Origin of the sequence: Chryseobacterium defluvii, assembly GCF_014204415.1 — a bacterium.
Lineage (GTDB): Bacteria > Bacteroidota > Bacteroidia > Flavobacteriales > Weeksellaceae > Chryseobacterium > Chryseobacterium defluvii_A.
In genome coordinates, this window is record NZ_JACHLE010000002.1 from 1 (window position 1) to 115,343 (window position 115,343).

The following is a 115,343-nucleotide window of genomic DNA, read 5'->3' on the forward strand; positions in this document are numbered from 1 at the left end:
CCTGCTAAAAGAAAACCGCCTTCCTGAGTAGCTATTGTTGTCGCGAGAAAATCATGATTTTGTCCTGAAAGGTATTTTCCCCAAACCTCTTCGCCCTGCTGATTGAGTTTTACCAAGTGGAAATCATAACCGTTGTTTTGGGTAGAGTTGAGGGTTGAGGGTTGAGAGCCTAATGTGGAACTTCCTGCCCCCATCTTCTGACTTCCAGTCTGAATGGAACTTCCCGTAACAAGATACTGATGATCAATCGTAGTAGTAACCTGGCTTAAAAAATCCTGAGTACCGGAGCTGATGTCTTTCTGCCAGAAAATTTCCTGAGCTGATACATTCAGAAATGTGCACATGAAAAATACACTGAAGTAATTTTTTTTCATCATTTTATTTTTAGAATTTTAATCAAAAAGAGGCTGTTTTAATTACTCTCATAAATCAGGTTCAAATCTATGCTAAACTTAAAACCTGATGAAATGAAATACATTACAAATTTATAAATTTGTAATGTATGTTATAAATTCAACAGATATATGTATTTAAAAAACAACACATTAACCCAAACACAAATCCTTATGACAATGACTTTAACTTTAAGCAATATTCTCCATAAAAATGATAATTTTTTATAAAAACCAAAAAGACGACTTCCTTTTTTACTTGATTATTCTTATTGCTGACTAAAAAATGTTTTTAATAATACTACAATTTGGTTTGTATTTTAAATTTTGATCTTCAAGTTTCAGAATGGGTGTGAGTTATAAGATTTAACCAAACCTGCATAATTTATAACCTCTTGATACCAGAAAGCAAAAAACAAAAATATAAGGGAACTAAAAAACCTTTCAGGAATATTACGGAAAGATTGGTAATGTTTCAAACCTAGGAATAAGAACTTTTTTATGGCCAACATTTATATCCCCCAAAATACATTTTTAAAGTAAATTTTTATCGAAAGGTTGGAAACGTTTACATAAATTGTAATTATACCTTTTATATTTTTATATTTGTTTACACACTTATGACGGAAAAACTGCTTCAATATCTTTGGAACTTTAAAGTTTTCAAAAATTTTGACTTCAAGGATATTGAAGGAAATCCCGTTGAGATCTTAAATTTCGGGAAATGGAATACAGATGCCGGGCCGGATTTCTTATTGGCAAAAATAAAGATCAATGATGTAATTATAGCAGGAAATATAGAGCTTCATATAAAATCCTCCGACTGGATCTTCCACAATCATTCCAAAGACCCTAATTATGAAAACATTATCCTGCATGTTGTTTTCCAGCATGATATGGAAATCAATGAATTCAAAGACCAGCATATTCCGACCCTGGAGCTAAAACACTTTATTGATCAAAGTATTCTGTCGAGATATGAAAAAATGGCTAATGAAACCCAATTTATTCCCTGTGAGAGTATTTTCGATAAGAATAAGATTCCTGCCAACCTTCATGAAGAAAATGTTCTGAAAAAGCTGGATGAAAAATCTTCTGAACTCGAGAAAGACCTCAAACAGCATAAAAATAATTTTGAAGCGGTTTTATTCCATAGCCTCGCCTACTCTTTCGGGCTGAAAGTAAATGCTTTGATTTTCAGGCAGCTTGCAGAAAGTATTGATTTTAGTATCATCAACAAGATCCGGCAAAATAAAACCCAGTTAGAGGCTTTATTATTCGGAACCTCAGGCTGGCTTGAAAATCCGGCTGATCATCAAATGCAGATATGGAAAAGAGAATTTGAGTTTATAAAAGCTAAGTTTAACATCTCTGACGTTAAATTCCATCCTAAATTTTTGAGATTAAGGCCTCCTAATTTCCCAACCATCCGTTTGTCACAATTAGCAGATCTTTACCGGCACCAAAACCTGTTTTCAAAAATAATTCATGCGAAGAACTCTGCTGAATTGTTTAATGTTTTTGAAAACGTAAAAGCCTCGGAATATTGGAACAACCATTTCAACTTCGGAAAGATTTCAAAAACAGATCAGCCTAAAATCCTTAGCAAAGATTTTATTGAGCTTGTCATTCTAAATACCGTTCTCCCATTAAAATATACTTATCACAGGTATCATAACGAAGAAATTGCCGGTGAGATCCTGGAATTTTATAAAAGTATTCCTTCAGAAAAAAATTCAGTGATTGATCAATGGAAAAAACTGGGATTAAAGGTTAACAATGCTCTGGAAAGTCAGAGTTTGATTTATCAATATACCCATAGCTGTAAAGAAAAAAATTGCTTAAATTGCAGTATCGGATTTAAACTTTTAAAAGGATCTTCAAATGCTTGACAACATTCGTCACAAAATGGAAAGGGAATGGTTTGGTGTTCTTACCAGAATGGGAGCCAAATTAGGGATTCCTGTGTCTAAACTAAGGATCTTTTTTATTTATTCCACTTTTGCAACAGCAGGATTTTTCTTCCTGATCTATCTTGGCCTGGCATTTATTTTATGGATCAAGGATATCTTTATTACCAGAAGGCCAAGCGTTTTTGATTTATAGTTATGGAATTTTTACAGATCACTTCTCCGGATGACTACAGAATACAGGAAATATACAACTCCTATAGTACCACTTTTCCTGAGGACGAAAGAAGAGACTGGTATCAGTTTATAGAAATTTTATCAAACCCCAGTGCCCGGATCATCTCTGTCCTGCATGAATCCAAAAATATCGGATATCTCATCATCTGGGAACTCAGCAATCATATTTTTGTGGAACATTTTGAAGTGTTTGCCGAATTCAGGAGCCAGAAACTTGGGTCTCATATTACCGGCTATTTATTTAAAAATTTTCCACGGATCATTTTAGAAATTGAGCCTGAACATTCAGGAGATGATGCTAAAAGGCGCTATTCATTTTATCAGAAAAACGGCTTCAGTCTTATCGATGAAACGTATGTACAGCCAAGCTACGGTGAAGGAAAAAAGCCTTTGGATCTTTGGCTGCTGGCCAATTATCATCCTACGAATTTAAAGGAAGTAAAAGAGGAGATTTACGATATTGTTTATCATTAATATATAAGTCAGGAGCTCCGATTTATTTCTAAATTTTCTCTCGCAGATTACGTAGATGTTTACGTTGTATAGCCTGCTCAATCTGTCAGAGTATTTTAATTTACTTCATATTCTAATTTGATCGTAATACTTGCTTCCTTTTCTTTAGAAGATGTATTAAAGGTCCCGCCATAAGAATAATCTTCGTTAGAATTGGGAGCTGTTATCTGAATAACCCCCATGGTCGCTTTTTTAAGTTTTCCCAGGCTGCTTCCGGAATTTTCTGCGATCTTTTCTGCACGCTCTTTAGCATCTTTTGTTGCTGCAGCAATCATTTCCTGCTTTACACCCGCCAACTTCGTGTAAAAATAGCTGGGAGAGGAAGAAGTAAACTCTATTCCACGGTTGATGATCTCCGTAATATTTCTGGAAAGATTTTCAATTTTACCTACCTCTTTACTTTCAATAGAGACCTTCTGGGTCAGATTATAACCCGAAAATTCACCCTGCACATAATTCCCGTTGGAATCCGTATAACTTCTGAACTGCTTCTGAATATCTACGGAAGAAAATACGATTTCGTTTTGTCTGATGCCTTTGGATATAAGATAATCGTTGATGATCTTTCTGTCAACAGCCAATTCATCATAAGCTGATTTTAAATCGAAATTATTCTTGGAAAAACTTCCGGACCAGGTGATCAGGTCAGAAGTAAACTGTTTAGTCCCCAGACCCGTTACAGAAATGGTATTTTCAGATCTATTCCTGTTCTTGATGGCGTTCCCGAGAAGTCCGAGACCAATAACAAAACCCAAGGCGGCAATTGCTATGGCAATGATACTTTTATTCATAAAATTTGCGAATTTGATTGATTAAAAATTAATATTTTATTTTTTCAATGAAACTAATATATCAATTTTTATTCCAAGATTTTAAGATTTCATTAACGCTTGTTAAGGATTTTTAACTTTTAATCTTTCCACATATTTAGGAATGGTTTTTTCCATTTCAAACAAGGCACCGTCAATATTCTTTTTTTTAACGAAAGGTAAAATATGAGGATTTTCAGTAAAAGCATATTGTATAAATTCTTTGATTTTTCCCTCAGGAATCCCCTGATCAAGAAAATACTGAGCATCCGTCCTATCAATGATCCATTTCATATTTCGCTGTGAGTCTTCATATTTATAGAGGTTTTTCATTCTTCTGGCATCACCGCTTATTAATTTATATATGGCATCAATATCAAAAGTTAAAACTGTTCCTATTGAAAGAAGGACATCTTTTAGTTCCGGGGCTTTTTCCCGCATTACTTCCGGTGGTCTGGGCAATCCTATATCCTTTTGAAGTTTGGCTACCTTATCTTCTTTCGTAAGTCTTTTGGAGTCTTTCTTCAGGTCGCCCGTAAGTTTCAGAATTTCCACCTCTTCTATTTCTTCCGGAATCCGCTGTAAGATAACATTAACCGGAATGTCAGTACCATAAACTTTTCTTACTACTCTTTCGTAGCCTTTTTTTATAAAACGTAATTCATCATTCCCGGATCCTTCTATCATAAATTCCCCGGAAGAATCATTATAGACACTTTTACCGTTAGAGACATTCACCACCAGAACAGAAGTTATGACCATATCATTCTCACTCATCACTTTTCCTTTAATTCTCTGCTGTGAAAATAACCCGGTAAATGAAAAGCACAAGCTCACTAAAAGGCTTTTAATAATCCAACTTTTCATACTATTATTTTGAAGCCTGTGGAGCCTTGTAAGTAGAGATTCTGGTCAGGACTGCCCTTTGAAATCTCATCAGGTCAGCATCACTGCAATATCCGTATTTCAAAATGGTCTTCCGTTCAAAACCGCCTGCAAAAATATAGTAAATAAAATGCTGGATCTGGGATTTTTCAATTTTTAGATCTTCGAAATATTGTGGTCCCAAAGCACTGATAAGATGGCTCATAAGATCCACATCATCCCATTTATTTTTAACTTTCCCTAAACTAAAGGTTCCTTTTGTAACAGGCTGTACAAATTCTCCGGGCCTTGCAGCCAAAACCCTCGGGTCAGATTTCTGGGCGATATAGCGGTCCAGGTCTTTGATCAGTTTTTCAACTTTTTTAGGCCTGTTCATATTTTTTGAATCAATTTTCAGGTCACCGGTCAGTCCCTGCTTGATTTCTACTTCTTGAATCAGGGTTGCAGCTCTGGTAAGAGTAACATTTAATGGTGCATCAGTACTTGCTTTTTTAGCAGATCTTTCATAGCCTGATTTTACAAAACGAAGTTCATCCCCCTGTCTTCCGGAGATCATAAAATGTCCGTCCTTGTTGGTCGCCACCCTTTCATCGGTTCTGATATTAATTACTGTAACATCCGGCATTTCAAGATGGCCTTCGGAGACTACTTTACCAAAAATATAGTCCTGGGCATTGATGCTGATGAAGAAGAAAAAGGAAAAAAGAAAAAATAATTTAAGCTTCACAGATAGTTTTTTATAAAAGCAAAACTAAAGTTATTTTTAAATTGTGACATAAGTTTAACCAGAGTTAACTTGTTTTAGGATTTTTTTTAGAATTTCTATTTCTAAATTTGTTAAATAGCCTCTCGAAATTGTTAAAATCTCATTTAAAATTTAACTAACTTGCAGTGTTAATTCGTTCTGAAAATGCAAAATTCCTATACAGTGATCAATGCTTCTGCGGGTTCGGGGAAAACCTATGCCCTGGTTCAGAGGCTTTTGATGATCTGTCTTCGTTATCCTAATCAGCAACATACGATCAGGAATATACTGGCCCTTACTTTTACCAACAAAGCCGCCAATGAAATGAAGGAAAGGATATTATCCTGGCTGGGAGATTTTTCAAAGGAAACTTTTGCAGACAATAACGATTTAAAGAATATCCAAAAAGCATTTGAAGCAGAAGGTTTAAGGATCACCATAGATGAGCTGCATATCCGTTCCAAAAAGCTATTGGATTATATTCTCCATAATTATTCCACCTTAAATATCGGTACGATAGACCGGTTCAATTCCCGTCTGGTAAGAAGCTTTTCTTATGAGTTGGGACTGGCCAAGAATTTCAACCTTGAGATCGAAGCGGAACCTTTTCTGATTGAAGCCGTGGATAAAATGCTGGATCAGATCGGGGAAAATGATGTGATCTCCAATTCTTTTATGGATTACGTAGATTACAGCCTTGAAAACAATGAACGGATCAATTTAAACAAAAACCTTTACGGCTCTGCCAAAGAGTTTGTAAAGGATATTCATTACGAATACCTGAAAAGTAATAAAGGTTTTGATGATGCCAGCTATGAAAATATAAAGAACGAGATCCGGAAAGAGATCATATTGAACAAAAAACAATCTGCAGAACTTGCCATACAATCCATTGAACTTTTCAAATCAAGAAATCTGGATATTGAAGATTTTGCACAGGGCAAAAACGGAATTGGTGGTTTTTTCATGAAGGTCACTGATTTTTATGACCAGAAAAGAACCGGATTTCCTTTTCCGACTACGCAGGAAGAGACAGTTGTAAACAATTATAGGAAAGGGGCTTCTGCAAAGTCTAAAAATAAAGAATCAGAAATCTTTGAAATCCTGGATCAATTGCTTGAAAACAGGATGCAACTGATCTTTTTATATATTGAAACCCAGAAAAAGGAAAAGATTTTATCAGCACTTCTTCCGTTAAAAGTAAATAAGGACATTCAGGATGAGTTACGAAAAATTGAGGAAGAAAATGACCTGGTTCTGCTTTCAAAATTCAATATCCTGATCAATGAAAATCTCAGGAATGAGCCTTCAGCTTTTATTTACGAAAAAGTGGGTTCCCAGTTCCGGCATTATTTTTTTGATGAGTTTCAGGATACTTCGGAACTACAGTGGCAAAATTTCATTCCGTTAAGGGATCACAGCGTTTCGACGGAAAATACATCCTTCACATTGGTAGGAGATCCGAAACAGAGTATTTACCGGTTCCGGGGTGGCGAAAGCAAACTGATGCTGGATATCATCAATAAAAAGGAAATTTCTCCTAAAGAAGCTGAGCTTCTTGTTTTAAAGGATAACTGGCGAAGCGCTAAAAATATTGTAAGATTCAATAATGAACTTTACAAATTTCATTCTGATATTTTAGAAGAAGAGCACAAAAATATCTTCGGAACAGATGCTGAACAAAACCCTAAATCGAAGATTGAAGGAAGAGTAAGGGTAAATCTTATTGAAAACCTCACCAATGAAGATTTCTACAGCGATACTTCTGAAAAAATGCGGAAAGATATCCAGGAATGCCTTGATAATGGTTTCCGGTTTTCTGATATTACAATCCTCTGCCGCGGAAATTTCGATATTTTCAGCTACTCTCAAAAGCTGGGAACCCTTAAGGTGAATTACAGAGGAGAAGAAACCAATATTAAAACTATTTCCGAAAAAGGCCTGACCCTGGAGCTCTCCAATACCATACAAGCCGTAATTGAATTCCTGAAATGGGAAGCTAATCCTAAAAACAAACCTCATCTCATTATGATGATGTATCATCTTAACAGATCCGGCAGGATTACAATGAATGACTTTACACTGGAAATGAGTAAAATTCTGGAAATCGGGCATCATGAAGAGATCCTTAAATTCATCCGGTCTGAGTATTCTTTACAGCTTAAACAAGACAATTTCCCAAGGTTCAATTTGTATAATTTTGTGGAATATTATATTAATGAATTTGCTTTTGAAAATAAAGAGACCGATTTTCTTCTGAATTTCCTGGAAATGCTTTTCAATTTCACTCAAAATGCAGGTGCCAGTACGAAGGAGTTCTTAAAATACTGGGATGAGGAAGCTTCTGCCTATACAATTCAAGCTTCGGAAAATGTGGATGCGATTCAGATCATGACTATCCATAAGGCCAAGGGACTGGAATTTCCTGTCGTCTTTATTCCAATGATGAATAAAAACCGCGACAGTGAGTTTACCAACTGGTTTGAAACCAATGAATCCGATGCATTGAAATCAGTGAACATTAACCAATTCAGCAAGAATCTGGAGGCTTATGATGAAGAGATCGGAAAGTTTAACCGGCAAAACTCTTATAAAAATCTTGTCGACAGGTTATGCCTGCAATATGTAGCGACTACCAGACCTGTTGAGCAGTTATTTTTCTATCTTCAAAAAGCTAATAAAACTTCAAACAATCTTGAACTGCTGGAGTTTCTTCAGGCTAAAAATACGGAAAACGCCGATGAATTTGATCTCTATGATGTAAGTCCTGAGATCCTGAAAAAGCAGTCGGAAGATGCTGCTTCCTCTTTTAAAACAAAAGATATCCGCAATCTGAAAAATATTGATGAGAAAAATACTTCCATAAAGATCGCCACACCCTCCAAAAACTATCAGGTACGGAATGAAAAAGTGAGAATCGGTCTTTTTGTGCATGAACTACTATCAAAGATCAATACAGAAAAGGATATCGCAAAGGTATTGGAAAGCTACGTTCTGGAGGGACAGATCACCACAGAAGAACAAAATGAGATACGGGAAACCTTATTGCAAATCGTTTCAACTTACGCCGAATATTTCGACGAAAAGTGGGAAGTAATCAATGAAAAAGATATCATGATCTCCGAAAACGGCGAAAGCAGAATTTACAGGCCGGATAGGATTCTGAAAAGCAATGAAGGATATATTATTGTAGATTTCAAAACCGGTGAAATTTCTGAGAAGAATGACAGGCAAATAGAAAACTATAAAAAAGTGCTTGAAAGCCTGGGAAGAAAAGTGATCAGGACACAGCTTATTTATTTGTAAACAGTTTCGGCGGAGCCTTTGGCTCCGCCGAAACTGTTTACACTATATAATTTAATATTTAAGCTCCCACAACCGGATTGAAAACCCTCTGTGCCAATTCCTGGTCAAAAAGATATAATGCAGAAGGATTATCACAAACCATTTTAATCTTGGTAACGTATTGGGATGCACTTGCCTCTTCTTCTACCTGCTCGTTGATGAACCACTGCAAAAAGGAGGTTGTCGCGAAATCCCCTTCATCATTAGCATTTTTAACAATATTGAAAATACTTTTGGTTACTTTTCTCTCATGTTCCAATGCTTTTTCAAAAATATCTATCGCATTCTCGAATTCATGTGGAGGTTTAGAAATTTCTCCGAGAATAATTTCGCCGCCTACATCGTTTAAATAGTCGAACATTTTATCTGCATGCATCAATTCCTCTTTGCTTTGCACTCTGAAATAATTAGCAATTCCGTCAAGGTCTTTTCCGGAAAACCATGCAGACATGGAAAGATAATATTGTGCAGCGTACTGTTCGTGGGCTATTTGTTCATTAATTAATTTTGCAATTTTTTCACTTATCATAATAAAAAATTATATCCAAAATTACGGAAATAAACCCCGAATTCAAAAGATTTAAGGAAATTTAATATAAAAAGGGCGGAATTACTTCCGCCCTTCTCACATTAAAAAAAATCAAAATTACAAACTGTTATTTAGCTTCCGGAGGCAGTGTGTGCATTGATCTCTTCATCTTTCTGTCTTTCATCATTCCCTTTCTCTGCTCCATTTTAGCTTTTCTGTCAGCATGCCACTTATCGTATTGTTCCGGAGTCAGGATCTGCTTCATTTCAGCATCCATTTGTGCTCTTTTTGCTTTCATCTGTTCCATCTTGGCTTGTCTTTGTTCCTTATTCTTTTCAAAATCAGCCTGCCTTTCTGCTTTTTTTTGCTCATGAAGAGCTTTTATCTGCTCCACCTGTCTTTGGTTCAGATTTAGATCTTTCTGCATCTGCGCTAAATGTTCCTGCTGCTTTTGCTGCATTTTTTGCTGCATCTCAGCTCTTTTTGCCTGTTTGTCCTGTGGTGTGGTCTGTTGTGCCATTGCAAAGCTTCCGAATCCGATAATTGCTATTGCTAAAACTAATTTTTTCATGTTTAAAAATATTTAATTAATTGTTTTACATCTTTTTGATTATTAAACAAAACAGAAGTTAAATGAAAATATTCATAAAAAATGTTAATTTTTTATACAAAAAACACAATTACAAAACAAAAAAAGGACAGATCTCTAGAATCTGTCCTTCACACCACTTAAATATAATATATGAAAATATTAATTATTCACTAATCTTTGTCTGAATCCGCTTCCTCTGCCTTCACTTCCATTATTCTGTTTCGGGGCATTCTGAATTCTCGGAGTGCTTTCTCTTCTTTGTCTGGAGCCCTCACTGCTTCTGAATCCGTTGTTAACTTCTCTCCTTGGCGCATCTCTTCTGATTTCTTCACTTCTTCTAATCCCATTATTTCCCCTGAAACCTCCATTATTGTCTGCATTTCCTCTATTCCCTCTGAACCCATCGCTATTTCTTACTCCATTGTTATCAGAATTACGGAAACCACCTGAATTATTATTTCTCACTCCATTATCCTGCTGTCCGCGGAAACCGGAATTGTTATCATTATTTCCCCTGAAACCTCCGGTATCGCGTCTTACAATATTCAGAGTCGGATTATCCGCACGACGGAATTTATTTCTGTCTACCCTGTACACATTGATGTTCACATTTCTGTAACGCGGCATAGGCCTGCAAATGGAAGCATAATGAGTCCTTCTGTAATTCTGGAAATAAATTACCGGGCTGTATCCGTGGTAATAATTGTTTTGGAAAACAACAAACACCCTTGGGCCTAAAATTCTTTCCAACGCATAGAATCTGTCGTAATACCATCTGTCCGGATTAAACCTGTAGAAGTTATTCCAGGAAGAAAAGCTGATATATAAATTATTTAATCGTAATATCTGATCTATCTGCCAACGGTTTAGCCTGTTTTGAGCGAAGAATACATTCCAGTTGATACTCACGATACTGTTCCTGTAATCGTTATAATTATTTTGATAATAATCGCCCGGATAGTAATCCTGAGGATAGTTATAATAATAATCATCCGGGAAATAGCTTCTGTCATCATCATCACTATAATACCCATCATTATAACCGTCATCACCCCAACCGTTGTTTGGATATTGCTGAGCAAACGATAAAGTCGCCATACATAATGCAAATCCCAAAAATATTTTTTTCATTTCTATAGTCGTTAATTGGTTAATATATAGTCGAATATCTCTATTCTGTCTTTTTGATATGAATAAAAAAAAGAAGTTAAATCTTTTTGATTAACTTCTTTTAAAAAACAATTAACTAATTGATAATCAAGTGTTAAATTTACAATCTTCCACTATCTTTAACCCAGTCTGCGATCTTTTCGTTAAAGGATTTTTCATTTTTCAGATCCTCCAGCTTCAGGTGCATCCTGTATCGCCAGTAATGCGGAAACACCGCAGGATTATTAATCCTTTCAAGATCCATATTCTTATTGGTAAGTTTTTTATCCGTAGCCAGGAATTCCTGAATAGGGAAAATAGCCAGCATTGCATCATTATAAAGGTGCTGCTTCATGATGATCTCAGCCAGATGAGAATCCAGCTCTTCCGGTGATCTTCCATATTGCACCAACTGCTGGTTAAAATATTTCTGCGTTAATGCAGCGTCTTCTTTCCACCACTGTCTCAGGGTTGAGCTGTCATGAGATGAAGCAGTAACCACATTCAGGTAGTCTGCGTTCTTAGGGTTATAAAACGGAATATCTTCTGAAGGCATACGCTGAACTTTCAGTGCAACAATAGCCAGTTCGTCCATTACGACAGGTACACAGGTAGGAACCAGCCCTAAATCTTCGCCACAGATCAGCATTTGTGTAGCATTTAAGATCATCGGAAGTTTCTCCATGGCTTTTTCATACCAGAGATGGTCCTGTCTTCTGAAGAAATAATCGTGATACAGATCGTAGATAGTTTTCTTCTCCCAGTCCGACAAATATTTATAGGAATCTGTATTATATACATTAAACCTTGGATGATATACTGTTTCGCCGTTTCTTTCTTCCGTTAAAAACAGGACATTGGCACAGAGAGAAATCAACTGCTCTTCAATAGGGCCGCGTGGATTTTTCTTAAAGAAATCCGTTAATTTCCTCTGGGTATCGAATTCCTCTTTAAAGGAATAGGTTCCGTTATGATTATTAGTGATAAATTCAAGGGCACTTCTGCTGTTTTCCCCAAAATAGTTCCACAGGATCTGATCATTGATAAACGGCTTACAGTACCTGTCATAGCCAAACGGAATGTGCCATGCTTTAAATTCATCAGAAACCACCGGAACCGCCGGATAAAAATATCCTAAAATCCCTTGTGTTGCAGAAATTGGCATTCTCCAGATCCTGAAAAAGCCTAAAATATGGTCTATTCTCATAGCATCAAAGTACTGCTCTAATGCTTTGAACCTGTTTTTCCACCATCGGTAATCGTCTTCTTTCATGGCTTCCCAGTTATAGGTAGGGAATTCCCAGTTCTGCCCCAATTCCGTAAACTGATCGGGTGGTGCCCCGGCCTGGAAATCCATTCCGAAGAGTTCCGGCTCTGTCCAAGCTTCTACAGAATACCTGTAAATGCCAATCGGGAGGTCTCCTTTTACGGAAACACCCAGACTATGGGTATAATCTATAGCTTCTTTCAGTTGCTTATGAAGCTGGAACTGCACCCAGGCATGCAGCATGGAAGCATCATAATCCTTGCTTTTTGCAGAAAAGAATGGTGAAATTTTCCCCGCAATATATTTTTTGTGGGTCTTCCAGTCATTAAAATTTGGAGTTTTATATTTATCCCTCAACACGCAAAATGCCGAATAAGGGATCAGCCATTCTTCGCTGTCTTTAATAAATTTTTTGAAGCCTCTGTCTTTATAAATTTTATCTTTTTCAGCATTAAAAACGGCTTTCAGGTATTTCCATTTTCCGAAAATCATTTTTTCATAATCAATCTGATCAAGGGCATTTAATTCTTCTTTTTCAGACTGATATTCTTCAACTAAATCTATAGGTAATGAAAAATCAAGGTTTTCGAGAGAAATATACTGCGGGTGAAGTGCATAGACGGAAACTGCTGCATAAGGATATGAATCCGTCCATGAATAATTGGCCGTTGTGTCGTTGATCGGAAGGATCTGGACAATTCCCAGATTGGTTTCTTTTGCCCACTCAGCAAGCTTTTTCATATCTGAAAATTCACCTACCCCGAAACCCTCACTACTTCTCAAAGAAAATACGGGGACAGCCACTCCTGCATCATGGTAAAGCTGATATGCCTTGAATCTGAAATAATGATTGGAAACAATCTGTAAAACATCCTTCATCGGATTAGGCAGGGTAAACCTGTTTTCTCCTGTTTCCACATCGATGATTTTGCCTTCATTTTTATCGTAGAGACAATACTTGTATTGAATAAACTCATTCTCGGGAATTTCAACAGATGCTTCCCAGATCCCGAAATCTGTCCGGGACATATGGATCGCTTTTTCATACTCCCAATTTCCTAAAGATGGTGTACTTCCAAATAATACAACCTGCCAGTCAGGATGGTAAACAGGAGCTTCTATCCTGAATAAATGAGTATGCTTTTTTAAAACTGAAATTTTTTCGGGAGTAAACTGATTGAGCCTGTTGTGAAGGATCTTATTATTCAGATAGTTTTCAGGGAAATTTTTATTATTCCATTCATCAAAAATTATAAATTCCTTATAGTTATGGGGAAAATTAAGATGATGTGATACAAATTCTTTCTTTACTATATTTCTTTTTTCATCAATCAGCTGATAGTGATAGGAAACCGATTTTGAAAAATAGTCTACTTCACATTTCCACAAACCGCTTTCCGTGTAAAACATGGGATGGGTTTTAGATACAGTACCTTCTTCATTAATTACCAATTGCAATGATTCTCCTACTTTTGTACTGTAGCCTATATTAAAGTATAATTTCATTTACATTTTTTTATAAAAATACATTTTAATCTCGAAAAACAAAACTTATTGAATATCAAATATTCATTAAAAAAACCTTCTCAAAGACTTGAAAAGGTTTTATTTTTTAGCAAATTTAAAGATTATTCCGTTACAAGAATTTTCTTGTTCAATAATATTTTTCCTGCCTCGCTAGTAATGCTCACAATATAGGCTCCGCTTACCAGGTTCTTAAGATATACCTGCTGGTCTAGAGAACCGTCTTTCACTGATAAATTCTGCTTCATCACATCTTTACCGGAAATATCATAAACACTAAGTTTAAGGTTTCCTTTTACTGTTTTATCATTAACCCTTACATTGATAAAATGTTCATCTACCCTAGTCGGATAAATATCAAGATTGGCAACAGGATTTACTGCTGCTGCCCTATCATTGGCAAAATACTTACTGGCCAGGTCATAAACATGTAAATTCAGGCTTCCCGGAAGCTGCTTTGCCTGTAGGTTTTCCAGATCCACTTCATATAAAGCGGCTCCTTTGGCACTTGCGACCACTACTTTTCCTTTGGAATTAACTGCAGCACCATTTACTGAATAGTTTTCAGGAAGGCCTGCTATTTTTCCGACAAATTTCGCCTTTAATTCTTGAGTTAAAACCTTAAACACGTTCCCGGAAGCTGAGAAAACATAGAAATTATTATCTGCATCAGCAACAAGATCTCCTCCAAAACCTGTTTGAATAGCGGTAAATGAATTTTTACCATTGGAAGGGTCATCTTTTATGATTCCCAAGTCATTAACAACATACTGATTATTCTTTCTGCTGATCTGCAGAAACTGGGTACCTGCATTATTGATTGCATAAATGTTCCCGTCATATCCTGTCGCCATTCTCGTCATATGAGAATTGATATCACAAGAGGTTGCTCTGGAAACATTATTTTCAACCAGGGTAATCTCCTTGGTTTTAGGATTCATAACATAAATATTGGAAGAATACATAGGCATGTACACCAGACTGTTATTGAACGAATCATAAGCCAGCGCAGCCATTGAAGCGGCCTGGGAATGATTGAAAGTTTTTTTATCTTCGGTAACCGAAGAATTCCTGGCCTGTGAAAATACTTTGGGGGAAGATTCGGCAGTGAAAATGCTTTCTCCTGAAATACCGTTTGCTACATCAATAGCACGAAAATCATTAAAAACGATACTTTGGGTATCTTTTCCTGTAAGGGCAAAAAAATCCTGCTGCGCATGAGCATTCGTACCAAGTATCAATAAAAATAAAGGGAATAAATGTTTTTTCATAATAAGTAGATTTTTAGATTCGCAATCATTTTAATATGACTAAGTTACACATTTTTTATATTGGATAACAAAAATTAACGTCTATTTAAAGAAGATTTATAGTAATTTAATTTAAATATTGTTGTTCTGATAAAGAAAATGTGATGAGATTCTTCGCTTTGCCCAGAATGACAAAAGCAGGAGTAGTGTATAAAAAACTCCCGCAGATTTTGCAGATTACGCAGATGATTGTGTTTAAAATATCTGGGGTAACCTACAAAATCTGCGGGAGATCTATAATTATTAAATCTTACCTGTTAATTTAAAACGTAAGATGTACCGTCTCTTCCGTCTTTCAGTTCAATGCCTTCTGCAAGCAGCTTATCTCTGATCTGGTCTGAAAGTTCAAAGTTCTTAGCTTTTCTTGCCTGGTTTCTCAGCTCGATCAAAACTTTTAAGGTCTGGTCTAATTTCTCGTTATTGTTTTCTTCTACGGTCTGTAATCCCAAAACATCAAAGATCAGTGCATTCAGAGTAGATCTCAACTCTTCCCAATCTTTCGTTGAAATGGTTTCTTTACCATCGTTCAGGGCAAAAATAAATTTTACGGCCTCAAATAAATGAGCGATCAGGACAGGTGAATTGAAATCATCCGTTAAAGCCTCATAACATTTGTTTTTCCACTCTTCCAGATTGAAACCTGATGATTTCCCATCATCCGGAGTGATGGAATTCAATACTTTAACGGCCTCCATCAACCTGACAAAGCCTTTTTCGCTGGCGATCATGGCATCATTGGAAATATCAAGGACACTTCTGTAATGAGCCTGCAGGAAGCAAAAACGCACAATTGACGGATGGAAAGGTTTTTCAAAGAAATCGTTCTCTCCCGTAACCAATTGCATTGGCAGTATATAATTTCCCGTAGATTTACTCATACGCTGGGCATTCATGGTCAGCATATTGGCATGCATCCAGTAATTTACCGGAGCAGCATCATTGCAGGCTTTTCCCTGTGCGATCTCACATTCATGGTGCGGGAACTTCAGGTCCATTCCTCCCCCGTGGATGTCAAAATTCTCACCCAGATATTTAGTACTCATGGCTGTACATTCAAGGTGCCATCCCGGAAATCCTTCTCCCCAAGGCGAATTCCATCTCATGATGTGGGCCGGAGATGCTTTTTTCCAAAGGGCAAAATCCTGCGGGTTTTTCTTTTCACCCTGGCCATCAAGGTCACGGGTATTGGCGAAAAGCTCTTCGATATTCCGTTTTGAAAGCTCACCGTAATTTAAGCCTCTTTTGTTGTATTCAAGAACATCAAAGTACACGGAACCATTGCTTTCATAGGCAAACCCTTTTTCAATTAATTTCTGTGTCAGCTCGATCTGCTCCACAATATGGCCTGTTGCCGTAGGTTCGATATTCGGGGGCAGAAGATTGAACATATCCAGAACTTTATGAAAATCTACTGTATATTTCTGTACGATCTCCATGGGTTCCAGCTTTTCAAGACGGGTCTGCTTTACAAACCTGTCATTATCTACATTTCCGTCATCTGTAAGATGTCCTGCATCCGTAATATTCCTTACATATCTTACTTTGTACCCCAAATGCATCAGGGAGCGATAAATAAAATCGAATGAAAGAAAGGTTCTTACATTCCCCAAATGCACATTGCTGTAAACGGTGGGCCCACAAACATACATTCCGACATTTCCTTCTAAAACAGGTTTGAATATTTCTTTTTCTGCTGTAAGCGAGTTATATATTTTTAATTGCATTGTTTTAAATTAAAAGATTTAATGATTAAAAGATTAAAAAATCAGCTAAGGTAAATCCTGTCACAACAAATAATCGTGGTGAGAAAAATCCTGCTTGAAATTTTTTTAAATTTTATCATTACTTATAATTAATATGAAAAGTTTTGGGTATAGTATTTATTTTTAATTCTCAACAGATAACCATCATTGTCATAAGTCAGTTCAAAAGGGATATCTTCAAGAAACTGCCCATAGGCATAGGATTTCATATGGGTAATATTATTATCACTTACAAAATCATCATTCATAATCAGCCTGAATCCTATTGGATAATGGTAATATACATTTTTTTTATTATCATATGTATATTCATATTTTAAATAGGAGTTTTCTTTACGGATCAGGTTACCATTCTGATAGGTAAAATCCATTTCTTCAATACCTCCGTTCACATGCCTTAATTGTTTAGCAGGTTTACCCTCACTGTTAATGATATAGTCATTAATTTCTGAAAGAAAAACTCCTGAATAATTAATTTTTTGCTCAATGGTAATCATATTCTGATTATATACCAGGGTGTAAACAATAAATTTATTTGCCGGATCTGTCTCCGCATAGGTCTCTGCTTTGATCAGTCTTCCCTGGCTGTCATAGGTATAACTGGTTTTATTTCCGGAAGCGGTCATCTCTATCAGCCTGTTCTGGCTGTCATAAGCCCAATGCCCGTAGGTAGATCCTTCAACAGAATAGTATTTGATATATTTAGCCTGATTTACCGGATTGCTATTATTATTTATATTTTCAGAGATCATCTCTACATCTCCACTATTACTACAACCTGAGAGTAAAGCAATAAAAATAAGGGCTAAAAAGCATTTAAACAGATTCATCATGTGTGTTTTTTATATTAAATTAATTATCAATCCAATTTGGCATGGCTTCCCACATAATGCAGGAATTCCTGTCTGGTGATAGGGTTTGTCCTGAAAATACCGCTTAATTCCGCGGTGATCGTAGAGCTTGCCGTATCTTTAATTCCTCTGCAATTTACGCAAAGATGTTTTGCATCAATAATGCAGGCCACATCTTTTGTTCCCAATGCTTCTTTAAGGGCATCCACCACCTGCATCGTCAATCTTTCCTGAACCTGCGGCCTTTTTGCATAATAGTCCACAATTCTGTTGATCTTCGAAAGGCCGATCACCTCTCCATTGGAAATGTATGCTACATGTGCTTTCCCGATGATCGGTAAAAAATGATGCTCACAAAAGGAATATACCGTGATATCTTTCTCCACCAGCATCTGACGGTATTTATATTTATTGGAAAAGGTTGAAATTCCCGGCTTGTTTTCAGGCAGTAGGCCTCCAAAAATTTCGTTTACATACATTTTGGCAACACGTCTTGGCGAGTCTTTCAGGGAGTCATCTGTCATATCCATTCCCAATGTATACATAATTTCCCCGAAAAGTTCCGTAATTTTTTCTATCTTCTCTTCTGGCGATTTATCAAAAGCATTTTCCCTTATAGGTGTATGTTCCTTTCCTGTGAAAATATCATCATCGTTATCCGTAAAATCAACCATTTTTATTTATTTTGCAACAAAAATACGGATAATATCCGTTTTGATTATTTTAATTTGACCTAAAAAACGTTATCTTTCAACTGCTATTCGTGTAAAACTATGATTATTGCTGAAGAAGTACTAAACGAAAAACAGAAAAAGGAATTTTTGGAATTCCCATCCCGGCTCTATCAACATGACAAGAATTATATCAGACCTCTAGACAAAGATATTGAAGATATCTTCAATCCTGAAAAAAATAAATTCTTTAAAAACGGGGAATGCAAAAGGTTCCTGTTTAAAAATAAAAAAAATGAAACAACAGGAAAAGTAGCTGTTTTTGTAAACAAGCTTTATAAGCAGAACCTTCCAACCGGAGGCATTGGTTTTTTTGACTGCATCAATGACCAGGAAACCGCTAATTTTATTTTTGATCATTGCAAGCAATGGCTTCAGGAGAGGGGAATGGAAGCTATGGACGGGCCTGTCAATTTCGGTGAACGGGATAAATTCTGGGGATTACTTACTGAGGGTTTTATAGAACCATTATATGGAATGAACTATAATTTTCCCTATTATGTAAACCTGTTTGAAAACTATGGCTTTAAAATTTATTTTGAGCAGCTTTGTTTCTCAAGACCTGTTTTTGGGGAAGTATCAAGGGTTTTTACGGTCATGCATGAAAAGCACAGAAGAAATCCTGCTATTTCAGCCCTGCCCATGAAAAAGGATCATCTTGAAAAATTTGCTAAAGATTTCACGGAAATATACAACAAAGCGTGGGCATCACATGGCGGAGGAAAACAGATGGAAGAAGGCAAGGTCCTGAAAATGTTCAAAACCATGAAACCGATCATCAATGAACATATTTCCTGGTTTGTATATGAGCATGAAAAACCTATTGCCATGTGGATGAATATTCCGGACCTGAACCAGTGGTTTAAATATCTGAACGGAAAATTCGGACTTGTAGAAAAGCTGAAGTTCTTATGGTATAAAAGGTTTAAGAAGAATCAAAAGATGGTGGGCCTTGTTTTCGGGGTCATCCCGGAATGGCAGAAAAAGGGAATTGACGGCTATATGATCTGGGAAGGAACCCAGCATTTGAGAAAAAATACAGATTTTACAGTTACTGAACTACAATGGATCGGGGATTTTAATCCGAAAATGATAAAAATAGCGGAAAGTCTTGACTCCACTATTACAAGAAAATTAGCAACTTACCGTTATGTATTTGACAGGGCAAAAACTTTTGAAAGGCACTTAATAATATAAGAATGCGGCGCGGCCTTTGGCCGCGCCGCATTCTTTTACATCCCAAAATAGAAAGCCTTGTTTTACAACAAGGCTCCAAAATCAAATATCATTTTTACTTTTAAAATAATTCCCCAGCCACTCTTTTAATGTTATCACTTTTACCCATCGAGTAAAAATGAAGAACAGGCACTCCGAAATCCAGCAATTCCCGGCATTGGGTAATGGCCCATTCTATCCCGATCTCTTTTACGGCTTCATTATTCTTAGCCTTTTCCACGTCATGGATCAGTTCTTCCGGTAAGTCAATTTTGAAGACCTGAGGCAAAAGTTTCAGGTGCTTTTTAGTAGCAATCGGCTTAATTCCCGGAATAATAGGGATAGTGATCCCCATTTCTCTTGCTTTCTGTACAAATTCTATGAATCTTTTATTGTCAAAGAACATTTGAGTTACAATATAATCTGCTCCGGCATCCACTTTTTCTTTAAGCCATTTCAGGTCATAATTCATAGACGGGGCTTCGATATGTTTTTCCGGATAGCCGGCAACCCCAATGCAGAACTTATTATGCTCATCATATTCCTGGCCTTCATCGTGAAGGTATTTCCCCCGACCTAAATTATTGATCTGATGAACCAGGTCCATAGCACTGGCATGCCCGCCCGGAGTAGGCTCAAAATACTGATGCCCTTTCATAGCGTCACCACGAAGTGCCATTACATTATCAATACCCAGGTACATACAATCTACCAGAAGGTATTCTGTTTCTTCTTTGGTAAAACCTCCACAAAGCAAATGAGGGACGGTATCCACATTATATTTATGCTGAATGGCAGCGCAGATCCCCAATGTTCCGGGACGCATTCTTGTGATCCGGCGTTCCATCAGACCGTTTCCTTTATCGATATAAACATATTCTTCCCTGGAGGTGGTTACATCAATGAAAGGAGGCTTAAACTCCATTAAAGGATCTATATTCCTGTAGAGGTCTTCAATCCCGATTCCTTTTTGTGGCGGAACAACTTCTAACGAGAATAATGTTTTTCCATTTGCATTTTTTATGTGTTCTGTTATCTTCATTTTATATTTTAGTTGAGTGTTGAGAGTTGATAGTCGAGAGTTTTCAGATGTATGAATAAACTAACAACTCTCAACTATGAACTATAAACTTTTTTAATCTGCTAAATTAGGTGACAGCCATTTTTTGGCTTCTTCAATACTACAGTTTCTTCTTTTTGCGTAGTCTTTTAACTGATCTTCGGTAATTTTTCCCAGTCCAAAGTATTTGGCATGCGGGCTTCCGAAATAGTATCCGGAAACCGAAGCCGTAGGGAACATGGCCAGACTTTCGGTCAGGTAAACTCCGATATTCTCCTTGACTTTTAAAAGATCCCAGATCGTATTCTTTTCTAAATGATCCGGACAGGCAGGGTAACCCGGTGCGGGACGAACGCCTTTATATTTTTCAGCAATCAGCTCTTCGTTATTCAGATTTTCCTGATTGGCATATCCCCAATATTCTGTCCTGACCTTTTTATGCAGGAACTCCGCATAGGCTTCTGCAAACCTGTCTGCAAGGGCTTTTACCATGATGGCATTGTAATCGTCATTGGCTTTTTCATATTCAGTGGCCAATTCATCCGTTCCAAATCCAGCCGTTACACAGAAAGCTCCCATATAATCGGTTTTTCCTGTATTTCGAGGAGCAATAAAATCGCTCAATGCCAGATATTCTTTTCCTTTTGATTTCTGAAGCTGTTGTCTTAATGTTAAAAATCTTACCTGTTCATTACCTGCTTCATCAAAGACCAGAATATCGTCAGTTTCATTGGTATTGGCTTTGAATATTCCAAAAACTGCTTTTGCAGTCAGTAATTTTTCATCAAGTATTTTTTTCAAAATTACCTGAGCGTCTTTGAACAATTCTTTGGCTTGGGCTCCTACAACCTCATCTTCCAGAATATTCGGGTATTTGCCATGCAGATCCCAGCTTCTGAAGAACGGAGACCAGTCGATATAAGGCACCAGCTCATTCAGATCCTGATCTTCAACGATCTTTATTCCCAAGTTATTTGGTGTGAAGATCTCCTCATTTTCCCAGTCTATTTTGAAATTCTCTTTTCTGGCTTCTTCAATGGAAACATATTCTTTATCCACCTGCCTGTTCAGGAATTTTTCACGGAAATCAGAATATTCATTTTTCAGATCATCCACATACTCTTTATTTCTGTCGCCTAACAAAGAGCTTACCACATTTACTGCCCGGGAAGCATCATTAACGTGGACTACGGCATTTTTATATTTTAAATCGATTTTTACAGCAGTATGGGCTTTTGAAGTGGTAGCGCCTCCAATTAAAAGAGGAAAATTGAGATTTTGCCTTTCCAGTTCGGCAGCGATATAAACCATTTCATCCAGGCTTGGTGTGATGAGCCCGCTTAATCCGATAACATCAACTTTTTCTTCAATGGCTGTTTGGATGATCCTCTCTGCAGGGACCATTACTCCAAGATCTACAATTTCATAATTATTACACCCTAAAACAACGCTCACAATATTTTTACCGATATCATGCACATCTCCTTTTACAGTAGCCATTAAAACTTTTCCATTGGCCGGCTTTGAGCCGTCTTTTTCTGCTTCAATGTAAGGTTGTAAATAAGCAACGGCTTTTTTCATTACTCTTGCAGATTTTACTACCTGTGGCAAAAACATTTTTCCACTCCCGAATAAATCTCCCACTACTCCCATTCCTGTCATCAGATTAATTTCAATGACATGAAGCGGTTTCTCTGCCAATTGTCTCGCTTCTTCTACATCTTCCTCAATAAAACGGTCTATACCTTTTACAAGGGCATGGGTAATTCTATCCTGCAGCGGATGGGTTCTCCATTCTAAGTCTTCAACTTTTTCTTTTTTGACAGATTTATGCTTTTCAGAATAATCCACAAGCCTTTCCGTAGCATCTTCTCTTCTGTCAAGAATAACGTCTTCTACAAGCTCTAGAAGTTCTTTATTAATTTCATCATATACTTCCAGCATAGCCGGATTTACAATCCCGATATTCATTCCTGCCTGAATGGCATGGTAAAGGAAAACCGAGTGCATCGCTTCCCTCACGGTATCATTTCCACGGAAAGAGAACGAAACATTGCTCACTCCCCCACTCACGGAAGCATATGGAAGGTTTTGCCTTACCCATCTTGTGGCGTCAATAAAATCAAGGGCATTTCTTCTATGCTCCTCCATTCCTGTTGCCACCGGGAAAATATTTAAATCGAATATGATGTCTTCTGCGGGAAATCCTAACTGATTAACCAGGATATCATAAGATCTTTTTGAAATTTCAATTCTGCGTTCCAGATTATCAGCCTGCCCTACCTCATCAAATGCCATTACAATGACAGCCGCACCGTATCTTTTGATGGCTTTCGCCTGCTTGATGAATTCTTCTTCTCCCCCTTTCAAACTGATGGAATTCACCACACACTTCCCTTGTGCAACTTGCAATCCGGCTTCCAGGATCTCCCATTTGGAAGAGTCGATCATGATAGGAATTCTTGCGATATCCGGCTCTGAAGCAATCAGGTTCAGAAATTTGACCATTGAAGCTTTTCCATCAATCAGCCCGTCGTCAAAATTGACATCAAGGATCTGCGCACCACCTTCCACCTGATGGCGGGCGATGTCTAATGCTTCAGAAAATTTCTCTTCTTTTATGAGTCTTAAAAATTTTTTGGAACCGGCAACATTGGTCCTTTCACCAACATTGATAAAGTTACTCTCCGGCGTTATAATTAGGGGCTCAAGCCCTGATAATCTTAAATATTTCATCAATTTTTTTATTCTTCTAATATGTAATATGCATTGTTTGCATTTTGTTTAAGCAAATCCACATGCTTGCCTAAAGCAGTAAAAATAGGGAACCGTTTATAGGCTAATCCATGTTCTTTTGCAAACTCTTCTATTTCTTCAGTGATTTCATTATAGTACAGGTAGCTGTAATTGGGGAACAGGTGATGGGCAACATGAAAATTAAAATTTCCCAATACATTTCTCACCAGCCAATTGTTTTCCTTTAGATCATTGGTCACCTCGAACTGATGGTGAAGCCAGCTGAACGGAAGCCCGTTCTTTTCATCCAGTTTTGGAAAAGCATTATCAGGAAGCGGATGTAAAGGCAATAAAACGAATAAGGCAAAAATACTTGCCGCAATCACCTGTAAAAACCATGCTCCCAGAGCCAGACCTATAGATACTTTAAAAAATAGGACAGGCACAGCAATTTGATAAAAAAAGTAAAACAGTTTATAGCTCACCATTTTCACCTTTTCAATGCTTGGTATGGCTCCCTGAGTCTTCAGTATCACTCTTTCTTTATCGAAAAAATCCCTGAGATCTCTGATAAACATCCAATTGAACAGGTATAACGGATAAACTAAAAAGAAAAAGAAATGCTGGTATTTCTGGACTCCTTTTGCTTTGATCCACGGAACAATTAAAAGTAACCCACTCTGTTCAATATCCGTATCCCATCCGTCCACATTTGGATAAGCGTGATGGCTTGCAATATGTCTTTTTTTCCAGATATAGGAATTAGCCCCTACAAAATCGAATATCTGCAATACCAATCCGTTTAATTTTTTGCTTTTGTAAATGTTATTATGGGCTGCTTCATGGATTAAGTTTAAATAAATCAACACTAAAGAAATTCCCATCAGTACAAAGCTCAGGATATAAACCAAACGCTTATCTGCATTAAAAACCGCAAAGGTGTATAAACCAAAATAGACCAAAGGCAGGATTACCGCTTTGATCTTAATATAAATATCCCTGTTTTCAGGAATGGCTTCTATTCTCTGGTTCACTTTCTTCCTTAATTCATTAAACAGTTTTGCATCTTCTGAATCTTTTAAGTAACTCGGCTTTTCCATTATAATAAATTTTGTGGTTCATTTAAAGATAATATTTATAACCTTGCCCCTTCACCCTGTTTTAATTAAAAAAATCTATTAAATCATACAAATTCTTTCAATTTTCTCGGCTGATAGTCTTTCACCAGATCCGCAATTGCTTTTATATGATCCGGTGTTGTCCCGCAGCAGCCCCCGATGATATTGATCAACCCTTTTTCTGCATATTCTCTGATCTGTTCAGCCATAAATTCAGGTGTTTCGTCATATTTACCGAATGCATTCGGTAAACCGGCATTAGGGTAAGCTGAAACATAAAATTCTGAATTATGAGCTAACGTTTCTAAGTATGGGGTTAATTGATTGGCTCCCAAGGCACAGTTGAACCCGACACTTAATAAATTCAGATGTGAGATTGAAATGAGAAATGCTTCTGCAGTCTGCCCGCTTAATGTTCTTCCCGAGGCATCCGTAATGGTTCCTGAAACCATGATCGGAATTTTTATTCCTCTTTCTTCCTGTATTTCATCGATAGCGAATAGTGCCGCTTTTGCATTCAGCGTATCAAAAATCGTTTCTACCAATAAGACATCTGAACCTCCGTCTAAAAGGGCTTCGGACTGCTGCTTATAAGCTATTCTCAATTCGTCAAAAGTAATGGCTCTGTAACCGGGATCGTTCACATCCGGGCTTAAGCTTGCTGTTCTATTGGTAGGACCGATGGAGCCCGCTACAAATCTTGGCTTATCAGGAGTTTTTGTCGTGTATTCATCACATGCCTTTCTTGCAATTTTTGCAGATTCATAATTCAGCTCATAAACCAAATCTTCCATATGGTAATCTGCCATAGCAATGGTGGTTCCGGAGAATGTATTGGTTTCAATAATATCTGCTCCCGCTTCCAAATATTTTTTGTGTACCTCTTCAATGGCATGAGGCTGCGTTAATGACAGTAAATCATTGTTTCCTTTTACCAAATGAGGATAATCTTTAAAACGCTCACCGCGATAATCTTCTTCTTCGAATTTGTATCGCTGAAGCATGGTTCCCATCGCCCCGTCCAAAACAAGAATCCTCTTATTAAGTTGAGAGATAAGAGTTGATTGTTGAGAGTCTTGTATACTATTTTTCATTTTCTATTTTTTTGTAATAATTTATAAATCCACTGATCAACTTTTTGCATAAAAGTATCTTTGTGTTAATAAGCTCAAAATCTTCTTTTGTTATATATTAAATTGAGTTTCCAATTCGTAGAAGGAGCCTCTGGCAATGCGAAGAAACTGTAACGTGTCTTTTGAGGTCCTTCTTCCACATCCTTCGGCGATATTTGACGGAATTGAAATAGCAGCTCTTCTAATTTGACTTGTTAAAGCAAATAATTCTTCTTTCGGAAAGCTTGTAGTTAAAGTGTAAATTACATCAACCAATTTTCTTCCTTCAATCCAAACTTCTAATTCTGTATAATCTCTACTCATACTTTTTATCTATAAACTCTCAACCATCGGCTATTAACTAATTCAATGCCTGTTTCAAATCTGCAATAATGTCATCTACATTTTCCAAGCCAACAGAACAACGAACTAAACCGGCTGTAATTCCCACTTCATTTCTTTCTTCGTCTGTTAATTTGGAATGCGTAGTAGAAGCCGGATGTGTTACGATAGTTCTTGTATCACCTAGGTTCGCAGAAAGTGAACACATTTTTATATTATCTAAAAATTTCCTGCCACCTTCAATTCCGCCTTTTATCTCGAATGCTACAATATTTCCGCCTAATTTCATCTGCTTTTTAGCAATCTCATACCCCGGATGTGATTTCAGGAAGGGGTACTTTACCAGTTCCACATTCGGGTGGGTTTCCAAGAATTCTGCTACTTTCAATGCATTCTCACAATGCTTTTCCACACGGATTGCCAGTGTTTCAAGGCTTTTTGATAAAACCCATGCGTTAAAAGGCGACATTGCAGGCCCTGTGTTTCTTGCGAAAAGATAAATCTCTCTTATAAGATCGGCTTTTCCTACTGCAACACCTCCCAAAACCCTGCCTTGTCCATCGATTAGCTTTGTTGCGGAATGTACAACAATATCTGCACCATATTTTATTGGTTGTTGAAGATAAGGGGTTGCAAAACAGTTGTCTACAATAAAGATCAGGTCATGTTTTTTTGCAATTTGCCCAAAAAATTCAAGGTCTAGGATCTCAATGGCCGGATTGGTCGGAGTTTCAAGATATAAGATCTTTGTATTCGGTTTTATGTATTGTTCAACATTTTCAGCATCCTCGGCTTTGAAATAAGATGTTTCAATATTCCATTTTGGAAAATATTTAGTGAACAGTGTGTGGGTAGAACCAAAAACCGACTGGCAGCTTACAATATGGTCTCCGGCATCCAATAACGTTGCAAATGTTGAATAGATTGCCGCCATGCCTGTTGCAAAAGCATAACCCGCTTCCGCACCTTCCATCTTAGCAATTTTGTCTGTGAACTCTGTTACATTAGGATTTGAGAACCTACTGTATAGATTTTTAGATTTTTCTTCTGCAAAACTGGCCCTCATATCTTCCGCATCCTGAAAAATGAAACTGGATGTAAGGTATAACGGCGTAGAATGTTCATCAAACTGGGTTCTTTCAGTCTGGGTTCTTATTGCAGATGTTTCGAAATTTTCCATATTGTTTTAAAATGTAACAATGTATCAGTTTAGCAATGTAACAATGGGATTCTTCATTTCATTTATGAATTTTGTTCGCTGTATTCATAATGACAATTGTAATGAATATTGTTAAATTGTTACATTATTAAATTGTTATATTAATATTATTATTTGGTTTCGCTTACTCTTAAGATGTCTCCGAAAACTCCTCTTGCTGTAACCTGTGCTCCGGCTCCGGCTCCCATAATCACGATCGGATGTTCCCCATAACTTTCGGTATAGATCTCAAAAATTGAATCGGAACCTTTTAGCTGTCCTAAAGCAGAACCTGCAGGAACTGAAACTAATTTCACATCAAGTTCTCCTTTATCTTTTTGAAGGTCTCCATGCAAGTCTCCTACATATCTCAAAACATGGCCAGGTTCCTGATTTTCTTTAATATTCTGATATTCTTCGTCCAGTTCTGCTAATCTTGAGATGAATTCATTCTTTTCAATAGAAAGAAGATTCTCCGGGATTAAATTCTGGATTTTAATATCGCTGAATTCATTGATCAGGTCTAATTCTCTTGCCAGGATCAACAGTTTTCTTGCCACATCATTTCCTGAAAGGTCTTCGCGTGGATCAGGCTCTGTAAATCCTTTGTCCATTGCTTCTCCTATAATGGTTGAGAATTGGTCATTTCTCACAGAAAAATTATTGAAGATATAGCTTAACGAACCGGAGAATACGCCTTTAATTCTCGTAATATTCTCTCCTGAAAGATGCAGTAATTTAATCGTATCGATTAATGGCAGACCGGCACCTACGTTAGTTTCGTACAAATAACGTCTGTTATTTTTGTTCAACGTATATCTTAGTTTACGATATTCTTCTATAGGTAAGGTATTGAAGATTTTATTGGATGAAACCAGATCAAACCCGTTCTCTGCCAGAGTATGGTAGTTTTTAACAAAATCTTTGCTGGCTGTATTATCTACTACAATAAGGTTCTCCAATTGGTTTTCCTTGGAGAAGCTAATCAATTCATTAACACTTGAAGGGTTTTCTGCAACCAAGACCTCATCGCTCCAAGACCTGTCAAAACCTTTTTTATTGAAGGCAATTTTTCTGGAATTGGCTACAGCAACCACTTTTAAATCTATTTTTTTACGTCTTTTAATTTCTTCTGAGGATTCCAATACCTGATCGATCAGGGTTTTCCCTACGTTTCCATGCCCGATAATAGCCAGATGAACGGTTTTAGGCTTTTTGAAAATTTCGGATTCAATGATGTTTTTAGTTTTTTCATCCTGCGATGAGGTAACTACAATATTCACACGGTTTTCACCTGAGATCTGATTTAAAAGTAATGGAAAAACATTATTTCTGGCCAGCTCTGCCAAAACCTTGTTGAAATCTTCGGTCACAAAACCTAATACAGAAACATTGTTAATGCTGTAAATCTGAGAAACTTTTCCCGATTTCCTTTCTGCTTCGAATTCATCAATGAGACAGCTGACAGCTTTTTCGGCATCATTTTCCTGTACCAGAATTGAGATTCCATTTTCAATGGCCTGTTGGGAAATTACACCCACGCTGATCCTTGCCAGTGTAAGCGCTTTAAAAATTCGTCCGTCAATGCCGATTTCCCCCAAGAAGTCTTCTCCTTCAAACCGGATGATGGATCTATTTTTCAAAAATTTTATTTCGTTGGCATTCTTCATCTTCTACAAAATATTTTTTATAATGTTATTTAATTGTTCGTATTCCATTAGAAAAGCATCGTGCCCATGCATCGATTTTATTTCATGATAGAAAACATTTCCTTTGTTTTCCTTCAATTTTTCAAAACACATTCGGATTTCGGAGGCGGGGAAAAACAAATCTGTATCCACAGAGACCAGATGTATCTGTGCTTCTATATTTCCCAAGCTTTTTTCTTCTGTATTAATAGTCATCAGCAGATGATTCATCAATCGATAAGCAATTAAACTAAATCTTTCGTTTAATGAATTCCCATGATAAATAAGCCAGTCTTCCGATTTCAGGCGTTGTTTTTCCTGATCATATCTGTTTTGAAACCTGTCGTTTAGAGACTGAGGGGTCCTGTAACATAACATGGCATGAATTCTGGCCTTTTGCAATGGCTCCTGATCTACATTCAATAAGAACTTCTGAACCATGCATTGGGCATGAAGCCAGTCGTGGGTTTTGAAGTCACATGCAATAGGAATGAAAATTCGGGCCAATCCGGGTTTTTTAGCCAGCATTTCCCAGCCTATTCCACCACCGAGAGAGCCACCAATAACAGCATATAAGTTTTTAATATCAAGAGCTTCAATACCATTCAGAAATATATTAGCCATATCTGAAGGGCCGAAGTCTTCATATTCATCAATAAAAAAATCATCGTACCCGTTTCCCGGGATGTTGAAACACAGAACCGTATATTTATCTGTATCAATAACCTGATTTCTCCCGATTAACTGTTTCCACCAGCCTTCTTCCCCGGAAACATTTGAATTTCCGGTAAGAGCATGATTAACCAAAACTATGGGAGCCGTAAACAACTCCTGCCCGAAGAGCTGATAGCTCAATGGGATATGGTATTCCTTTCCGGAATTGGTTTGATACGAGAGATTAATATAGTTTAGTTCTGTTTTCAATTCTATCATTTTATAATACAATTGAAAATGCCACAAGAAAGGGCTGAAAAAATTCAGTAAGTTATCTGTCCAAAATAATTCTGGTAGAACGTAGCACCTTCATCGCTTTTGCAAAGGGTTGCTAAGGTTTCACAGGGTCTATTCCCTCAACCTTTCTGGATAACATTTTCAATATTTGAATGAACGATGCTGCAAAGATAGTTTTTTTCTTTTAAATATTTAAAAAAAATTAATTTATTATCAAAAACCCTACAGACACAAGAGTTTCAAAGTTCTGTTAAGGTTTGTTCAGATTCAAAAAATTGGAATTATTTCTCAAAAAAGCTACCTTCGTGCTGAAAAATGATGAGATATGATTGCTGAAAAACAGAGATTACAGGATGCTAACTGGAAAAACTGGGGTCCCTATGTAAGTAACAGACAATGGGGAAATGTGCGTGAGGATTACAGTCCAAACGGTAATGCCTGGGGTTTTGCCAATCACGACAGGGCGGAAAGTTATACTTACCGTTGGGGAGAGGAAGGTATTGCCGGGATTTCAGATGCCAAACAACTTTTATGCTTCGGGCTTTCTTTCTGGAACAAAAAGGATAAGATGGTGAAGGAACGCTTTTTCGGACTGAGCAATCCTCAGGGAAATCACGGTGAGGACATCAAAGAGCTCTTTTATTACCTTGATAATACACCTACCCACAGCTATATGAAAATGGTGTACAAGTATCCTATCAACGAATTTCCTTATGAAGACCTCGTTACGGAAAACGGAAAACGCAGCAAAAAGGAACCGGAATATGAGATTTTTGATACCGGAATTTTTGATAATAATGAATATTTCGATATTTTTATAGAGTACTGTAAAGCCAGTACCGATGATATTCTGGTAAGGGTAGAGGTATGTAACAGAAGCGGGAAGGATGCTCCTATCCTAGTTGCCCCGACCCTTTGGTTCAGAAATAACTGGAAATGGGGATATAATACTTATAAGCCCCAACTGAATGCCTCTTATGAAGGATGTATTGATATTCATCATGACAGTATTTCCATCAAAAAGTTTTATTCAAGGAACACTCATGCCAGGAGTGTATTTTGCGAAAATGAAACCAATACACCAAAGCTGTACGGGGCTCCTGCTTCCGAAAACATTTATTTTAAGGACGGGATCAATGATCATATCATTCGCAATACCGATACCGTCAATCCTGAAAAGAGAGGAACAAAGGCTTCTTTTTTGATCGATGAGATCATTGAAGCCGGGCAGTCGAAAACTTTTGAATTCAGACTGACCGCCCATGAACATGATGAGCCATTTTATCAGTTTGATGAAATCTTTAATATAAGACTGGCTGAATGCAACGAGTTTTATGCGGATATTCAACACGATGTAACTGATGAGGATGAAAGGAACGTACAAAGACAGGCTTTTGCAGGTTTGCTTTGGAATAAACAGTTTTATCATTATAATGTAGGAAAATGGCTGAAAGGCGATCCTAATTTTGATGCTCCAAGAAATTTTAATGATTATGTAAGAAATACGGAATGGAATCACCTGCATAATAAAGATATTATCTCCATGCCCGATAAATGGGAATATCCGTGGTATGCAACCTGGGATCTGGCTTTCCATTGCGTCCCTCTTTCTATTATAGATGCTGAGTTTGCCAAAGGACAGCTTCTTTTGCTGACCAAGGAATGGTATATGCACCCGAACGGCCAGCTCCCTGCCTATGAATGGAACCTGAGCGATGTGAACCCGCCTGTACACGCATGGTCCTGTTTCAGGGTTTTTAAGATTGACGAAAAGCAGAATGGAAAGCCGGATCTTTTATTCCTTGAAAAGGTTTTCCAAAAGCTGTTGCTTAATTTCACATGGTGGGTCAACCGGAAGGATAAAAACGGTAATAATATTTTCGGGGGCGGATTCCTTGGTCTCGATAATATTGGTGCTTTTGACAGGAATATGATATTAAAAGACGGCCAGTATCTGGAACAGGCTGACGGAACAAGCTGGATGGCCATGTATGCCCTGAATATGATGCGAATTGCCATGGAGCTTGCCCAATATTATCAGGTGTATGAGGATATGGCGATCAAATTCTTTGAACATTATCTTTATATTGCGGAAGCCATGGAAAATCTCGGGGAAGGAACAAAAGGCCTGTGGAATGAGGAAGATGGCTTCTTTTATGATGTGCTTCAGCTTGGGAACGGTGAAAGTGTTTCCCTGCGGTTGAGAAGTATAGTAGGATTGATACCGCTGTTTGCCGTAGAAATTATTGACCATCACTTACTGGAAAAGATGCCTAATTTCCGGGAAAGGATGGACTGGGTACTGAAGAATAAGCCTGAGCTTACAAAATTAGTTTCCCACTGGGATGAAGAGGGACAGGGAAGAAAGCACCTGATGAGTATTCTACGTAAAAACCGTTTGACGAAAGTGTTGACAAGAATGCTTGATGAAAAGGAATTTTTAAGCTCTTATGGTATCCGGGCCATGTCTAAGGTGTATGAAGAAAATCCGTTTGTTTTCTCTGTACATGGCAATGAAAATGTGGTTTATTATACTCCTGCCGAAAGTGACAGCAGGATGTTCGGCGGAAACAGTAACTGGAGGGGACCGATCTGGTTTCCGATTAACTTCCTTATTGTTGAAAGCTTACAGCGTTTTCACTTTTATTATGGAAACAGCTTAAAAGTTGAATTCCCGACCGGAAGCGGCGATAAGAAAAATCTCGATGAAGTGGCCCAAAATATAAGCAAAAGGCTTTGCTCTATCTTTTTAAAAGATGAAGACGGACAGAGGGCATTCAATGGAGGAAATGAAATATTTAATCATAATGAGTATTTCAAGGATTATATTACGTTTTATGAATATTTTCACGGGGATAACGGCCGCGGTGTAGGAGCTTCTCACCAGACCGGATGGACCGCCACTGTAGCGAAACTTATGAAACCCCGATTAACAATATAGAAAACCGGCCTAAAGGCCGGTTTTCTGTTATAACAGATCAGTTCTTTTTTAATTAAAAAATCCCGGATCTGAATTTAGCCGGTAGATTTTTAGAGTTTTTAAAACCATAAACATATATTTTTTTGCATAAGCATAAACATGATGCCTACTTTAATAAAGTCTTAATAAGATAATTCCATTTTATGAGAAATAATACAAAATAATTTGTATTCCCGTTTAAGTAAATTTGCGGTTCATAAAAAAGCATAACATGAAAACAAAATTATTTTTCTGGATGTTCCTGATGGTGTCATTAGGAATCCCGGCGCAGATTGTCAGTATTCCTGATACCAATTTTAAGGCATTGCTGTTATTGTCCAGTCCCACATATCAAATCGCTAAAGACCATAGCGGAAACTGGGTGAAAATAGATGCCAATAATGATGGAGAAATACAGCAAAGTGAAGCCGATAATATAAGCTGGTTATTTGCCGGGGATGATTACAATCATAATTATCATATACAATCCATAACAGGTATAAAGAGCTTTAACAATGTTACTGATTTAAGAATTCAGGCCGCTCAGCTATCTTCTTCCCTAGATCTTTCCAACATGAGCAGCCTTACCTCCCTCACCATGCATAGTCCTGCTACAAGCGCAAATTTATCCGGGCTGGTAAATCTTCAACTTTTAGACTGCTCGTCAAACAATTTCACCACGTTGGATTTAAGCGGGCTCAATAATCTGGAGATTTTATATGCTTATTTTGGAAATTTATCTTCTATTAATTTCCCCAATTCAAATCTTAAGCAACTGAAAATAAATCATAATAATTTAACTGCCTTGGATGTAAGCCAATACACTCAATTAACGTATCTGGATTGCAGCGAAAACCAAATTTCCACCCTTAATCTGACAGGATTAAATCAACTGGAAACGCTGGATGTCAAGAAAAACTTATTAACCAGCCTGAATCTATCCGGCTGCAATAGCCTAAATATACTTTATTGCTACAATAATTTATTAACTACTTTAGACCTGAGCAATAAACCTTACCTGACAGATGTATACTCGTCTTCTAATCTTTTACAAAACATCAATATAACCAACTCCAGCAATATAGAATATCTGCATCTTTATGATAATAAACTTACCGGCTTTTTGGACCTGTCTTCTCTCACTAAGATTTTGGGAATACATGTAGGAAAAAACCTGCTCACAAAACTTGATGCAAGCAATGGGAAATATCATAATCTAAATGGCAGCAATAATTATTTGTACATAAGTGATAACCCTAATCTGGAAACACTGATTTTTAAAAATATTTCTCCGAATGCCTCTTATATTGACGGGATATTCTACCCTACGGGCTTCTCCAATCTGCCGGTATTCAAACACATCTGCTGCGATGAGAACTATAAAATGGGGTTTGCCCAATCTCTTCTGACCCAAAACATTAAAAAAGTAATGGTGGTTACAGATTGTAATTTCTCACTGAACTGCACTCAAAACATTACCATCCCCGATCCTAATTTTAAACAGTATCTGGTGGAAAATTTTGACTTCAATAATGATGGTGAAATCTGTGACTCTGAAGCGGAAAAAGCTGTAATTATCAATTGTCCGAATCTTAATATCGGCTCCTCGCAGGGCCTCGGCAGCTTTAAAAATATTATGTCTTTAAACATTTCTCATAATCAGATCCCGGATTTGGAGCTTAGCAACCTGAAAAGTTTAACAACGCTGAACTGTACTTATAATAATCTTACGTTATTGGATACTTCTGAAAACATAAAACTCGAGGGGCTTGATTTCAATAATAATCCCTCTTTACAAAAGCTCTTCATTAAAAACGGAGGTATGCAGTATATTGCCAATTATGTAAGTCCTACAGAAATATATTCTGATTATACTTTTCTTAATACGGATATACAATACGTTTGTGCAGATGATTCCGAATTAGAAATGGTAAATGCCGTCTTAGCACATGAAGGCAAAACTGCCAGTGTAAGTTCCTATTGCACCTCAGTTCCCGGCGGTAACTATAATACGATTACCGGAACGGTACGATTTGATGAAAATAACAATGGCTGCGATACGAGTGATGAGATCTTTGAACACATGAAACTGAAAATAGATGATGGAACCACAACAGGAGAAACTTTCGTCAAGAGCAGTGGAAACTATGACCTGTACATCCAGGCAGGGAGCTTCACAGTAACTGCGGAACCGGAAAACCCTGCTTTATTTACCGTAACTCCGGCCTCTTTTAATGTCAACTTTGCGGATAGCAATAACAATATTTCCACTCAAAACATCTGTGTTACCAAAAACGGAACGGTGAACGACCTTGAAGTGGTGATTGCTCCTGTTACAGATGCAAGACCGGGGTTTGACGCAACTTATAAACTGATCTGGAGAAATAAAGGCAATACTACGCTTTCAGGTTCTGCTGTCCTTACTTTTGATGCTTCTAAGATGAGCTTTGTGTCTTCTGTATTGCCATCAACGGTTTCAGGAAGCCAGGTAACTTTCAGCTTCACTAATTTAAAGCCTTACCAGAACAAGGCTTCTGAGATCACTTTCAACATCAATGCTCCTACCCACCCTACTCACCCGGTGAATATCGGGGATATCCTGAATTTCTCTGCTGGGATAAATCCTACTGCAGGGGATCTTAATCCGAGTGACAATCTGTTTTCTTTTAACCAGACGGTAGTAGGTTCTTTCGACCCTAATGATATCACGTGTCTTGAAGGAAGCCAGATCCCTCTGTCTATGGTAGGTAAATACCTGCATTATATGGTCAATTTTGAGAATACGGGAACAGCTCCGGCGACTAATATTGTCGTTGAAATGAACATCAATCCTGATGATTTTGATGTGTCTTCCCTGCAGCTGCAGAATACCTCACACAGCAGCTATACAAAAGTGACAGGGAATAAAGTGGAGTTTATCATGAAGGATATCAATTTAGCAGCTGCCGCCCATGGAAATGTGGCTTTAAAGTTAAAATCAAAAAATAACCTGGTTTCAGGGGACAGCGTAACCAACCATGCGAATATTTATTTTGACTATAATTTCCCGGTGGAAACCAATGAAGCCAACACGACAGTTACCAATGCTACTTTGCAGGCTACAGATGCCGTTAAAGAGGATATTTCCGCCAATATTTATCCAAATCCTACCCAAGGGGAGGTGAATGTGGAAGCAGGCTCAAAGATCAGATTCATTGAAGTGTATGATGCACAGGGAAGAATTATACAAAAGCATACGGGAATCAATTCTGAAAAAACAAAAGTAATGATCCACAGTGCTGCCTCAGGAGTCTATTTCTTCAAAATAATCACCGAGAAAAATACTCTCATGAAGAAGGTTATTAAGAATTAAGACTGAATATTATAAAACCCTTAAAAGCCAGTTCCTGACTGGCTTTTAACACTCAATATTATTAATAGTAAAATTTAATTAAACATAAATACCTGATCAGCTAGTTGAGTATAGTTAACACTTATTGAGAAAACCTCTACATTTATTCATAAAAGGGACACTCTTATGTATTGATATATTATATCTGTTTATTGTTTGGGTACTTTTGTAATATCGTTAAACAATATATGAAAACAAAATTATTTTTATTCGTTCTCCTGATGATCTCATTGGGAATCCGGGCTCAGGTTGTTACTATTCCCGATGCCAACTTTAAAGCAAAGCTCTTATCTTCTTCTCCCGGCAATACGATTGCAAAGAATTTAAGCGGAAATTATTTTGCCATAGATGCCAATAGTGACGGACAGATACAGCAGACTGAAGCGGACCAGGTAAGTGCTCTGGAAATTATTAATATTGACCCTCCGTCTCCAACGAATCCTATCCAAAATTATCAGGGAATTTTATCTTTTACCAATATTAAAAAAATTAAGTTTCATTATTGGAATAATCCAAGCAGTACATTCAATATTTCCAATCTTGGTCTTTTGGAGGATCTGGACATCTATTTTCAGAATTCTAATCCGGGAAATGCTTCTGTAACCAATTGTTCAAATCTGAAAAACTTTTCCATATCCGGTATCGTTCTTCAAAACTTCACGAATAACCCCGCTCTGAAAAATGTCAGTATTGGATTCCCAACAACAGCTATTCCTCAAAATATTCTAACAAGTATTGAGAGCCTGGCAAATTTAGAAATCCTAACTCTGGGAGGCATACCTAATTTTGGAATGACATCAGGGACATTGAATCTTAGTAATCACCAGCATTTACAACAAGTTAATATATCCACTGTACCTTTATCATTTTTAAATCTAAGCCATTGTAATCTGCTAAATACAGTCAATATACACATGGCATATACATCCCCTAACCAAAATCCCAACTATTTTGGGGGCCTAGACATTAGCAATTGTCAGCTTATTACTAATTTGATTTTGGCAGGAGACTCAAATGTAGGAAATCTTACCGCAGATAATTGTCCAAATCTGCAAGTCATACAATGTGATTCCGATTATTTGGGTTCTTTCAGTGCAAACAACTGCCCGGTCTTAAATAATATACAATTACATTCATTGGAAGGTAGCATATCGAGCAATCCTTTTCAGGCTGCAAACTGCCCGAACCTAAAAACGGTTACCATCAACCAATATGGCTATGATTCTTTTGACGGAACGCCTATTGTAAACCTTGAGCATCTTTATCTTGGCACGCCAAGCTATTATCCGGGATATTATACCAACTTTTTCGGGCCGCTTCAAAATTTAAATATCAGTAACAATTTGCAAATTAAGACATTAGGAATAAGCAATCATATACTTACTCAGCTAAACATCAACGGATTACCAAAATTGGAAACGGTAGGAATAGGGGTAACCTATATTCCAGATCCCATGTTTTCTCCTCAACCCGGTTTTGCTACCCAATTCCTGCAATCAGTGAATATCCAAAACTGCCCGCTGCTTACTTCTGCTGTTTTTGAGGGGCAGGAAGGTTTAAAAACCGTTAACATTAAAAACTGCCCGAGTTTACAGCAGTTTGTTCATTCCAGTTCTATAAATTTCCCGGTTATACATCCTATCTGGAGCCTTCAAAGTCTGGATATGGAAAATTGTGCTGCCCTGAACTCTGTCAATGTAAGTTTCAATCAGCTAAATCATTTAAGCATAACGAACTGTCAGAATTTAGAAACAGTAGATGCTATACAGAATGAATTAACATCCTTTGATTTTCCAAACACTACTAATCTGAAAACATTAAACCTTACCGGAAATAAGTTTACCAATCTTAATGTATCGTCTATCCCGAGTGTTATTTCCCTGGATTGTGCCTTTAATTTACTAAATACCGTCACAGGTACTTCCTCCAGCCTTAAAAACCTGAGTGTTTTAAACAATAATTTAACAGATCTGGATATTGACAACTTCCCTAACCTGGATTCCCTCATTATAGGAAATAACAAAATGGTAGATGTAGACTTCAGTGGGCATCCCAACATAAGGATCATCTATGAAACTCATCCTGATATGGTCTATTATACTTCTATGGGCCTAGCCGTAACAAACCCTCCAACATACACAAAAACATTTAATGTAAATAATTGTACCAATCTGGAAGGCCTTCTGTTGCTATCAACCTCCTTGGAAAAGATCTTTATAAAGAACGGTGTTAATGATAACCTTTATTTATGGAATGCTCCCAATCTTCAGTATATATGCTGTGATGACCTGGAGGTATCAACAGTTCAGGATATGCTGGTTTCCAATATGATTACAGGGTGTAATGTAAACACGTACTGTAATTTCACTCCCGGCGGAAACTATAATACCATTACCGGAAAAGTACGATTTGATGAGAATAATAATGGTTGTGATACCAATGATGAGGTTTTCGAGCACATGAAACTGAAAATAGATGATGGAACCACTACAGGTGAAACTTTCGTGAAAAGTAACGGGAATTATGACCTGCACACTCAGGCAGGCAGTTTCACCATTACAGCAGAACCTGAAAATCCTTCGTTATTTACAGTGACTCCGGCTACTTTTACAACTAGTTTTGCAGATAATAACAATCATATTTCCACTCAAAACATCTGTGTAACCAAAAACGGAACGGTGAATGATCTTGAAGTGGTGATCGCTCCTGTAACGGATGCAAGACCGGGATTTGATGCTGTTTACAAGTTAATCTGGAGAAATAAAGGCAATACAACGCTTTCAGGGAATGTTACACTTTCTTTTGATGCTTCCAAAATGAGCTATATTTCTTCTGTATTGCCATCAACGGTTTCAGGAAGCCAGGTAACTTTCAACTTTAACAATTTAAAACCTTACGGGAATACGGCTTCGGAGATCACGTTCAATATCAATGCTCCTACCCACCCTATTCATCCTGTGAATATAGGGGATATTCTTATTTTCTCTGCGACGGTAAACCCTACTTCGGGAGATCTTAATCCGAGTGACAATCAATTTACCTATAATCAGACGGTAGTAGGTTCTTTTGACCCTAATGACATTACCTGTTTGGAAGGAAACCAGATCCCTCTGTCTATGGTGGGTAAATACCTGCACTATATTGTTAACTTTGAGAATACGGGAACAGCTCCGGCTACCAATATTGTGGTTGAGATGACTATTAATCCTGATGATTTTGATGTCTCTTCTTTGCAGCTGCAGAATACTTCACACAGCAGCTATACAAAAGTAACGGGCAACAAGGTGGAGTTTATCATGAAGGATATCAATTTAGCAGCGGCTGCACATGGAAATGTGGCTTTAAAGCTAAAATCAAAGAACAATCTGGTTTCAGGAGACAGTGTAACCAATCAGGCGAATATTTATTTTGATTACAATTTCCCGGTAGAAACCAATGAAGCGAATACTATGATTACCAATACTACTTTACAGGCTACAGATGCCGTTAAAGATGGTATCACTGCCAATATTTATCCAAATCCTACCCAAGGTGAGGTGAATGTGGAAACGGGCTCAAAGATCAGGTCCATCGAAGTGTATGATGCACAGGGAAGGATTATTCAAAAGCATATGGGAATCAATTCTGAAAAAACAAAAGTATTGATCCACAATGCTGCTTCAGGGGTTTATTTCTTCAAAATAATCACTGAGAAAGACAGCTTTATGAAGAAGGTGATTAAAAATTAATTTTTTAGAATATGTTATTAAACTGCTGCCAATAAATATTGGCAGCAGTTTTTATTTTTCGTCCGAAAGGGTAATTAAGACCAATTAAAATTTCAGATAGGGATTGTATCCGATTTAACTAATATTCCGGTTTCAGGGTGGGGCGGATCGAAGATCCGCCCCACCCTGAAACCGGAATATTAGTTAAACCTGTTCTCCATTCACAAAAACTTCATAGCCGATCTCTACATTCGGCTCCAGGGTTTTAGAAACAGAGCAATATTTTTCAAAAGACAGCTGAGCTGCTTTCCATGCTTTTTTGGGATCCAGATTTCCTTCCAGAAAGAACCTAACCTTAATAGATTTAAATGGTTTTGCGTCTTCTACAGGCACTCTTTCGCCCTCCACTTCAGCTTTAAAGCCTGTAATTTCCTGTCTTTGCTTTTTTAAAATGGAAACCACATCTATCCCGCTGCATCCGGCCACTGCCATCAGTACACTCTCCATAGGGGAAACACCTTTTGCTCCCGGCTGGGAAGTGTTATCTAAAAGAATTGAATTTCCCTGAGTATTGGTACATTCGAATAAAAAATCGTCGTTGATTCTGTTAAGTGTTATTTTCATTATTGATATTGAATTATTTTAGATGCTTCGAATTCGCTCAGCATGACAAATAATAATTGATTAATGATAAACGATTGCTCATTTAAAATTTTTAATTCCTCTGTCATGCTGAACGAAGTCGAAGTATTTTTTTAGCGATTGCCCTATGCAAAATTATAAAATTCCTCTCGCTTTTATCTCCAGATATTTATTGATAACGTCAATATTTAAGTTTTCCGGAAGTGTGTATACCGTATAGATCCCATATTTACGAAGCTCCTGAATGATGAGTTTCTTTTCAAATTCAAATTTTTCTGCAATGATCTCATCATAAATTTCCTGCATGCTTTCAGGATTTTTATGGATCAGGGTCTGTAATTCGGCATTCTTAAAAAATACAACGACCAGTAAATGGTTTTTGGCAATTCCCCGAAGGTATTTCAGCTGCCTGTTCAGTCCGTCCAGTGTTTCGAAATTGGTAAAAAGCAGGATAAGGCTTCTCTGATTAATGGAATATTTTACATCCTGATATAATCTGTTAAAATCGCTTTCAAAAAAGTTAGTCTTTACGTTATAAAGTGCTTCTGATATTTTTTTTAACTGTCCAGATTTATTTTCTGCTGCGATCTTATTTTCTGTTTTTTTGGAGAATGTCATCATTCCGGCCCTGTCTCCCTTTTTCAGGATAATATGTGACAACGCCATGGTCGCATTGATGGAGTAATCCAAAAGGCTTAAACCTTTGAAAGGCATCTTCATGGTTCTTCCAGTATCGATCAGCATGAAAATACGCTGGGATTTTTCATCCTGAAACTGATTCACCATCAAACGATTAGCTTTAGAGGTTGCCTTCCAGTTGATCGTTCTGATATCATCTCCGGGTACATATTCTTTGATCTGTTCAAACTCCATGGTATGGCCCAGTTTTCTTATTTTTTTGATCCCGCCTAATAAAAACTCGCTCTGAAGCGCCATCAGTTCATATTTCCTCAGATGAATGAATGACGGATAGGACGGCAGCATAGCATCTTTCTGGAAATTAAATCTTTTCGCAATAAAACCGGCCGGCGATGATATATAAATATTTAAACTTCCGAAACAATATTCTCCCCGTTCTTTCGGTTCCAAAACATATTGGAAATAAGTATTCTTTCCCGGCTTAACCTGCTTCGTGATCAAAAAATCTCTTTTCTGGAACTGAAACGGAATTTCATCAATGATCTTCAGATCAATTCTAAAATTATAATTATTCCTGATATCAATTTTAACCGGATTTTCATCACCATTGGACAATTTTTCAGGTAAGATTCTCTGTGCCGAAATTCCGTTTTTCCGATTAAAGATCAGGAGATAATCTACCATTGCTGTTAGGAAACAAAGCAATAAAACAATATGAGCCACTATCATCAGGAACGGAAAGAAGAATGCCAGCACATAGAGTATCCCTACTCCTATGAGCACAAAGAAAAAACGGTTATTGATGTATAGGTTTTTCATTTTTAAGGTTGCAGGTTATAGGAATTAGGTTGTAGGCCGATACCAGGTTAAAAGGCAAATAGTTTTAATAATTATTTTAATGAATTAATTAATCCGTTTAACATTTTTGAAATTTCTATAATATCTATGTTTAATTTTAAATAATCTGCTTCATTTAAGAAACCAAGATTTTTAGAAATTATTAATTGTGTTTCCAATTCGGCACAGCTTCCTCTTGCTATTTTCAAAAACTGAAGATAATCCGGTTTACTTCTTCTGGAATTCCCTTCAGCAATATTTGACGGTATTGAAACTGAAGCTCTTCTAATTTGGGAGGCCAGTCCATACATTTCATCTTTAGGAAAAACTTCAGTAGCCTTATACATCTTAGTAACAAAGTCAATGGATTTCTGCCAAACTAAAAGCTCTTTAAAATTTGCCATAATTAATGTGTTTTCAAGCAACTATAATCTGCTACCCATTACCTGCTGCCTATCTTGGTATTTCTATTCCTTCTAAGATCTGGCGGATAATTTCATCTGCCGTCAGACCTTCCATTTCTCTTTCCGGCGAAACGATCACTCTGTGCCTTAATACGGCATAACTCGCTTCTTTGATATCTTCAGGAGTGACAAAATCTCTTCCTCTCAAGGCTGCAAAAGCTTTTGAGGCCGTAAGTAATGCTAAACTGGCTCTTGGTGATGCTCCCAGATATAAGAATTGGTTTTCGCGTGTATTCACAATAATTTTTGCAATATATTCCATCAGCTGCGCCTCCACAATAATTTCTTTCACAAGATGCTGATAGTTTTTTAACTGCTGGGCAGTGATCACACGATTGACCGCTTCCGTTTTATCTTCAGTTTTATTTTCGTGCTGGTTTTTAATAATGGCAATCTCCTGTTGAAGGTTGGGATAATTTACATTGATCTTGAACAAAAAACGGTCCAGCTGTGCTTCAGGAAGCCTGTAAGTGCCTTCATGTTCAATAGGGTTTTGCGTAGCTACCACCAAAAAAGGTTCATCCATCCGATAACGCGTTCCATCCATCGTGATCTGTCTTTCTTCCATTACTTCAAACAATGCAGCCTGGGTTTTTGCAGGAGACCTGTTGATCTCATCAATCAAAATAAAACTGGAGAAAATGGGGCCTTTTTTAAATTCAAATTCGGAGTTTTTGACATTGAAAATGGAGGTTCCCAAAATATCCGAGGGCATGAGATCCGGTGTAAACTGAATCCTGCTGAAACCCACGTCAATGGTCTTAGCCAATAATTTTGCCGTAATGGTTTTTGCAACACCTGGAACTCCCTCTATCAGTACGTGCCCGTTTGATAAAAGCGCTGCCAGAAGATGCTCGATCATGCTCTCCTGTCCTACAATCACTTTCGCGATTTCAGACTTTACTTTATCTAAGCTTATACGCAGTTCGATCATATCGATTCTGGATTCGAACTCGTTTTCCTTTTTTTCCAGATTTATAAAACTTTGATTTTCTGAATTCCCAAAATTTTCAAGGTTTTCCATAATTTATATTTTTTGATAGTTTTGATCGGAATTTATCCGATCCTATGTTAAACCGCCCCTTCGGGACTTTCTTTTCTCTTTGAATTTACTTTAATATTTCATCCAGCAGATTGTTCATTCTTCCCAAGTCTTCTTTCATTACGCTTGCATACGGATCCTGAGCTTTTTTGATAAGGTTTACTGCTTCATTGATCATTTCTACCGTTTTTCCGGTTTTTAAATGTAATTTTTTTACAAATTCTTCATCTAAATGCTGGGTATCTATGAGAAGATCCATTCTCACCCTGTTTAAGAAATACTGTGCTTTCTTTGCCATCATATCATGAAAATCCCCTTCCTGAAGATAAAGATTCCCAATACTTTTCACAAAATCCACTGAGGTATTTTTCAAAGGTTCCATAATAGGAACGATACGCTGTTTTCTTTTGGCATTGAAGAAAACAAACAAGGCCAAACCTCCCAAAAGTACCCACCATGCATATTTTAGCGCAGGCTTTGATAGGATGAATCTCATAAAGAAATTCGAAACCTTTGTATTACTTTCTACAAACCAGAGTGTTTCTTTACCATCAAGATACGAAAAAACATCCTGGGCATATTTTACATTGCCTGTTTTAAGAAGATAGTAATTGGTAAGGAATAGCGGTTCGCAGTGAACATAAATAGTTCCTTTTCCAAATTTTGCCTTAATAAAATTTGCCTGGTCCTCATTATTTTTCTCAACGGTTTTTCCCAAAATTTCAACCTCCGGTTTAATATAGGTAAACCCTCTTCCTGAAGGGAACTTATCTAATTTTATGAAATCATTCTGATATTTCCTGTCTGTTAATTTTAAAACATTCTGCTCCTCGAAGGAGATATTTGAATCATAATATCCAATACTATCGGAGATTTCTTTGGGCATCCGGCTTACGATCAGCATAGCATCGGAACCTTTGGAAACCTGGTCCAGAATTTTGTTCCAGGATTCCGTATCAAGGTCACTTTCAATGACCAGGATATTATGCGGATCTTTTTTATATCTGCTATAATAATCATAAGGACTCTGATCTATTTTTTTAAGATTATTGTTGAAAAGGTGTTTTATTTCTTCATTAAATATGAATAACCCGAAAGGTGATTTTTCATTCACATCGAAATTTTTACGCCAGTCCGTAACTTCCTTTTTATTAACCTCAAGCAATGCCATAATCACCATGATAATGATGAAGATTGCCGCATATATTTTGAACGTTTTATTCATTGAGGTTATGGTTTAAAGGACTGATACTGGTTTTTAAATTTCTGATAAGCCTGCTCATCAATATTGAACTCTCCATACCATACATAGTCGAAGATATAAGACAGGTTAAAGAAATTATCTTTCAGATGGGAAGCTTTCAATTCTGATACGTAATCTTTATTTGTTTTTTCAGGATTCCAGCTGATCAGTTTTTTATCGCTCAGCTTTTTCAGGACATATAAAAACTGGTATCGGATCGCCGAACGGTAGTCACCCGCTCTTTCGTATGCCACAATGCTTTCCGGAAAATTGATCTCATGGATATTTTCGTGCAATTCCTCTTCATTGATATTTACTTTTTTGTTCTTTTTCCCGAAGATAAAGCTGCCATCTTTCCCCAGAAGGTATTTTACTATAAAATACAGCAGGAATCCGACAAGGATAATGGCAAACAGGCGGATCAAAACTTCTGTGACATTAGCCGATTTCGAGAAAACAGTTTCCCCGAAGATACTCCGCAATATTTTGTCTATCTTCCGCATCAGCTTTTGCCAGAAAGACTCTCTTGGCTTTGAGGTGGAATAATCAAACTCATTGCCTTTATATCTCGATTGAAGGTTTTCTTTGAATTTTTTCGGATGTACCGTATTCTCGGAAACAGGATTTTTCATCAGGACAGAATCTGCCCGGTACATGTTTCTGTAATGTCCCGTATTCAATGAATCTGCTATATATTCTTCCACCTCATCCTGAGCATAAGCAGATCCGAAGGAGAAAAATATCAACAGGAAAAGAAGTATCCTACTCATTGACACCAATGGTTTCGATTTCTGCAAGTTCTACTTTCTGGTGAAGGTCTGTTCTGTTATCATAATATATCAAGCCTGAATTAACGTACATTAAATTTGAGAGAAACAATGAAACTAATATTGAAAATCCATAAACGACAAAAAACATAATTCCCATTGCACCTGAGAACGGGTTTTGCTCAAAATTCCCATCAGGTTCCGTAGTCATCATTGTTCCAAAAAAAATAATCATGGGGATCATTGTGAAAACGGTGCTAATCACATACATTATAATTAATAAGACAATTGAGGCTCCCCAATATTTCCAAAAAGGAGATTTTTCTCTTCCGCTGGTATAAGAAAACTGGGCACGAATAGAATAGCTTAAGCTTTCAAAGAATCCTCTTTTGCTATTAAAAAAATCGTACATCAGAAAGTTTACGATATTCATGATCACAGGAAATATAAACAGCATTATTGGTATCCCAATGAAAATAAGAACCATTGCATAAGAAATTCCTAAAACAATAAAAGCAGGTGGTGTTACAATAAAAATAAGCCCTAGACAAAGGATAACTATTCTTTTGGTGTTGTTTTTAAAATCACTCAGGATATCATCCGTTCTTATCTTTTCATCTCCCTGTGCCAGCCTTTTAAGGTAAAACACGGGATACAGATAATTGACGATCATAAGGACTAAAAAAAGCAGAAATGTGAGGATCCCGACAACGATCAGCATTCCGGCATTGTCTTCAAAGTACCTTTCAAAATAATAGCTTTGTCCGCCCAGATTAGATCCGAAAATCTGTGAAAAAAGCTCTCTGTACCCGAAAATGCAGACTACTACCATCAGGATCAGCAAAAGCCCGTTAATTAAAATATAATTCTTGAAATAATTTTTTCCGTATAGTTTGAAAAAGGCGAAACTGTCACTGATGAAAGTCCCGAAATCTCTTTTTTTATAAAACTGCATCATGAATGTGGTTGTTTATTTTTTTGTGAACAATGGAAGGGTAAATAAAATAGTAAAATCCGATGACAGCCAATGATCCGAAAATAATGATCAGATTCAGGATCACAGGCATCTTTAGGGCATGCCTTGTAACGTATCCTTCGATAATTCCGGCACAAATGGTAAATGGAATAGTGCTTAAAAATATTTTAAAGGAATCTTTAAAACCGTTTTTAAAAGAGTTGAATCGGGAGAATGTTCCCGGGAACAGAATAGATGCTCCGAGGATCAGCCCGCACATGGCTTCCACCACCATCGAGAAGATTTCAAATACTCCATGAAGCCAAATCCCTCTTGCACTGTCTTCCAATGCCCCGTAATCATAAAAGAAATACTGAAAGGAACCTAACATTACACAATTCATCAGTAACGCATATAGTGTCCCGACTCCCCCAAAAATACCATAGATATACAATTTTGCGCCTACTCCGATATTATTGAATATAATCCCTATGGTACTTCCCCAGGTTGAGCCTTCCTGATACACTCCCACTGCATTTCCTTTTTTAATGTTTTCTATGGTTTCATTCACATAATTTTCACCCAGAATAATCTTGACAAAGTCTTTATCATAGATACCGGAAATAACCCCCATTAAGGTAAACACAATAAAAAACAAAAAAGCATAAAGCAGATACTTCCGATACTGATACACCAGCAATGGAACTTCTGTCCTGAAGAAGTAAAGAATCCTGTTTTCTTCCACTCTTTTCGTTTTATAGATCTTCTGAAAGATCTGGGAAGACAGGTGGTTCAGGTAAACCGTTGTATTGCTCTTAGGGTAATAGGTCTGTGCAAAAGAAAGGTCATTGATGAGATTGATATACAGTGAAGACAGGTCATCAGGATTTTTTTTAATTTTCCCTTGAATAACCTGTTCAATTCCCAGCCATTTTTCTTTATTTTGTTTTATGAAATAAACCTCTCTCATAATCTTAAGGCTAAAATAATAAAAATTATGTCTCAAATTGCGATTAATACTTCACAAAATGTAAATATTAATTTCAGCATTGCCAGTGTTGGAGAAAGGATGCTCGCTTTCATTATCGACCTGCTGACCAAGGCGGCTTATGTTATTATCATTTTCTATTTATTCTTCAATATTTTTGATCTGGGTTACATCCTGAACGATCTTGACCAATGGTCTCAAATTGCAATCTATATTGTCCTCTCGTTTCCTGTCTATATCTATCCTCTGGTCCTGGAGAGCCTAATGGAAGGGCAGACTCCCGGAAAAAAGGTAATGAAGATCCGTGTAGTGAAGATCGACGGATATCAGGCCAGTTTCGGAGATTACCTGATCCGGTGGGTTTTCAGGCTGATCGATACTTCTTTTGCGGGCGTAATTGGCCTGGTTTCTATGATTGTTTCCAAAAATAACCAGCGTTTGGGGGATATCGCTTCAGGTACAGCCGTGATCTCGCTAAAGAACAGCATCAATATTTCCCATACCATTCTTGAGCATATTCAGGAGGATTATCTTCCGTCGTTCCCTCAGGTTATTGCTTTAAGTGACAATGATATGAGGATCATTAAAGATAATTATATGAAGGCCCTTCGAATTGACGACAGGGAAATCATCAGCAGGCTCTCTGATAAGATCAAAGGTATTTTAAAACTGGAAATAGATCCTGTTAAAATGACAGAAAGACAATTCATCAATATCATTATTAAAGATTATAACTATTATACAGGAAAAGATAACTAGAGAGGCGCCCGGAACTTCCTTTCTCAGGATTTTTATCTTACTCCATTTTTTCGTATCTTTATGAATAATGCTTTGGTTATGAAATTTGAAAACAATAAATCCGGAAACGGAGGAGTCCTTACATTAAACAATGAAATAAAAGAAGTAGGCAGGCTTACCTATACTATTTTCCCGGAAGAGGACAAGCTGATCATTTCTTTTGTGCTCGTTCATCCCGAATTTGAAGGAAGAGGAATGGGAAAATTCCTGGTAGAAGAAGCAATAAGGTTTGCAAGAGACAATCAATGGAAGGTTTATCCTCATTGTTCCTATGCAAGGGCTGTGATGATGCGGATGAGTGACGTAGATGACATTTTTTTAAAGAACTGACCTTTCTCTTATCAATTAAAGAAGATCGTTAAAAAACAATCTTCTCTATTAAATTCTTATTTAATCTTAACCGGCCCGCCGGGACACTGTATTCCATTACAATTAACGAAGCCGCATGGTGGTAATTTCGGATCACAGCAAGAAATAACGCATGGCCGATTCTGACCCCCGGCATACAGGTTTTTCAATTCATTTTTGGATAAGGTCTTAAAGCCCTTCATTTCTGATTTTTTCATTTTAATGGTTTTTTGGTGTTAATAAAGTTTTAGGTGTATATAAATTTATACATTTCTATACTAAAAGCATTATTTTACAGAAAAAAATTCACCAAAAATAAATATTAATAGAATTATTACATTCCTAAAACTTCTTTCAACAATATTTCCTCAATATCATCCGGATAGTCTACCTTGAGGTGCTTATCACAGGCTACCCATTCCATTATTTCCGAAAGTTTCAGGGTTTTGGAATTTCGGATTCCCATTTTGTTCAGGGCATAAGCGTTACATTCCTGCTCATATTGATTATGGATTGGGATCACAAATAATTTCTTATCCATAAACAGGGCTTCTGCAGGAGTCTCAAAGCCGGCATTGCATAGAATTCCGTCACAGCTCTCAAAATATTTCAGGTATTGCGCTTCATCGATCGGAAAAACCTCAACATTTTTTTCCTTGAACTGAGTTTTACTGTATTTGGAAAATACTTTCCACTCCACAGGAATCTGTTTCAGCACTTTAATGATGTTATCATCTGAAAAGCTCGGCAGGTAAACAAGATAATACCCTTTTTTATCAGGATTCAGATTCCTGATCTTTTTCCTGATCACAGGCTTTTTGATCCGTGGATGGTAATTTTCAAAATGAAAGCCTATTTTTCTTTCTCCGGGTACATAATATTTTAAGATAAGCTCCCCGAAAAAATCCTTCTTTTCAGGTTTTGGGGTTTCTTTAAAGCTTAATGAGGCCTGATGGCTCAGCTCGATCATCGGCAGATGCTTCAGTTTACATGCCCAGCCCGTCAAAGGTTCAAAATCATTAATAATTAAATCATAATGTGATAGCTCCAACGTTCTGATCGTTTTTACAGCTTCAAAAAAATTATTCTGAGTAAGCGTTTTCCAATAGGATAAACCGCCTGTTTTATTGTAAAGCAGGGAAATACCCTTAAATTGGAAATCGATGTCAAAATCAGCCTTTAACTGGGATTGATGACCACTGATCAGGGTATCAACCGAGGCATACTTTTTCAGAATGGGAATAATTTCCTGGGCTCTTGCCATATGACCGTTCCCTGTTCCCTGAAATGCATAAAGAATCTTCATCCGGAGAAATTGGTTACTATTTTCATAAGCTCGGAATGATTCATATTCTGAATCTCTTCAGCTTCATCATCCTTAAGCAGATGTTTGTGATCATCATAGTAGAAAATTTTCCATTGATGATCATGATATTCCAAAGCAGACAGGTTTTCAATCCAGTCTCCTGAATTAAGGTAGGTACATGAGCCTTTCTTATTGACTACGTCCCGGATCTGGGGCTGATGGATATGTCCGCAGATCACATAATCGTAATGATTATCTATTGCCAGTTCAGAGGCTGTCATTTCAAAATCTCCGATATACTTCACCGCTTTTTTTACGTTATTTTTGATCTTTTTTGAAAATGAGTATTTTTCTTTACCCATTTTTTCAAGAAACCAATTTACAATATTATTGATAATAATGAGCAAATCGTAGCCTTTTCCTCCCAATTTTGCGATCCATTTGGAGTGCTGTACGGAAGCATCGAAAACATCTCCATGAAAGATCCAGGTTTTCTTCTGATCAATGTCCAAACAGATCTTATTGCAGACTTTAAGCTTCCCTAATTCGAAATCGGTAAACTTCCGGAACATCTCATCATGATTCCCTGTAATATAATAAACTTCTGTATTTTTAGTAGCGAATGAGAGGATCTTTTTAATAACCCTCAGATGGGGTTTAGGAAAGTAAGACTTTTTGAATTGCCAGACATCAATAATATCACCATTCAAAACTAATGTTTTAGGTTGAATGGAATTGAGATATTTCAGCAATTCTTTAGCCTTACATCCATAAGTTCCCAAATGAACATCCGAAATAACGACTAACTCAACGTTTCTTTTCATAGTTTTATGCAAAGAAACTAATTGAAAGTTAACTGTATGTGAATGTTATGTTATTTTTTATAAAGAGTTCATCAACTCTTCTGTAATTTCCATATTGTGATATACATTCTGTACATCATCATCATCTTCGAAGCGCTCAAGCATTTTCATATTGGCCTTGAACTGGTCTTCCGAAACTTCTTTTGTATTGTTCGGTATTCTCTGAAGTTCCGCACTTTTAACTTCGATTCCCAATTCATCCAGTTTATGGGATAAAGAACCGAAATCTTCAAAGGCAGTTGTGATCATTACTTCTTCTTCATCCTTATCAATTTCTTCCGCCCCGCCATCAATCATTTCCATTTCGAAATCATCCCAGTCCATTTTAATCTGAGAAAGGTCTATATTGAAAATTCCTTTTCGGTCGAAGATAAATGCCAGTTCCCCGTTTTTACCAAGATTACCATCAAATTTATTAAAAACCGCTCTTACGTTGGCTACAGTTCTTGTGGTGTTATTGGTAGTACATTCCACGAAGAATGCCACACCTCCCTGGCCGTATCCTTCATAGGTAATTTCTTCATAGTTTTCAGCATCCGCACCACTTGCTTTTTTGATTGCCCTTTCTACATTATCTTTTGGCATATTGGCCCCTTTCGCATTCTGGATACATCTTCTCAACGCAGGGTTGGATTCAGGATCACTCCCCCCTGCTTTTACAGCTAATGCAATGTCTTTACCTATTTTAGAGAACGTTTTGGCCATTTTATCCCAACGAGCCATTTTAGAAGCTTTTCTATATTCAAATGCTCTTCCCATTTCTATTTTTTTAATTTTCAGCAAAATTACTTAAAAGTCAACGAAAAAAAAATACCTCCAAATGATTGGAGGTATTTATTATTTAGAAAAATTTAATTATTTTTTCTTTTTAACTACTTTTTTCTTAGCTGGAGCTTTTTTAACAGCTTTTTTCACTGGAGCGTCCTCGTAATCTTTTTTCTTGATTGAGTTCCACTCATTCATATCAGAAATTGCTCTCACAATTACTTTTCTATCTGATTGTCTTTCAGCATCTGTAGCAGTTTCCGGCTGAAGAGCTTTTGCTTCACCTACTCCGACAGACTTAAGAACCTCTGGATTAATACCTCTTGCATCAAGAGCAGAAACTACCGCAGCGGCTCTTTCTCTTGAAAGTTTCAAGTTGTAAGCATCAGAACCTTTCTTATCAGTCTGACCTTCTAATAAATAACGGAATCCTTCTCCTTCATCATCTTTGATGATTTTTGCAGCATTATCTAGAGCAGTTTTAGATTCTGGTCTGATAGTAGCCTTATTGAAATCAAAGTATACATTTTTGAATTCTGTTTCAATATCTTCTACTCTTGGTTTTTTTGGAGGAGGACATCCGTTGAACTCAGCTACACCTGGAACTGTAGGACAAGCATCATCTTTATCTAAGATACCGTCACCATCTGTATCTGGCCAAGGACAACCATTGTTTTCAGCAGGTCCTGCTACTGTAGGACAAGCATCATCTTTGTCGATTATACCGTCACCATCTGTATCTGGCCAAGGACAACCACCGTTTTCAACAGGACCAGCTACGTCTGGACATTGATCGTCTTTATCCGGAACTCCGTCACCGTCTGTATCAGGACATCCCTGGAATTCAGGTAAACCTGGTGTATCAGGACAAAGATCATCTTTATCCAAGATACCATCCTTATCTCTGTCTCTGTTACCAAATCTGAATAATAGAGATGCAGAAGCTTGCCAGAAGTTAGCAACTGTAGATTTATCACCCGGAGTTGATACATAATCTCCCTGAACACCTAAACCGAAGTTTTTAGTCACCCAGAAGTTAGCACCAGCACCTGTAGCAAGTGTAAAGTGGTTAGCTTTACCATTCTCGTTACCACCATCTCCATTCTGTACCCACTCACCGTTAACAGATTGTCTAGGGAATGTAAGACCAGAATAATCGTGTCTTAAATAGTTAGCACCCACTCTTAAATATGGATCGAACCAAGATTCTTCATTCCATAAAAGACCTGCAGCTTTAGCTTGTAAACCAAGACCCGTCATTAGGAAAAATTCTTTCCCCATGTTGAATCTTTCATTTTCAACATTCCCTACGGAAGTCTGCCAGTCAATTACCAAACCTTTACTAATATTTCTAGCAACTGTAAGTTTAGATAATGGAGGTGTAATAGAGAAGTTGTTCATATTGAACATGGTCTTCGTTAAATTGTTAGCAGAAAACGTATTACTGAACTCAGAACGTACCGCTTTATGGTTTTCCGCGTGAGCACCAACCCCGATCAACCACGGATTGTTGGTAGTCTGTGCGAAAACAGTAGAGGCAACAGTAAGCGCCAATGCTGAAATTCCTAATTTTAGATTTTTCATAGAATTAAATGATTAAATAATTGATAATGCAAAATAAATATAATTTTTCTTTATACACAAAGTTTTTCAAATGATTTTTAACTTTTCTTTAATATTCTGTCCAGGTTTCGTTTATTTTCTCTATCTTTTATCGCTTCCCTTTTATCAAAAAGTTTTTTACCTCTTCCAAGTGCTATTAGAATCTTTGCCTTGCCTTTATCATTGATGTATAGTTTTAAAGGTATTATGGTATTCCCTACGTCCTTTAATTTTTTTTCCAGTTTTTGCAATTCTTTTTTGTGCAACAACAATTTCCGTTCCCTTTTTGTTTTATGATTATAAAAGGTTCCCAATTTATACTCATCAATCATCATATTAATAATGTATAATTCCCCTTCAATAAACTGGCAGAAAGATTCCGTAATGGATGCTTTGGAAGAACGCAAAGATTTTATTTCAGTTCCCGTTAAAACCATTCCTGCCTCAATTTCTTCAAGAAGCTCATATTCAAACCGCGCTCTTTTATTTAATATACTTACCGTTTTTTCAATCTTCATCATTTTAAAATTTCGTTAATGGAATTTATAAAAAATACCTTTTGTTTAAAAACTTGACTATTATAATTATTACGGAATACCCAAATTCTTTTCGTATTTTTGCGCCAAATTTACAAAACTATATGTTAACAGTATCTAACTTATCTTTACAATTCGGGAAAAGAGTACTTTTTGACGAGGTAAATATTATGTTTACCAAAGGAAACTGCTACGGAATCATCGGAGCCAATGGAGCAGGAAAGTCTACATTCCTTAAAATATTAACAGGAAAGCAGGATCCGACTACAGGGCATGTATCTCTGGAACCGGGGAAAAGGATGTCAGTTTTGGAACAGGATCACTTTGCTTATGATCAGTATACAGTTCTTGAAGCTGTTTTGAGAGGAAACAAAAAATTATTCGAGATAAAAGAGGAAATGGATGCTTTGTATGCAAAAGAAGATTTCTCTGATGAAGACGGCATTAAAGCAGGTGAACTCGGTGTAGTTTATGATGAAATGGGAGGCTGGACAGCGGAATCTGATGCTCAGACCATGCTTTCCAATGTGGGAATTACAGAAGATATGCACTGGCAGATGATGAGTGAACTTGAGAACAAGGATAAAGTAAAAGTCCTTCTTGCCCAGGCTCTTTTCGGAAACCCTGATGTTTTGATCCTGGATGAGCCTACAAATGACCTTGACATTGATACCATTTCATGGCTGGAAGATTTCCTTGCAGATTATGAAAACACCGTAATTGTGGTTTCCCACGACCGTCACTTCTTAGATACGGTATGTACACATATCGGGGATTTAGATTATGCCAAGCTTAATCTTTATACGGGTAACTACTCTTTCTGGTATCAGGCATCCCAGTTGGCAACAAGACAAAGAGCTCAGGCTAACAAGAAAGCTGAAGAAAAGAAGAAAGAGCTTCAGGACTTCATTGCCAGATTCAGCTCAAACGTTGCAAAAGCCAAGCAGGCCACTGCAAGAAAGAAAATGATTGATAAGCTTAATATTGATGATATTAAGCCATCTTCTAGAAGATACCCTGCTATTATTTTCGAAATGGAAAGAGAAGCAGGAGATCAGATCCTGGATGTAAAAGGTCTTGAAAAAACAAAAGACGGAGAGTTACTTTTCTCAAATGTGGATTTAAATCTTAAAAAAGGAGATAAAGTTGCCGTCCTTTCTAAAAACTCTTTAGCCATTACAGAATTCTTTGAAATTCTGGCAGGAAATGTTGAAGCGGATAAAGGGACAGTTGCCTGGGGAGTTACTACCAACCAGTCTCATATGCCTTTAGATAATACAAATTTCTTCCAGGAAGATATCAACCTGGTGGACTGGCTAAGACAATTCACTAAAAATGACGAAGAGCGTCATGAAGAATTCGTGAGAGGGTTCTTGGGAAGAATGCTTTTCTCCGGAGATGAAGCTTTGAAATCATGCAAGGTACTTTCCGGAGGCGAGAAAATGAGATGTATGTTCAGCAGAATGATGCTTCAGAAAGCAAATATTCTATTATTGGATGAGCCTACTAACCACTTGGACCTTGAAAGTATCACAACTCTGAACAACTCGCTATCCAACTTCAAAGGAAATCTTCTATTGGCTTCCCATGACCACGAAATGCTTCAGACAGTCTGTAACAGAATCATCGAACTGACTCCGAACGGAATTATTGACAGAGAAATGACTTATGACGAATATCTTGCTGATAAGAAGGTAAAAGAACTGAAAGAAAAGATGTACGCTTAAGAAACAACATCTGAACCATATAATATAAATCCTCAAAGTAATTTGAGGATTTATTATTTTATTAATAGGCTTATTTTGTAAGCTTTGCTGCCGGTAAAGTTACCGTTCCCGGGTCTTTCCATAACCCGTCTTTCTCCGCTTTTTTCTTAATAGCCTGGGCCCTTTTTTCACTATCCGGATGGGAATTGAACATTTTCTGGAAGCCTGATTGTGCACTTCCCTGAGAAAGTAACGCCAATTTTTTAAATGCCGTATAAGCCCCCACAACATCATATTTATTGGCTTTCATAAAATCATAGGAATAAGTATCTGCTTCAGACTCCTGCTTTTTACTGTGCGATGCTTCCAGAAAAGCATTAGCCATTTTGCCGACCTGGCTATTATTAAGCGTAGCAACAGTAGATGAGGCCGAAGAAGCGGCATCAAGGGCAACCGCTTTCATATAAGCTGATTTAATAGCATCTTTGGTATCTTGGTTTTTCACATGCCCTATTTCATGCCCGATGACGGCTAATAACTCGTTATCCGTCATAATGTCCATTAATCCGGAGAAAACACGTACACTACCATCTGCACAGGCAAAGGCGTTGATGTCTTTCACTTTATAAACTTTGTAGTTCAGATTAAGCCCGTCTTGGGATTTATGCTTGGCAAAAAGCTTATTCAGCCTTATGGTATAAGGATCTTTAGGACCGGCAACAGGATTATTCTTATCCATATAATCTACCGATTCTTTAGATAATTTAATGGCATCTTCGTTGGTAAAAGTGAGTGCTTTTGCACCTTTTGAAACTACATCTGCAGCCTTCCCAAGATTAATTTTTTGTGCGTGAAGCGAATGAGCTGCCCCAATACATATGAGGCAAACAATAATTTTTTTCATAGTCGTTTTTTTGTATTTGATGCCCGAAGATAACTATTTTTTAACAATTGCCCAATCAAAACTTCCCTGCAATGATTTCAGAATGCTATTTTTTTTCCCTATTTTTGTGAAATGAGTCAAAAATGGATTTATAAGACCGAACCCGATGAGGAAGTTGTGGACGGATTAAGTTCGTCACTTGGTTTTGGAACTTTTGAATCTAAGCTTCTCGTACTTAGGGGGATTGACAATTATCAAAAGGCCCGCGAGTTCTTCAAACCAAACCTTAACGATATACACAGCCCTTTTTTAATGGCCGATATGCAGAAAGCGGTAGAGCGCATTGCCACAGCCATAGAAAACGGAGAAAAAATATTGGTATACGGCGATTATGATGTGGATGGTACTACAGCCGTTGCCTTAATGTACCTTTACCTCAGCAAAATCGTTGAGAAAAAATACCTGGATTATTATATCCCGGACAGAAATTCTGAAGGATACGGAATTTCTACAGAAGGTATTGATTTTGCCAAGGAAAATGGTTTTTCGCTGATCATTGCCTTAGATTGTGGTATCAAGGCCATCGATATGGTGAACTATGCAGAAGGTCTGGGAATAGATTTTATTATCTGTGATCATCACTTACCCGGTGATGAGATTCCCAACGCGACTGCAGTCCTGGATCCGAAAAGAAATGACTGCCGGTATCCTTTCAAAGAGCTTTCCGGATGCGGGGTCGGATTTAAACTATGTCAGGGATTAAATACGATTTATAAGATCCCGGAATCCGAATTATTTGAGTTAACAGATCTTTTAGCGATCTCTATTGCGGCAGATATCGTATCGATGACCGGAGAGAACAGGGTTTTAGCCAAAATGGGATTAAAAACGCTTAGAAAAACCAGAAATTTAGGTTTAAGGCTATTAATCCCGGAAGATAAGCTTTCCCATTTTGAGATCTCCAATATCGTTTTTGAAATTGCCCCGAAGATCAATGCAGCAGGAAGAATTTCTCATGGAAGGGCTGCTGTGGAATTAATGGTTTCAGACAATCTGAAGCATGCCCACCAGATCGTGGATGATATTATGAACCTGAATGATGAAAGAAGGGAACTCGATATGAATTCTACTCTTTCCGCACTGAACCAGATCATTGAATCCCAGCAGGAAACCAAACATACTACCATTGTTTATCACCCGGAATGGAACAAAGGAGTCATCGGAATTGTAGCATCCCGGCTTATTGAAACCTATTACAAGCCTACATTGGTATTTACCGACGGGAATAATGGAGAAATGGTAGCTTCCGCAAGATCTATTTCTGATTTTGATGTACACGAGGCTTTGGATCTATGTTCTGAGTATTTCCTGAAGTTTGGCGGACATCATGCTGCTGCCGGGCTTTCTATGGAAAAAGATAAATTCGAGGCATTTAAAGAAAAGTTTGAAAGGGTAGTTTCGGAAAAGATCCGGGAACATCAAAAAGAACCTTCTATTATGATAGATTCTGAAATTCTTATTGATGAGATCAACAGAGAATTTATCAATTTCCATAGAAAATTGGCTCCATTCGGCCCGCATAATATGAAGCCTATTCTTGCTTTAACTGATCAGAAGATCTCCGGATATGTAAAAACTATGGGAAAAGATAATAATCACCTCAAGTTTTATATTAAGCAGGAAGCCACCGGCAGGAATATTGAATGCGTTGGATTTAAGCTTGGCCAATATGCAGAAGATTTTAAAAACAAAAATTTTGATATCGTCTTTACTTTGGAAGAAAACCATTGGAAAGGGAATGTAACACATTATCTGAATATTAAGGATGTAAAGTTCAGAGATTAATTTTTACCTCATCCCTAAATTCTAAGCCCCAAGTCCCCATCTCTCATGAAAAAAACAGGTTTGTTTTTCGGTTCATTCAATCCTATCCATATCGGACATATGATTTTGGCTAATTATATCCTGGAAAATTCAGATATGGATGAGTTGTGGTTTATTGTAAGCCCGCAAAACCCTTTTAAAGATAAAAAATCTCTGCTGAAAGATCATAACAGGCTGGATATGGTGCAGCTTGCCATAAAACAGTATCCCAGGATGCGTGCCTCCAATGTGGAGTTCTCCCTTCCCCAGCCCAGCTATACAATTGATACATTAACTTATCTTCACGAAAAGTATCCTGAGTATTCCTTCAGCCTGATCATGGGCGAAGATAATCTGGAGAGCCTTCATAAATGGAAAAATTATGAAACTCTGATCAAGAACCATCATATCATTGTATATCCCAGAGTTTTTGACGGCGAAAAGAAAGACTCCGAATACCTGCAACATGAAAATATTTCAATGATCCAGGCTCCCGTTATTGAACTTTCCGCAACGGAGATCCGAAACATGATCCGGGAAGGAAAAAATGTACGTCCGATGCTTCCGCCTGAAGTTTTTGATTATCTGGATGGCAGTAGTTTTTATAAGTAAGATGTTAGAAATTTAATTCATGGCTTATCATTCATCACTCATAATTTTATATCATGAACTTCATCGAGAAATTTTTTGCAAAATATCCACAGGAAAAGGTCATCAAATGGTTTAAGCAGATCTGTATTGCCGAAGCGATCTCCTGCTTTCTTCTGTATGGTGTGGCTATGATCTGGAAAAGATATGATGAGGAAGGACTTCTCGCTACTATTTTCATTATTATCGTGGGGAATATCCACGGACTTTTCTTCACGCTTTATCTTTTGCTTTGCCTGCCGGCAAGAAAGATCTACACATGGGATGATGAGGATTTTGTTTTTGCCCTGCTTTCCGCATTTTTCCCGTTTGCCACTATCTGGGTGGAAAAAAAATTAGCAAGATTCGATCGGGAGTAATATTAAATTTTCCGGAATTTTAAACCTTACTGTAACAAAATCTGTGTTGCGGTTGTCCTATTATGTAGAAAACCAAAGTATTTTAAAATCCTTAAACAATTTTTAACAACTGAAAATCAATTAGTTAAAATTATAATAGAAATATTTTTACTACTTTGTATTGCATAATACTTAAATTATTATATATCTTTGTAATGTTAAATAATAACAAATACAAGCTATTAACAAATTAAAAAAGTCATGAAAACGTCAATTCTCATTGCAGCTCTTTTTTTCAGCGGATTATCGTTCGCACAGGAAAAAAATTCAGATACTTTAAAGACTAAAAATATAGAAGCCGTTGTTCTAACCAAACCGGTTTTCAAAAAGCAAAGTGACCGTTTTGTATATGACGTAGCTGCTTCTCCGGTAACGAAAGGCAATACTACTTTTGATCTCTTAAAACAAATTCCCATTCTATCAAGTATTGATGATAAAACATTAAAAATTGCAGGAAAAAATAATGCCTTAATCTTTATCAACGGCAGAAAGACCAATATGGATGCCGAGTCACTGGTACAATTCCTGAAAAATACTCCGGCAGAAAATATCCAGAAGATTGAGGTGATCTCAGTTCCCGGAAGTGAATATCAGGTAGAGTCTTCTGACGGGATCATCAATATCATCCTGAAAAAGAAAATGAGCGACGGCCTGAGCGGAAACATGAGAATGTCCAATAGCCAGAATAAGTATAACTCAAGCTCTGCAAGTTTTTCAGCAAATTACAGAAAGGATAAACTAGGAATAAGTGCCAGCCTGAACGGTAGTGAAAATATCCAGCCTCAGTCTTTTATTTTGAGAAACGGTACTGATCTTGTAAAAAATGAATCGGTAGGAGACATTGATGATCCTAATAAAAACCTTGGCGGATACCTGAATATCGATTATCAGTTAACAGATAAGAGCAATCTCGCTTTATCCTGGAATTCCTGGGCCAACAGAAGCTATAATTCCACGATCGACCTGCTCAATACTTTACAGACATTTGATAATTCAGGAAATGTATTAGGTACCCAGTACACACGTACAAAAAATAAGGAAAATGCCCGAAGCTATAACAATTCTGTCAATTTAAATTATGAATTGAAGCTTGACTCACTGGGAAGCAAGTTCAATGTAAATGCAGCTTACCTCAATTATAAAAGATTCCAGAATTCTGATAATAATACGATGCTTCCGGGGCTAGCGGGAGACTTTTCACAAACCGGAAAAAAGATCATTCAGGATATTCCCCAGGTGATCAATAATTTTTCGGGAACTGTGGATTATATTCAGAAATTCAAGAATGAATTCACGTTCTCTGCCGGAGGAAACTTTAATACAACGAAAACTGATAATGATACCCATAATTTTACCTATAATTATTTTTATGACCCGAGCGGAGATCTGGAGAAAATAGAAACCCAATCTGAACCTAATCACTTTGTCTATGATGAAAAGATCTATGGAGCTTATTTAACTCTTGAAAAGAAGTTTTCCGATAAATTTTCAGGAAAGGTGGGTGCAAGGTATGAAATTACAAACAGTTTAGGAACATCGGATAATGCGGCTCCCGAATACCGAAGGATTGAAAGGAATTACAACAATCTGTTGCCTTATTTAAGCTTCAACTATGCCGTTAACGATAAGAATAATATCTCTTATTCATTCTCAAGCAGGATGAGAAGGCCAAGCTTCTGGGAGATCAATCCTGTAAGAAATTATATAACCGAGGTCAACTATACTCAAAATAACCCATTTGTAAAGGCCGCTTCCACTTATAACCAGGAACTGACCTATATGTATAAGAATTCTTACTTCCTGATCCTTAATCACTCCTTATTAAAGGATATGATCACCCAGGTACCGCTGCAGGGATTTGCAAAATCTACTGACGGAACTATAAGTGAGCAGAATGTATTACGTTATATCCGGACCAATTTTGGAGACAGGCAGGAAATGTCTGCCATGGTTGGAATGCAGAAGTCATTCTTTAAGCAGTATTTAACCATGAATTTTAATGTGGGTGTACAGCATAATATCAACAATGGTACTTTAGCTGTGGATCCTACATCAGGTGACACTTTCCTTGATAAAGATGGAAATCCTCTGGTATATACCAATAAGACCAATTCCACAAGTTTTGTGATACAGACCAACAATACTATTCGTTTAGATAAAAAGAAAACATGGTTCCTGGGAGTTAATTATTTCTATGTAGACAAGCAGCAGATAGAACTGGGAGTATTGAAAGACCTGATGAGCCTTGACCTCAGCATCAAGAAGAACTGGAACGACTGGACCTTTGCCCTGAATGTAAACGATGTTCTGAGAACAAATATTGTAGAAATTGAAGATTACCAAGCCAACGGAAACTATAATTATATAAGAAACGACCAATACAGAAGGGGCATGACTCTAAGTATCACTTACAATTTTGGAAATCAGAAAGTGAAAAAAGTAAGAGATATTGAAAGTGCTTCAGACGACATCAAAAACAGAACGAGATAAAGCAATCATTTTTCTTCATATTCATATTTTGTACGAAAACTCGCTGAGAAATCAGTGAGTTTTTTTAATTTTATCATGGTGAGAGATTTACTTGTCATATCAGCATTTTTTGTTACAATCTGGTTTACAACGGACTGTAAGGAGAAAACGATCAAGATCAATAAGGACATTTCTTTTAAAAGCCATTTGAATATCAGTTATGGCAGTGATGCGGAACAAAAAATGGATCTGTACGTTCCTGATAAATACCATGAAACAAAGAAAGATGTTTTTATCATCATTCATGGCGGCGGATGGTATGGCGGAGATAAATCGATGCTTACCCCTCTCACTCTATCCTTAATGAAGAAGTTCCCGAATCATATTTTTGCCAATATCAATTACAGATTGGCAACAAATTCAAGGTATGCCCTTCCCAACCAGACGGATGATATCAATAAAACCATCCTGTTCCTGAAAAAGAAATTAACATATGAGCCTGAGTTCATTCTTCTCGGAAACAGTGCCGGAGGACATTTATCTATGCTGTATGCCTATCAATCGGAAAGAAATAAAAAGGTAAAAGCAGTCATTAATATTGTAGGGCCTTCTAACCTGTCGGATCCAGGTTTCAGACATTACCGTGATTATTCATTTATAGAGGAGCATCTGGTTGATCCTAAGATCATCCCTGATAATATTTCTATGAATGTATTTGCCAGCCCGGTTTACTGGATCACTCCGTCCTCGCCTCCCAGTCTTTCGTTTTATGGCACTTATGATACGATCATTCCTTTGTCGCAAAAGAAGCTTCTGGACTCCGCCCTGCATAAGAACAATGTAGATTACCAATCATTTGAATTTGAAGGGGATCATCTTAACTGGCATAGCGATAAGAAGTTATCTGCTTTCATAGTGGATAAGATTACTGTTTTTTTGAAACGGAAGGATAAAAAATAAGCGCTCTGAAAATTCAAAGCGCTTTATCTTTTTAACTGTTAAAATTTATTTCATAATACTGATGGTCATCAGGTTTTCAAACACGCTTGGACTCTGCTCAATGTGACAATGTAAAATCTAAACGGTTTATTTTCCACGATGTCAGCCTGAGCGGAATCGAAGGCTAAAGTCTTATTAACAAGTATATGCCGTTCTTTAATCTTTACTCAGATTTTGAAATTTCTGTTCTTTCCGAGATTCCGTTGGCATTAAAGGCTTCGATCTGGAAATAGTAGGCATCTGTTCTGTCAGCACCCGTAAAGAAATATTCATTCTTTCCGTAGACCATGATGCTTCCGTACATTTTATCCGGAGATTTTCCCCAATAGATTACATATCCGTCCGCATCGAAGTTTTGCTGCCATTTCATCCAGATGCTTCTTCTTTCTCCATATTTTTTGGCATCAGCTCTTAAGGGTACAAAGTTCTGAACCTTTCCCGGTTTGTTCCCTGTTCCTTTTCCAAACACTCTGAAGCCGCTTAAAGCAAATTTCCCTGTTGGCATTTTCAGATTTTCCATTTTCAGGAATCTTGCTTTTGCTGGTTTTTCCAGTTCTATATAATCGTGAGGAACGTCTTTGGTATTTTTGCTTTTATCTACTATTACATTCCATTTTTTCCCGTCGTTGGAACCATAGATCCTGTACTGATGCATTTTCCCGGATGTTTTTCCTAAAAATTCTACATCCTGATCCGCATAGTTCACTTGAATAGCATTGACTGTGGAAATCTCTCCTAAATCTGTCTGGAACCATTCTCCTGCATCTCCTGTTTTGGCACTCCAATAGGTTTTAATGTCTTCATCCACTGCATAATTGGAATGATATCCACCCAAAGTAGAAGAAACCTGTACCGGTTTATTATAGTTCAGTAGCATCCAACCTGAGAAAAGGCCTTTTGTAAAGTCTTTTCCCTGAGCATACTGCGGAAGATAGGTCGGATAGTCTCCGTAAGCCGTATTACAGTACATCACATCATCTTTATCAAAACCTGCCGGCCAGATCCCTATCCTTCTTTCAAAATTATTTTTGGTGGAAATAAAGATCGTGGAAACGTGCCACCAGTTCTTATAATTGTCTTCAAATGTTGCCCCGTGCCCGGCCCCTCTGGCAAAACCTCCCGGTTTATATGAAAACGGGTTATGTTGCTGGTATTCGAAGCCCTCCAGTGGGTTTTTACTTACATACACTCCGTCAGAGTAACCGCTGAACTCCGTTGCAGGAGCCCCGTACTGCATATAATACTTTCCGTTGTGTTTTGTCATCCATGCCCCTTCTACAAAAGGCTGAAGGAAAACATTATCATTATACTCCCCGAATCTTTCCCAGCCGTGATCTTCCGGTTTTAATCTTATAATTGGCTTTACAAAACCTTCTGACTGCAATGTTTTAACTTTTACTTCTGTTCCCAAAAGCGGCCACTCATTACTTGAACCCCAATATAAATAGAGTTTATTTTTATCTTCATCATAATGAAAAGCCGGATCCCATGCTCCTACTTTCAAGGTATCCACAGCAATTTTCCAGTCATCCTGTGTAGGGTTTGTACTTTTCCAGATCGGGAAATCCTGTTCCCAGGTAGATCCGAAAACATATAATGTATCTTTCATAGCCCAGACAGCTGGCGCATTCAGGTCATGAGTATATTTATTGTCTCTTAAGAATTTCCTTTTCACAAATTTCCAGTCCAGCATATCATCACTGTACCAGTACCCTTCCTGATTGGTAGAAAAAAGAAAAAGTTTATTTTTGAAGTTAACAATTACCGGATCTGCCGTAGCACGATGCTTCCCCTGCTTTGAGAAAACCTCGAAAGGTGTGTAACCGTAATCTATATTTACGGGGTTACAGAATGTTTTTTGCTGGGCGTTAATAAAACAGAATGGCAATAATACGATCAGTAAAATAATTTTTGTCTTCATAATCATTGTTCTCTTATTTTTTTGGTAAAAATACCTCAGCCAGCATACAACGTGCGCTTCCGCCTCCATTTACTTCAATGGTATTCAGGTCTGAATAAATGATTTCACAATATTTTTCAATATCTGAAACCTGTTTAGGGGTCAGGGATCTGTAAGCGGTCTCACTCATCACAAGGAATTTTTCACCGGCAGTATTCTGCACCTGAAGCATATTCCCTGCAAACTGCTGCATTTGTTCCTCAGAGATCTCAATGATCTCTTTCCCGGAATTTTTAATGGTCTCTATTACTTTGCCCCTTTCCAGCTCATCATCTATACAGTCCAGGCAGATCACCACAAACTGATCGGCAACACACATCATCACATTGGTATGATAGATCGGAAGCCTTTGTGAACCTACCGTCTGAAAGGAATGGAAAACAATGGGGATAAAACCATATTTTTCACAAAATTCCCTGAACAACTTTTCGTCCAGCCTTAAGGAAACCGAACCATAGGCTATTTTATGGTCATGGTCAAAGATCATACTTCCAGTCCCTTCCAAAAATTTTTCATCAGCTTCTAAAGATGACCAGTCATCGATTTCCTCTACATTATAGCCTTGGGTTTTTATCGTTTCAATAATATCATTTCTCCTTTCCACTCTTCTATTAGGAGCAAACATCGGGTATAAGACCACTTTCCCGTCTTTATGGAAACTTACCCAGTTATTCGGGAAAATAGAATCCGGGGTATGAGGTTCCGCTGTGTCTTTTACTGTAATGACATTGATCCCTTTATTTCTTAGTTTTTCAACGAAATTATTGAATTCCTGTAAAGCTTTTTCCTGGACATCAAAGTCTTTCTGCTCTACCTGAAAGTAATTGTTTTTTGCTGTCTGTGCATTATAACCGAAAGCGATCGGTTCTATCATTAAAACGGTATCTGTTGTCTGCATTGTTTTTTAGATTAAAAATTTAAAAGATTGAAAGATTAAAGAAGTCTCTCAAACTCTATTCCCTCACCAGTGGCATCGTTGAGCATCTCAATAATCCACCCATTTTTGAGATCTCACGATAAGGAATTTCCTCCACAATCATCCCCCATTCGTTTCGTAAATGATCGTTCATTCTGGCAAATGCTTTGTCTGAAACCACAACTTCAGGTGAAATAGAGAAGATATTAGGGTACATTTCAAACATTTCTTCCGCGGTAACGTGGAAACAGTTTTCATCGCCAAAGATATCAACGATGAGACGATAATCACTTTCATCCACAAAGCCATCTTTGTAAATAATACATTTGTCTTTTCCTATAGGATTGAACGTGCAGTCTAAATGCAGGATCCCCTCATATGGAACCTTGTCATTTTTCTTTAGTTCCAGATCTATGATTCTTTTTTTAGGAAAATATTCTTTAAGGATCTCAATAGCATATTCATTGGTCCTTGCTGTTTTATAGCTTCTGTAATCTTCACTGAAACAGGTTCCGATAAAAATAAAGTCATCCCATACGATCACATCTCCCCCTTCAATATGTGCTGTTTCCGGAAGATTAATGATCTTTCTCCAAGCTACTTTTTCAAAAACTTTTTTGTAAGCCTCCTGCTCATCTGCCCTGTCTGTGATAACATTTGAAATGATCATCTTATCATCGATCACGAAAGCCACATCTCTGGCAAAAACCTGGTTATAGTCTTTAATAATGCTTGGACGCAAAACTTCCACACCGTACTTTTTCAGAACTGCTTCAAAGGCATTCATTTCACTGATAATATCCTCTTCTTTGGGATATATATTATGTTCGATGGAATAATATGACTTGGCATCATAACTTTCCTCGAGTGTGGGAACCGCCCCCATAGAGTTCGGCTGACCCAAAACAACTGATTTTAGCTTCCCGGTTTCGTTTTTAATGTTTAGTTTCATAAAGATTTATGCATTGTACAAATATAAGTAAAGGTCTCTATCTGGAAAACTTTTGGATTGTTTTATATATAGAATGATATTTTTATCATGTTCAATTCTTAATTTCAATCTTATATAAAGTATTTTCTCATTATTTCAACGCCAAAACCATGAACAAAAAAATCCTTCGCAAAAAAATGCGCAAAAATTAGCAAGAGAATAACAGAAATCAATTTTAGGCGATGCGGGTACAAGAAAGCACTGTTGTGAGTATCGTTGGGAAACAGTAGCCTGCATACTGTGGATTTGCGACCGATGCCAGTGTCTATAATTAAAAAATAAAGAACCTGCTTATAACGGCAGGTTTTATTTTGCTTTTTATTTTAGTTTAATTTTTAAATTTGATGTATAATAGTTTTAAAAATGAAAATTCCTAATCAAAATAATGCTGTCACAGAATTTTTAAATGAACTTAATCATCCGCTCAGAAACGCAATTGAACTGTTAAGAGCAATTATTCTACAATCTGATGATCTGGAGGAAAATATTAAATGGAACGGTCCCAACTATAGTTTTCATGGTGAAGACAGGATCACTATGAAAATCAACCCGCCTAAGCAGATCCAGTTGATATTTCACAGGGGAGCTAAGAAACTTGAACAGCCTGAAAACAAATTAATCGATGACCAATCAGGGCTTTTAACATGGAAAGAGAATGACAGGGCTTTTGCCAGTTTTAAAACTATGGATGAAATTGAAAATTCAGGATCAGATTTAAGTACTATTATCAGAAACTGGCTCTCAGCAGCTAAATAAAAAGTCCCAAAAAATAAATTTTGGGACTTTTAAGTTTATATGGAACAGACCATCATTATCTGTTAGCAATATCGATGTAGTCTCTTTGCTGAGCTCCCTGATATACCTGTCTTGGTCTTCCGATAGGGTCTCCTTTCAGTCTCATTTCTTTCCACTGGGAAATCCATCCCGGAAGTCTTCCTAATGCAAACATTACGGTAAACATTTCCGTAGGAATTCCTAATGCTCTGTAGATGATCCCTGAATAGAAATCCACATTCGGATATAGTTTTCTTTCTACAAAATATTCGTCTTCAAGCGCCACTTTTTCTAACTGCATGGCTATATCAAGGGCTTTATCCTGAATACCCAATGCATTAAGGATATCATCAGCTGCTTTTTTAATGATCTTCGCTCTAGGGTCAAAGTTTTTGTAGACTCTGTGCCCGAAGCCCATCAGACGGAAATTATCATTTTTATCTTTTGCTTTTGCTACCCATTTGTTTACATCTCCACCATCTTTTTCAATTAGTTCAAGCATTTCTATCACAGCCTGATTGGCTCCTCCGTGAAGAGGTCCCCAAAGTGCAGAAATTCCTGCAGAAACAGAGGCAAAAAGGCCTGTATGAGCAGAACCTACCATTCTTACTGTAGAGGTAGAGCAGTTTTGCTCGTGGTCTGCATGAAGGATCAATAATTTATCTAATGCCTCAACTACCACAGGATTAACTTCAAATTCTTCATTTGGTAATCTGAATGTCATTTTACAGAAGTTCTCTACATAGTTTAAGCTGTTATCTCCATGATTAAGAGGTAATCCCTGAGTCTTTCTGTACGTCCATGCACAAAGGTGGGCGAATTTAGCAATCAGCAATTCTGCAGCATGATCCATTTCTTCTTTTGAATTCACATTAACTGCTTTAGGGTTGAACGCCGTTAATGCTGAAGTAAGGGAAGACAAAACTCCCATAGGGTGGGCAGAACGAGGAAAAGCATCGATGATCTTTTTCATCTCCTCTGCCACGAAGTTATATTTTTTGATATTATTATCGAAAGATTCGTATTGATTCTGAGTAGGCAATTCACCATGCAACAAAAGGTACATTACTTCAGTGAAGTTAGATTTTTCAGCGATCTGCTCAATCGGATACCCTCTGTAGAACAATTCTCCTTTATCTCCGTCTAAGTAAGTAATATCACTAAGAGTAGCCCCTGTATTTTTATACCCTAAATCTAAGGTGATTAAACCTGTCTGGTCTCTTAATTTTGAAATATCAATCCCTCTGTCTCCGATAGTACTGTCAACGATAGGATATTCATAGGAATTACCATCGTAATTCAATATAACTTTGTTGTCTGACATTATATATTTTTTTAATTTTAATTTTTCCTAAAAGTATGCATTTTAAAGAAAAAGCACAACTATTTTTAGTTATGCTTTGCATTTATATTTTCGATTGTATTATCTCTTTATTTTGAAGGCATCCAACCCCGGAAAAACAGCAGTTTCACCCAAAGCTTCTTCTATCCTTAACAGCTGATTATACTTAGCCATCCTGTCTGATCTTGAAGCTGATCCTGTTTTGATCTGCCCGCAATTCATCGCTACAGCTAAGTCGGCAATGGTAGCGTCTTCTGTTTCTCCCGATCTGTGAGACATTACTGAAGTAAATCTATTATTCTGAGCCATCTGAACGGCGGCCATTGTTTCGGAAAGGGAACCGATCTGATTCACTTTTACAAGAATAGAATTGGCAATTCCTTCTTTAACTCCTCTGGACAGCCTTTCAACATTGGTAACAAATAAATCATCTCCTACCAGCTGAACTCTGTCCCCGATCTTATCGGTCAGCATTTTCCAACCTTCCCAGTCATTTTCCTGCATCCCGTCTTCAATGGAAATGATCGGATATTTAGCTGCTAATTCAGCAAGGTAAGAAACCTGCTCACTGCTGCTGAACTGCGCAGAGTCCTGAGTCTGGAATTTTCTGTAATCATAAATCCCGTCCTTATAAAATTCTGAAGCTGCGCAATCCAGAGCTAGCATGATATCGTCACCCGGCTTATAGCCTGCTTTTTCAATAGCCTGAAGAAGGGTATCCAAAGCATCTTCTGTTCCTTTGAAAGTAGGTGCAAAACCTCCTTCGTCACCGACTGCCGTAGACAAACCTCTTGAATGAAGGATAGATTTCAGGTTATGGAAGATCTCTGTTCCTTTTCTCAATGCATGAGAGAAAGAGTCTGCCTTCACCGGCATGATCATAAATTCCTGAAATGCAATAGGGGCATCTGAGTGAGATCCACCGTTAATAACATTCATCATCGGAACCGGAAGTGTGTTGGCATTGACACCTCCTACATATTTATACAAAGGCATTTTCAATTCTGCCGCTGCCGCTTTTGCTGCCGCCAAAGAAACACCGAGAATGGCATTGGCTCCAAGATTTCCTTTGTTGCTGCTTCCATCAAGATCGATCATGATCTGATCAATAAGGTTTTGATCATAAACAGGAAGCCCAACCAACTCAGGCGCTATTACTTCTCTTACATTCTCTACAGCTTTAAGAACTCCTTTTCCCATATATTCGGAACCGCCATCACGTAATTCTACTGCCTCATGTTCTCCGGTAGATGCTCCTGAAGGAACCGCAGCACGTCCCATTGCCCCGCTTTCTGTGAAAACATCTACTTCAACTGTCGGATTTCCTCTGGAATCCAGAATTTGTCTTGCTTCTATGTAAGAAATGTAACTCATTGTTTGTTTTTTTATAATTCTGACAAATTTAATTATTTTTTAAATTTTGTAAGCATTATAAGCCTATTTTATACCATTATTCTGAGTTAAATTTTAGTTAATTTTGGTATTATCCTTATTCTTTGTTAGAAAATAAAAAATTCTCCAAAATTTATTTGGAGAATTAAGTATAGGTTATGTGGTTAGCTTTATATAATCAAACTTTATGTTATTTATACTTTGTCTGTTCTTCTGGGGTAAGCTCACGAAATTTTTGCATTTTTTCAGTTTCTGCATTTACTTTCTCAGTTTCAGCATCAATTGTCTTGGTAATATCTTTTTGCAATTGTGTAATAGAATTAACTACAGCATCAAAGCTTTTCCAATAGAGTTCTCCTGAACAGTGTGCACTAAAATTGATACAATGTTCTTCAAGCCTGTATAAAGCATCTCTAAGCATATTTACCGGAGCAGTTCTTTCTCCTAACTTTGACAAGCTTTCGGTTATTTTAGTCATTTGTTCTGCTGAAATATTATCTCCGGACTTTAAGTTAGCCGCAAGCTTACTCGTAATATCTGTAGTAGTGGCTATGGCTGCATCAGGCTGTACTTCTGATAGAATTTTATTGATTTTGCCTTTATCATCAATACTCAAAATAGCACCCCGCCTCATAGCATCATAGGACATCTGATAATTTGAACTTGTATTTTTAAGTTCCTCTAAGGTCGCTTTATGTGTTGTCCCGCAGGAAACAAGCAATAAAGCTGTAATTAAAAAAAGTGTAGTTTTCATTTTATAGTCTTTTATAGATTGAATTTTTTGCCGGATCAAACCTGGCACTTCCCTTTTCCAGTATTTTTACTAAAGCCATAAATGTTTCAAAATCTAAATCTTCCACAATTCGTTCCTCACCATCTGTAAACTTTAGTTGAATCAATCCTGTATTAGAATCTATACTCCACTCTATCGTGTAATTAGCAATTGTTTTCATGATTATTATTTTTTTAGGTTTGTTACCTCAAAGTTCTATCAAAAAACAAATTCAGTCAATTACACAAAAGGGTGATTATAAAAAGTCTCCGGGCGGCGCTTTCAGCGCCGCCCGGAGACTTAAAATTTTCAATAAGCCTATATCTTTGTCTTAAAAGCCAACTGAGTTCCCTTTTCAACCGGTAAAATCTCAAATACTCCGTCCAATTCCTGCATTCTCCTTTTCATATTCCTGAGTCCATTTCCACCAGGCTTTCCGGGATCTATTCCTATACCTTCATCGGAAATTTTCATAAGAAAATCCTTTTCTTCTTGTACAAAAGAAAGCTTAACGGTATCTGCCTGACTGTATTTATAAGCATTGTTTACCGCTTCTTTCAGACACAAGAACATATTCCGCCTCCATTCTGTTGAAATAGGGGTTTCTAAAACTATATCTTCGCTTTCAGACAACAATTGTATTTTTGTTTTCCTTAAAAAATTCTCCGCATAGATAATCCCATAATTTATAAAACTTCCCAGCGTATCATTTCCCGGATTTAAGCTCCAAAGCATTTCGCGCATGGACAGATTCATTTCTTCAGAGGTTTTCAAAAGTTCATCAATATCGCCGATCATATCATCATTTCCTGCTTTCTGTTTTAAAAATTCAGCCTGAAGTTTAAGTGCTGAAATACCCGCTCCTAAATCATCATGCATATCATGGGAAATACGCTCGCGTTCATTTTCCAGGGATTTTTGCTTTTCGAGCTCTTTTTGGAGAAGCTGGTTTTGATGTTCGGCTTCTTTGAGTTGCTTTTCTTTTAAGTACAGAAGCTGTTTTCGGTTATAAGTTAAAACCACGAAAATAATAAAAACAACAAAAGTCATCATTATCCCAATAGCAATGACATAGGCAAGCCTTACATCATCTTCGATACGACTCATAATTTAATTTTTCATATTTTAATAGTGAGATATAAAACATACTATACATTCCAATATTTATAATATTCTGTCCTATTTTTAAAAATTCAAGAAATTCATTATCTTTTTTGGCAAAGTAAAACATAGGAGTAACTCTAAAAAGAAAAAAACAACTCCACATTAATAGAGCAGCAGATATCCAAAATCCTGGATCATCAATAATTTTATGTTCATCAAAAAAAGATATTTTCTGATAAAACCACATTAATGAATTTATTATGTAAAATGATATTAGTGTTATTCCTATATTTTTATCAAAATCCAATTCAAGAAAATTAGTACAAAATATTATATAAAATATTGAACTGCTTCCTGTAAAAAACAACAAGTTTCTAAAATAATTTTTGAAAATTATTGAAAAATAAAAACAAAAGAATATAATAGAAAAAATATCATATAAATTATATATTATCCCGTTCTTAGATTCCGGATATAATAAGAAAAGAGAAAATGAAAGTGAGTCCGTGAAAAAGGAAATGAATAAATATACAAATAAATAACTTTGAGCAGAAAACCCAAATTTTCTGCTCAAAATATATGATTTTATTACTACAAGTAATAATATTATTTTGTAAACTATTCCAATAATCATTTATGGCCTTAAATCTCCCATATCAAACTGGGCAAACCTACCAGCAGTAAGAACAGGTATACTGCAATTTTTTTTTAGTATTTCAAAAATTAGAGTCGGTCTAATTATCCCATTTTTAAATCTCCCAGCTCTAAGATAAAAACATGGTCCATAATTATTAAAATTTCTTAAAATTTTAGTCATTTTATATGTAATATATCTTGTGATATTTTGATATTGTGCTTCATGTTCATAATAACGTTTAAAATCATCTATATATGTTTGATAATTATGTTCATCTCCCACAATTGCATTATCATTTTCTAGTATATATACCGATGTACCAGAAAATGAGCTATAACTAATATTCTGAGCATCATTATTAAACCAAAACAATAAAGAAACAGTATCATTCTTAAGAATAAAATAAACGTGTAGGTAATCCCATCCGTCCACTTCTGCTCTACTTATTATAACATCAAGATTATTTATTTTAAAACATGAAGGTATATAATCCGAAAACATTTGTCCGTAATTTATCATCAATGATGAATCACCTTTCGTTAATTCATCAATCATTACAGCCTTAATTATACCTTTATCCTCCGAAAAATTTTCACAAGAAAATCCCCGTATCCTCTCAATCAATATTGGTTTCAATTCTTCACAAGCTAATTTTTTTTTCTTCATAATTTCTATTTTTTAAAATGGTTAAATTTATTAATTGCTTCTACTTTATTGCTGACATGCAATTTTCTGTAGATATTGCCAACGTGTTTTTTTACAGTATCAATGCTTATACATTTTTTATCGGCGATTTCTTTATAAAGGCACCCCTGCGCCAAAAGTTCCAGGACTTCTATTTCCCGTTCCGTGATTTCTTCAAAGCCTTTTACCTCTTTTTTTTCAAAGTGGCTTAAAACTCTTCGGGCAATGGAGAAACTCATAGGAGCGCCACCCTGGCAGGCATCGCGTATAGAGGTAAGGATCTTATCCATACTTTCTCCTTTGATAAGGTAGCCCACGGCTCCGGCTTTTAAAGAATTGAATATCTTTTCATCATCTTCAAAGCTGGTACACATAATAAACTGGGTTCCGGGCATTTGCTTTTTTAACTTTTCAATAATTTCAATTCCGAGCATATCCGGAAGCTGAATATCCATCATAACCACATCTGGAGAAAGATCGGCCAGTTTCTTCAAAGCTTCGCTTCCATCAAAAAACTGGGCAACCACCTTCATGTCATTCTGATAATTAATGACCTTCTTCAACGCATTGTTGTAGTTTTTCTCATCTTCTACTATGGCTATGGAAATGCTCATGTTGCATCAGTTTTGTTAAGACAAATTTCAATAGAAAATAAAATAGAAACAATTACACGTTTGTGTAATTTTCAGGATTTGAGTTGGGGTTATTGGTTTGTTTTTTGTTTTTACTAAATTTAATAAATTTTTCCTTATCATAGAAAATTAATCTCTAGCTATACGTAAAAATAAATATCATGAAAAAAGGACTTTTAATTGCAGCCTCTTTTATCTTATTATCGATAGGCTGTAAAAAGAATGAAAGCGGGAATAAGAGCATTATTAAATCGGACAGGTCAGTAACAACCATTACAGACCATAATGGCAAAACGGATTCCCTAACAGAGTCATCATCTTCCTTAGAAGTTAATGGTAAAAAGACGGAAGTGAGATCTTCTGTTTATAAAGCGACTGACGGAAGCCTGGTAAAAGTAGTCTTTACAGAAAGTCCAAAAGAAAGTACAGTCGCTATTACCAGCAATAAAAAGACATTTACATTGCCTAAGCTTAAGTCTACTACGGATGGAGCATTGTATCAGAAAGACGATATGAAGGCTGAAGTAAAAGGCGACAGCCTGATCCTGGATCAGGGCAACGCTATTATCCAGCTTGTAAAAACAAAAATATAGGGCATAAAAAAACCGTTCAGAGTGTGAACGGTTTTTTATTTATATCTGAAAAAGTCTTATTATTCTTCAGTTTTTTCCTCAGTAGAATCGGTTGTTTCCGCTTTTGGCTCTTCAACTTTTTCTTCTGCTTTAGGTGCTTCAGCAACTACAGTTTCAGCTTTTTTAGCTGTTGCAGGTCTTCTGCTTCTTCTTGTAGCTTTTTTCTCTTCAGCATTAGGATTGTAAAGCTCGTTGAAATCTACAAGCTCAATAAGAGCCGTATCAGCAGCATCACCTGGTCTGAAACCTGTTTTGATGATTCTTGTATAACCACCGTTTCTTTCAGCGATCTTAGGAGCTACCGTTCTGAATAGTTCAGTAACCGCTTCTTTACTTTGAAGATATGAAAAAACAGTTCTTCTGTTATGTGTAGTATCTTCTTTTGCTTTTGTTAATAGAGGCTCAACATATACTCTTAAAGCTTTTGCTTTAGCTACAGTAGTGTTGATTCTTTTATGCTCAATTAGAGAACAAGCCATATTAGAAAGTAAAGCACTTCTGTGAGAAGCTGTTCTTCCTAAGTGATTGAATTTTTTACCGTGTCTCATTATTAATTATTTATCAGCGTCTAACTTATATTTTGCAACGTCGAAACCGAAGTTAAGACCTTTTGAATGCACTAATTCTTCTAGTTCTGTCAAAGATTTTTTACCAAAATTTCTGAATTTCATCAAATCAGACTTACTGTAAGAAACCAATTCTCCAAGAGTTTCTACTTCTGCAGCCTTCAGACAGTTAAGGGCTCTTACTGAAAGATCCATATCTGCCAATTTAGACTTAAGAAGCTGTCTTGTATGAAGTGTTTCTTCATCGTATTGGATAGATGCTTTTACAGCTTCGGTTTCAAGTGTGATTCTCTCATCAGAGAAAAGCATGAAATGATAAATCAATATCTTGGAAGCTTCTGTTAAAGCGTTTTGAGGACTGATGGAACCATCAGTTTCGATATCTAATACAAGTTTTTCGTAGTCTGTTTTTTGCTCTACACGATAATTTTCAATGCTGTACTGTACTTTCTTGATCGGCGTGAAAATAGAGTCAATGGCAATGGTACCTACAGGTGCATTGTTTGACTTATTTTGTTCTGAAGGAACATAGCCTCTCCCTTTTTCTATATTGAAAGTAATTTCGAAAGTTACGTCACTGTTCAGGTTACAGATCACTAGATCCGGGTTCAGCACCTCAAATCCGTTCATTGATTTACCTAAATCACCAGCAGTAATAACCGTTTGCCCCGAAACTTTAGCAACCACCTGCTCATTAGCTTGGTTTTCTGCCGCAGCTTTTAATCTTACCTGCTTAAGGTTAAGAATAATTTCGGTAACATCTTCGATTACTCCTGGAATAGTTGAAAATTCGTGCTCTACACCTTCTATTTTGATAGATGAAATAGCATAACCTTCCAGAGAAGAAAGCAACACTCTTCTCAAAGCATTACCGATTGTAAGCCCGAAACCTGGTTCCAAAGGTCTGAATTCAAATTGACCTTTAAATTCATCAGAGTTAAGTAAAATTACTTTATCGGGTTTTATGAATTGTAAAATTGCCATATTATTGGGTTGAGCAAAAATTTGATTAAAAAATTATTTAGAGTAAAGTTCGACGATAAGGTTTTCCTTGATGTCCTCCGGAATTTGGATTCTTTCAGGAGCAGAAATGAAAGTTCCTGCTTTCTTCTCATCGTTGAATTGTAACCACTCATAGTTTGACTTAGAAGCCAATGAATTTGTAACAACCTCAAGAGATTTGGATTTTTCTCTTACAGTGATCACATCACCTGCTTTAAGCAAATAAGATGGAATGTTTACGATCTCTCCGTTCACAGTAATGTGTCTGTGAGAAACCAATTGTCTGGCAGCAGATCTTGTTTTAGCAAAACCTAATCTGTACACTACGTTATCCAGTCTGGACTCACAAAGTTGTAATAGAACTTCACCTGTTACTCCTTTGCTTCTATGTGCTTTATCAAATAAATTAGCAAATTGTCTTTCTAAAATACCGTAAGTATATTTAGCTTTTTGCTTTTCAGCTAACTGAACTGCATATTCTGATTTTTTAGCACCTCTTCTTTTGTTAGGACCATGCTGTCCTGGTGGTTGGTTTTTTCTTTTCTCGAAGTTTTTGTCATCTCCGTAGATTGCAGCACCAAACTTTCTAGCAATCTTAGTTTTAGGTCCAATATATCTTGCCATAATGGGTAAATTCTAAAAATTAAACTCTTCTTCTTTTTGGTGGTCTACATCCATTGTGCGGCATAGGAGTCACATCAATGATTTCACTAACTTCAATTCCTGAATTGTGAATAGATCTGATTGCAGACTCTCTACCTGCACCTGGACCTTTCACAAACACCTTTACTCTTCTTAATCCAGCTTCGTGAGCTACAGCAGAGCAATTTTCAGCTGCCATCTGAGCAGCAAATGGAGTATTCTTTTTAGAACCTCTGAAACCCATTTTACCGGCAGAAGCCCAAGAGATAACCTCTCCGTTTTTATTTGTTAAAGAAATGATGATGTTATTGAAAGAAGCCTGAATATGTGCTTCACCAATAGCTTCAACTTTTACTTTTCTTTTTTTAACTACTTTAGTTTGTTTTGCCATAATTCCTAACGATTATTTACTAGCTTTTTTCTTGTTAGCAACAGTTTTTCTCTTTCCTTTACGGGTTCTTGAGTTGTTTTTCGTTCTCTGGCCTCTTAAAGGTAATCCTAGTCTGTGACGTATTCCTCGTTGGCATCCTATGTCCATCAATCTCTTGATGTTCAATTGCACTTCAGATCTCAATTCTCCTTCTACTTTAATGTTTTCAGAGATATACGTTCTGATTGCAGCCAATTCATCGTCATTCCATTCGTTGACTTTCTTATCTTCGCTGATACCGGCAGCCTTAAGGATTTCTGAAGAAGTACTTCTTCCGATTCCGTAGATGTAAGTTAAACCGATAACGCCTCTTTTGTTTTTTGGTAAATCAATACCTGAAATTCTCGCCATAATTTAATTTTAGCCTTGTCTTTGTTTAAATTTTGGGTTCTTCTTGTTGATCACGAAAAGCACACCTTTTCTGCGTACAATTTTGCAATCAGCACTTCTTTTTTTAATTGATGCTCTAACTTTCATTTTGATAGTATTTATTTTTCAACAATAGCCAAATGGAGATTCAAAAAATCCCATTTGGCAGATTGTTTAATATCTAAATGTAATTCTCCCTTTTGTCAAATCATAGGGAGACATTTCTAATTTCACCTTATCTCCAGGTAAAAGCTTAATATAATGCATTCTCATTTTACCGGAAATATGGGCAATGAGTATATGTCCATTTTCAAGTTCTACACGGAACATGGCGTTAGAAAGTGCTTCCACGATCACGCCATCCTGTTCAATATGTTTTTGTTTTGCCATAAATTAATATCCAGTCGTTCTTGATAATTTAGACTGCATTAAGCCATCATACTGATGGTTCAGCAGATATGTATTAATCTGTTGAACAGTATCTAAAATTACTCCAACCATAATCAATAGTGATGTTCCCCCGAAAAATAGGGCGAACGCATCTGTCTGAACAAAGCTTCCGTGTACAATCGCCGGAAGGACTGCAAAGATAGACAAAAATATTGCACCTGGCAAGGTAATTTTTGATAAAATATCATCTAAATAATCGGCTGTCTCTTTTCCTGGTCTTACCTTCGGTACCAACCCTCCGTTTCTCTTGAGATCATCGGCCATCTGGTTCACGGGAATGGTAATTGCAGTATAGAAAAATGAGAAAATAATAATTAATAATGCAAACAATACATTGTATTGCCAGCTAAAAACATTCTTGAAACCGGCAAGAAAAGTATTGGACTCATCAAATTTTGTTAACAAGCCCGGTACGAACATCAGTGCCTGTGCAAAGATGATCGGCATAACACCGGCAGCATTAACTTTCAATGGGATCCATTGTCTTGCTCCCTGCATAAGATTTCTGTTTACACCTCCTCTTGCCTGAGCTCTGCTTACGTATTGAATTGGAATTTTTCTAACAGCAACAGATAATACTACTGCTAAAAGAACCACCAACATCCAGAACAACACTTCAATAAGGATCATGATAGACCCCATTCCACCTTTTCCGTTCTGCACGGCCATTTCCTGTACGAATGCTTCCGGTAATCTGGATAGGATCCCTACCATAATAAGGATAGAAATACCATTTCCGATCCCTTTATCGGTAATCTTTTCACCTAACCACATTGCGAATACTGAACCGGCAACCAGGATAACAATACTTGGCAGCCAGAACATCACAGAATTGGGCTCTACATAATATGCAGACTGGAACTGAGCGTACGGTAAGAATAATTGAGTAATAGAGGTTAAATAGGAAGGGGCCTGCACTAAACAAACTCCGATCGTTAACCATCTTGTAATCTGATTCAATGTATTTCTACCTGACTCTCCATCTTTCTGAAGTTTCTGAAGATAGGGAATAGCCATCCCCATCAACTGAACAATAATAGAAGCAGAAATATAAGGCATGATTCCTAACGCCATTACGGAAGCATGGCTGAAAGCTCCTCCCGTAAACGACGAAAGCAAGCCAAGGAGACCTGCTCCTTGCTTGTTACCGCCCTGATTTTTATAATGCTCTAAGAGATCTCCTACTTCCGCAAGGTTAATTGCAGGTAGGGAGATATAAGATGCGAATCTATACACAAGGATAATACCTAATGTGAAGAGAATTTTATCTCTTAATTCTTTTAGGCTCCAAATATTTTTGAGGGTTTGTATAAATTCTTTCATTAGTGATTATTATAAGGTAATTGCTTTTCCACCTGCTTTAGAGATAAGCTCTTCCGCAGATTTAGTGAATTTGTCAGCAGAGATCGAAACCGCAGATTTCAATTCTCCTCTACCCATAATTTTCACTAATTCGTTTTTAGTTGCTAAACCGTTTGCGACCAAAACTTCTTTAGTAATATCTCCTGTGATAGATTTATTTTCTATTAAAGTCTGGATAGAATCCAAATTGATAGCTCTAAACTCTTTTCTGTTTACGTTTTTGAATCCGAATTTAGGTAATCTTCTTTGTAAAGGCATTTGTCCACCTTCAAAACCGATCTTCTGAGAATAACCAGCTCTTGATTTTTGTCCTTTATGCCCTTTTGTAGAAGTACCACCTTTTCCGCTACCTTGTCCTCTACCAATTCTTTTTGAATTGAAAGTTGATCCTGCAGCTGGCTTTATGTTGTTTAAATTCATTTTTTTATTGATTTAAAGATTAAATAATTTAAAGATTAAAAAATTCCGACTAAGATAGAAAGAATACTTTAATCTTTTAATCTTTGAATTTTTAATTATTTCTGAACTTCAAGTAAGTGACTAACTGCAGCTATCATTCCTAAGATAGAAGGAGTAGCTTCGTGTTCTACAACTTGGTGAAGTTTCTTAAATCCTAATGCTTCAAGCGTTCTCTTTTGGGTTTTTGTTCTTCCAATAGCGCTTCTTACTTGTTTTACTTTGATTGTTGCCATTGTTTTATATATTAACCGTTAAACACTTTACTTAGAGAAACTCCTCTCATTCTAGCGATTTCTTCAGGTCTTCTGATATCCAATAACGCTTTGAAAGTAGCTTTCACCACGTTGTGAGGGTTAGAAGATCCTTTAGATTTTGAAAGGATATCGTGAATACCTGCAGATTCCAATACCGCTCTTACCGCACCTCCGGCGATAAGTCCCGTACCGTGGGAAGCAGGTCTTAAGAAGATATCTGCACCACCATATCTGGCTGTAGTCTGATGAGGAATAGTGTGGTTCATTACAGGAACTTTTACAAGGTTTTTCTTAGCGTCTTCAACTGCTTTAGCAATTGCAGAAGCAACCTCTTTAGATTTTCCCAGTCCGTAACCGATAACTCCGTCTTCGTTCCCTACCACTACGATAGCAGAAAATCCGAAAGCTCTACCTCCTTTTGTTACTTTTGTTACTCTGTTTACAGCTACGAGACGATCTTTAAGTTCTAATCCTCCCGGTTTTACTCTTTCTATATTATCTAGTCCTAACATATTTCCGAAATTTTAATGATTAGAATTTAAGTCCTCCTTCTCTCGCACCGTCAGCAAGAGCCTTAACTCTGCCGTGGTATACGAATCCGTTTCTATCAAACACTATATTTTCAATTCCTGCAGCGATAGCTTTAGCAGCAATAGCTTTACCTACGGCAGCAGAAACTTCAGTCTTAGTTCCGTTAGCATCAACTCCTTTCTCTCTGGAAGAAGCAGAAGCTAAAGTTTTTCCACTGTTATCATCGATTAACTGAGCGTAAATTTCCTTATTACTTTTATATACAGATAATCTTGGCAATTCAGAAGAACCTGAGATTTTCCCTCTCACTCTTCTTTTGATTCTTATTCTTTTTTCTAATTTACTTAATGCCATTTTCTTATAATTTATTAAGCAGATTTACCAGCTTTACGTCTAACATTTTCACCAACGAATCTTACACCTTTTCCTTTGTACGGCTCAGGCTTTCTGAATGAACGAATTTTTGCAGCTACCATTCCTAGAAGTTGCTTATCGTGAGACGTTAAAGTAATAATCGGGTTTTTACCTTTTTCAGTCAATGTATCCACTTTTACTTCACCAGGAAGTTCTAATACGATACCGTGAGAGAATCCTAAAGCCAACTCAAGTTTCTGACCTGAATGAGAAGCTCTGTATCCTACTCCTACCAATTCTAGTTTCTTTTCGAAACCTTCTGATGCACCAACAATCATATTGTTGATTAACGCTCTGTATAAACCGTGAAGCGCTCTGTGTTGCTTAGAATCTGATGGTCTGTTTACATTCAGCTCTCCATCTTTTTGTTCTAAAGTAATTCCTCCTGTAAGTCCCTGAGAAAGTTCTCCTTTTGGACCTTTTACAGTTACTACACCTTCATTTTCGGTGATTGTAACTCCGGCAGGAATAGTTATAATTGCTTTACCAATTCTTGACATTTTCCTTTGATTAAAAATTAATAAACATAGCAGATTACTTCACCGCCTACTTTTTCTTCTCTGGCTTTCTTATCAGTCATTACTCCTTTAGAAGTAGAGATGATAGAAATACCCAAACCGTTCAGTACTCTTGGAAGTTCAGTAGAACCTTTGTACTGTCTCAAACCTGGTCTTGAAGCCCTTTGAATAGACTTTATAGCCGGCTTGTTGGTTTGCTTGTCATACTTTAAAGCGATTTTGATCGTACCCTGAACAGCGCTATCCTCAAACTTGTAGTTTAAGATATACCCCTGATCAAATAAGATCTTAGTAATCTCCTTTTTGATTTTCGATGCAGGAATTTCCACCACTTTGTGGCCTGCGCTTTGTGCGTTCCTTACTCTTGTTAGGAAATCTGAAATTGGATCTGTTACCATTTTTCTATTTTAAAATTATTGGTTAAAGACAATCAGTTTTGCAAAGACTTGAAGAGTAAAATATCAGACTTCAGATGATCTTAGGCCTGATATTTTTTATCTTTAGTATCTGAACAACTTAATTGTCCCGATTTTAATTAGTAATTATTACCAACTGGCTTTTTTAACTCCCGGGATAAGACCGTTGTTTGCCATTTCTCTGAAAGTTACTCTGGAAATCCCAAACGTTCTCATATATCCTCTTGGTCTACCTGTCAACTTACATCTGTTGTGCAATCTTACAGGAGAAGCATTTTTAGGTAATTTCTGAAGTGCTTCATAATCACCAGCTTCTTTTAAAGCTTTTCTTTTGTCAGCGTATTTAGCAACCAGTGCTTCTCTTTTGCGCTCACGCGCTTTCATTGATTCTTTAGCCATTTCTTAGTTCTTTTTAAATGGTAAACCGAAGTGAGTTAATAATGCTTTAGCTTCTTTATCTGTTTTCGCAGTGGTAACGAAAGTGATGTCCATCCCCTGGATTTTTTTCACTTTGTCGATTACGATCTCAGGGAAGATAATCTGCTCAGTAATACCTAAGTTATAATTACCTCTACCATCGAAACCATCAGCTTTAATACCAGAGAAATCTCTAATACGCGGCAACGCAGAAGACGTTAATCTATCTAAGAACTCATACATTTTGTTTGCTCTTAGTGTAACTTTAGCACCTACAGGCATCCCTTTTCTTAGTTTGAAAGCAGCTTCGTCTTTCTTAGAGATCGTACCTACGGCTTTCTGACCAGTGATATTCGTTAGTTCTTCTACAGCATAGTCAATGATTTTTTTGTCTGCAGTAGCATCACCTAGTCCTTGAGACAGGATGATCTTCTCCAATCTAGGTACCTGCATTACTGACTTGTACCCGAATTCTTCCATCATTGCAGGAACAATCGTTTCTTTATATGCTTTTTTGGGTCTTGCTATATATTCCATGTGTTATTTCAAATTATAAAGTTTCACCCGTTTTTTTGTTGATTCTTACGCTCACTTCTTTCTTCTTACCATTTCTTTCAGCTTCAACTTTTTTGAAACCTACTTTAATAGCTTTTCCGTCTTTTCCAACCAAAGCTACGTTAGAGATATGAATAGAAGCTTCTCTTTCAACGATTCCTCCTTGAGGATTTGAAGCTGAAGGCTTAACGTGTTTTTTAACGATATTAAGTCCTGCAACCACTACTCTCGGGTCTTTTCCTTCTTTTTTGATCACTTCAATAACTTCACCGGTCTTACCTTTGATACCATCTTTACCAGTAGTTACGATAACGTTATCTCCTTTTTTTATTTTTAATTTTGTTGACATTTTCTTTAAAAATTTTAAAAATTAAAGTACTTCAGGAGCTAATGAAATGATTTTCATATATTCTTTGTCTCTCAACTCACGAGCAACCGGTCCGAAAACACGGGTACCTCTCATTTCTCCTGCTGCATTTAGCAATACACAAGCATTGTCTTCGAATTTGATGTATGAACCATCTTTTCTTCTTACTGCTTTTTTTGTTCTTACTACTACAGCTTTAGATACCTGACCTTTCTTAGCATTTCCTGATGGTGTAGAATCTTTGATCGTAACAACGATTTTATCACCTACTGAAGCATATCTTCTTCTGGTTCCTCCCAGAACTCTGATAACCAATACTTCTTTAGCACCTGTGTTATCAGCAACTTTTAATCTTGATTCTGTTTGTAACATTATTACTTAGCTTTTTCAATGATTCTTACTAATCTCCATCTCTTGTTTTTGCTCAAAGGTCTAGTTTCCTGGATAAGAACTGTATCTCCTTCGTTGCATTCGTTGTTCTCGTCGTGTGCGGTATATTTTTTCGTTTTCAATACGAATTTACCATACATCGGGTGTTTCATTCTCATCGTTTCACTAACAACAATGGTTTTTTCCATTTTATTGCTGGAAACAACTCCGATTCTTTCTTTTCTTAAATTTCTTTCCATTGTAAAATGAAATTATTGTTTGTTAGTTAACTCTGTATTTAGTCTTGCGATTGTTTTTCTCAAATCTCTGATTTGGATCGGGTTTTCAATTGGGCTGATCGCATGAGCCAATTTCAATTTAGAATATTGAGCTTTTGCTTCAGTTAATTGAGCTTGAATATCACCCGCGCTTAAATTTTTAATATCAGCTTTTTTCATTGTATTCAAAGATTATTGAGGTTTAACAAAATCGTTAGCAACTACAAATTTGGTAACTACAGGTAATTTTTGTGCAGCAAGTCTTAATGCTTCTTTCGCGATATCGTAAGGTACTCCTCCGATTTCGAACATGATTTTACCTGGTTTTACTACAGCTACCCAATATTCCACAGCACCTTTACCTTTACCCATCCTTACTTCGGCTGGTTTTTTAGTAATCGGCTTATCCGGGAAGATTTTGATCCATAGCTGACCTTCTCTTTTCATATATCTTGTAGCAGCAATACGCGCAGCTTCAATTTGTCTTGCAGTGATCCAAGCACCTTCTATAGCTTTGATCCCGAAAGTTCCGTAAGCAAGTTGATTACCTCTTTGAGCAATCCCCTTCATCTTCATCTTATGAACTCTACGGAATTTGGTTCTTTTTGGTTGTAACATAATTTAATATAGATGTTAGATGTTAGATGTTAGATGCTAGATAAAATTTAAATCAGTTCTTGTAACGGAAGATCTAATTTCTAATTTCTATCTTCTAACTTCTAATTAATTATTTTTTTTATCCCTTGAAGGTCTTCTGTTGTCTCTGTCTCCTCTGTTTCCCCCTCCTGAAGGTCCTTTCTTCTGTTGTCCCACTAGTGGAGAAAGTTCTCTTTTACCGTAAACTTCACCTTTCATGATCCAAACTTTAACTCCCAACTTACCGTATTGAGTTAATGCTTCAGCAATATGATAGTCGATATCTGCTCTGAAAGTAGACAATGGGATTCTTCCTTCTTTGAAAGATTCGCTTCTTGCCATTTCAGCACCATTCAATCTTCCTGAGATCTGAACTTTGATACCTTCACCACCCATTCTCATTGTACCTGCCATAGCCATTTTAACAGCTCTTCTGTAAGAGATCCTGTTTTCAATCTGCTTAGCAATGCTATCAGCAACTAATACTGCGTCAAGTTCAGGTCTTTTGATTTCAAAGATGTTGATTTGAATATCCTTTTTAGTCAATTTCTTCAACTCTTCTTTTAATTTATCAACTTCCTGACCTCCTTTACCGATAATAAGTCCCGGTCTAGCAGTAGTAATAGTAACTGTTACTAATTTCAGGGTTCTTTCAATGTAAATTTTTGAAATACCACCTTTAGATAATCTAGCTTCAAGGTATCTTCTGATTTTGTAGTCTTCCGCGATTCTGTCTCCATAATCGTTTCCGCCAAACCAGTTAGAATCCCATCCTCTGATGATACCTAATCTGTTACCAATTGGATTTGTCTTCTGTCCCATACCTTGATTAATTTTCTTTATTACCTAAGATTAATGTAACGTGGTTAGATCTTTTTCTGATTCTGTACCCTCTACCTTGCGGAGCCGGTCTCAGTCTCTTCAATTGTCTTGCACTATCCACGAATATTTCTTTTACGATAAGGTTAGCTTCTTCAATATCCGCACCTTCGTTTTTCACCTGCCAGTTAGCAATAGCGGAAAGAAGTAATTTCTCTAATTTGTTAGATGCTTCTTTCTTAGAATATTTTAGGATATAAAGAGCTTTATCTACCTGCTCTCCTCTAATGATATCAGCAACTAATCTCATTTTTCTCGGAGAAGACGGGCAATTATTTAATGAAGCTTTTACAACGTCTTTGCTAGCTTCTTTTCTTGCGATTGAACTATCTTGTTTTCTTGATCCCATGATTATCTGCTTCCTTTATTTTTGTTACCACCATGACCTCTGAAAGATCTTGTTGGAGAAAATTCGCCTAACTTGTGACCAACCATGTTTTCTGTAACGTAAACAGGGATAAAAGATTTCCCGTTGTGTACAGCAATAGTTTGTCCTACGAAGTCCGGAGAGATCATAGATGCTCTAGACCAAGTTTTGATAACTGTCTTCTTACCAGACTCTATATTTGCCTGAACCTTCTTATCTAAAGTATGATGAATGAATGGTCCTTTTTTAAGTGATCTTGCCATAATTATTTTCTTTTAGATACGATGTAACGGTTAGACACTTTGTTTTTCTTTCTAGTTTTGTAACCTTTAGCCGGTTTACCGTTTCTAGATCTTGGGTGACCTCCAGAAGAACGTCCTTCACCACCACCCATCGGGTGATCTACAGGGTTCATTACTACCGCTCTTGTTCTTGGTCTTCTACCTAACCATCTGCTTCTACCCGCTTTACCGGATACCGTTAACTGATGATCTGAGTTGGAAACGGAACCAATCATTGCCATACATTCAGTAAGGATCATTCTGGATTCTCCTGAAGGTAATTTGATGATCGCATATTTACCGTCTCTTGAAGTTAACTGAGCTGAAGAACCGGCACTTCTTGCTAAAATAGCACCTTGGCCAGGCTTCATTTCGATACAAGAAATTACAGTACCTAATGGAATGTTTTTCAATTTCATTGCGTTACCTACATTAGGTTCAACGCTCTCTCCTGAAACCACTTTCTGATCTACTTTGATACCGTTTGGAGCGATGATATATCTCTTTTCTCCATCTGTGTACTCTAATAAAGCGATAAATGCAGTTCTGTTCGGATCGTATTCTACAGTTTTTACCGTAGCTTCAATATCAGATTTGTTTCTTTTGAAGTCGATAATTCTGTATTTCTTTTTGTGTCCACCTCCGGTGTAACGCATGGTCATTTTACCTGTTTGGTTACGTCCACCTGACTTTTTAATACCAACTGTCAGAGATTTCTCTGGTTTGTTAGTAGTAATTTCCTCAAAATTGTTTACAATTCTGAATCTCTGTCCCGGGGTGATAGGTTTTAATTTTCTAACAGACATTACTATTATTTATTAATGATAATTAATTTACAGCAAAAATATCGATAACCTCCCCTTCAGCAAGTTTGATTACCGCTTTTTTCAATTTGTTTGTCTTTCCTACTTGAAGACCTTTTTTCGTGTATTTCGAAGAAACCTTCGGAGCATAAATCATTGTATTAACGTCTGCTACTTTTACACCGTAAGCCGCTTCCACAGCTTTTTTAATCTGGATTTTATTCGCCTTGGTATCTACTAGGAACGAATAAGAACCTCTTAAATCTGTAAGGTAATTAGCCTTTTCTGAGATAACTGGTTTAATAATAACTGACATGATTTATTTCTTTAAATTTTCCTGGAATTTTTCAACTGCACCTTCAAAGAATATGATCTCACCTGCATTTACCAAGTCGTAAGAACTGATCTCGTTGAAGTTCATTACTTTAGTTTTAGGTAAGTTTCTTGAAGATAAATATACATTCTTGTTAGCTTCAGGAAGAACGAATAAAGACTTCTTACCGTTAAGTTCCAACGCATTCAATACGCTGATGAAATCTTTGGTTTTAGGAGCGTTTAAGCTCATATCTTCCAAAACTTTAATGCTGTTATCTCTTAATTTCTGAGATAAAACAGATTTCTTAGCTAATCTCTTAAGAGCTTTGTTCAATTTGAATCTGTAGTCTCTCGGTTTTGGCCCGAATACCCTACCTCCACCTCTGAACACAGGAGATTTGATATCCCCGTATCTGGCAGAACCAGATCCTTTCTGCTTCTTAAGTTTTTTAGTAGAAGCTGTGATTTCGCTTCTTTCTTTTGCTTTATGAGTACCTTGTCTCTGAGCTGCAAGATACTGTTTAACTTCTAAGTAAACCGCGTGCTGATTTGGCTCAATTCCGAATACCTTTTCGTCTAGAGTTACTTTTCTTCCGGTCTCTTTTCCTGATGTATTTAATACTACTAGTTCCATTTCTTGATAATTACATAAGAATTTTTAGCTCCCGGAACAGCACCTTTTACTACTAAAAGATTTTGTTCTTGATCCACTTTTAATACCTGAAGGTTCTGAACAGTTACCTGCTTACCTCCCATTCTTCCAGCCATTCTCATCCCTTTGAATACTCTTGAAGGGTCTGAACCAGCACCGATAGAACCTGGAGCTCTAAGTCTGTTGTGCTGACCATGAGTTGCCTGCATTACACCCCCAAATCCGTGTCTTTTAACAACACCCTGGAAGCCTTTACCTTTAGAAGTACCTGTTACGTCAACATACTCGCCTTCAGCAAACATATTTACTTCTACTAAATCTCCTACTTTTACTTCGTGCTCGAACTCATTCTTGAATTCTACCACTTTAGCTTTCGGAGTTGAACCAGCCTTTTTAAAATGACCAGCTAACGCTTTACCAACGTTCTTCTCACTCTTGTCATCGAAACCAAGTTGCACGGCAACATATCCGTCAACCTCTTCGGTTCTGACCTGTAAAACCGGACATGGACCAGCCTGAATAACTGTACAAGGAATGTTTTTCCCTTCTTCGTTAAACAAAGATGTCATACCGATTTTTTTACCAATAATACCTGACATTGTTTATATTATAATAAAATTTATCCTTATTAATTATCACCATTTTTAGAGGTCTAAAGCAATTTCTACTTCTGATATAGGCATACTACGCCCCTAAAATGAGTGTGCAAATTTATGGATTATTTTTATATTGACAAATATTTCCTGTAAAATATTTTGATTTTTAATCAATTAGCAGATTTATATAAATTTTCAGGCTTATTTTTTGCTCTAATATTTTTAATTTTGAGAAAAAAGAAATATGAAAAGTATTTTCAGCCTACTTATTTTATGTTTTGGCATCAGGGCTTTTGCCCAATCCAAAGCCCCGTTCACAGGCAAAAGGGACTTTAACATCGAACAGAGAGCAAGCGGTTCCGGTACACCTATCTATTATGTAGACGTGAAGCAGAACGGAGATGTTTATTTTGGTTTCATACAGATGAATCAGGCAAGTGGAGAAATTACCAGAGAAGAGATCAATGCCGGGAAATACAATCCCAAAGTGATGAAGGTTCATTTCAAAACATATAACGAGACATATTATGTAAAGTTTGATAAGGAAAAAATTTATCTTACCGATGAGAATGGCAATGTAAGAAAATCTGAAGACTGCTGTCCGGTTTCTGAACTGGATAAGGGAAATTGTATTTGTGAAAGTGCATTCTACCAATAATGAAGGGCATAAGATTTTTATTCATCCTTTTTTTCCTTGTTTCCTGTACTCAAAAGGATGCACATCCTTATACTTTTTATTACTGGAAAACTCACTTATCATTAAACCCGGCAGAGAAAAAAGCACTGAAAGAGGCAACAGCCCCCTATCTCTTCACCAGATTTTTTGATGTAGACAAGGTGGATGGCAAATTCCAACCGATAGCCGTTATTACAAAAGATAAAAGTTTTGAAACTGACAAACAGATCATTCCCGTGGTATTTATTACCAATCAGACATTTCTGAATATTAAGGCAGATGAAATAAAATTCCTTGCAGAAAGCATCTACAGACTCGTCCGTAAAAAGGTTGAAGATTATCATCTCAAAACCGGTAATGAGATCCAGATTGATTGTGACTGGACGGCAGGCACACGGGATGATTATTTTAAATTCCTGAAAGTACTGAAAGAAACTTCAGGAGAAGAAGTCACCTGTACACTCCGGCTCCATCAGGTAAAGGATAAAAACCTGACCGGCATTCCTCCCGTGGGAAAAATGTATTTAATGTGCTACTCTACGTCCTCACCTCTGGAGGCATCGGATAAAAATTCCATTCTGGATGTCAATACCCTGAAAAGTTATCTTTCCAAACTGGAAGATTATCCTGTAAAAAAAATTGAAGTGGCATTGCCCCTCTATTCCTGGGGAATTGTTACCAATCATCTGGGAAAGCACAAACTCATAAATGCTTTATCAAAAAAAGACCTTGAAAATAAAAACTTCAAAAAAATCTCGGAAAACGAGATCGTGATCATAAAAGATGGTTTCTATTTTGGTAATTTCTTAAACAAAGGCTTTAAAATAAAGGTTGAAGAGATAACAGATGATCAGCTTGAAGACGTTGTTCGTCTTTTGGATAAAAAAATACGTCACTTTAACATTATATATTATCAATTAGATAGTAAATTTGTAAAAGACCAGAATTTTAATATGTTTTAAACATTATAAAACTCTATAAATTACACAGATTTTCACGGATAAAAATATAGCACAAACATCTGCTAAATCCACTCGATCTGCAAGATAAATAAGAACCAAACTCAAAAAAACAAAACACCATATGAAAAAGCATATTCTTTCACTGGCGATATTATCACTTTTTTATACAAAGTCTGAGGCATGTGCATGGTCAGATCCGGATTATGATTACTTCAATCTGTTTACCCAGACCATCATTAAGGACAAATCTTACCTGCCCTTTCTGCATAGTTATTCAACAAGATTCTATACTGAATTCAAACCTACCCAGATCCCCAGTGAGAATATTGAATCGTGGCGAAAATTCTTCAACAACCAGTTAACCTACAGTGAAACTGATTATCTGGTGAATAAAATGCCCATGAATGACCTCAATGATCTGAAAAGGGGAAATCCTAACAATCCTTTATTGAAGAAACTGGGCACAGGCTTTTATCAAAGATACAGTGAAGGAATTGATTATCTCATTGAAGCCAAATATCTGGAGCCTTACATGAAGATCAATTATGTGGAAAACCCGGATTCCTTTTTTTATACTCCTGCAGAAAGCGATAAAAATGCCACTAATCTCGATTATAACAAAACGGTTGCTGCTTTAACTTCTTTATATAATGCGGCCAAAAATCCGGAGATCAGGCAGAGGTATGGTTTTCAGCTGGTACGTTTTAATCATTACACCAGAAATTTTGATAAGGCGCTGGAGGCTTTTAAAACCTATGTAGAACCTGTTAAATTAAAAGGAGCTCCTTATTTTATGGCACTTGACCAGCTTGCCGGAGCCCAAAGAGGATTACAGATGAACAGCGATGCCAATTGGAACTTTTTCCAGGTTTTTATGAACAGTAAAAGCCGTAAAGAGTCTGCATTTGTCTCTATGAAGCTTTCAGATACGGCTTCATTTAATAATATTTTAAAGAGAGCCGGAACCAGTGAGGAAAAAAATATGGCTTACTTTCTTTTAGGATATGAAGACTTTGCCAATCCTATCCCTCTTATGGAAAAAATGTATGACATCAATCCGGATTCGGAGATCCTGAAAGTAATGGCAGCGAGAAGCATCAACGAACTGGAAAGAAGCTATCTGCCTACTTATTATTATACTTCGGATAAAACAGATAACCTTTCTATCCAAAAAGATGTTCCCGGCAATGATAAAACTAGTACTCCGGAAGTAAAAGAAAATAAGAAAGAACTTTCTTTCTGGGATAAGATCGTAAGATTTTTTAAGAATCTTTTCGGAGGGTCAAAATCCGATAAAACCGGCGATGGAAATAAAACAGATCAGAGTGATGATGAATTATTGGAAAACCCTGACAGGATCCCTTTCTTTACGGAAAACACCAATTATTATTGGCCGGAAGACAAACCTAAGGATTTCCTGAATGAGCTGGAAAAATTTACAGAAAAAACAAAGGAAAAATCAAAAGATGAATTCTGGCAGATATCGGATGCCTATCTTAAGTTCCTGAAAAAAGATTACAAAGCAAGCACTGAGATCCTGAATGATATTAAAACAGGCAATCCTGAATATCTTGAAGAGATCAAAAGAATGAAAGTTCTTAATGATATTGTTTCCCAGCCGAAGATCACCGCAGAATATGAGGATCATCTGATGAAAAACTATGCTGAATATTTTATAGAAAAAGAAATAAAACAGGACAGCACCCATACTGATGAATATAATTACTATGGGCCTGTTCCTTCTACAGCTTCTTTCCTGAAGGATGTTCTGGCCAACCGTTATTTCCTTCAGGGTGAAGATGGAAAATCATTCCTGATGAGCAATAGGCTTTCTGACCTTCAATACAATCCTAATTCAAGCCTGGTGAAAAGTGTTGAAGAATTTTACAGAAAACCGGACAAAACACAGTTCGAACAGCAGATCATTGCCAAAAACATGGATGATGTGGGAAATATTGATGCCTTCTTCGGTGTGATTTACGGAGACCGGGCGATGAGAACCGGAGATTTTGAGAAAGCAAAATCTTATTATCAAAAAGCACAGGGTTTTATAGGAATCCCGAGGCTTAATTACGACTGGGTTTCCAGCACACAGCCAAAAGTACCGCATCAGTATACAGCCGGAGAATATAACGGTTTCAGAAATATTTCCAGTCTTATATTCGGGCATAATGTATGGGAAAGCTTTGAAAGTTCTGATGATATCAGTATGGCTGCCGAAGATTATTCCCAATTCCCATTCATTAAAAGCAGCATGAACAAACTGGAAATTGCGGATGCGCTTATCCAGCTTAAAAAACTTGCCGGCGGCAAGGATGAAAAAGCGGCGAAAGCCAATCAGTTAATCGGCAACCTGCTTTATAATACGTCCATCCTGGGGTATTACAGGCATTTGTATGTAATGGACGTAGACAACAGCAATGGTGGGAAGTATGATTTCTGGGCAACTGATAAAAAAACGCCTTATCAGTACTATTATAAGAACTTCCTTAGTACCTCTTATATTGAACCTGATAATTTTGATCTTGCCATCGGCTACTATAAAAAAGCATTGGATCTTTCAACCGATAAAGAAGATAAAGCAAGGATACTTTTCCAGATGGCTAGTGCGGAACAGGGCAAATATTATCAGTATGAAGCCAAGAATACGGCGAATGTGGATTATTCGGATCCTAAATGGTCTGAAAAAACCGATGCGCATGAAAAGCAATTGCATGAGATCAAAAATCAAAAGTTCAGAACCTACTTTGCCCTGCTGAAAACACAGTATGCAGATACTGAAACCTCCAGGAGCTTAATGGGAAGCTGTTCTTATTTTAATTACTTCATGAAAAAGTAGGGCTGAAACCTGTATAAAAATGGAAAAAAGGAATCATTCTGATTCCTTTTTCTGTTTTTTGCTTAGCCATTCTTCGTGTTTTCTTTTGAAAAACTCATGCTTATAGTCCTGATTTCTTTGGGCTGCATCTATGGAATGAGACATATGGATATCTGAGTCTTCTTTAGCAAGATATGCCAGCTTTTCATAATAGGTATGCAGCTGGTCCAGCTCACTCTCTGTAAGGTCTTCAATATCTACGATCCTGTTGCTGGATTTTTCATGTGAAGCGATCAGCTCATTCAGTTTGATCTGGATAGCTTTTGAATCTTTATTCTGAGCTTTCTGGATGAGAAAAACCATCAGAAAGGTAATGATAGTGGTTCCGGTATTGATGACCAACTGCCATGTTTCGGAATAATTGAATACCGGCCCCGAAGCAGCCCAGATCAATACAATAGCAGCTGCACCAATGAAAGCATGCGGGCTACCGGTAAATTTTGTGGCCCAATCTGAAAATCTTTCAAAAATATTCTTTTTTGGTTTTGCCATTTGATCAGTTTTGCAGATGATCCAGCAAAAACTCCGCCGAAATGGGCGAGTTTTTATTATATTTTAGTTAGGATAATTTCCACTGACATTCTGCTCCGTAGTACTTGCCGTAACGTACCAGCTAAATCCATCGGAAATATACGTCCTGCTTCCTTTCTGTAAAGTATAAGAAGCTTCTCCCAAATATTCCCCTGTATCTGTAATATGATAAATATTAGCACCTCCGGCCGCACTAAGATTAACAGGAGACATTGAGCTTGTGACAATAATGGTATACAGCCTTCCTTTTGCAGTATTAGGATTAGGCAATGTATAAGTAGGATTGGTAGTTACAAACCCGTCCCCCATTACGATTGTATTCTGACTGGCTCCAAAGCCGCTTGTAGGGAGCGTGGTATCCCCATCTATCGCTACCGCTAAAGAGGATGTCGTTAGTTGAGTGCCTGTAGTATTAGGATCTACCAAAGGGGTTAAGCTCAGCCTTCCTCTATGCCACATTCCGGCGGTAATATCAGTAGACTGGATAGAATATTTGGATGTTTGCGTTCCGGCAGTCAGGGATCCTATAAAAATACCTGTAGTATTTGTTATACTCCCGGAATTTGTCAGGTTGCTTATATCTATACCTTTATAATTTGTAATGTTAGCACCTGCAGCATTTGAGTTTTTGACACTTAATCCTGTTGCCAGAACTGCAGTTCCTGTGTCATTAGAAAAGCCAATCATACTTCCTGTAAGTGTTCCAATATTTGCCGAGGACCTGCTTACAGCATTTATTGCGGATATTGTACCGTTACTCGTATTTATATTCTCGGAAACAACATTAAGAGCATTTGTACTAGAATAACTATTCAAAGCTGGCGGACGCGAAACCGCATTTACCGTAAACACGTTATTATTTTTTGCACTTCCCGTATATGAAAAAATACCCTGAAACAAGCTCTGTGTATTATTTGCATTGGTACTTGCCGCCTGCAAAGTCTGGTCCGAAATAAAGCCGGTAACATCATAATTCTGGCTCCCGATGCTTGTTGCTGATGTTGTAGGTGTGTTATTTAGTTTAAAATGTACCGGTACAAGAGGTGAAGCATCTGCTATTCCTACATTTCCATTGTCTAATACTGTAAATGTTTCCACATCTGATGTGTTATTAATTTCCAGAGACTTGGTTTCCGGGGCTTTGGTAATAATGTCAAGTGTTGCTGAAGGGGTATAAGTGTTAATCCCAACCTGACCTAATATAGCAATTGGTAGCGAAGTAAATACATACGTACTTAATTGTAATAAATTTTTTTTCATCTAATACTTATTTTGTTATTTAATTATTTATGTTTTTTGGGGAATTCTTGCATCAAGAGATATAATAATAATTTTGATTTTTAACAAGCACAGAAGGGAATACAGGCATTGTCAATAATTATTATTTCACTTAATCGAAGAATTATTCCGCGAAAGTAAATTTAAAATTTTATGTATCCAAATTTTATTTATTCTTTTTATTCAATCAACAAACATCAAGCAAAATGATTAAATTTATAATAAAAAAAATACACAAACGCATATATAAAAATAACATACAAATAGTGAAAACTAATAAAAAATAATCAAATATGTGAGATATATACATAAGAAAAAAAATCCTCGAGAAACGAGTAATTTTTAGACTTAAATATCAGATAGAGCGCTTTTATTTTTGCTTTTTTATCTATTTTTCCAATAGCTACTTGGGCTATTCAAGGCATTTCCCGCCAATTTCCATCTCTAAAGAATGTATTTATAAATCTGTATTCTTTTCAAAATCATTTTCGATGATCCGCTACAGAAATTTCAGGGAGTTATGATCTCTGAAAAGTTGCATTGTGGAATATTATTCTATAAGATTTACATCATCCAGGATTTAGCTACTCAATACAACAGCAACAGTACGTATGTATCACGTACTGTTAATATCATGCTAAAAAATAAACTATAAAGCATTTGTCAATAAATACAGGATTGAGTAGATAAAAAAGCAATTAAGCAGCATTAAATTATGATAAGGATAACTATTTAGATCAGCCAATCTTCTATGAGCCATTTAAACATGTCTTAAATATAACTCTTTCCAAATATATAGACCTTCATGGGCTTAAAGTCAGATAATAGTCCGCAGGTATCTTAATATCTTATCGCCTTATCCAGTTCTATGGGATTATTATTTTTCTTAATATTCTTTTGCATCATATCAGATAATTCCTTGAGCTGTTCCGGACGTTTTACTTCAATCCCCATTACCATAAAGCGGGCTGAAGGATCCGTATTTTTTTCAAAATGCTCTTTGAAGTCGTGAAGCGGATCATTATAATTATCCAGCATCATTTTCCTGAGCCTGGCTTCAGGGATCTTTACAGGTTTCTGCCCTGCAAAATTTTCAAGAATTTCTCTGGTTTCATAGGTTTTAGCCAGTTTATAGCTCTTCACTAAAGAGAATTTAAAGTTATCTTTATCGTCGCTTATTTCAAAGATAAGACCCGGCAATCCCCTGAATTTATATGGTCCTTCATTGAGGTTGATATCTTTTGTAAACCATGCTGTCCAATTCCTGCCACCAAATTTCGTTGTGGCTTTCTGCAAAGTATAACCGCCAAGACTTTTGGTCTCATTAGAAAGCTTCCAGTTTAATTGATCTTCCGTATCTACAATAAACAGATTCTGTATCAAAATATAATTGGAATTGGTGTTGGAATTTTTCTTCCGGATCATTGCCGGAGTGTCATCCCACATAGCACTGTTCTCTCCTCTTGTTTTGTTGATGGAATCTGTTTTTACAAACTCATAGTTATAAAATTTCACATCTTCCGGGTTAATATCCAGTACCATATTGGCTTTTCTGTACTCTGTGGATGTGGAATCTGTTTTGAAATGATATTCATAAATAAAACGATGGGTCTGACCTGTAACGGATAAACTGATCATCAACATGAATAATAGTATTTTTTTCATAACAATTTTTTTACAAATATATAAAATAAATAGAACCTTGTAATACATAATAGTATTAAATTAAAAACACACTAAAGATTTTTTTCTATAAATAAAAAATCCGTCCCAAAAAAAGGAACGGATTTTATTATAATCATTGCAAAGTATGCAATTATCACACTTTAATTTCTACGTCTACACCTGAAGGAAGTTCTAACTTCATCAGAGCATCCACAGTTTTGGAAGAAGAAGAGTAGATATCCATCAATCTCTTGTGAGCAGAAAGTTGGAACTGTTCTCTGGCCTTCTTGTTTACGTGCGGAGATCTCAACACAGTGAAGATTCTCTTATTGGTTGGCAATGGAATTGGCCCGTTTACAACAGCGCCGGTAGCCTTTACCGTTTTTACGATTTTCTCAGCAGACTTGTCTACTAAATTGTAATCGTAAGATTTTAGTTTTATTCTGATTCTTTGTGACATTTTAATCTAATTTAAATATTAACCTTTAGCCTTAGCGATTACTTCTTCAGCAACGTTTGACGGAGCAGCTTCATATTTCTCAAACTCCATAGAAGATGTAGCTCTACCAGAAGATAATGTTCTCAATGAAGTTACATATCCAAACATTTCAGAAAGCGGAACGAAAGCCTTGATAACTTTTGCATTATTTCTGTCATCCATACCGTTTACAGTACCTCTTCTTCTGTTAAGGTCACCTACGATATCCCCCATATATTCTTCCGGAGTTACAACTTCCAGTTTCATAATAGGTTCCATGATCACAGCTTTTGCAGCTCTACCAGCTTCCTTGAATCCCATTTTAGCAGCTAATTCGAAAGATAACTGGTCCGAGTCAACCTGGTGGTAAGATCCGTCTTTCAATGTAATCTTCATAGCTTCAACTTCAAATCCGGCTAAAGGACCATTCTTCATAGATTCTTTGAAACCTTTTTCTACAGAAGGGATAAATTCTTTAGGAATGTTACCTCCTTTGATTTCATTAATGAATTCAAGACCGGTTTTACCTTCGTCAGCAGGACCAATTGTGAATACGATATCTGCGAACTTACCTCTACCTCCGGATTGCTTTTTGTAAACTTCTCTGTGGTTGGCAGTTTGTGTAAGAGCTTCTTTGTATTCTACCTGAGGCTGCCCCTGATTAACTTCTACTTTAAACTCTCTTCTCATACGGTCAACAATAATGTCAAGGTGAAGCTCACCCATCCCTGAGATAATAGTTTGTCCTGAAGCTTCGTCAGTTTTAACCTGGAAAGTAGGATCTTCTTCAGCTAATTTGGCTAAAGCGTTACCCATTTTATCCTGGTCTGCCTTAGTTTTAGGCTCAACAGCGATACCAATTACCGGATCAGGGAAAATCATCGATTCAAGAACGATAGGGTTTTTCTCATCGGATAAGGTATCTCCTGTTTTAATATCTTTAAATCCTACAGCTGCACCAATATCTCCTGCTTCAATAAATTCTACAGGATTTTGCTTGTTAGCGTGCATCTGATAGATTCTGGAAATTCTTTCTTTGTTTCCTGATCTTGTGTTAAGAACATAAGAACCTGCATCCAGTCTTCCTGAATAAGCTCTGAAGAATGCCAATCTACCTACGAACGGGTCAGTAGCAATCTTAAATGCTAATGCAGAGAAAGGCTCTTTTACATCCGGCTTTCTTTCAATTTCAGCATCTGTATCAGGATTAGTTCCTGTAATATTATCCTTATCTAATGGAGAAGGAAGATATTTACAAACTGCATCTAACATGAACTGAACTCCTTTGTTCTTGAATGAAGAACCACAAGTCATTGGAATAATAGAAAGATCGATAGTAGCTTTTCTAAGAGCTTCATTGATCTCTTCTTCAGAAATTGAATCCGGATCTTCGAAGAATTTCTCCATCAAAGTTTCATCATAATCAGCTACAGCTTCTACTAATTTCTCTCTGTATTCTAAAACTTCATCTTTCATGTCCTCAGGAATCGGCACTACCTCGAAAGTAGCTCCCTGTCCTGCATCGTCCCAGATGATAGCTCTGTTCTTAATTAGGTCTACAACCCCTTTGAAATCTTCTTCAGCACCGATTGGTAAAACGATTGGAACTGCATTGGAACCTAACATTTCTTTAACTTGTTTTACAACGTTAAGGAAGTCAGCACCCTGTCTGTCCATTTTGTTTACGAATCCCATTCTCGCCACTTTGTAGTTGTCAGCAAGTCTCCAGTTTGTTTCAGACTGAGGCTCTACTCCATCTACTGCAGAGAATAAGAATACCAATCCGTCTAATACTCTCAAAGATCTGTTTACTTCTACTGTGAAGTCAACGTGTCCCGGTGTATCGATAATGTTGAAGTGGTAAGGTTTTGTTTCAGGTAAAGATTTCCCTTGATCTGTTGGAAAGTTCCAGCTACAAGTAGTTGCAGCAGAAGTAATGGTGATCCCTCTTTCTGCTTCCTGCTCCATCCAGTCCATTGTTGCAGCACCTTCGTGAACTTCACCAATCTTGTGGGTTTTACCTGTATAGAATAAAATTCTTTCTGTAGTGGTAGTTTTCCCTGCATCAATGTGAGCAGCAATACCAATGTTTCTTGTAAATTTAAGATCTCTACTCATTTCAAACTAGAATTTAAAGTGTGAGAAAGCCTTGTTAGCTTCCGCCATTTTGTGAGTATCACTCTTTTTCTTGTACGCTGCACCTTCTTCTCTGGAAGCTGCAACAACTTCATTAGCTAATTTTAAAGCCATAGACTTATCATTTCTAGCTTTTGAATATTTAATTAACCATTTCATTGCCATAGAAATTTTTCTATCAGCTCTGATCGGCATAGGGATCTGGAAGTTAGCTCCACCTACTCTTCTGGAACGTACTTCTACGTGAGGCATTACATTAGTAAGTGCATCTTTCCAGATTTCAAGGGCTGTCTTCTCGTTATCTCCTTTTTTAGTTTCTACGATATCTAATGCATCATAGAAAATTTTGAATGCGATTGACTTTTTACCATCAAGCATTAGGTTATTTACGAATCTTGTTACCAACTGATCATTAAATTTTGGATCTGGTAACAACGGTCTTTTTTTCGCTTTTGTCTTTCTCATTGTTTCTGTACCTTATTTAATGATTATTTTTTCTTTCCTTTTGCTGGTGCTGCAGCCGCCTGGCCTGGTTTAGGTCTCTTAGCTCCATACTTCGATCTTCTCTGTGTTCTTCCATTTACACCTGCAGTGTCTAATGCACCTCTTACGATGTGGTAACGTACTCCCGGTAGGTCTTTCACCCTTCCGCCTCTTACCAATACTATCGAGTGCTCTTGAAGATTATGTCCTTCGCCCGGGATGTAGGCGTTGACTTCTTTTCCGTTAGAAAGTCTTACCCTTGCTACTTTTCTAAGTGCAGAGTTAGGTTTCTTAGGAGTGGTAGTATATACTCTCGTACATACACCTCGTCTTTGTGGACAAGAATCAAGGGCAGCCGATTTGCTCTTCTTGGCAAGCGTGGCTCTTCCTTTTCTTACTAATTGTTGAATAGTAGGCATTTAATTGCTTTTTATTTTAGGGTGCAAAAATAGTAATAATTTTTTAATTGACAAGCAGTTATCTATAAATTATACTTTTTGTTAAATTTTATTTAATGCGCTGAAAATGAGCAAAAAGACAAATAATCGTCTTTGATAGCCATTTATCTGGTATTTATTCAAAAGAAAGTTCGGAAGTGTACAGTACCTGGGACTTATCACGGACGGTATCTTTTTTGATCCATTTTATTTTAGGATTCAGACTGCCGGCAATGCTTTCTTTAAGTTTGCCTTTCTGGCTGTTGGTATGCTGGTATTTAAAAGACTTGTTAATAACCGGAAAATGATAGGTAGTAACCGTCACTACATTGGTCTCATTATTGAAGAGATACCTCTTTTTCGTAAATTTTGACATTTGGGGTTTAATCTTATTCCTGTTCTCCAGATAGTTCCCCGGGTCTTTCAAATTGTACAGAGTAAGGAATACAAGAAAAAAACAACCTATTCTCCATATCCACCTGTCATCCTTATTATACTGGTAATACAATATAAGGAAAGAGAAGAATAAACAAAAATTAGCGGCTGCCAGCATTCTTACATTCATTTCCTCTATTTGCTGAAACCACCCTGAAAAAAGCAAGGAGAAAGCATAAACTCCTGCCATTATCCATAACAAAACATGAAAGTAATAAAGAGATGTTTCTTTTGCTTTTCTGTAATACCTGAGGAAGTAAATAAAAACAAAAACATCTATCATTAAAATAAGAAGCTGAAAGCCAATACTCGCCATACTGCTGGACGCAGGCTTTATCCCTATAAAAGGATCTATAGTATTAGCAACCCCCAAAAGATCCCGTAAAATATAAACAGGAGCTATATCTCCTGCTTCTCCCCTCAGTTGCTCCCCCGTAAAGCTTCCGAATGTTTGAAAATTAAAAAACAGATAACCCGCTATTCCAATCCCTGAAATTGCTAAAAACAGTAGTAAGGCATTACTATAATACCTGTCTTTCCTTATAAAAGACAGAAATAAAGAGAAAAGAAACACTGCCAGATAAATATAGATTCCGGAATATCTTACCGTAAACATCCCGATCATTATAAGAGAAGCCGCAACAGCATTTTTATTTAAGTTTCCTCTTCCCACAAAAATCTGATAAAAAAAATAAAAAAGAAAATACATCAGGAAAATGAATGGCCCTTCCGAAAGTGCACTCGTAAAAACGAAGAAAAGCGTCTTTCCCATAAACAGCAATACCGTTTCCCTAAAATAAAATCTCTTACTATAGGAAAAAACTAAAATGAATACAGTAAAGAAAAGATTCAAAAATTTAGAAGCCCAGAAATAATCATTAAACAGAATATGAAACACCTGTAACAATATAGGATATCCCAAAGGAAAAAGATCAGTTTCCGGTTCAGGCAGGTCTGCCGCAATTCCGAAATACGATAAACTATCGGATCCTATCCCTCCATACGAAAGAAAAAAAGTCTGCAGAAAATAAACTCCGACAATAATTACTGCCAGGATTTTATATTTTTTAAAGCCTTCGTTAATCAATGAACTTTCCATCTCCGCAATATTAAAGAATTCTCATCAAATTATTTTAAAAAATCCTGTTATAGTTATCATCTATCAACATTCAAACGGTCTGGCACAATATTTCAATAAATTTGTGATATAAACCATTTAAATTATGAAAAATGCCAGTATTATCGGCCTTAAAGAAGCCGACTGCAAAAAGATCGCAGAAAAACTGAATGTCCTTTTGGCGAATTATTCCATATTCTATCAGAATACCAGAGGTTCGCACTGGAACATTAAAGGGGATCAGTTTTTTACCCTGCATCCCAAATTTGAAGAGTTGTATAACAGCCTGGTCTTAAAGATCGATGAAATTGCTGAAAGGATCCTTACTTTGGGCGCAACACCTGCACATAATTATTCAGACTATCTGAAAGTCTCTACGATTAAGGAAAGTAAAGAAGTAAGTGATGCGACCAAAAGTGTAGAAAACATCCTGAACTCTTTCAAAGTAGTCATTGACCTGCAAAGAGAGCTGCTGGACATCACCGATACGGCGGGAGATGAAGGAACCAACTCCCAAATGAGCGACTATATCACAGAACAGGAAAAAGAAGTCTGGATGTACAACTCCTATCTGGGAAAATAAACAGGATAAAATCATCCGGATATTTCAAAATCGTCTTTTATATAGGGCGATTTTTATTTTTTTAATTCTATTTTTGTTTAAAATAACACTTATGCAAGAAGTTCGGTTGAATTCAATTCTCGACAATGATTTCTATAAAATTACCATGCAGAATGCAGTGGTCAAATTATTTCCCAGCCAGATCGTAAAATATGAATTTATAAACAGAGGAAAACACCATTTTCCCGAAGGTTTTGATGCCGCCCTGCGTGAAGCAGTCAAAAAAATGGCAGAACTCAAACTTACAAAAGAAGAGAAAAAATTTTTAGCAAGAACCTGTCCTTACCTGGATCTCCCATACCTTGATTTCCTTGAAGGCTATCATTACGACCCATCGGAAGTAACAGTTCATCAGGAAGGAAATGACATCAGGGTTACCGTTGAAGGTCTTTGGTACAGGACAATTCTATGGGAAGTCCCTTTACTGGCGCTGATCAGTGAGCTTCATTATGAAATGAACCATATGGAACGGGATGCCAATGATATTGTAATGCGCAGAACACTGGAAAAAGCCGAACAGCTCAATAAACTGGGTGTGAACTTTGCAGAATTCGGTACCCGGAGAAGACATTCTTATAATGTTCAGAATCTGGTAATGGAAGCCCTGATACAGAAAAAAGAATCCACTTTTATCGGCAGCTCCAACGTTCATTTTGCCATGAAATATAATGTAAAGCCCATAGGGACTCACGCCCATGAATGGTTCATGTTCCACGCTGCGGAATATGGCTTCAAAATGGCCAACGAACTCGCACTGGAGCATTGGGTAGATGTCTATAGGGGCGATCTGGGAGTTGCCCTTTCAGATACTTATACTACAGATGTATTCTTCCAGCAGTTTGATAAAAAGTTTGCCAAACTCTTTGATGGAGTACGTCATGACAGCGGAGATCCGCTTGAATTTGCCGATAAAACAATTGCCCATTATCAGAAAAACGGGATCAATCCTTTATTTAAGTATATTATTTTTTCCGACGGGCTCAATCTTGAAAAGGTGGAAGAGATCACCAATTACTGTAGAGGAAAAATAGGAATCTCCTTTGGGATAGGCACCAATCTCACCAATGATGTAGGATTGAAGCCCATGAATATCGTCATGAAGCTGATCGGGGTACAGGCACCGAATAAAGAATGGATCCCAACCGTAAAATTATCCGATGAATACGGAAAATATACCGGAGATCCTAAAATGATCGAATTGGCAAAAGAATTTTTAAGAATAAAAAATTAAATTATATGAAAAATTTTCTCTCAGCTTTAATATTGAGTTTACTGTTTACTTCCTGTGCCATTCACACTAAAGGCCAGGACGGAAAGCCCGGAAAAGACGGAACTTCAGGAAATCAGAATACCACAGTCGAAAAATCCGAAAAGCCAAAGTTCAATCAGGAACTAGCAACTTCTTTAGATGCTGACAAATATGGCATGAAAGCCTATACCATCGTAATGCTTACCACAGGGCCCACAAAAATAGAGGATAAAACCAAAATGGGCGAACTGATGAAAGGGCATTTAAACAATATCGGAAAACTGGCTGATGAAGGCAAAATTACTGTTGCCGGGCCATTTCTGGAAAAAAACAATCACAACTTCCGCGGAATGTTTATTTTCAATACCAAATCGAAAGAAGAAGCCGAACAATGGGTAAAAACAGACCCGGCAGTTCAGGCAGGAGTTTTCAGCTATGAAATTTTTCCCTGGTACGGATCTGCTGCTTTGCCTTTATATCTGAAGCATCATGCCGAAATATCACAGGAAAACCCTTAAATAAAAATTTTTAAAGCATGAAAGGCAAAAAAATACAGGAAATGAGCAATGAAGAATTGCTTAAACATGAGAAAACCGTCAAAACAGTTACTTCTTTACTTTGCGGAGCATTATTGGTATTATTCGCAGCAACTATTTTCCTCAACATCGTCAAAAAAGAATTCAATCCTCTTACGGCTGTTCCTATTGCGCTGCTTCCCATTTTACTTATTAATATCAACACCCTGAATGAGATAAAAAAAGAGAAAAAGAACAGGAATTTAAGTTAATCCGAAATTTGTATTGAATAATTAAAGATCCCTAAACAGGCAGTATCAGATTCATAATTTTCCGGTTTTTCACTGATAGACAAACGGGATATTTTCTTTATTTTTGACTGTAAAGCATATAAACCCGAAATCATGAAAACCATAGAAGAGGTCCTAAAAAAACTCGATGAGATGATCATCTGGAGCAAAGAAAATAAAAGTCCTGTCGGCTACTTCGCATGCACATACCGGATAATGACCGCTCAGGTTTTAAAGGGTATCCAACAGAAAAAATTCGAAGACAATCCGAGGATGACAACGCTGGATATAGCCTTTGCCAAAAGGTACCTCGAGGCATGGGACAGTTACAGCAAAGGTAAAAAATGCACCCATTCCTGGCATCTCGCTTTTGAAGCAGCCAGGAATAAGGACCTTCTCATTCTACAGCATATCTTCCTGGGAATGAATGCACACATCAATCTGGATCTGGGAGTCTCAGCGGCATCCATTATGCCTTACCGGAAGATCAACCCGCTTAAAAAAGATTTTGAAAACATCAATTCTGTTATTGCTTCCATCAACCAAAAAGTCCAGGACTCTCTGAATAAGATCTGTTACCCTGTAGACCTGATTGATAAGATCTCAAACGGGAAAGACAATTCCGTTTTGGATTTTGCCATTTCCAGGGCACGGGAAACCTCATGGGCCACAGCCGTGATTGCATCCAATACCCCTAACTTTTTAAGAGGATCCGTTATTAATATTGTTGACTACGCTGCCGCCAAAATAGCTACACAAATCTTAAGCCCAAAAATCTTAACTCCTGCTTTAGCCAAAGAATTAAAGAAATGTGAAAGCAGTGATGTGGTAAGAAATATAGAGATCCTATCTTCAACTAAGAATGTTTAATTTGTAGGCACAATCAACACTTTTGGCATTCCGCAGGAATCTAAACGGTTTTTCATAGTAGAAATTTTTACGGAATAGCAAAGATCATGACCAATAAATACTATTTTCAAAACAAAATTCTACGGTTTTCCATTCATAAAATCAATTTTTCTTTTTGTAATTTTGAAACATGGAATTAACATACTTGATCATCGGATTTATTGCAGGGGGAATTCTTGGAGCAGTTATTTTATATTTTATCTTGAAATCATCTACGGTTTCAAGAAATTTTTATGACGAATTGAACAATCTACATATTAGAAACAATTCGGATCTGGAAAATTCAAACCTGAAAATACAGGAACTCAATCAAAACATCAACAAAGAAAAAGAACTGAATCAACAGCAAACGGATCTGTTAAATGATCTTAAAAACGAGTTTGCCAAAATCTCTGCTGAACATTCTTCTTTAAATACCCAGTTCCAGGAACAAAAACAGATCAACACCAAACAAACTACTCAAATCGAGGCTCTTTTAGAAGAAAAACAAAATATTTTCGCTAAAAACTCTGAACTTTCCGCCATCAATGAAAGTTTACAAAAGTCTCTTGAAACCCAGAAAGAGGAAATTGCCAAAATTCAGGAAGAAGCAAAACTTCAATTTGAGAATTTAGCCAATAAAATATTAGACGAGAAGACAGAGAAATTCACAACTCTTAATCAGAATAACCTTAAAACCATTCTTGAACCTTTTCAGGAAAAAATTGTTGATTTAAAGAACAGAGTTAACGAGGCTTATGAGAAAGAAAATAAAGAACGTTTCTCACTGGCTGAAAAAGTAAAAGAACTGGCAGATCTCAATCAACAGATCTCTGAAGATGCTAAAAAATTAACCCGGGCTTTAAAAGGCGAAAGCAAAACCCAGGGAAACTGGGGTGAAATGATCCTTGAAAGCATCCTTGAAAAATCCGGTCTGGTAAAAGGAAGAGAATATTTCCTTGAGCATGAACTGCGTGATGAAGATAACAAAGCTTTATTCTCTGAGTTTTCAGGCAAAAAAATGCGGCCTGATGCCGTTATTAAATATCCCGATGAAAGAAATGTGATCATCGATTCAAAAGTTTCCTTAACAGCTTTTACGGAATTAGTGGATGAAACCGATGTCGATGTTTATGCCATGAAGCTGAATCAGCATTTATCTTCCATCAAAAACCACATCCAGCAATTGAGCCAGAAGGCCTATGATGATTTTGGGAAATCACTGGATTTTGTCATGATGTTCATTCCGAGTGAACCCGCCTATATTGCAGCCATGCAGGGTGATCAAAACCTGTGGAACTATGCTTACGAAAGAAGGATCTTATTATTGAATCCCAGTAATTTAATTACTTCTTTAAAGCTTATTGCGGATCTCTGGAAACGGGAATATCAGAATAGAAACTCAATGGAAATTGCCGAAAGAGGGGCGAAATTATACGATAAATTTGTCGGGTTTGTAGATAATCTGGAAAAAGTAGGCAAAAATCTGGATCAGGCGAAAAATGTATATAACGACGCCTATAAACAATTATCCACTGGAAATGACAATCTAGTTACCCAGACTCAGAAGCTGAAATCTTTGGGCATCAAAAATAAAAAAGAACTTCCACAGAGCTTAATAGACAATCCTGATAATCTAATCGAATCACAAAATGATTGAGAGTTTTCAAAACGATAAAATAAAATACATTACAAAACTTTTGACCGATAACCGGTTCAGAAAAAAATCCGGGTTTTTTACGGTTGAAGGCCAACAGGAAAATGAAAGGGCCCAACAGTACAGTTTCGAAGCGGTAGAGTTTTTTATCTGTGAAAATATTTTTACCGGAAAACTTCCCGATTCAAAAATACATTATGTTACTGAAAAGATCTATGAAAAAATAGCCTATCGCGGGACATCAGAAGGGATTATCGGGGTCTATCATGCTAAAGAAAATCCTCTCAGCTCATTCAGCCCTAAAGACAATTCTACTGTTATTATCGTAGAAGGAGTTGAAAAGCCCGGAAACCTGGGTGCTATTTTAAGAAGCTGTGAAGCTTTCGGAATTGATGCTTTAATTGTAACAGATGCAAAAACAGATTTCTACAATCCCAATGTCATCCGGTCCAGTGTAGGCTGCCTCTTTGGGATGGAAGTCTTTCAGGCAGAGAATCAGGAAACCTTAGACTTTTTAAAGTCAAACCAATTCAATATTTATACAACTATCATGGATGAGAGTGCCGAGGATCTTTACAAAAGGGATCTCACGCAAAGATCAGCGATCCTGTTTGGAACCGAGCATTCGGGTTTAAGTGATTTCTGGGTCGGGAAAGGGGAAAACACATTAATTCCCATGACCGGAAGCATTGATTCTTTAAACCTAAGCAATGCCGTAGCCATCACGTGCTATGAATCTCTAAGGCAAAAGAGGTCGCAGGAAAAATAACCCTCTTGTAAAACCCTTATAAATTGTCATGCCAGACTAAGTGATGAATATCCATTTATCATTTAGATTCTTCGTGACATCAGAATGATAAATGAACTGGATAGAATTTAAATAAAGTATCTTATATTTTAAACCATTAAGGAGGATTTAAGAAATAAAGGATCATTAAAATCAATCATTCTGATTTTTAAACTTAAAGCAAAGCATATTTTAATACCTTAATGGCTCAGAAACAATTTTATATTAAAATTCAGGCAATAAAAAAACCGCTTCACTGGGTGAAACGGTTCCTTTATTTTTAGTAAAAGGTTACTAATTATTTTTTAGTAGCGTCTTTTACAGCTTCTTTAGCATCTTTAGCAGCTCCTTTAGCAGCATCAGCAGCTCCTTTAGCAGCGTCAGCAGCACCAGCAGCAGCATCTTTAGCAACTTCAGCACCAGCAGCAGTTGTAGCAGCAGCAGCATCTTTAGTAGCGTCTACAGCAGTAGAAGCAGCAGAATCGATAACCTGAGCAGCAGAGTCAACTACAGCAGCAGCTGAATCAGTAGTAGCAGCAGCAGCTGAATCAACAGCACCTTCAGTAGAAGTAGCTTCAGTTTTTTTACAAGCAACTAAAGAGATTGCAGCGATAGCAGCTACGAATAATGACTTTTTCATAATAAATTAAATTTAATTTTGTTAATATTGTTTTATAAAATTTTTCTTTTGTTCTGTTATTTGAACAAGACAAAGGTATAGCAGATACAAAACTTGTTTATGAAAAATAATTGTAATACCTTTGTAAAATAGTTTTACAAAAAAACTTATCTGATAATCAACAGTTTAATTATTTTTTGAAAAATTGACAGATCTAGATCTATTACACTTCGAGCAGCTGAAAAAGGATGTTCAGGCTCAATATTTAAAAGAACATACCCCTTCCTATGATGATATTTCAAAATGGAAGGGTATAGACATCATATATTTCCAGGAGGATCTCCGAAAAAGGGCCAAGGGCAACATCAGTGAAAAATCATTCTACACTTATTTCAAAACATCTCCCGTAAATAAATTACCCCGGATCGATATGCTCAATTTATTGAGTATTTATGCAGGTTATAGTTCCTGGTATGAGTTTAAGAAACAGCATCTTTTTGCCGGAGAATTACTTCTTGACGAGGAAGATCTTAATGAAAATGAGATTCAGGAATTGGAAAAAACGGTTGCTGATTCACCGGATCAGCCCAAAACTGAAATTCAGCCCGCAAAAATTGAATTTAAAGCTCCCGAAGTCACCGATTTACAAAAAACAAATACTGAAAATCAATTTGTTAATACAAATAAAAATCTGACAGAGACTGCCGAGATCACCCCTATAAAAACAAACAAAAATTTCGTCCGCAAAAATGCATGGGCGATCATTACTTCCATTTTGATTGTGGTGACCGGGATACTGGGCTTTAAAGATGAAATTTTTTCCGAAGAATATAAATATTGCTTTACGGATGCCGACAGAGGAACAGCCGTCATCAATACCCTGGAGATCAAAATAATCAAGGAAAATGAATCTGATCTTTTATATAAGGTAAAACCCGGAGAGTGCTTCTATTATCCTACCAAGGATAAAAATCTGAAAATGGAGATCAGTGCCCCATTCTATGAAACCCTTAAAATAAACAGAAATCTTGAGAATGCCCCGGATGAGGAAATGATAGAACTAAAACCTGACGATTATAAAATGGCGGTCTACTATTTCTCCAGAAAAGATGTTACGGGGGCTCCGAAAGAAGAGCAATTAGCCCTAGTCAAGCAAAAACGAAAGCAATTAGAGAATCTGATCAGCAATGATGCGGTGATCTATCAGGTATATGATAACAATACTTATGGAATAGAGACTCTGGATAAACAAAAGTATATCACGCTGGTGACCACACCGACAACCTCGCTTAAAAACCTTAATGTCATTAAAATGGAAAAAGACAAAAAAGGAAAAATTATCTCCATCAAATTTAAAATAACAAGTACCGATGAAAAAAATAAATAGCTTTTTAATTTTCACCATGCTTATCCTCGCTTTTGCTGCCTGTAATAATAAAAGAACAGAGCTGAGTGATCTTGAAAAACTAAGAACCAGCACCAATACCAAAAGCTATCCTGCGGTACAGATGGATAGCATGCAGGCCATTAATTCCATCACCAAACAAAAGGTACAGGAACTTCTGGATCTCTCTACACTCTATCTTTCCGGAAACAGGAACACTGAAATTGACACCCTTATTTACTCTCAGATGGAAAGCTATTTCTACGAGCCTGACAGTTCTACTTTCAGCAAACTATTCCGTGAACTCGACAGCCTGAAAGTAAAAAGTGTAAAAGTCAATAAATTGGAAGTGTATAAGGACTATTATAAAAAAGACACTTTAGATTATGCCAAATTTAATGTGGAATATTTTGATGAAAAGAATAAATCTGTCGGGATTTTTGAGAAAAATGCACAATATATTCTAAGCTCCGCTCCCATCAAGTTTAAAAAGGAGTTTAAATTCTACTTCCTGAATTTTTATTCCAAGCCATTAAAAAAAGACAGTACTTTAACCGGGGTTACCAAATAGTCCAGAGGAATATCATTTTTCCACACATCATCTATAGTTTCATCAGGATCAAAATAGTTGATCCCCACCTTTTTGGACACTGAAGAAATACTTTGGAAAAAGCCGTCATAAAAGCCTTTCCCGTATCCTACCCTATTCCCTCCACTATCACAATATAATAAAGGAGCAATTACATAATCAAAGTGAGCTTCTCCGGAGTCCTCATTGGAAACAGGCTCGGAAATTCCCAAGCTGCTTGTTTCATATTCGGTATTTTCAAAGATTTCCACGGAAATAAGGGTATTGGCAACTTTAGGGACAAACACTCTGATATCCTGTGCCAGAAAATAATCAATAAAGATCCTCGTATCCACTTCATTAAATTTCTCAATGGGCATGAAAATGTGTACTTTCTGCCCGGCTACAGGTTTAAAATAATCAATAAAATTTTTGAAAATCCTATCGGATAACAAGAAAACCTCATCGGGAGACAAGGTTTTTCTTTTTTGCATGTATTTTTTTCTAAGCTCAGCTTTTAACATAAGTATTATGCATTTTCAGCCGGTGTAATTTTATATAATTTATCGGACAGACGAATTCTGAATGGAAGTTCAAAAGTAATCTGATCCCCTTTTTTTGCCGTTTCACACGGACCTCCATTTACATAGATCTCAGTGACTATAAGCTCCTGATCACCGGTTGTAGGGCCTGAGACCAATACTTTGTCACCTACCGAAAGTTCTTTATTCTCAATCAGGAACTGGGCAATTTTTGATTTTGAATAATAATGTTCAGCCTTTCCGATCAACACTTTTTTAACGGATATTTTCTGGCGGATATTTTTTGTTTCGGCTTTAGCTAAAGGTTTAGTTGGCAAATCGCCTGAATTTTTAAACTTCAGCACTTCGGATTTCCCTTTTCTGAACACTTTATTTCCAACTTGCAATCCTTTTCTTAATTTTACCTGTTCTTCCCAAGGTAAATGTATGGTATCCAGACATCCTGTAGAGCAGCAATTCTCCATTGCAGCCTGACACTCATCACATTGAATAAACAATAAATGACAGGCATCGTTAGCACAATTGGTATGGTTATCACAAGGCTTACCGCATTGATGGCACTGCGCAATGATGTCGTCTGTAATTCTTTCTCCTAATCGGTGATCAAATACGAAGTTCTTGCCAATAAACTTACTTTCTATCCCTTCTTCTTTTATCTGACGTGTATACTCAATGATTCCGCCTTCTAACTGGTAAACGTTTTTAAAGCCCTGATGTTTAAAGTAAGCACTGGCTTTTTCACAACGAATTCCCCCCGTACAATACATTAACAAATTTTTATCTTCTTTAAAATCCTGCAATTGATCGTTGATAACTGGTAAACTTTCTCTGAAATTTTCTACATCAGGAGTAATAGCGCCTTCAAAATGCCCCACTTCACTCTCATAGTGATTTCTAAAATCGACTACAATGGTATTAGGATCTTCAAGCAGATTATTAAATTCCTGTGCTTTTAAGTGAATTCCCTTATTGGTAACATCAAAGGTATCATCATCCAAACCGTCAGCAACAATTTTATGCCTCACTTTTATGGTCAGTTTTAAAAAAGAATGATTGTCCTGCTCCACCGCTACATTCAGACGAATGCCTCTCATAAAGCTGTAAACTTCCAACGTATCGCGAAATGCTTCAAACTGATCCGCAGGAACACTCATCTGAGCATTAATTCCTTCTTTGGCAACATAAATACGGCCAAGAGCATCAAGAGCATTCCAGGCTATAAATAATTCGTCGCGAAATTTTTGGGGATCTTCAATTTTGGCATACGCATAGAAAGACAATGTAAGACGTTCCTTACCGGCTTCATCAATTAGCTGAGCTCTTTCTTCTGCGCTTAATGTGTTGTACAGTTGCATGCTATAAACGTTTTAAGTGAGAAAAATATTTCTGCAAAGATAGGTATTTTTCAATTCAATCTGCTTATCCCTAAATATGACAGCTCTATGACCTTAAAAACAGGCGTTTTTCTTTTAATAAATTTTTAAGTTTTCTTAATTCAGGCCCTAGACATTGTGACAAAACCTGTAAATCACTACTATTCCTGTTAAATTTTAGTTAAAATTGAAACATAGCATACTAATTGCATACTTATTAAGCAGTAAATTTGTTTACTGTAAAACATAAAAAAGAAGATATACAATGAAGAGTACTTTAAAAAAACTATTACCATTTGCAGTGGTTGGAGTAGTTTCAGGAGCTACTGCCGTTGGCACATTACAATATTTCGGCCATACTTCCAATAATGCCGACCAGTCTTATTTCACCTCATCATCCAATGCCTCGTTTGTGGGAATGAATACTGCAATGACAGGAGATGATTTCGTGAAGGCTGCCAAAACTACCGTTCCTGCTGTGGTTACTATTAAAAATTACCAGAACAGGGCATCCAGCAGGGCATCCGAGCAGGATATTTTTGATTTCTTTTTCGGAGACCCGCAAGGAGGAAGAGGTCAACAGAGGCAGAAACAGCAGCCGGACAACATTCCTTCGGGCATGGGTTCGGGAGTAATCATTTCTCCGGATGGCTATATTATTTCCAATAATCACGTTGTAGCCGGAGCCAATAAACTGGAGGTGGTACTAAGCAACAAAAAATCTTATATTGCCACATTAGTGGGAACAGACCCTAATACGGATATCTCATTACTGAAAATTGAAGAAAAAGGACTTCCTTATCTCAATTTTGCCAATTCCGATAATATTGAAGTAGGGCAATGGGTTCTGGCGGTAGGAAATCCACTGGGACTTAATTCTACAGTTACTGCCGGAATTATTTCTGCTAAGGGAAGGGGAATCGGCATTTTAAGTTCCCAGGGAAAAGCAAGCAATCCTATTGAAAGCTTTATTCAAACAGATGCCGCCATTAATCCGGGGAACTCGGGAGGAGCATTAGTGAATTCCAATGGGGATCTTATCGGGATCAATTCTGCCATCCAGTCCACTACAGGATATTATCAGGGATATGGCTTTGCGGTTCCATCTAATCTGGCCAGAAAAATTGTTGAGGATATTAAGAATTTCGGACTTGTACAGAGAGGCTTCCTGGGAGTTTCATCAATAGACCTTTCCGACGAAAAGCAGATCGCAGCCTATAACAAAGAGTTCAAAACCGATATCAAAGGAGGCTCGGGGGTTTACATCAGAGGTTTCTCCGATAACAGCGGAGCACAGGATGCAGGTATGAAAACAGGGGACGTTATCACTAAAATCGATAGCTATGCTGTGACAGATTTCGCAGACCTTTCAGCAGCCATAGGAAGCAAAAGGCCCGGAGATAAGGTACAGGTAACCTACTCAAGAAACGGCAAGGAAATTACCTCACTGGTAACCTTAAAAGACCAGAAAGGCGGAACTTCCACACGAACAAAAGCTGATCTGAGTGTAACTGAAAAAATAGGATCGAATTTTGAGAATTTAAGCGAGCGATTCAAAACTGATTACGGACTGAACAGCGGTGTAGTGGCCAGAAATGTAATAGACGGCGGCGAAATGTCCAAAATAGGTATTTTTGACAATTATATCGTGATAGAGGTTAACGGCAAGCCTGTTAATTCAGAGAAAGATGTAGAAAAGATTTTGGATAAGTACCAAGGGAATGTACAGGTGAAATTTGTAGATGAATATGGAAGGATCTATACGAAAGGCTTTAAAATGCCTTAATAGACATACTTAGTTAAAAAGAAACGCTGCGTTATGCAGCGTTTTTTTATTTATGATTTGTTCATTTTATCAGCGATCCTTTTTTTCCTGTTCCTTTCATAAATGATATCTACAATTTTACCCCCGATCCACGAAAAAGGGAAAAAGGTGAGAAATATGGAGATTTTATAGAAGGTAGGATGATAAGGGAAAATAATAACATCCAGCATCGCTATAAACAGCATAATAAAGCCGATAAGAATAGCATAGGCCACTTTTGCGTATTTTACGATGATTGCAGTTGCTATCCCCCCGATTGTGGTACCCAATCCTGAAATAAACAGTAGAAAACCAAAGAATGCATCATCATTCTGCATGCTCTGCAGAAATCTCTGCCACTGGTCAAAAGGAGCAAAAGCCTCAAAAGTAACCCATTGCGGAAAAACCCTTATCCCAAGAGTAATAATAAGTCCTGCTATAACCAGGCCAACCAAAACCGCCAATGTATTTCTTAAAAAGTTCATTAATCCTGGTGTGCAATCATTGAAATTTCAATATCTACATTCTTAGGCAGGCAGGAAACCTGTACGGTTTCACGGGCCGGGTAGCTTTCCGCATCAAGATATGAAGCGTAAATATCATTCATCACAGCAAAGTCATCCATATTTTTAAGAAAAATTGTAGCCTTTACAACATTTTTAAAGGTCATTCCGGCTTCAGTAAGGATTGCCTCAAGGTTTTTCATTACCTGATGGGTCTCTTTTACAATTCCTTCCACCAATTTACCTGTTGACGGGTCTACAGGGATCTGGCCGGAAATATACAGGACTCCGTTCGCCAAATTGGCCTGAGAGTAAGGTCCGATAGCTGCAGGGGCATTAGTTGTAGAGATTACTTTTTTCATTAAAGTTTATTTTGGGTGCAAATATAAAATTTATATTTGACATGCATTGATATTAGAAAGGCGCATCCGGTTGGGTAAAGCTTCTGTCTTTGTATTTAAGCGCATCACTCAGGATATTGGCTTTTATCCCTATAAAGAAGTCATATACCTTATACTGCCCGAACGGAACCCAGTTGAAATTGATGGTAAAGCTTCGCTGATCCCTTGAAAAGCCAATCCTACCATACGCCAGCTGTTTGGTAATCATATCGTAATGGGTACTCCCGCTGATATTCCAGTAAGGGGTAAGTTTAACGCTTCCGTCCAGTCCTACAGATGCAATCTTGTTACCGGTACGGGTTGTTCCCCGGGAATAAGCATAATTTGCATTCACATTTAAAGTCCATGCCTGGCTGAAACGGGCATAATTATCATCATCAAAATAATAGTTCTCGTTCCGGATCTCCCCTTTTGAGGAGTATTTCTTGGCATAATCTACCTTTTCCCCAAAAATTTCGCTGCTTAAAGGATAGGAAAGCTGCACATCAAATCCCTGCACACTGAAACTTCC

General features: G+C 37.0%; 116 protein-coding genes, 1 pseudogene and 1 riboswitch (1 of these 118 running past the window's edge). Of the genes and pseudogenes, 31 read left to right on the forward strand and 86 right to left on the reverse strand.

Annotation, left to right across the window (positions count from 1 at the left end; translation table 11 throughout):
* Nucleotides 1–374 (reverse strand): annotated as a pseudogene (locus tag HNP38_RS08425) (T9SS C-terminal target domain-containing protein); the annotation flags it as partial.
* 638 nt (nucleotides 375–1,012) lie between these two features.
* On the opposite strand from HNP38_RS08425, the gene HNP38_RS08430 reads away from it, so the two are divergent.
* Genes HNP38_RS08430 through HNP38_RS08440 form a run of 3 tightly spaced genes read left to right on the forward strand, consistent with a single transcriptional unit; the run spans nucleotide 1,013 to nucleotide 3,013 of the window.
* A complete protein-coding gene (locus HNP38_RS08430; protein WP_184187711.1) occupies nucleotides 1,013–2,284 on the forward strand; it encodes a DUF2851 family protein in 1,272 nt (423 codons plus the stop codon).
* Nucleotides 2,277–2,498, forward strand: coding sequence for a PspC family transcriptional regulator (locus HNP38_RS08435; protein WP_184187714.1), 222 nt, complete (start codon nucleotides 2,277–2,279; stop codon nucleotides 2,496–2,498). The genes HNP38_RS08430 and HNP38_RS08435 overlap by 8 nt, the downstream gene beginning before the upstream one ends.
* Before the next feature lie 2 nt (nucleotides 2,499–2,500).
* Nucleotides 2,501–3,013 (forward strand): GNAT family N-acetyltransferase, encoded by a 513-nt coding sequence (locus HNP38_RS08440; RefSeq protein ID WP_184187717.1) that lies wholly within the window; start codon nucleotides 2,501–2,503, stop codon nucleotides 3,011–3,013.
* 95 nt (nucleotides 3,014–3,108) lie between these two features.
* Here HNP38_RS08440 and HNP38_RS08445 read toward each other — a convergent pair whose 3' ends face one another.
* From HNP38_RS08445 to HNP38_RS08455, 3 genes are all read right to left on the reverse strand, one after another.
* Complete coding sequence (locus HNP38_RS08445) at nucleotides 3,109–3,843, reverse strand: SIMPL domain-containing protein (RefSeq protein ID WP_184187720.1); 735 nt, start codon at nucleotides 3,841–3,843, stop codon at nucleotides 3,109–3,111.
* A gap of 102 nt (nucleotides 3,844–3,945) precedes the next feature.
* Complete coding sequence (locus HNP38_RS08450) at nucleotides 3,946–4,728, reverse strand: carboxypeptidase regulatory-like domain-containing protein (protein WP_184187722.1); 783 nt, start codon at nucleotides 4,726–4,728, stop codon at nucleotides 3,946–3,948.
* A 4-nt stretch (nucleotides 4,729–4,732) separates the two neighbouring features.
* A complete protein-coding gene (locus HNP38_RS08455; RefSeq protein WP_184187725.1) occupies nucleotides 4,733–5,473 on the reverse strand; it encodes a carboxypeptidase-like regulatory domain-containing protein in 741 nt (246 codons plus the stop codon).
* A 183-nt stretch (nucleotides 5,474–5,656) separates the two neighbouring features.
* Here HNP38_RS08455 and HNP38_RS08460 point away from each other — a divergent pair, with 183 nt between their 5' ends.
* Entirely contained in the window at nucleotides 5,657–8,797 is a 3,141-nt protein-coding gene (locus HNP38_RS08460; RefSeq protein WP_184187728.1) for a UvrD-helicase domain-containing protein, read from the forward strand.
* Nucleotides 8,798–8,855: 58 nt separating this feature from the next.
* Here HNP38_RS08460 and HNP38_RS08465 read toward each other — a convergent pair whose 3' ends face one another.
* The 8 genes from HNP38_RS08465 to folE all read right to left on the reverse strand — a co-directional run bounded on the left by HNP38_RS08465 (nucleotide 8,856) and on the right by folE (nucleotide 18,495).
* On the reverse strand, nucleotides 8,856–9,365 hold the full coding sequence (locus tag HNP38_RS08465; RefSeq protein ID WP_184187731.1) for a ferritin: 510 nt from the start codon (nucleotides 9,363–9,365) through the stop codon (nucleotides 8,856–8,858).
* 127 nt (nucleotides 9,366–9,492) lie between these two features.
* Nucleotides 9,493–9,936 (reverse strand): hypothetical protein, encoded by a 444-nt coding sequence (locus tag HNP38_RS08470; RefSeq protein ID WP_184187734.1) that lies wholly within the window; start codon nucleotides 9,934–9,936, stop codon nucleotides 9,493–9,495.
* Between the two features lie 180 nt (nucleotides 9,937–10,116).
* Nucleotides 10,117–11,088 (reverse strand): hypothetical protein, encoded by a 972-nt coding sequence (locus HNP38_RS08475; protein WP_184187737.1) that lies wholly within the window; start codon nucleotides 11,086–11,088, stop codon nucleotides 10,117–10,119.
* A gap of 139 nt (nucleotides 11,089–11,227) precedes the next feature.
* The gene (locus HNP38_RS08480) at nucleotides 11,228–13,879 is read right to left on the reverse strand and encodes a 4-alpha-glucanotransferase (RefSeq protein WP_184187740.1); all 2,652 of its coding nucleotides are present in this window, start codon (nucleotides 13,877–13,879) and stop codon (nucleotides 11,228–11,230) included.
* A 122-nt stretch (nucleotides 13,880–14,001) separates the two neighbouring features.
* Nucleotides 14,002–15,168: a T9SS type A sorting domain-containing protein gene (locus HNP38_RS08485; RefSeq protein ID WP_184187742.1), complete on the reverse strand. Its 1,167-nt coding sequence runs from the start codon at nucleotides 15,166–15,168 to the stop codon at nucleotides 14,002–14,004.
* 296 nt (nucleotides 15,169–15,464) lie between these two features.
* On the reverse strand, nucleotides 15,465–16,931 hold the full coding sequence (gene cysS / locus HNP38_RS08490) for a cysteine--tRNA ligase (protein ID WP_184187745.1): 1,467 nt from the start codon (nucleotides 16,929–16,931) through the stop codon (nucleotides 15,465–15,467).
* A 128-nt stretch (nucleotides 16,932–17,059) separates the two neighbouring features.
* On the reverse strand, nucleotides 17,060–17,803 hold the full coding sequence (locus HNP38_RS08495) for an RHS repeat domain-containing protein (RefSeq protein ID WP_184187748.1): 744 nt from the start codon (nucleotides 17,801–17,803) through the stop codon (nucleotides 17,060–17,062).
* A gap of 26 nt (nucleotides 17,804–17,829) precedes the next feature.
* The gene (gene folE / locus HNP38_RS08500) at nucleotides 17,830–18,495 is read right to left on the reverse strand and encodes a GTP cyclohydrolase I FolE (protein WP_184187752.1); all 666 of its coding nucleotides are present in this window, start codon (nucleotides 18,493–18,495) and stop codon (nucleotides 17,830–17,832) included.
* Between the two features lie 99 nt (nucleotides 18,496–18,594).
* Between folE and HNP38_RS08505 the strand changes: the two genes are divergently transcribed.
* A complete protein-coding gene (locus HNP38_RS08505; RefSeq protein ID WP_184187755.1) occupies nucleotides 18,595–19,749 on the forward strand; it encodes a hypothetical protein in 1,155 nt (384 codons plus the stop codon).
* Between the two features lie 100 nt (nucleotides 19,750–19,849).
* Here the strand turns inward: HNP38_RS08505 and metF are convergent, their stop codons facing one another.
* The 8 genes from metF to HNP38_RS17955 all read right to left on the reverse strand — a co-directional run bounded on the left by metF (nucleotide 19,850) and on the right by HNP38_RS17955 (nucleotide 29,954).
* Entirely contained in the window at nucleotides 19,850–20,809 is a 960-nt protein-coding gene (metF, locus tag HNP38_RS08510) for a methylenetetrahydrofolate reductase [NAD(P)H] (protein ID WP_184187757.1), read from the reverse strand.
* Between the two features lie 93 nt (nucleotides 20,810–20,902).
* Nucleotides 20,903–23,563, reverse strand: a complete 2,661-nt coding sequence (gene metH, locus HNP38_RS08515; protein WP_184187760.1) for a methionine synthase — start codon at nucleotides 23,561–23,563, stop codon at nucleotides 20,903–20,905.
* Nucleotides 23,564–23,571: 8 nt separating this feature from the next.
* The gene (locus HNP38_RS08520) at nucleotides 23,572–24,663 is read right to left on the reverse strand and encodes a fatty acid desaturase family protein (protein WP_184187763.1); all 1,092 of its coding nucleotides are present in this window, start codon (nucleotides 24,661–24,663) and stop codon (nucleotides 23,572–23,574) included.
* 83 nt (nucleotides 24,664–24,746) lie between these two features.
* A complete protein-coding gene (locus HNP38_RS08525) occupies nucleotides 24,747–25,775 on the reverse strand; it encodes a homocysteine S-methyltransferase family protein (protein WP_184187766.1) in 1,029 nt (342 codons plus the stop codon).
* A gap of 90 nt (nucleotides 25,776–25,865) precedes the next feature.
* Nucleotides 25,866–26,117, reverse strand: coding sequence for a four helix bundle protein (locus HNP38_RS08530; protein ID WP_228461016.1), 252 nt, complete (start codon nucleotides 26,115–26,117; stop codon nucleotides 25,866–25,868).
* Nucleotides 26,118–26,154: 37 nt separating this feature from the next.
* Nucleotides 26,155–27,315 (reverse strand): O-succinylhomoserine sulfhydrylase, encoded by a 1,161-nt coding sequence (locus tag HNP38_RS08535; RefSeq protein ID WP_184187769.1) that lies wholly within the window; start codon nucleotides 27,313–27,315, stop codon nucleotides 26,155–26,157.
* A gap of 149 nt (nucleotides 27,316–27,464) precedes the next feature.
* Nucleotides 27,465–29,003: an ACT domain-containing protein gene (locus HNP38_RS17950; protein ID WP_410493767.1), complete on the reverse strand. Its 1,539-nt coding sequence runs from the start codon at nucleotides 29,001–29,003 to the stop codon at nucleotides 27,465–27,467.
* Nucleotides 29,004–29,006: 3 nt separating this feature from the next.
* Nucleotides 29,007–29,954: an alpha/beta fold hydrolase gene (locus HNP38_RS17955; protein WP_410493768.1), complete on the reverse strand. Its 948-nt coding sequence runs from the start codon at nucleotides 29,952–29,954 to the stop codon at nucleotides 29,007–29,009.
* 49 nt (nucleotides 29,955–30,003) lie between these two features.
* Nucleotides 30,004–30,111, reverse strand: a riboswitch (SAM riboswitch).
* Nucleotides 30,112–30,297: 186 nt separating this feature from the next.
* On the opposite strand from HNP38_RS17955, the gene HNP38_RS08545 reads away from it, so the two are divergent.
* The 3 genes from HNP38_RS08545 to HNP38_RS08555 all read left to right on the forward strand — a co-directional run bounded on the left by HNP38_RS08545 (nucleotide 30,298) and on the right by HNP38_RS08555 (nucleotide 40,050).
* Nucleotides 30,298–32,913: an MGH1-like glycoside hydrolase domain-containing protein gene (locus tag HNP38_RS08545; RefSeq protein WP_184187772.1), complete on the forward strand. Its 2,616-nt coding sequence runs from the start codon at nucleotides 30,298–30,300 to the stop codon at nucleotides 32,911–32,913.
* A 250-nt stretch (nucleotides 32,914–33,163) separates the two neighbouring features.
* Nucleotides 33,164–36,283, forward strand: a complete 3,120-nt coding sequence (locus HNP38_RS08550) for a T9SS type A sorting domain-containing protein (protein ID WP_184187775.1) — start codon at nucleotides 33,164–33,166, stop codon at nucleotides 36,281–36,283.
* 227 nt (nucleotides 36,284–36,510) lie between these two features.
* Nucleotides 36,511–40,050 carry a T9SS type A sorting domain-containing protein gene (locus HNP38_RS08555; protein ID WP_184187778.1) on the forward strand — a complete coding sequence of 1,180 codons (3,540 nt, stop codon included), beginning with the start codon at nucleotides 36,511–36,513 and terminating at the stop codon, nucleotides 40,048–40,050.
* Nucleotides 40,051–40,233: 183 nt separating this feature from the next.
* Here the strand turns inward: HNP38_RS08555 and HNP38_RS08560 are convergent, their stop codons facing one another.
* The 8 genes from HNP38_RS08560 to HNP38_RS08595 all read right to left on the reverse strand — a co-directional run bounded on the left by HNP38_RS08560 (nucleotide 40,234) and on the right by HNP38_RS08595 (nucleotide 47,588).
* The gene (locus tag HNP38_RS08560) at nucleotides 40,234–40,653 is read right to left on the reverse strand and encodes an OsmC family protein (RefSeq protein ID WP_184187781.1); all 420 of its coding nucleotides are present in this window, start codon (nucleotides 40,651–40,653) and stop codon (nucleotides 40,234–40,236) included.
* Between the two features lie 153 nt (nucleotides 40,654–40,806).
* A complete protein-coding gene (locus HNP38_RS08565; protein WP_184187784.1) occupies nucleotides 40,807–42,129 on the reverse strand; it encodes a DUF58 domain-containing protein in 1,323 nt (440 codons plus the stop codon).
* A gap of 71 nt (nucleotides 42,130–42,200) precedes the next feature.
* Nucleotides 42,201–42,551, reverse strand: a complete 351-nt coding sequence (locus HNP38_RS08570) for a four helix bundle protein (protein WP_184187787.1) — start codon at nucleotides 42,549–42,551, stop codon at nucleotides 42,201–42,203.
* A 49-nt stretch (nucleotides 42,552–42,600) separates the two neighbouring features.
* Entirely contained in the window at nucleotides 42,601–43,635 is a 1,035-nt protein-coding gene (locus tag HNP38_RS08575; protein WP_184187790.1) for an AAA family ATPase, read from the reverse strand.
* Nucleotides 43,636–43,720: 85 nt separating this feature from the next.
* On the reverse strand, nucleotides 43,721–44,878 hold the full coding sequence (locus HNP38_RS08580; RefSeq protein WP_184187793.1) for a DUF4350 domain-containing protein: 1,158 nt from the start codon (nucleotides 44,876–44,878) through the stop codon (nucleotides 43,721–43,723).
* A 5-nt stretch (nucleotides 44,879–44,883) separates the two neighbouring features.
* A complete protein-coding gene (locus tag HNP38_RS08585) occupies nucleotides 44,884–45,666 on the reverse strand; it encodes a DUF4129 domain-containing protein (protein ID WP_184187796.1) in 783 nt (260 codons plus the stop codon).
* Entirely contained in the window at nucleotides 45,659–46,621 is a 963-nt protein-coding gene (locus HNP38_RS08590; protein WP_184187799.1) for a DUF4013 domain-containing protein, read from the reverse strand. Before HNP38_RS08590 ends, HNP38_RS08585 begins: the two co-directional genes overlap by 8 nt.
* Nucleotides 46,605–47,588, reverse strand: a complete 984-nt coding sequence (locus tag HNP38_RS08595; protein ID WP_184187802.1) for a stage II sporulation protein M — start codon at nucleotides 47,586–47,588, stop codon at nucleotides 46,605–46,607. The genes HNP38_RS08590 and HNP38_RS08595 overlap by 17 nt, the downstream gene beginning before the upstream one ends.
* A gap of 27 nt (nucleotides 47,589–47,615) precedes the next feature.
* Between HNP38_RS08595 and HNP38_RS08600 the strand changes: the two genes are divergently transcribed.
* Together HNP38_RS08600 and HNP38_RS08605 are read left to right on the forward strand one after the other, a co-directional pair.
* Nucleotides 47,616–48,365: an RDD family protein gene (locus tag HNP38_RS08600; protein ID WP_184187805.1), complete on the forward strand. Its 750-nt coding sequence runs from the start codon at nucleotides 47,616–47,618 to the stop codon at nucleotides 48,363–48,365.
* 78 nt (nucleotides 48,366–48,443) lie between these two features.
* The gene (locus HNP38_RS08605; RefSeq protein WP_184187808.1) at nucleotides 48,444–48,734 is read left to right on the forward strand and encodes a GNAT family N-acetyltransferase; all 291 of its coding nucleotides are present in this window, start codon (nucleotides 48,444–48,446) and stop codon (nucleotides 48,732–48,734) included.
* A 352-nt stretch (nucleotides 48,735–49,086) separates the two neighbouring features.
* Here HNP38_RS08605 and HNP38_RS08610 read toward each other — a convergent pair whose 3' ends face one another.
* The 5 genes from HNP38_RS08610 to smpB all read right to left on the reverse strand — a co-directional run bounded on the left by HNP38_RS08610 (nucleotide 49,087) and on the right by smpB (nucleotide 53,806).
* On the reverse strand, nucleotides 49,087–50,058 hold the full coding sequence (locus HNP38_RS08610; RefSeq protein ID WP_184187811.1) for a glycosyltransferase family protein: 972 nt from the start codon (nucleotides 50,056–50,058) through the stop codon (nucleotides 49,087–49,089).
* Nucleotides 50,055–50,882 carry a UDP-2,3-diacylglucosamine diphosphatase gene (locus tag HNP38_RS08615; RefSeq protein ID WP_184187814.1) on the reverse strand — a complete coding sequence of 276 codons (828 nt, stop codon included), beginning with the start codon at nucleotides 50,880–50,882 and terminating at the stop codon, nucleotides 50,055–50,057. Before HNP38_RS08615 ends, HNP38_RS08610 begins: the two co-directional genes overlap by 4 nt.
* 57 nt (nucleotides 50,883–50,939) lie before the next feature.
* Nucleotides 50,940–51,680, reverse strand: a complete 741-nt coding sequence (locus tag HNP38_RS08620) for a YebC/PmpR family DNA-binding transcriptional regulator (protein WP_184187817.1) — start codon at nucleotides 51,678–51,680, stop codon at nucleotides 50,940–50,942.
* Nucleotides 51,681–51,776: 96 nt separating this feature from the next.
* Nucleotides 51,777–53,270: an OmpA family protein gene (locus HNP38_RS08625; protein ID WP_184187820.1), complete on the reverse strand. Its 1,494-nt coding sequence runs from the start codon at nucleotides 53,268–53,270 to the stop codon at nucleotides 51,777–51,779.
* 77 nt (nucleotides 53,271–53,347) lie between these two features.
* The gene (gene smpB, locus HNP38_RS08630; RefSeq protein ID WP_184189524.1) at nucleotides 53,348–53,806 is read right to left on the reverse strand and encodes an SsrA-binding protein SmpB; all 459 of its coding nucleotides are present in this window, start codon (nucleotides 53,804–53,806) and stop codon (nucleotides 53,348–53,350) included.
* Nucleotides 53,807–53,928: 122 nt separating this feature from the next.
* Between smpB and HNP38_RS08635 the strand changes: the two genes are divergently transcribed.
* Complete coding sequence (locus HNP38_RS08635) at nucleotides 53,929–55,551, forward strand: ABC-F family ATP-binding cassette domain-containing protein (protein ID WP_184187834.1); 1,623 nt, start codon at nucleotides 53,929–53,931, stop codon at nucleotides 55,549–55,551.
* A gap of 70 nt (nucleotides 55,552–55,621) precedes the next feature.
* Here HNP38_RS08635 and HNP38_RS08640 read toward each other — a convergent pair whose 3' ends face one another.
* Nucleotides 55,622–56,434, reverse strand: coding sequence for a M48 family metalloprotease (locus tag HNP38_RS08640; RefSeq protein WP_184187837.1), 813 nt, complete (start codon nucleotides 56,432–56,434; stop codon nucleotides 55,622–55,624).
* Between the two features lie 111 nt (nucleotides 56,435–56,545).
* Here HNP38_RS08640 and recJ point away from each other — a divergent pair, with 111 nt between their 5' ends.
* The 5 genes from recJ to HNP38_RS08665 all read left to right on the forward strand — a co-directional run bounded on the left by recJ (nucleotide 56,546) and on the right by HNP38_RS08665 (nucleotide 62,751).
* Nucleotides 56,546–58,258: a single-stranded-DNA-specific exonuclease RecJ gene (gene recJ / locus HNP38_RS08645; RefSeq protein ID WP_184187840.1), complete on the forward strand. Its 1,713-nt coding sequence runs from the start codon at nucleotides 56,546–56,548 to the stop codon at nucleotides 58,256–58,258.
* A 45-nt stretch (nucleotides 58,259–58,303) separates the two neighbouring features.
* Nucleotides 58,304–58,888 (forward strand): nicotinate (nicotinamide) nucleotide adenylyltransferase, encoded by a 585-nt coding sequence (gene nadD, locus HNP38_RS08650; RefSeq protein WP_184187843.1) that lies wholly within the window; start codon nucleotides 58,304–58,306, stop codon nucleotides 58,886–58,888.
* A 53-nt stretch (nucleotides 58,889–58,941) separates the two neighbouring features.
* Nucleotides 58,942–59,283: a DUF3817 domain-containing protein gene (locus tag HNP38_RS08655; protein WP_184187847.1), complete on the forward strand. Its 342-nt coding sequence runs from the start codon at nucleotides 58,942–58,944 to the stop codon at nucleotides 59,281–59,283.
* A gap of 240 nt (nucleotides 59,284–59,523) precedes the next feature.
* Nucleotides 59,524–61,812 (forward strand): TonB-dependent receptor domain-containing protein, encoded by a 2,289-nt coding sequence (locus HNP38_RS08660; protein WP_184187850.1) that lies wholly within the window; start codon nucleotides 59,524–59,526, stop codon nucleotides 61,810–61,812.
* Nucleotides 61,813–61,887: 75 nt separating this feature from the next.
* A complete protein-coding gene (locus tag HNP38_RS08665; RefSeq protein WP_184187853.1) occupies nucleotides 61,888–62,751 on the forward strand; it encodes an alpha/beta hydrolase in 864 nt (287 codons plus the stop codon).
* A gap of 202 nt (nucleotides 62,752–62,953) precedes the next feature.
* Here the strand turns inward: HNP38_RS08665 and HNP38_RS08670 are convergent, their stop codons facing one another.
* Genes HNP38_RS08670 through HNP38_RS08680 form a run of 3 tightly spaced genes read right to left on the reverse strand, consistent with a single transcriptional unit; the run spans nucleotide 62,954 to nucleotide 66,618 of the window.
* Nucleotides 62,954–64,711, reverse strand: coding sequence for a discoidin domain-containing protein (locus HNP38_RS08670; RefSeq protein ID WP_184187856.1), 1,758 nt, complete (start codon nucleotides 64,709–64,711; stop codon nucleotides 62,954–62,956).
* 13 nt (nucleotides 64,712–64,724) lie between these two features.
* Nucleotides 64,725–65,648 carry a citrulline utilization hydrolase CtlX gene (gene ctlX, locus HNP38_RS08675; protein WP_184187859.1) on the reverse strand — a complete coding sequence of 308 codons (924 nt, stop codon included), beginning with the start codon at nucleotides 65,646–65,648 and terminating at the stop codon, nucleotides 64,725–64,727.
* A gap of 55 nt (nucleotides 65,649–65,703) precedes the next feature.
* A complete protein-coding gene (locus tag HNP38_RS08680) occupies nucleotides 65,704–66,618 on the reverse strand; it encodes a dimethylarginine dimethylaminohydrolase family protein (protein ID WP_184187862.1) in 915 nt (304 codons plus the stop codon).
* 402 nt (nucleotides 66,619–67,020) lie between these two features.
* Between HNP38_RS08680 and HNP38_RS08685 the strand changes: the two genes are divergently transcribed.
* A complete protein-coding gene (locus HNP38_RS08685; protein ID WP_184187865.1) occupies nucleotides 67,021–67,413 on the forward strand; it encodes a DUF1801 domain-containing protein in 393 nt (130 codons plus the stop codon).
* Between the two features lie 55 nt (nucleotides 67,414–67,468).
* Here the strand turns inward: HNP38_RS08685 and HNP38_RS08690 are convergent, their stop codons facing one another.
* From HNP38_RS08690 to HNP38_RS08720, 7 genes are all read right to left on the reverse strand, one after another.
* Nucleotides 67,469–68,755 carry a citrate synthase gene (locus HNP38_RS08690; protein WP_184187880.1) on the reverse strand — a complete coding sequence of 429 codons (1,287 nt, stop codon included), beginning with the start codon at nucleotides 68,753–68,755 and terminating at the stop codon, nucleotides 67,469–67,471.
* Nucleotides 68,756–68,854: 99 nt separating this feature from the next.
* On the reverse strand, nucleotides 68,855–70,147 hold the full coding sequence (gene eno / locus HNP38_RS08695; protein ID WP_184187883.1) for a phosphopyruvate hydratase: 1,293 nt from the start codon (nucleotides 70,145–70,147) through the stop codon (nucleotides 68,855–68,857).
* A gap of 208 nt (nucleotides 70,148–70,355) precedes the next feature.
* Nucleotides 70,356–70,919, reverse strand: a complete 564-nt coding sequence (locus tag HNP38_RS08700; RefSeq protein ID WP_184187886.1) for a hypothetical protein — start codon at nucleotides 70,917–70,919, stop codon at nucleotides 70,356–70,358.
* A 1-nt stretch (nucleotide 70,920) separates the two neighbouring features.
* A complete protein-coding gene (locus HNP38_RS08705) occupies nucleotides 70,921–71,118 on the reverse strand; it encodes a hypothetical protein (RefSeq protein WP_184187889.1) in 198 nt (65 codons plus the stop codon).
* 137 nt (nucleotides 71,119–71,255) lie between these two features.
* The gene (locus HNP38_RS08710; RefSeq protein ID WP_184187892.1) at nucleotides 71,256–72,044 is read right to left on the reverse strand and encodes a sensor histidine kinase; all 789 of its coding nucleotides are present in this window, start codon (nucleotides 72,042–72,044) and stop codon (nucleotides 71,256–71,258) included.
* Nucleotides 72,045–72,675: 631 nt separating this feature from the next.
* Complete coding sequence (locus tag HNP38_RS08715; RefSeq protein ID WP_184187895.1) at nucleotides 72,676–73,344, reverse strand: hypothetical protein; 669 nt, start codon at nucleotides 73,342–73,344, stop codon at nucleotides 72,676–72,678.
* A gap of 5 nt (nucleotides 73,345–73,349) precedes the next feature.
* The gene (locus HNP38_RS08720) at nucleotides 73,350–73,976 is read right to left on the reverse strand and encodes a response regulator transcription factor (protein WP_184187898.1); all 627 of its coding nucleotides are present in this window, start codon (nucleotides 73,974–73,976) and stop codon (nucleotides 73,350–73,352) included.
* A gap of 179 nt (nucleotides 73,977–74,155) precedes the next feature.
* Here HNP38_RS08720 and HNP38_RS08725 point away from each other — a divergent pair, with 179 nt between their 5' ends.
* A complete protein-coding gene (locus HNP38_RS08725; RefSeq protein WP_184187902.1) occupies nucleotides 74,156–74,587 on the forward strand; it encodes a hypothetical protein in 432 nt (143 codons plus the stop codon).
* A 59-nt stretch (nucleotides 74,588–74,646) separates the two neighbouring features.
* On the opposite strand, the gene rplQ is transcribed toward HNP38_RS08725, so the two are convergent.
* The 28 genes from rplQ to rplC form a co-directional block, all read right to left on the reverse strand.
* Entirely contained in the window at nucleotides 74,647–75,174 is a 528-nt protein-coding gene (gene rplQ / locus HNP38_RS08730; RefSeq protein WP_184187905.1) for a 50S ribosomal protein L17, read from the reverse strand.
* Nucleotides 75,175–75,180: 6 nt separating this feature from the next.
* On the reverse strand, nucleotides 75,181–76,176 hold the full coding sequence (locus HNP38_RS08735; protein ID WP_184187907.1) for a DNA-directed RNA polymerase subunit alpha: 996 nt from the start codon (nucleotides 76,174–76,176) through the stop codon (nucleotides 75,181–75,183).
* A gap of 33 nt (nucleotides 76,177–76,209) precedes the next feature.
* Nucleotides 76,210–76,818, reverse strand: coding sequence for a 30S ribosomal protein S4 (rpsD, locus tag HNP38_RS08740; protein ID WP_184187923.1), 609 nt, complete (start codon nucleotides 76,816–76,818; stop codon nucleotides 76,210–76,212).
* A gap of 19 nt (nucleotides 76,819–76,837) precedes the next feature.
* Nucleotides 76,838–77,227 carry a 30S ribosomal protein S11 gene (gene rpsK / locus HNP38_RS08745; RefSeq protein ID WP_002983263.1) on the reverse strand — a complete coding sequence of 130 codons (390 nt, stop codon included), beginning with the start codon at nucleotides 77,225–77,227 and terminating at the stop codon, nucleotides 76,838–76,840.
* A 12-nt stretch (nucleotides 77,228–77,239) separates the two neighbouring features.
* The gene (rpsM, locus tag HNP38_RS08750; RefSeq protein ID WP_076444023.1) at nucleotides 77,240–77,617 is read right to left on the reverse strand and encodes a 30S ribosomal protein S13; all 378 of its coding nucleotides are present in this window, start codon (nucleotides 77,615–77,617) and stop codon (nucleotides 77,240–77,242) included.
* 9 nt (nucleotides 77,618–77,626) lie between these two features.
* On the reverse strand, nucleotides 77,627–77,743 hold the full coding sequence (gene rpmJ, locus HNP38_RS08755) for a 50S ribosomal protein L36 (RefSeq protein ID WP_007839480.1): 117 nt from the start codon (nucleotides 77,741–77,743) through the stop codon (nucleotides 77,627–77,629).
* A 66-nt stretch (nucleotides 77,744–77,809) separates the two neighbouring features.
* Nucleotides 77,810–78,025, reverse strand: a complete 216-nt coding sequence (infA, locus tag HNP38_RS08760) for a translation initiation factor IF-1 (RefSeq protein ID WP_002983257.1) — start codon at nucleotides 78,023–78,025, stop codon at nucleotides 77,810–77,812.
* Nucleotides 78,026–78,028: 3 nt separating this feature from the next.
* On the reverse strand, nucleotides 78,029–79,408 hold the full coding sequence (gene secY / locus HNP38_RS08765; RefSeq protein ID WP_184187926.1) for a preprotein translocase subunit SecY: 1,380 nt from the start codon (nucleotides 79,406–79,408) through the stop codon (nucleotides 78,029–78,031).
* Nucleotides 79,409–79,417: 9 nt separating this feature from the next.
* Nucleotides 79,418–79,867, reverse strand: a complete 450-nt coding sequence (gene rplO, locus HNP38_RS08770; RefSeq protein WP_184187929.1) for a 50S ribosomal protein L15 — start codon at nucleotides 79,865–79,867, stop codon at nucleotides 79,418–79,420.
* 95 nt (nucleotides 79,868–79,962) lie between these two features.
* A complete protein-coding gene (gene rpmD, locus HNP38_RS08775; RefSeq protein WP_007839493.1) occupies nucleotides 79,963–80,139 on the reverse strand; it encodes a 50S ribosomal protein L30 in 177 nt (58 codons plus the stop codon).
* Nucleotides 80,140–80,150: 11 nt separating this feature from the next.
* Entirely contained in the window at nucleotides 80,151–80,672 is a 522-nt protein-coding gene (gene rpsE, locus HNP38_RS08780) for a 30S ribosomal protein S5 (protein ID WP_047401284.1), read from the reverse strand.
* A 19-nt stretch (nucleotides 80,673–80,691) separates the two neighbouring features.
* Nucleotides 80,692–81,045 carry a 50S ribosomal protein L18 gene (gene rplR, locus HNP38_RS08785; RefSeq protein WP_100377194.1) on the reverse strand — a complete coding sequence of 118 codons (354 nt, stop codon included), beginning with the start codon at nucleotides 81,043–81,045 and terminating at the stop codon, nucleotides 80,692–80,694.
* A gap of 14 nt (nucleotides 81,046–81,059) precedes the next feature.
* Nucleotides 81,060–81,605, reverse strand: coding sequence for a 50S ribosomal protein L6 (gene rplF / locus HNP38_RS08790; RefSeq protein WP_184187932.1), 546 nt, complete (start codon nucleotides 81,603–81,605; stop codon nucleotides 81,060–81,062).
* Between the two features lie 17 nt (nucleotides 81,606–81,622).
* Nucleotides 81,623–82,021: a 30S ribosomal protein S8 gene (gene rpsH, locus HNP38_RS08795; RefSeq protein ID WP_029297768.1), complete on the reverse strand. Its 399-nt coding sequence runs from the start codon at nucleotides 82,019–82,021 to the stop codon at nucleotides 81,623–81,625.
* Between the two features lie 147 nt (nucleotides 82,022–82,168).
* Complete coding sequence (rpsN, locus tag HNP38_RS08800) at nucleotides 82,169–82,438, reverse strand: 30S ribosomal protein S14 (protein ID WP_007839501.1); 270 nt, start codon at nucleotides 82,436–82,438, stop codon at nucleotides 82,169–82,171.
* A gap of 3 nt (nucleotides 82,439–82,441) precedes the next feature.
* Nucleotides 82,442–82,993: a 50S ribosomal protein L5 gene (gene rplE / locus HNP38_RS08805; protein WP_007839502.1), complete on the reverse strand. Its 552-nt coding sequence runs from the start codon at nucleotides 82,991–82,993 to the stop codon at nucleotides 82,442–82,444.
* A gap of 13 nt (nucleotides 82,994–83,006) precedes the next feature.
* Nucleotides 83,007–83,360, reverse strand: coding sequence for a 50S ribosomal protein L24 (gene rplX, locus HNP38_RS08810; RefSeq protein ID WP_184187935.1), 354 nt, complete (start codon nucleotides 83,358–83,360; stop codon nucleotides 83,007–83,009).
* Between the two features lie 21 nt (nucleotides 83,361–83,381).
* Complete coding sequence (gene rplN / locus HNP38_RS08815) at nucleotides 83,382–83,750, reverse strand: 50S ribosomal protein L14 (RefSeq protein WP_007839504.1); 369 nt, start codon at nucleotides 83,748–83,750, stop codon at nucleotides 83,382–83,384.
* A gap of 2 nt (nucleotides 83,751–83,752) precedes the next feature.
* Nucleotides 83,753–84,007, reverse strand: a complete 255-nt coding sequence (rpsQ, locus tag HNP38_RS08820; RefSeq protein WP_002661338.1) for a 30S ribosomal protein S17 — start codon at nucleotides 84,005–84,007, stop codon at nucleotides 83,753–83,755.
* A 12-nt stretch (nucleotides 84,008–84,019) separates the two neighbouring features.
* Nucleotides 84,020–84,205 carry a 50S ribosomal protein L29 gene (gene rpmC, locus HNP38_RS08825; RefSeq protein WP_027381309.1) on the reverse strand — a complete coding sequence of 62 codons (186 nt, stop codon included), beginning with the start codon at nucleotides 84,203–84,205 and terminating at the stop codon, nucleotides 84,020–84,022.
* Between the two features lie 12 nt (nucleotides 84,206–84,217).
* Entirely contained in the window at nucleotides 84,218–84,643 is a 426-nt protein-coding gene (rplP, locus tag HNP38_RS08830; RefSeq protein ID WP_184187938.1) for a 50S ribosomal protein L16, read from the reverse strand.
* Nucleotides 84,644–84,748: 105 nt separating this feature from the next.
* Entirely contained in the window at nucleotides 84,749–85,483 is a 735-nt protein-coding gene (rpsC, locus tag HNP38_RS08835; RefSeq protein ID WP_123263715.1) for a 30S ribosomal protein S3, read from the reverse strand.
* Nucleotides 85,484–85,490: 7 nt separating this feature from the next.
* The gene (gene rplV, locus HNP38_RS08840) at nucleotides 85,491–85,889 is read right to left on the reverse strand and encodes a 50S ribosomal protein L22 (protein ID WP_184187958.1); all 399 of its coding nucleotides are present in this window, start codon (nucleotides 85,887–85,889) and stop codon (nucleotides 85,491–85,493) included.
* 2 nt (nucleotides 85,890–85,891) lie between these two features.
* On the reverse strand, nucleotides 85,892–86,170 hold the full coding sequence (rpsS, locus tag HNP38_RS08845) for a 30S ribosomal protein S19 (RefSeq protein WP_002983209.1): 279 nt from the start codon (nucleotides 86,168–86,170) through the stop codon (nucleotides 85,892–85,894).
* 2 nt (nucleotides 86,171–86,172) lie between these two features.
* Nucleotides 86,173–86,994 carry a 50S ribosomal protein L2 gene (rplB, locus tag HNP38_RS08850; RefSeq protein ID WP_184187961.1) on the reverse strand — a complete coding sequence of 274 codons (822 nt, stop codon included), beginning with the start codon at nucleotides 86,992–86,994 and terminating at the stop codon, nucleotides 86,173–86,175.
* A 22-nt stretch (nucleotides 86,995–87,016) separates the two neighbouring features.
* The gene (gene rplW / locus HNP38_RS08855; protein ID WP_089754637.1) at nucleotides 87,017–87,307 is read right to left on the reverse strand and encodes a 50S ribosomal protein L23; all 291 of its coding nucleotides are present in this window, start codon (nucleotides 87,305–87,307) and stop codon (nucleotides 87,017–87,019) included.
* Between the two features lie 3 nt (nucleotides 87,308–87,310).
* Complete coding sequence (rplD, locus tag HNP38_RS08860; RefSeq protein ID WP_184187964.1) at nucleotides 87,311–87,940, reverse strand: 50S ribosomal protein L4; 630 nt, start codon at nucleotides 87,938–87,940, stop codon at nucleotides 87,311–87,313.
* Nucleotides 87,931–88,557: a 50S ribosomal protein L3 gene (gene rplC, locus HNP38_RS08865; protein ID WP_184187967.1), complete on the reverse strand. Its 627-nt coding sequence runs from the start codon at nucleotides 88,555–88,557 to the stop codon at nucleotides 87,931–87,933. Before rplC ends, rplD begins: the two co-directional genes overlap by 10 nt.
* 241 nt (nucleotides 88,558–88,798) lie before the next feature.
* Between rplC and HNP38_RS08870 the strand changes: the two genes are divergently transcribed.
* The 3 genes from HNP38_RS08870 to HNP38_RS08880 all read left to right on the forward strand — a co-directional run bounded on the left by HNP38_RS08870 (nucleotide 88,799) and on the right by HNP38_RS08880 (nucleotide 93,031).
* Nucleotides 88,799–89,212 (forward strand): hypothetical protein, encoded by a 414-nt coding sequence (locus HNP38_RS08870; RefSeq protein WP_184187971.1) that lies wholly within the window; start codon nucleotides 88,799–88,801, stop codon nucleotides 89,210–89,212.
* Entirely contained in the window at nucleotides 89,212–90,192 is a 981-nt protein-coding gene (locus tag HNP38_RS08875; RefSeq protein ID WP_184187973.1) for a hypothetical protein, read from the forward strand. Before HNP38_RS08870 ends, HNP38_RS08875 begins: the two co-directional genes overlap by 1 nt.
* A 121-nt stretch (nucleotides 90,193–90,313) precedes the next feature.
* Entirely contained in the window at nucleotides 90,314–93,031 is a 2,718-nt protein-coding gene (locus tag HNP38_RS08880; protein ID WP_184187976.1) for a hypothetical protein, read from the forward strand.
* A 33-nt stretch (nucleotides 93,032–93,064) separates the two neighbouring features.
* Here HNP38_RS08880 and HNP38_RS08885 read toward each other — a convergent pair whose 3' ends face one another.
* From HNP38_RS08885 to HNP38_RS08920, 8 genes are all read right to left on the reverse strand, one after another.
* Nucleotides 93,065–93,562 carry a low affinity iron permease family protein gene (locus HNP38_RS08885; protein WP_184187979.1) on the reverse strand — a complete coding sequence of 166 codons (498 nt, stop codon included), beginning with the start codon at nucleotides 93,560–93,562 and terminating at the stop codon, nucleotides 93,065–93,067.
* 63 nt (nucleotides 93,563–93,625) lie between these two features.
* A complete protein-coding gene (locus HNP38_RS08890) occupies nucleotides 93,626–94,861 on the reverse strand; it encodes a hypothetical protein (RefSeq protein WP_184187982.1) in 1,236 nt (411 codons plus the stop codon).
* A gap of 858 nt (nucleotides 94,862–95,719) precedes the next feature.
* Nucleotides 95,720–96,544 carry a GLPGLI family protein gene (locus HNP38_RS08895; protein ID WP_184187985.1) on the reverse strand — a complete coding sequence of 275 codons (825 nt, stop codon included), beginning with the start codon at nucleotides 96,542–96,544 and terminating at the stop codon, nucleotides 95,720–95,722.
* Nucleotides 96,545–96,698: 154 nt separating this feature from the next.
* Nucleotides 96,699–97,004: a 30S ribosomal protein S10 gene (gene rpsJ / locus HNP38_RS08900; protein ID WP_002661363.1), complete on the reverse strand. Its 306-nt coding sequence runs from the start codon at nucleotides 97,002–97,004 to the stop codon at nucleotides 96,699–96,701.
* A gap of 18 nt (nucleotides 97,005–97,022) precedes the next feature.
* On the reverse strand, nucleotides 97,023–99,140 hold the full coding sequence (gene fusA, locus HNP38_RS08905; protein ID WP_184187988.1) for an elongation factor G: 2,118 nt from the start codon (nucleotides 99,138–99,140) through the stop codon (nucleotides 97,023–97,025).
* A gap of 6 nt (nucleotides 99,141–99,146) precedes the next feature.
* On the reverse strand, nucleotides 99,147–99,623 hold the full coding sequence (gene rpsG, locus HNP38_RS08910) for a 30S ribosomal protein S7 (RefSeq protein WP_007839548.1): 477 nt from the start codon (nucleotides 99,621–99,623) through the stop codon (nucleotides 99,147–99,149).
* Between the two features lie 23 nt (nucleotides 99,624–99,646).
* Nucleotides 99,647–100,060 carry a 30S ribosomal protein S12 gene (gene rpsL, locus HNP38_RS08915; RefSeq protein ID WP_002983146.1) on the reverse strand — a complete coding sequence of 138 codons (414 nt, stop codon included), beginning with the start codon at nucleotides 100,058–100,060 and terminating at the stop codon, nucleotides 99,647–99,649.
* 154 nt (nucleotides 100,061–100,214) lie between these two features.
* Entirely contained in the window at nucleotides 100,215–101,612 is a 1,398-nt protein-coding gene (locus tag HNP38_RS08920) for a hypothetical protein (protein WP_184187991.1), read from the reverse strand.
* A 124-nt stretch (nucleotides 101,613–101,736) separates the two neighbouring features.
* On the opposite strand from HNP38_RS08920, the gene HNP38_RS08925 reads away from it, so the two are divergent.
* The 7 genes from HNP38_RS08925 to HNP38_RS08955 all read left to right on the forward strand — a co-directional run bounded on the left by HNP38_RS08925 (nucleotide 101,737) and on the right by HNP38_RS08955 (nucleotide 107,620).
* Nucleotides 101,737–102,213 (forward strand): Dps family protein, encoded by a 477-nt coding sequence (locus tag HNP38_RS08925; protein WP_184187994.1) that lies wholly within the window; start codon nucleotides 101,737–101,739, stop codon nucleotides 102,211–102,213.
* Between the two features lie 91 nt (nucleotides 102,214–102,304).
* Complete coding sequence (gene pncB / locus HNP38_RS08930; protein WP_184187996.1) at nucleotides 102,305–103,483, forward strand: nicotinate phosphoribosyltransferase; 1,179 nt, start codon at nucleotides 102,305–102,307, stop codon at nucleotides 103,481–103,483.
* Nucleotides 103,484–103,488: 5 nt separating this feature from the next.
* Nucleotides 103,489–104,019, forward strand: a complete 531-nt coding sequence (locus tag HNP38_RS08935) for a YciI family protein (protein WP_184187999.1) — start codon at nucleotides 103,489–103,491, stop codon at nucleotides 104,017–104,019.
* Nucleotides 104,020–104,036: 17 nt separating this feature from the next.
* Nucleotides 104,037–104,288, forward strand: a complete 252-nt coding sequence (locus tag HNP38_RS08940; protein ID WP_184188002.1) for a redox-active disulfide protein 2 — start codon at nucleotides 104,037–104,039, stop codon at nucleotides 104,286–104,288.
* Nucleotides 104,289–104,420: 132 nt separating this feature from the next.
* Entirely contained in the window at nucleotides 104,421–105,176 is a 756-nt protein-coding gene (locus tag HNP38_RS08945; RefSeq protein WP_184188005.1) for a DUF5995 family protein, read from the forward strand.
* 169 nt (nucleotides 105,177–105,345) lie between these two features.
* Nucleotides 105,346–106,854, forward strand: a complete 1,509-nt coding sequence (gene rmuC, locus HNP38_RS08950) for a DNA recombination protein RmuC (protein ID WP_184188008.1) — start codon at nucleotides 105,346–105,348, stop codon at nucleotides 106,852–106,854.
* Entirely contained in the window at nucleotides 106,847–107,620 is a 774-nt protein-coding gene (locus HNP38_RS08955) for a TrmH family RNA methyltransferase (RefSeq protein ID WP_184188011.1), read from the forward strand. The genes rmuC and HNP38_RS08955 overlap by 8 nt, the downstream gene beginning before the upstream one ends.
* Before the next feature lie 316 nt (nucleotides 107,621–107,936).
* On the opposite strand, the gene HNP38_RS08960 is transcribed toward HNP38_RS08955, so the two are convergent.
* Nucleotides 107,937–108,278 carry a hypothetical protein gene (locus HNP38_RS08960; protein WP_184188014.1) on the reverse strand — a complete coding sequence of 114 codons (342 nt, stop codon included), beginning with the start codon at nucleotides 108,276–108,278 and terminating at the stop codon, nucleotides 107,937–107,939.
* Between the two features lie 184 nt (nucleotides 108,279–108,462).
* Here HNP38_RS08960 and HNP38_RS08965 point away from each other — a divergent pair, with 184 nt between their 5' ends.
* Both HNP38_RS08965 and HNP38_RS08970 read left to right on the forward strand, forming a co-directional pair.
* Nucleotides 108,463–109,644 (forward strand): hypothetical protein, encoded by a 1,182-nt coding sequence (locus HNP38_RS08965; RefSeq protein WP_184188017.1) that lies wholly within the window; start codon nucleotides 108,463–108,465, stop codon nucleotides 109,642–109,644.
* Complete coding sequence (locus tag HNP38_RS08970) at nucleotides 109,628–110,212, forward strand: hypothetical protein (protein ID WP_184188021.1); 585 nt, start codon at nucleotides 109,628–109,630, stop codon at nucleotides 110,210–110,212. Before HNP38_RS08965 ends, HNP38_RS08970 begins: the two co-directional genes overlap by 17 nt.
* On the opposite strand, the gene HNP38_RS08975 is transcribed toward HNP38_RS08970, so the two are convergent.
* Complete coding sequence (locus tag HNP38_RS08975) at nucleotides 110,161–110,703, reverse strand: 5-formyltetrahydrofolate cyclo-ligase (protein ID WP_262888915.1); 543 nt, start codon at nucleotides 110,701–110,703, stop codon at nucleotides 110,161–110,163. The genes HNP38_RS08970 and HNP38_RS08975 overlap by 52 nt on opposite strands.
* Before the next feature lie 35 nt (nucleotides 110,704–110,738).
* Complete coding sequence (locus HNP38_RS08980; RefSeq protein ID WP_184188028.1) at nucleotides 110,739–112,106, reverse strand: rhodanese-related sulfurtransferase; 1,368 nt, start codon at nucleotides 112,104–112,106, stop codon at nucleotides 110,739–110,741.
* A gap of 283 nt (nucleotides 112,107–112,389) precedes the next feature.
* On the opposite strand from HNP38_RS08980, the gene HNP38_RS08985 reads away from it, so the two are divergent.
* Nucleotides 112,390–113,910 (forward strand): trypsin-like peptidase domain-containing protein, encoded by a 1,521-nt coding sequence (locus tag HNP38_RS08985; RefSeq protein ID WP_184188031.1) that lies wholly within the window; start codon nucleotides 112,390–112,392, stop codon nucleotides 113,908–113,910.
* A 50-nt stretch (nucleotides 113,911–113,960) separates the two neighbouring features.
* Here HNP38_RS08985 and HNP38_RS08990 read toward each other — a convergent pair whose 3' ends face one another.
* The 3 genes in view from HNP38_RS08990 to HNP38_RS09000 are tightly spaced (at most 52 nt apart) and all read right to left on the reverse strand, a layout consistent with a single transcriptional unit that may run on beyond the window.
* Nucleotides 113,961–114,413, reverse strand: a complete 453-nt coding sequence (locus tag HNP38_RS08990; protein ID WP_184188035.1) for a hypothetical protein — start codon at nucleotides 114,411–114,413, stop codon at nucleotides 113,961–113,963.
* Nucleotides 114,413–114,793: a RidA family protein gene (locus tag HNP38_RS08995; RefSeq protein ID WP_184188037.1), complete on the reverse strand. Its 381-nt coding sequence runs from the start codon at nucleotides 114,791–114,793 to the stop codon at nucleotides 114,413–114,415. Before HNP38_RS08995 ends, HNP38_RS08990 begins: the two co-directional genes overlap by 1 nt.
* A gap of 52 nt (nucleotides 114,794–114,845) precedes the next feature.
* A protein-coding gene (locus tag HNP38_RS09000) for a putative LPS assembly protein LptD (protein ID WP_184188041.1) crosses the window boundary here: on the reverse strand, nucleotides 114,846–115,343 show its 3' portion. Its footprint extends 2,091 nt past the window's final position; the window shows 498 of its 2,589 coding nt (coding positions 2,092–2,589); the start codon falls outside the window, past its right edge; the stop codon is at nucleotides 114,846–114,848.

Coding starts and splice junctions, on each gene's coding strand:
- HNP38_RS08520 (WP_184187763.1), bottom strand. CDS start 24,663: ATGGAAAAGCCGAGTTACTTAAAAGATTCAGAAGATGCAAAACTGTTT.
- rplQ (WP_184187905.1), bottom strand. CDS start 75,174: ATGAGACACGGTAAAAAATTCAATCACTTAGGAAGAACAGCTTCTCAC.
- rplW (WP_089754637.1), bottom strand. CDS start 87,307: ATGTCAGTTATTATTAAACCAGTTATCTCAGAAAAGGCTAATTACCTT.
- HNP38_RS08525 (WP_184187766.1), bottom strand. CDS start 25,775: ATGAAAAATAGTATACAAGACTCTCAACAATCAACTCTTATCTCTCAA.
- HNP38_RS08535 (WP_184187769.1), bottom strand. CDS start 27,315: ATGGAAAATTTCGAAACATCTGCAATAAGAACCCAGACTGAAAGAACC.
- HNP38_RS08875 (WP_184187973.1), top strand. CDS start 89,212: ATGAAGGGCATAAGATTTTTATTCATCCTTTTTTTCCTTGTTTCCTGT.
- HNP38_RS08960 (WP_184188014.1), bottom strand. CDS start 108,278: ATGAAAAAGTCATTATTCGTAGCTGCTATCGCTGCAATCTCTTTAGTT.
- rpsG (WP_007839548.1), bottom strand. CDS start 99,623: ATGAGAAAGACAAAAGCGAAAAAAAGACCGTTGTTACCAGATCCAAAA.
- HNP38_RS08940 (WP_184188002.1), top strand. CDS start 104,037: ATGAAAGGCAAAAAAATACAGGAAATGAGCAATGAAGAATTGCTTAAA.
- HNP38_RS08440 (WP_184187717.1), top strand. CDS start 2,501: ATGGAATTTTTACAGATCACTTCTCCGGATGACTACAGAATACAGGAA.
- HNP38_RS08600 (WP_184187805.1), top strand. CDS start 47,616: ATGTCTCAAATTGCGATTAATACTTCACAAAATGTAAATATTAATTTC.
- rplE (WP_007839502.1), bottom strand. CDS start 82,993: ATGGAATATATAGCAAGACCCAAAAAAGCATATAAAGAAACGATTGTT.
- HNP38_RS08610 (WP_184187811.1), bottom strand. CDS start 50,058: ATGAAGATTCTTTATGCATTTCAGGGAACAGGGAACGGTCATATGGCA.
- HNP38_RS08885 (WP_184187979.1), bottom strand. CDS start 93,562: ATGGCAAAACCAAAAAAGAATATTTTTGAAAGATTTTCAGATTGGGCC.
- HNP38_RS08475 (WP_184187737.1), bottom strand. CDS start 11,088: ATGAAAAAAATATTTTTGGGATTTGCATTATGTATGGCGACTTTATCG.
- rpsE (WP_047401284.1), bottom strand. CDS start 80,672: ATGTTAGGACTAGATAATATAGAAAGAGTAAAACCGGGAGGATTAGAA.
- ctlX (WP_184187859.1), bottom strand. CDS start 65,648: ATGCAGACAACAGATACCGTTTTAATGATAGAACCGATCGCTTTCGGT.
- rplD (WP_184187964.1), bottom strand. CDS start 87,940: ATGGAACTAGTAGTATTAAATACATCAGGAAAAGAGACCGGAAGAAAA.
- HNP38_RS08680 (WP_184187862.1), bottom strand. CDS start 66,618: ATGAAACTAAACATTAAAAACGAAACCGGGAAGCTAAAATCAGTTGTT.
- HNP38_RS08935 (WP_184187999.1), top strand. CDS start 103,489: ATGAAAAATTTTCTCTCAGCTTTAATATTGAGTTTACTGTTTACTTCC.
- HNP38_RS08465 (WP_184187731.1), bottom strand. CDS start 9,365: ATGATAAGTGAAAAAATTGCAAAATTAATTAATGAACAAATAGCCCAC.
- HNP38_RS08565 (WP_184187784.1), bottom strand. CDS start 42,129: ATGAAAAACCTATACATCAATAACCGTTTTTTCTTTGTGCTCATAGGA.
- rpsC (WP_123263715.1), bottom strand. CDS start 85,483: ATGGGACAGAAGACAAATCCAATTGGTAACAGATTAGGTATCATCAGA.
- HNP38_RS08955 (WP_184188011.1), top strand. CDS start 106,847: ATGATTGAGAGTTTTCAAAACGATAAAATAAAATACATTACAAAACTT.
- HNP38_RS08685 (WP_184187865.1), top strand. CDS start 67,021: ATGAAAATTCCTAATCAAAATAATGCTGTCACAGAATTTTTAAATGAA.
- fusA (WP_184187988.1), bottom strand. CDS start 99,140: ATGAGTAGAGATCTTAAATTTACAAGAAACATTGGTATTGCTGCTCAC.
- HNP38_RS08585 (WP_184187796.1), bottom strand. CDS start 45,666: ATGAGTAGGATACTTCTTTTCCTGTTGATATTTTTCTCCTTCGGATCT.
- HNP38_RS08890 (WP_184187982.1), bottom strand. CDS start 94,861: ATGAAAAAAAATTTATTACAATTAAGTACGTATGTATTTACTTCGCTA.
- eno (WP_184187883.1), bottom strand. CDS start 70,147: ATGAGTTACATTTCTTACATAGAAGCAAGACAAATTCTGGATTCCAGA.
- HNP38_RS08655 (WP_184187847.1), top strand. CDS start 58,942: ATGAACTTCATCGAGAAATTTTTTGCAAAATATCCACAGGAAAAGGTC.
- HNP38_RS08705 (WP_184187889.1), bottom strand. CDS start 71,118: ATGAAAACAATTGCTAATTACACGATAGAGTGGAGTATAGATTCTAAT.
- HNP38_RS08505 (WP_184187755.1), top strand. CDS start 18,595: ATGATTATTGCTGAAGAAGTACTAAACGAAAAACAGAAAAAGGAATTT.
- HNP38_RS08985 (WP_184188031.1), top strand. CDS start 112,390: ATGAAGAGTACTTTAAAAAAACTATTACCATTTGCAGTGGTTGGAGTA.
- HNP38_RS08570 (WP_184187787.1), bottom strand. CDS start 42,551: ATGGCAAATTTTAAAGAGCTTTTAGTTTGGCAGAAATCCATTGACTTT.
- HNP38_RS08980 (WP_184188028.1), bottom strand. CDS start 112,106: ATGCAACTGTACAACACATTAAGCGCAGAAGAAAGAGCTCAGCTAATT.
- rplV (WP_184187958.1), bottom strand. CDS start 85,889: ATGGGATCAAGAAAACAAGATAGTTCAATCGCAAGAAAAGAAGCTAGC.
- nadD (WP_184187843.1), top strand. CDS start 58,304: ATGAAAAAAACAGGTTTGTTTTTCGGTTCATTCAATCCTATCCATATC.
- HNP38_RS08660 (WP_184187850.1), top strand. CDS start 59,524: ATGAAAACGTCAATTCTCATTGCAGCTCTTTTTTTCAGCGGATTATCG.
- rpsL (WP_002983146.1), bottom strand. CDS start 100,060: ATGCCTACTATTCAACAATTAGTAAGAAAAGGAAGAGCCACGCTTGCC.
- rpsM (WP_076444023.1), bottom strand. CDS start 77,617: ATGGCGAGAATTTCAGGTATTGATTTACCAAAAAACAAAAGAGGCGTT.
- HNP38_RS08895 (WP_184187985.1), bottom strand. CDS start 96,544: ATGAAAAAAATACTATTATTCATGTTGATGATCAGTTTATCCGTTACA.
- HNP38_RS08690 (WP_184187880.1), bottom strand. CDS start 68,755: ATGTCAGACAACAAAGTTATATTGAATTACGATGGTAATTCCTATGAA.
- HNP38_RS08640 (WP_184187837.1), bottom strand. CDS start 56,434: ATGAAAAAAATTATTGTTTGCCTCATATGTATTGGGGCAGCTCATTCG.
- HNP38_RS08555 (WP_184187778.1), top strand. CDS start 36,511: ATGAAAACAAAATTATTTTTATTCGTTCTCCTGATGATCTCATTGGGA.
- HNP38_RS08445 (WP_184187720.1), bottom strand. CDS start 3,843: ATGAATAAAAGTATCATTGCCATAGCAATTGCCGCCTTGGGTTTTGTT.
- HNP38_RS08975 (WP_262888915.1), bottom strand. CDS start 110,703: ATGCAAAAAAGAAAAACCTTGTCTCCCGATGAGGTTTTCTTGTTATCC.
- HNP38_RS08670 (WP_184187856.1), bottom strand. CDS start 64,711: ATGAAGACAAAAATTATTTTACTGATCGTATTATTGCCATTCTGTTTT.
- HNP38_RS08635 (WP_184187834.1), top strand. CDS start 53,929: ATGTTAACAGTATCTAACTTATCTTTACAATTCGGGAAAAGAGTACTT.
- rpsH (WP_029297768.1), bottom strand. CDS start 82,021: ATGGTAACAGATCCAATTTCAGATTTCCTAACAAGAGTAAGGAACGCA.
- rplO (WP_184187929.1), bottom strand. CDS start 79,867: ATGAATTTAAACAACATAAAGCCAGCTGCAGGATCAACTTTCAATTCA.
- rplB (WP_184187961.1), bottom strand. CDS start 86,994: ATGTCTGTTAGAAAATTAAAACCTATCACCCCGGGACAGAGATTCAGA.
- HNP38_RS08550 (WP_184187775.1), top strand. CDS start 33,164: ATGAAAACAAAATTATTTTTCTGGATGTTCCTGATGGTGTCATTAGGA.
- HNP38_RS08870 (WP_184187971.1), top strand. CDS start 88,799: ATGAAAAGTATTTTCAGCCTACTTATTTTATGTTTTGGCATCAGGGCT.
- HNP38_RS08920 (WP_184187991.1), bottom strand. CDS start 101,612: ATGGAAAGTTCATTGATTAACGAAGGCTTTAAAAAATATAAAATCCTG.
- HNP38_RS08615 (WP_184187814.1), bottom strand. CDS start 50,882: ATGAAAAGAAACGTTGAGTTAGTCGTTATTTCGGATGTTCATTTGGGA.
- HNP38_RS08485 (WP_184187742.1), bottom strand. CDS start 15,168: ATGAAAAAACATTTATTCCCTTTATTTTTATTGATACTTGGTACGAAT.
- HNP38_RS08605 (WP_184187808.1), top strand. CDS start 48,444: ATGAAATTTGAAAACAATAAATCCGGAAACGGAGGAGTCCTTACATTA.
- rplF (WP_184187932.1), bottom strand. CDS start 81,605: ATGTCAAGAATTGGTAAAGCAATTATAACTATTCCTGCCGGAGTTACA.
- rplC (WP_184187967.1), bottom strand. CDS start 88,557: ATGTCAGGTATTATTGGTAAAAAAATCGGTATGACATCTTTGTTTAAC.
- metF (WP_184187757.1), bottom strand. CDS start 20,809: ATGAAGATAACAGAACACATAAAAAATGCAAATGGAAAAACATTATTC.
- rpsQ (WP_002661338.1), bottom strand. CDS start 84,007: ATGGAAAGAAATTTAAGAAAAGAAAGAATCGGAGTTGTTTCCAGCAAT.
- HNP38_RS08575 (WP_184187790.1), bottom strand. CDS start 43,635: ATGGAAAACCTTGAAAATTTTGGGAATTCAGAAAATCAAAGTTTTATA.
- HNP38_RS08990 (WP_184188035.1), bottom strand. CDS start 114,413: ATGAACTTTTTAAGAAATACATTGGCGGTTTTGGTTGGCCTGGTTATA.
- rmuC (WP_184188008.1), top strand. CDS start 105,346: ATGGAATTAACATACTTGATCATCGGATTTATTGCAGGGGGAATTCTT.
- HNP38_RS08700 (WP_184187886.1), bottom strand. CDS start 70,919: ATGAAAACTACACTTTTTTTAATTACAGCTTTATTGCTTGTTTCCTGC.
- HNP38_RS08970 (WP_184188021.1), top strand. CDS start 109,628: ATGAAAAAAATAAATAGCTTTTTAATTTTCACCATGCTTATCCTCGCT.
- HNP38_RS08590 (WP_184187799.1), bottom strand. CDS start 46,621: ATGATGCAGTTTTATAAAAAAAGAGATTTCGGGACTTTCATCAGTGAC.
- HNP38_RS08720 (WP_184187898.1), bottom strand. CDS start 73,976: ATGAGCATTTCCATAGCCATAGTAGAAGATGAGAAAAACTACAACAAT.
- HNP38_RS08435 (WP_184187714.1), top strand. CDS start 2,277: ATGCTTGACAACATTCGTCACAAAATGGAAAGGGAATGGTTTGGTGTT.
- rpsD (WP_184187923.1), bottom strand. CDS start 76,818: ATGGCAAGATATATTGGACCTAAAACTAAGATTGCTAGAAAGTTTGGT.
- HNP38_RS08725 (WP_184187902.1), top strand. CDS start 74,156: ATGAAAAAAGGACTTTTAATTGCAGCCTCTTTTATCTTATTATCGATA.
- HNP38_RS08580 (WP_184187793.1), bottom strand. CDS start 44,878: ATGAATAAAACGTTCAAAATATATGCGGCAATCTTCATCATTATCATG.
- HNP38_RS08470 (WP_184187734.1), bottom strand. CDS start 9,936: ATGAAAAAATTAGTTTTAGCAATAGCAATTATCGGATTCGGAAGCTTT.
- HNP38_RS17955 (WP_410493768.1), bottom strand. CDS start 29,954: ATGATAGAATTGAAAACAGAACTAAACTATATTAATCTCTCGTATCAA.
- recJ (WP_184187840.1), top strand. CDS start 56,546: ATGAGTCAAAAATGGATTTATAAGACCGAACCCGATGAGGAAGTTGTG.
- HNP38_RS08620 (WP_184187817.1), bottom strand. CDS start 51,680: ATGGGAAGAGCATTTGAATATAGAAAAGCTTCTAAAATGGCTCGTTGG.
- rpsJ (WP_002661363.1), bottom strand. CDS start 97,004: ATGTCACAAAGAATCAGAATAAAACTAAAATCTTACGATTACAATTTA.
- cysS (WP_184187745.1), bottom strand. CDS start 16,931: ATGCAATTAAAAATATATAACTCGCTTACAGCAGAAAAAGAAATATTC.
- infA (WP_002983257.1), bottom strand. CDS start 78,025: ATGGCAAAACAAAAACATATTGAACAGGATGGCGTGATCGTGGAAGCA.
- HNP38_RS08450 (WP_184187722.1), bottom strand. CDS start 4,728: ATGAAAAGTTGGATTATTAAAAGCCTTTTAGTGAGCTTGTGCTTTTCA.
- HNP38_RS08430 (WP_184187711.1), top strand. CDS start 1,013: ATGACGGAAAAACTGCTTCAATATCTTTGGAACTTTAAAGTTTTCAAA.
- HNP38_RS08545 (WP_184187772.1), top strand. CDS start 30,298: ATGATTGCTGAAAAACAGAGATTACAGGATGCTAACTGGAAAAACTGG.
- rpmD (WP_007839493.1), bottom strand. CDS start 80,139: ATGGCAACAATCAAAGTAAAACAAGTAAGAAGCGCTATTGGAAGAACA.
- HNP38_RS08665 (WP_184187853.1), top strand. CDS start 61,888: ATGGTGAGAGATTTACTTGTCATATCAGCATTTTTTGTTACAATCTGG.
- rpsK (WP_002983263.1), bottom strand. CDS start 77,227: ATGGCAAAACAAACTAAAGTAGTTAAAAAAAGAAAAGTAAAAGTTGAA.
- HNP38_RS08625 (WP_184187820.1), bottom strand. CDS start 53,270: ATGAAAAATCTAAAATTAGGAATTTCAGCATTGGCGCTTACTGTTGCC.
- HNP38_RS08945 (WP_184188005.1), top strand. CDS start 104,421: ATGAAAACCATAGAAGAGGTCCTAAAAAAACTCGATGAGATGATCATC.
- rpsS (WP_002983209.1), bottom strand. CDS start 86,170: ATGGCAAGATCACTTAAAAAAGGACCATTCATTCATCATACTTTAGAT.
- HNP38_RS08495 (WP_184187748.1), bottom strand. CDS start 17,803: ATGATGAATCTGTTTAAATGCTTTTTAGCCCTTATTTTTATTGCTTTA.
- HNP38_RS08710 (WP_184187892.1), bottom strand. CDS start 72,044: ATGAGTCGTATCGAAGATGATGTAAGGCTTGCCTATGTCATTGCTATT.
- HNP38_RS08715 (WP_184187895.1), bottom strand. CDS start 73,344: ATGAAGAAAAAAAAATTAGCTTGTGAAGAATTGAAACCAATATTGATT.
- HNP38_RS08460 (WP_184187728.1), top strand. CDS start 5,657: ATGCAAAATTCCTATACAGTGATCAATGCTTCTGCGGGTTCGGGGAAA.
- rpmC (WP_027381309.1), bottom strand. CDS start 84,205: ATGAAAAAAGCTGATATTAAAAATTTAAGCGCGGGTGATATTCAAGCT.
- HNP38_RS08595 (WP_184187802.1), bottom strand. CDS start 47,588: ATGAGAGAGGTTTATTTCATAAAACAAAATAAAGAAAAATGGCTGGGA.
- rplR (WP_100377194.1), bottom strand. CDS start 81,045: ATGGCATTAAGTAAATTAGAAAAAAGAATAAGAATCAAAAGAAGAGTG.
- HNP38_RS08995 (WP_184188037.1), bottom strand. CDS start 114,793: ATGAAAAAAGTAATCTCTACAACTAATGCCCCTGCAGCTATCGGACCT.
- HNP38_RS08925 (WP_184187994.1), top strand. CDS start 101,737: ATGAAAAATGCCAGTATTATCGGCCTTAAAGAAGCCGACTGCAAAAAG.
- HNP38_RS08560 (WP_184187781.1), bottom strand. CDS start 40,653: ATGAAAATAACACTTAACAGAATCAACGACGATTTTTTATTCGAATGT.
- rplX (WP_184187935.1), bottom strand. CDS start 83,360: ATGTCAACAAAATTAAAAATAAAAAAAGGAGATAACGTTATCGTAACT.
- smpB (WP_184189524.1), bottom strand. CDS start 53,806: ATGAAGATTGAAAAAACGGTAAGTATATTAAATAAAAGAGCGCGGTTT.
- rpsN (WP_007839501.1), bottom strand. CDS start 82,438: ATGGCTAAAGAATCAATGAAAGCGCGTGAGCGCAAAAGAGAAGCACTG.
- rplN (WP_007839504.1), bottom strand. CDS start 83,750: ATGTTACAAACAGAATCAAGATTAAAAGTTGCTGATAACACAGGTGCT.
- HNP38_RS17950 (WP_410493767.1), bottom strand. CDS start 29,003: ATGAAGAATGCCAACGAAATAAAATTTTTGAAAAATAGATCCATCATC.
- folE (WP_184187752.1), bottom strand. CDS start 18,495: ATGGTTGATTTTACGGATAACGATGATGATATTTTCACAGGAAAGGAA.
- HNP38_RS08480 (WP_184187740.1), bottom strand. CDS start 13,879: ATGAAATTATACTTTAATATAGGCTACAGTACAAAAGTAGGAGAATCA.
- pncB (WP_184187996.1), top strand. CDS start 102,305: ATGCAAGAAGTTCGGTTGAATTCAATTCTCGACAATGATTTCTATAAA.
- rpmJ (WP_007839480.1), bottom strand. CDS start 77,743: ATGAAAGTTAGAGCATCAATTAAAAAAAGAAGTGCTGATTGCAAAATT.
- rplP (WP_184187938.1), bottom strand. CDS start 84,643: ATGTTACAACCAAAAAGAACCAAATTCCGTAGAGTTCATAAGATGAAG.
- secY (WP_184187926.1), bottom strand. CDS start 79,408: ATGAAAGAATTTATACAAACCCTCAAAAATATTTGGAGCCTAAAAGAA.
- HNP38_RS08735 (WP_184187907.1), bottom strand. CDS start 76,176: ATGGCAATTTTACAATTCATAAAACCCGATAAAGTAATTTTACTTAAC.
- metH (WP_184187760.1), bottom strand. CDS start 23,563: ATGAAATATTTAAGATTATCAGGGCTTGAGCCCCTAATTATAACGCCG.
- HNP38_RS08880 (WP_184187976.1), top strand. CDS start 90,314: ATGAAAAAGCATATTCTTTCACTGGCGATATTATCACTTTTTTATACA.
- HNP38_RS08530 (WP_228461016.1), bottom strand. CDS start 26,117: ATGAGTAGAGATTATACAGAATTAGAAGTTTGGATTGAAGGAAGAAAA.